This is a genomic window from Romboutsia hominis, assembly GCF_900002575.1.
Classification (GTDB): domain Bacteria; phylum Bacillota; class Clostridia; order Peptostreptococcales; family Peptostreptococcaceae; genus Romboutsia_C; species Romboutsia_C hominis.
On record NZ_LN650648.1, the window covers coordinates 2,595,216 to 2,710,558 of the forward strand.

The window sequence follows — 115,343 nt, forward strand, 5'->3', positions numbered from 1 at the left end:
TTCAGGGTTTTTTTCTACAACTTCTTCAAAGCTATCATAATACTTTATATTGGCTATATCCCAATAGTCAAGTCCGCTTCTTTTTAAATACTTATCTTCTAGAGAAAATCCTAAAGGTTTAACTAAGTGTAAGTTTGTGCCTGTTGCTGCACATGTTCTTATTATGTTTCCAGTATTTTGAGGTATCTCTGGCTCTACTAAAACTATATTTAATGACATATTTTCCCTCCTTACTTATTTAAATAACAACTATACTTACCTATATTAAAGTACGTTCAATTTTATTATGCCTTATCACTTAAAACTCTAATATTCTAAATTATATTATAACAGAAATTACGTTTATAACAATAATGCAGTCTTCTAATTTAATTCTTCATAAAAACATAAAAACCTCTTGTATTTAAAACAAGAGGTCCTATTTATTTTCTTTATAGTACTTACAATACTTTTGTATAGGACATATTTCACACTCTGGCTTTCTTGCCTTGCATATTCTTCTTCCATGAAAAATTAATAAATGATGAGAATGAGACCATCTTTTCTTAGGTATAACTTTCATTAATGGAAATTCTGTTTTTTCTGGAGTTGTCGTATTTACCATACCTATTCTATTAGCAACTCTAAATACATGAGTATCTATAGCTAAAGCATCTTGTCCAAAAGCATTACTAAGTACAACATTAGCTGTTTTTCTTCCCACTCCAGGCAACTTAATTAATTCATCTAGGCTATCTGGAACTTGTCCATTATAAAGTTCACAAATTTTAATTGATGTTTCTTTTATTTTTTGAGCTTTGCTTTTGTATAATCCACAACTTTTTATTTCTTCACTAATTTCTTCTATGCTTAATTTAGCAAAAGCTTCTGGAGTATTATATTTTTTAAACATCTCTTCTGTTACCTTATTTACTCTAACATCTGTACATTGAGCTGATAGTATTGTAGCAATCAAAAGTTCAAATGGCGTAGTATAATTTAATTCACATTTAGCATCAGGATAAGTTTCTTCTAATATATCTAATATCTTATTTATATTTTTCATCTTAGACTCCCTCATTATCTTGTATATTATTTATTATTTATATTATTTTTATATATATGTGTAAAATTTTAATTATTAATCTCTATATAAAATTTAAATCTATATGTTAATTTTATATACTGTAGTATTTTGATATTCTATAAAAGGAAGTAAAATTTTAAATAATTTTACTTCCTTTTATATCTTACCCATGAAATTTATAATAAAACTAGTCTTTTAACTTCTTATTTATATTGCTAAATTCTTTAAGCCTTTCTATTGTTTTTTTCTTAACATCTTCAAAACTCATATCCGTTAAAATCTCTATAGCTTCTTTTACATTTTCTACTTCATATATTTTAAATTTATTGTCTCTTATAGCATCACTAACTTCATCACATAAAACTAAATTTCTTCTATTATTCTTAGGTATTATAACTCCTTGTTCTCCACTTAATCCTTTTTTCTTACAAGTATAATAAAATCCCTCTACTTTTTCAGTTATTCCTCCTACAACTTGTATTTCCCCTTTTTGGTTCATAGAACCAGTAACTGCAATATTTTGCTTTAAAGGAATTTTACTTATAGAAGATATAAGTGCATATAATTCTGCTCCTGTAGCACTGTCACCATCTATTCCACCATAGTTTTGTTCAAAGCATATATATGCATTTAGAGATAATAAAAAGTCCGTTGCAAAGTTTTCAGATAGATATCCACCTAATATTAATACGCCTTTATTATGAATTGGACCACTCATGTTTACTTCTCTCTCTATATTTACTATGCCTTTATTTCCAGGGCTAGTAGTTACTGTTATTCTAGATGGTCTACCAAATGAATATTCACCCATATTTAGTACAGAGAGCCCATTTATAACTCCTACTCTACACCCCTCTGTTTCTATTAAAGTAAATCCATTTTCTAAGGATTCATCCATTTTACTTTCTATCCTGCTAAGTCTTTTCCTTCTTTCATTTATTGCTTTTTTTACATCATCTTTATCTACAAACTCTGCATTTCTAATTGTGGCATAAGCATCACCTTCAATTATAATCTCTAGTATTTTGTTAAACTGAGTAGATATTTTAAAACTATCACCTGATAGTCTTATAGAAAACTTTATAACTTCTTCTACTGCTTCATAGGTAAAATGTTTTAATTTATTTTTTTCACATTGTAATGCTATAAATCTAGCTATTCCATCTCTATTAATTTCACTTTCATCCATTTCATTATCAAAATCCACTAATATCTTAAAATACTTACTAAAATCTTTATCATAATGATATAAAAGATTATACATATAATTATCACCTATAAGAATTACCTTTACATCTATAGGTATGCTTTCTGGAGTTATAGATGTTTGCGTATCTATACTTATTTTTCTAGTTTGAATCGTTTTCTTTAGAATATCCCAAGATAACCCATATCTAAGCAGTTGATCTGTGTATAATACTAGATATCCTCCATTAGCTTTATGTATGGCCCCTGGTATAAGTTTTGTAAAATCAGTTTTTATACTTCCATTATTATAATCATATTCTGCTTTTCCAAATAAATTAGATACACTAGGATTTATTTCTGTGATTATTGGTGCTGATTCGTTTTCTTTATCTCCACCATTGTCTACAAATAAATTTACTTTATATTTTATAAAATGTTCTTTATCATATTTATCTTTTAATTCTTCTTCACTCATATAAAATAAATAAACATACTCTAATATATCTTTCCTCATATTATCTAGATATAAATTTACCTTTTCATACTCTTTATACTTTTCTTTAAGGTTATCTATATGTGGATCAATAATATACTTTGCAGTTTCCTCTTCTAGGTCAAGCAATGCATCTTTTGCTGCATCTTCTAAATCCCTTATTTTATATGCAACTTGTATTGCCATATTTTCTAACTCTCTTTTTAATTTATAGAATTCATCATCATCTACTTCTTCTCCATTTTCCTCTATTGGCATAAATACCATTCCAACTTTACTAGTTTTTAGCTTAAATCCTTTTTCTTCTCCATATTTCTTTATCTGCTTAAGCAAAGCATCTTTTTCTATTTCATACTCTTCTACAAGTTGATTTTTGCTTAATTCAAAATCTTCACTTTCAAAAGCTTCTATCAATTCATCTAATAAAGTCTCAATTAATTTCTCTATATCTTTTTTAAATATTTTCCCAGATCCCTTTCTTAATCCTATAGCTATTGGCTCTCTTGGATGCTCAAAATTATACACATAACACCAATCCTTATGTGTATCTTTTTCTAATGAATATTTTTTAAGAGCTTTCATTGCATAAGTAGTTTTTCCTGTTCCTGGTTCTCCAGCTAAATATATATTATACGCAGGGTTGTTTATTTTAAGACCTATCTCCATAGCTTCAATAGCTCTTTCTTGCCCCAATATACTTTCTAGAGGTTCTATTTCTGATGTGTTTTTATACACTAACATATGTATACCTCCTCAACTCTTTTATACATTTTATGTTGTATAGCTTGTAAAAGTTTCGTAGATATATCTATAAAAAAAGTCTTAATCTAAAAGACTAAGACTTTTCTAATATTATTTCTATATTTCTTTTTATTATTTTTTTGCCTCTCCAACTAAAAGCTCTATTTCCATATCTCCTTTTAAACTCTTTGTTTGATATTTCATCAATTTCTTCAAAATCTAAATTTAATATTAAATCTTTCATAAATTCTTCTATATGAGTTTCTTTTATATTTTTATTGTGAGGACATACTTCTTGGCATATATCACATCCAAAAATTTTCCCACTATTTTTAATTGCTTTAACTTCTTCTAAAGATAATTCTTCTTTCTTCTGAGTTATATATGATAAACACTTTCTAGGGTTCATATCATAATTTCCTAAAAGAGCATTTCCCGGACAATATTTTACACATTTTCCACATTTCATACATTCTTTATCCAATGGCTTATCTAAAGAAAATTCATAATTATTTATAATATAACCAATAAATACATAAGAACCATATTTATCTGTTATTATATTATTATTTATTCCAAAATACCCTATTCCAGACAAATAAGCTAATTCTCTATCTACTAATGGACCATTATCTACAAATATTTTATATTCAAATCCTTCGATATTCTCATCTAAATAATCGCATACTTTCTGTAATAATTCTTTCGCTACTATATGATAATCTAAACCTCTACAGTATCTAGATAAATTTGACTCTTTTTCATTATCTATATGGTATGGAAAGGCACATACTATTATAGATTTAGCATCTTTCATTATATTTTTAGGATTAATTCTGTTTTCTAAAATAGGTTCTTCCATTCCAGTAATATGTTCTTTTTCTATTCTTTCTTTTAATTTTTTTTCTAATTCATAGTTTACATTAACTCCTGTTATGCCTACTGTATCTAAGCCCAATGATTTAAAGTACTCTTTTAATTTTTCTTTATTCATAAAATTCCCTTCCATTAATTTTTTATTAGCTTTATAATATTTAAGATGTAAGGATGGTGATAAATTGATTAAATTAACAATCCCAGGTAGACCAATAAGTAAGTCTAATTTTAAACTTCACAACGTCCATGGTCAAGCATGGATGCCATCAAAAGGTAAACACTCTAAATATTTAGCCTATGAAAACATGATAGCAGGTTATATAAACCAACAATATGATGGAGAAACTATAGAAGAAGATTTAATAACTATTTTAAAATTATATTTCCCTAATAAACGTATGGGCGATTTACATAACTATCCTAAAAGTATATGTGATGGAATAGAAAAAAGTGGAATAATAAAAAATGATAAACAGTTAAAACCTGTATTATTATTTGATTTTATAGATAAAGAAAATCCTCGTGTTGAAATAGAACTTTATCCTGCTTCTGAATATGATGTTTCTTATAGCATTCTTAAAAAATAAATAGTAACATAAACTTTTTGATTTTTACTTTGATTATTTTTTCTAAAAACTATATAAGCTATAAGATTTTATATCTAAAAAGAGAACTTAATCTAAATTAAGTTCTCTTTTTATTAACCAAGTTTAGCGCATACTTCTTTTAACATTTCTCTTATTGGTAAATTATATGGACATTTAGTTTCACATAACCCACAATTTACACATTCATTAGCTTTACCAACTGTAGATGCATATCTTTCTTTTGCCCATTTTTTAAGGTTATATCTAGTATAATATCCTTCTAGTAAAAAATTGGCTGGGATATTTACTCCTACTGGACATGGTAAGCAATATTCACATCTTCTACAAAATCTTTTGCCTAATGTACTTTTTATTTCTTCTATTTTTTTATTGTCATCTTCATTTAATTCTAGATTATTAAGTACCGCACTATTTTGCTTTACCTGCTCTATACTTTCCATACCTGGTATAGCAACATCAATATAATCTTTTGATAATATATACTTAATAGCTAAAGTTGCATCATCTAGTGCTCCTCCTGCTAAAGGTTTCATTACTATTATTCCTATACCCTTCTCATTAGCTTTTTTAAATACTTCATCTGCTTGATTCTCAACTATATTATAAGGAAACTGTATAGTTTCAAATTTATCATTTTCAACTACCTTTTCTATAGTTTCTAAACTATGGCTAGTTATTCCTATATGTTTTATTTTTCCTTCTTTTTTAGCTTCTAACAAAGCTTTATATGCTTTATTATCTGCAAATATTTCATCATATTCTTCACTTTTTACATTGTGTAGTTGATATAAATCTATATAATCTGTTTTTAAGTTCTTAAGACTTATTTCTATATCATTTTTCATAGCCTCATAGTCTCTAGACATACTCTTTGTGGCTATAAAAAATTTTTCTCTTTTTTCTTCAATTGCATTTCCTATATACTCTTCACTAACTGTATATCCTCTAGCTGTATCTATAAAGTTTATTCCTTGTGCTTCAAGTTCATTTATTACTTTATTAGTCTCTTCTTGGGTAATTCTTTGTATAGGTATTCCCCCAAATCCTACTCTTTTAACCTTCATATTAGTTTTACCTAATTCTCTCAATCTACTTCCCTCCACTTAAACTTTACTATTTAGTTTCTATTATATCCCTTAGCATTTTTATTTCTTTTTTATGACCTTCATCTTCAAGAGGTGTTTCTAAGAAAAATGGTAAATCCTTTATCTTTGGATGTGTCATAAAATTAATAATAGCATCTAATCCTATTTTACCTTCTCCTATTACTGAATGTCTATCTTTCTTTTCACCAAATCCCATCATACTATCATTTAAATGTATTGTTTTCAATCTATCTAATCCTATGATTTCATCAAATTGATTTAAAACTTCATCTAAGTTATTTACTATATCATATCCTGCTGAGAATATATGGCAAGTGTCTAAACATACCCCTAGTTTTTCATTATGTTCTACACCATCTATAATTCTTTTTATTTGTTCAAACTCAAATCCTATTTCAGTACCTTTTCCAGACATAGTTTCTAAAAGAACTGTTATATTTTCATTTCCTGTTAAGGCTTCATTTAGTGCTGCTATTATCTTATTTATTCCAGCATCAATCCCTCCACCAACATGGCTGCCTGGATGGAAACATATATACTCTATTCCTAAAGAATCCATTCTTTCTATATCTTCTTTTATGACTTTTCTTCCAAATTCATATACATCATCTTTAGCAGCTGCCAAGTTCATAGTATATGGTGCATGTGCCAATAATGGGCCAAAGTTATTTTCTTTTCTTATTTCTTGAAAGTTTGCTATATCTTTTGTATCAAATTCTCTGGCATTTCCTCCTCTTGGATTTCTACTAAAGAATTGAAATGTGTTAGCTCCTATTTCGACTGCTGTTTTTGCAGCTTTTGCATATCCTTTTGCTATTGATATATGTGGTCCTATTATAATCATATTTACTCTCCTTATGTCTTTTATCATATTTTGATTTATTTTATATTTTAATTATACCCAAAAAAATAAGTATCAACAAAGGTCGATACTTATTATATGCTAATCGCTTCTTCTACTGGTATTGCCAATACTGATATGTTATATCCTATTTCATTTTCATCAGTATTTCTAGAATCTACGATTTCTTGTATTTTTATCTTAATTGCATTATTTAACTCTATAAGTTCACTTTCCGTAAGTGATATATTTTGATATTCAACTATACTTTCATCAAGCAACCTATTTCCCTCTGCTGCACTATAAAATAATTCGCTCATGTTTTCAAACTTAGATATACTAAGTTGTTCTTCATCTGTTAGTGAGAAGTTAAGAATCTTTTGCCCAATAACTATATTTTTTGCACTCGGGTAATAGTACTTCTCTACTATTCCAGATTTTATCTTTTCTTCTACTAACTCCAAAATTCCTACCTTATAAAGAGTTTTTATATGATAGTTAATTTTTGCATGAGGCTCATCTAATAATTGTGATAATTGCTTTGCTGATAGTGGTGATTTATCAAATGTTTTTAAAATGTCTATTCTTCTAGGATGTGCAATTGCTTTTATACATTCTAAGTCCCTAAGCACTAGTACTTCCTTCATTCCCCCACCCCTATAAAAAAATTGTTTTATTTATAAGATAATTATATATTAAGGACTTGTAGTTGTCAAAAAATTCTATAATTTAAAATATGTTAAGTTCTAACTTTTGAGATAATTCTTCTAGTATCTTTATACCAGCTATACTATTTCCCTTTTTATCTAGAGCTGGTCCGTATACTCCAATACCCATAGTATTTGGAACAGATGCTAGTATTCCTCCACCAACTCCTGATTTTGCAGGTATTCCAACTTTTATAGCAAACTCTCCTGATGCGTCATACATTCCACATGTAACCATAAATGTCTTAACTATCCTTGATACTTTTTCATCTATTATTCTTTCACCAGTTTCTATGTCTACACCATAAGATGCAAGATTAACTCCTATTCGTGCTAAATCTAATGTGTCAACTTCTATCGAACATTGTTTAAAGTATAAATCTAATAATTCTTCTACATCTCCTTGTATAAACCCGTCATTTCTTAAAAGATAAGCCATAGCTCTATTTCTATCTCCGGTCATTTTCTCTGACTTATACACATCATAATTTATTCCCAAGTTATCATTTTTAGCTAATTTTCTAAAGAACTTTAACATTCTTTCTTCTTTTTCTTCTAAACTAGCACCTTTTATTAAAGATGTAGTTACTATAGCACCTGCATTTATCATTGGATTACTTGGCTTTTTAGTATCATTTGTTTCTAATTTCATTATTGAGTTAAATGGATCACCACTAGGTTCTTTACCTACTTTAGAAAAAACATATTGCCAGTCATTATCCATCAACGCCATCGCAAGAACAACTATTTTAGATACACTTTGAATCGTAAATTTAGTATCCCAATTACCAGCTTTATATATGTTGTTATCTTTATCTATTACACATATACCCAGATCATCTCTTTTGGCTTTCTTTAATTCTGGTATGTATCCTGCTACCTGTCCATAATTTGTATATTTCCTATTTGAATTTAATACTTCTTCAAGAATCTTTTCCATACTTCTCCTCCTAATTTAATTACGTTTCCAAATGTCTAATAAATATATAATACAGAAACCCCTGATATTCTGTCAACATCAGGGGTTTTATAGTATTAATCAACTATTTTACTTCCACCTACAAACTCTCTCAATATTGATGTTGGTGGTATATCTGATATGTCTGATAACTCAACAAAATATTGAAGAAACTTTAAAAGTCTATTAGCTTCTATATATGAACTATTTTCCTTATCAATTTCCTCTAGTAATGGTTTTGCGTACTTTTTCAATACTGCTAATTCATAAATACATGCAGAGTTAAATATTATATCCGCTTCCTCTTGATATGGGAATATATTTTTCTTCTCTCCACGTCTTACTGATTCCCACTGCATTATTGTCTTTTCTGCGCTATAACCTCTAAAATTATAATCTCTAACCATTCTTCTTATTAACCTTAAATCCGTTGTAGGTATTCTATTATGGTCATCTAAATTAATTTGAGTTAGGGCACTTATATAAATTTTAAATTTATCTTCATCTGGTATTGATGATGTTAGCATAGGATTTAATCCATGTATTCCTTCTAATATTATTGGCTGATTTTCTTTTATTTTTAACTTCTTTCCTTTTTCTTCTCTTATTCCTAATTTAAAATTAAACTTAGGTAAACTTATTTCCTTACCTTCTAGTAAATCTTTTAAATCTTTATTAAATCTCTCTAAATCTATTGCATATATAGACTCAAAATCATAATTTCCAAATTCATCTAGTGGAGTATGCTCTCTATTAACAAAGTAATCATCTAAAGATATTGATACAGGATTTAGATTATTGACTCTAAGATGTATTGATAATCTATGAGCAAAACTTGTTTTACCTGATGATGAAGGAGCTGCTATTAATATAACTCTCTTATTTTTTTCTTTTATAATATCTGCTATTTGAGATAATTTTTTCTCATGTAGAGCTTCTACTGTTCTTATAATTTCTCCATACTCTTTTCTTTCTATTACCTCATTAAGTGTAGTTACTTTACTTACTCCCATAAGCTTTGACCAATTCTCCGCTTCATGATATACACTCGATAACTTAGGCTGTTCTTTAAATTTAGTTGGTATATTTTTATTTTCTTCACTTGGACCTAATACTATTATTCCATTTTTATATGGTTTTAAATCAAATGTCTTTATATATCCCGTAGATGGTAACATATATCCATAGAAATGATTTATATGATTGTTACACTTATATATCTTTACATCATCATGTTCCTTGTATTTAAGAAGCTCTGCTTTCTCATACATTTTATTATCTTTAAATATTTTTATTGCTTCTTCTTTATTAGTGTCTATTCTTTCTATTTTATAATTAGACTCTATTATATCTTTCATTTTTTTGTTTATAGCTTCTACATCTTTCTCTATCAATTCTCCATCTTTATGAACTTCACAATATAATCCCTTTGATAGAGAATGTTCTATTACTACTCGACAATCTTTAAATACTTCGTTACAAGCCATTATAAATATAAATGACACAGTTCTAAAGTATACTCTTAATCCATCTTCGCTAGTTGTATCTAAAAAACTTAATTTACAGTCTTTGTTTATACTATAATTTAATTCTCTTAGTTTGTTGTCTATAACTCCTAATGTTATGTATCCTTTATAGTCTTTATCTATTTCTTTTACTATACTTTCTAGTTTTACTCCTGGAGAATCTTTTTCTATTTTATAAACTTTTTCATTTCCTTCTACATTGATAGTTATATTTTTCATAGTAATCTCCTTTCTTTTATACTTAAAAAGAGGTATTTAAACCTCTTTTTTAATCTCTTTTATATATTCTATACTTTCCTTTATATCATGATATTTTATCTCTAATATTAAGAACTCTGGTTCTAAGTCAATGATAGTTTTAACTTCTTTTTTATCTAATATACCTTTATTTATCCCTATATGTATATCTTTCTTTCCATCATTGTCACTTAAATGAACTATTCTAATCTTGTTATGTAATTTGTCTATATAATTATCCCTATTGATTAGATTATGGCCTGTATCATAACAAAACCATAATTTTTCATTTTCTACTTTATTAAATATATATTCAAAATCATATAGTTTGTTACCTACATTTGATAAATCACCATTATTAGAATAAGTATTTTCTATTGATATATTAGCTTTCGTCTTATTTATAATATCATTTAACATACTACATGATATATCTAAATATTTTTCTCTATTTTTATCTAATCTATCAGATATAACATACCCTAGGTGAAGATTGTAGTAACAAATATTTAAATGTTTTAATTTATAGTTCATTTCTTCTACAAATCTTACCCAAGATTGTCTAATAAATTCTATATTCTCACACAAGTTTAACTCCATAGGTAAATGAATACTTAAAGATACATTTAATTCTTTAAGCTTGTCTATATATTTGTATATCTCATCACACTCATATAAGTTATCTATACCAAGTTCTATATGTTTTATTTCATCTATCTCTTTGCACAAATTTATTGCTTCATCAAGATTATATAATAATGCTGATATACCAATTTTCATGTAATTCACCTATTTTACAGTTCCTATTTTATTAAATGGATATAACCTTATCATTACCTTACCCATTATATTTTTTTCATTTACTAACCCGACATCTTCATATCTACTATCTAAACTCTTCTCTCTATTATCTCCCATTGCAAATACTTCACCCTTTGGAACTGTCATATCTATATATCCATCTGTATAATTATCATGTATATATGGTTCATCTAATAACTTTCCATTTACATATACTTTGGAATTTTCTATCTTAATATGATCTCCTCCGGTTGCTATAACTCTCTTTACTAAGTCTTTAGGTTTTCCATTGTCTTGAAGTAAATTCGTATGGAATACTATTATGTCTCCCTTTTTTGGCTCTCCTATTTTATAAGCCATTCTATTAATTATTAAATAATCATTTTCCTTTAAAGTAGGATACATAGATTCTCCCTTAACTAAAGTAGGTCTTATAAATTGAGTTATTATAAATGCAAAAATAAGAGCAGTAGCTATTACCTTAATCCACTCTATTGCTTCTTTTTTTAATTTTTCACTCATCCTAATAATCTCCTCCTAAATTTTAATTTAGTTAATAATTGGTGTAACTTCCTATCATTTGTATAGCCATCTCATTTATATTATCATATTTATCCATTTTTATACCTAAGTCTAGTAATTCACATGCTTTAACTAAGTCCTGAACTACTTCCATGGGATTGCCATATAACTCTTCAATATCTTCTTTGCTAACCCCTTTAAATCCATGTCCAACTGGGCTTTCATGTCTAATCTTAATTAAATTTTCTAGTCTTTCTCCATTTAATATATCAACAACCTTTTCCATTCTTTTTGTTTTTTTAATATACCTATTTATATAGTTAGTCACCCCAGTTATTAGATTTCCATTATATATATTATACTTCTTTTTTAATGTATATAGAATATTTTTCTTTGATACCATATAACCATGCATATTTACTTTATATTTTTTATTTTCCTTAGTACTTACAAATATATATTTAAATAATGCTTCCTTTAATCTATATAACCTTCCCAAAAAATCAATATACTCTTCATTAACAATTTGTATCTTCATATTTTCTATGAGCTCTGATAATATGTCTTCAGGTTCTCCATTTTCTAGATTTTCTAGGTTAGAAACCAATCTTTTTATCTCTCTTCTACTTAACATCTCACTGCTCATCTTTTTTAAACTTATCGATGCTTTTTTAAAGTCAAAGTTTATAGCATACTTAGATGATTCCATTAATAGGTATAGATCTCCTTCGACTATACCAACTTCTTCTAATACATCAATTACCGCATCATAATCATATCTTTGTAAAAATTTATATATAACATACTCTTTACTTTTATCTAATGGATTCATATTTCCCTCCTAGTTGTACCTCTTTTTAATACACATATATTTATTATTAAACTAGAAGGTTTATATTATGTAAAAAAGCTCATATTAAATATAATATATTAAGGCTTTTTTGAATAATATATATAATAATTATATTTATCTATAAATTTAAAATAAGTGTGTCTACATATATACTATAAAAAGGTACTAAGTTATAACTTAGTACCTTTTTATAGCTACTTTAGTATTTTATTCTAAGACCTTTCGGATAGTGGTTTTTTAATACTCCATTGGATTCTTTTCCCCACCCTAGTGGTATATTTTCTACTGTTACTAATACCCATCCTCTACTTTGTCCTGTATTTATGATATTTCCTCTTAAATAATTTAATACTTCTTCATCTTGTATTGATAAATTCTCTGTATACTTAACTTGATTTGGCTTTAAATAATGAGACAATGCATGTGATGGCTCAAACCTATTTTTCTTTAGTATTCCCAAATGAAGTCCATATCTTAAAACTTTTAATTTTTTAGTTTCTGGACTTTCTTCTGGCAATAGATATAAATTTTCTCCTCTTATATCAAATTTATTTCCTATTGACTCATTTAAAAATTTCTTTTCAAATTCTCTAAAATCCTTTAATTCTGTATCTAATCTTTTAACTTTTAATTCTTTAGTTTTTATATCCTCTTCTTCATTTTTTTGTATTTTAGCTACAAAGTGACCTTCTCCTTTTATCTTGTGAGGCCATAATCTTTCCATCTCTATAAGCTTAGCATTTTCATATTCTTCTATAAACTCATTTATAACTGTTTCATTTTCTTCTTTCGCAAATGTACATGTAGAATATACTAACGTACCTCCATTTTTAAGCATCTCATATCCATCTCTTATTATTTCTCTTTGAATAGATTGACATTCTAATACTTTTGCATAGCTCCAATCACTTATAGCAACTTCATCTTTCCTAAACATTCCTTGCCCTGAACAAGGAGCATCTATTACTATTTTATCAAAGTATCCTCTAAATACCTTCTTTAGATTATTTGAGTCTGTATTTGTTATTATACAATTTTTAGCTCCAAATCTCTCTAGATTTTCTCCTAGTGCTTTTATTCTCATTGGGTTTATTTCATTTGATACTAATAATCCTGTATTATTTAGTTTTGATAGTATGTATGTTGATTTTCCTCCTGGAGCAGCACACATATCTAGAATTTTTTCACCTTCTTTAATATCCAACTTTGGCACAACACTCATAGCTGATGGTTCTTGTAAATAATATGCTCCTGCCTCATGTAGTGGATTTTTGCCGGGTCTATCTATATCTTCATCATAATAAAAGCCTTCATTTACCCAAGGTATTTGTTCTAGTTTAAATAAATTTAATTTATCTAAGTCATTTTTACTTATTTTTAATGTATTAACTCTAAGGCCGGTAGTTTTTTTATCATCATATGTTTTTATAAATTCATCATACTCATCTTTTAGTATTTCTTTCATATCACTTAAAAATCTTTCAGGTAGCTTTGTCAATTCTTATCGTCCTTCCTCGTTCTCTTTTTTCTTCTCTTAAATCTATTTTTTGAACTAATTATGTATTTATCTAATTTGTCTAAGTTTAATTTACATAAAAAAATTATATAAACCACAAACAATATAATAGACCATCTATACTCTATCATCAATATAAAATCAAAAACTCCATGTATTAAAATTGGTATTAAAACAGATAGTATTAAATATTCTCTTTTTTTAAATTTCTCTGTACTAAATTTATATTTAGATATATAGTATCCCATGGTTATTGCAAATAACATGTGAGCTGGTGTAGATATTATAGCTCTAATCAATCCAACCTCCATCACTGTGCTTTTATCTTCTTTTAAGATATATAATACATTTTCTAGTGTTGCAAATCCTAATGACAAAAACATGGAGTAAATAATTCCATCTAGTTTTTCATTAAAATATTTTTCTTTTAAAAGATTTGGAATCAATACAATTGCCTTTAATCCTTCCTCTGTCATACCTGCTACTATAAAAGATATATATATTATACTTGTATATCCTGTTAATATATCTAATTTCAATAATAAAAGCTCTACAATAAGAGCAATTATCCCCATAAATACTCCTAATAAAAAAAACTTTGCTAACCTATTTATAGGTTCTTTATCATATTTATCTTTTAGGTATATCCAAAATATATAAGCTATAGTTGGTGCTATGGCCAATGTAAATATATTTATGTTCATATAATCACTTCTTTCTTTTTTGTATAATCTATATTATTTCCATTTTCCTTAACAAAATAAGATGTTTATTCATACTATAAAATAATAAGATACTATTTTTAAGGGGTGATTGCATGCAAGATGGTTTCTTAACGGTTAGTGTTATAGATAGCAATACTAATCAACCAATAGAAAATGCTACTGTTAATATCTACTCTATTCCAGAGTCAGAGCAACGTTTAACTAAAGTTTACGAAAACTTAAAAACAGACTCTTCTGGTCAAATCACAGGTTTAACACTAGATGCTCCAGATGTAAATTATTCACTAGATCCTTCTTCACCTATAAGACCATATAGCATTTATTCTGTTGAGGTGTCTAAAGATGGTTATGAAACAGTTTTAATAGACGGTACGCAGATCTTAGCTACTGTAGAAGCTCGACAAACAGTTCCTGTTAATTTAAAAACTAGATCTAGAAATTCTTATTCCAGACAAAATGAACAAGTATTTGATATTCCAGACCATACCCTATATGGAGATTATCCGCCTAAAATCCCTGAAAGTAGTTTAAAACCTCTACCACCTCCTACTGGGTTTGTTGTTCTTGATAATCCAGTAGTTCCAGAATTTATAGTCGTTCATGATGGAATGCCTGAAGATACTTCAGCTCCTAACTATTGGATACCTTTTAAAGACTATATAAAAAACGTAGCTTCTTCTGAAATATATTCTACGTGGCCTGAACAAACTATTTATGCTAATGTAATAGCTATAGTTTCATTCACTTTAAATAGAGTATTTACTGAATGGTACAGAAATAAAGGCTATAGCTATACTATTACTTCTACTACTGCTTTTGACCATAAATTTATTAATAATAGAAACTTCTTTGATACTATTAATGTTGTAGTTGATGATATATTTAATACTTTTATAAAAAGACCACCTACCTCTAGACAGCCCCTTTTAGCTCAATATTGTGATGGTGTAAAATCTCAATGCCCAAATCAAATGACTCAATGGGGAAGTAAATACCTTGGAGATGAAGGTAAAGACTATGAAAGTATATTAAGATCATTTTATGGTGAGCAAATAATCTTTGAAAAAGCACCTATCGTAAGTGGTGTTCCTATATCTTTCCCTGGCCAAATTTTACAAGTAGGTTCTAATAATAACTATGTTAAAACTATTCAAAACCAACTTAATGCAATCTCTAATTCATACCCTCTAATACCTAAAGTTAAAGAAGATGGCATTTTTGGAGAATCTACTGCTGAGGCTGTTAAAGTATTTCAAGGAATTTTTGGCCTACCTAAAAATGGTATTGTTGATTTTAAAACATGGTACGAAATATCTAGAATATATGTAGCTGTAACTAAAATAGCTTCTTTAAATCCTACAATATAGATATAAAATATATTTCTAAATAATAAAAGCTTTACTGATTATGATCTAATTTTTATTAGATATAAATAGTAAAGCTTTTTATTATTATCTATTTTAGTATTTCTAAGTATTCTTCTTTTAACATATGACTTATTATACTATTATTTATTTTAAATTCTGGTATCCCTGCTGCAAATGGTGCAATTTTATATAAATCAAAGTAAATAACTATATTATTGTCCTCTATATAAAACTTATTGTCTTTTTCTATTGATTCAAATTGATATATACCTTCATACTCCTTATTATTTTTAACTAATTCCTCTATTTGCCTTCTAATCTCATTATTTATTACTTTTATATAATCTGAGTTTGGCTTAAATAAATCGCTTAATTTTAATATTCTTCCACTTCTCATGTCTATATTATAACTTATATCTTCATAGTCTTCATGAGCTCCTCCACTATATTGATGGTAAGTTACTTTTATACTTAATATATCATCACTATTTTTTTTAACTTCATAATCCACATTTGCAACAAATTTATCTTTTGATACATCAACATTATCAAAATAGTTTTTAGCGCTCTCATAAACTTTATTATAAAAATCCATTATATCTTTTCTAATTTTATAATTTAATTCTTTATCTATATCCTTATTTGAAGATATTATTATAGGAATATTTAATATACTATTTATATATTTATTATTTTGAGTAATTGTTTGCGTATCTACATTTGCAATTATATTTTTTGTGTTTATTGATTTTACTTTGTTATTAAAAACATCATATGGAACTTTAAATTCATATTCTCTCATCTTACCATCTTTATTTTGGTCCAATATTATTGATAATCCCCCGTCTACAATTATAAAATTAGTTTCCTTATCTATAATTACTAGATTTTTGTCTATATCTATTTTATTTTCATCTATAGTCTTATTTATATAAGATTTTATTAATTCTTTATAGTTTTCATCTTCTCCTAAAAGATTATCTATATATATTCTTTGCCCTGTCTTTAAATCAAAAACATAACTTTCTTTGTTGGTTGAAAATTTATTTTTTCCACTTTTAGTTTCTTTTACTATAACTATATTGATTACATCTTTACTTTGAAACGCTAAATTATATTCTAATAATATATTAGTTTTTTGTTTATTATTTTGTAATTCTATATCTTGCCTCTTATGATTTATATAACTATTTATATTATTTCTGATAAAAGAATTAATGTACCTTTCAGCATTTTTATTATCACAATATAATTTAGGCATTCTAACTGTTATTGATAAATTTTTACATTCTATTTTACTTCTTTCTTCAGTAACCTTTACTATTTTTATACTATCTACTATGTTAGCTTTTACTTTACTTGATATATCTACTAACTCAGTATTATATAAAAGTATTAAAGATAGTAATGCTATACATATTAATGACATAAATACTCTTATATTTCTTTTTTTATTCATTTATAATTCCTCCAAAACATAATTGCATTACTATGTTTTGAATTTATTATATTTTTATTCTACTAAAAACTTTTTAATTTTGATTTATTTGCCATTGCTAGTATAAGCCCTAGTGCTATAGATGCAAATGCAGACACTATAACTTGATATTGTGGTTCAAATAAAAATACAATCGTATGGCAAGGTATCCAGAAAAATGGTATAGTTTTTAACACTGTGAAATCAATGTACGTATACCAGTCGATTTTATTTGTTATATCTCTAAGACTTACTCTTCCTCCATTTTTATAATGTCTTATATCTATGTACGTATCTGTACACTTATGAAATAAAAATACTGCTGGTGATTGTAATATATTCATAATCGCACTTGTCAAAAATGCATGTGCAAAAATAGACTCTTTAAAAGGAAGCTTTCCCATCTCTTGAGCAGCCTCTACACCTTTAGAGAATACTGGCAATCCTAATGTTATAACAATACCTATTACACCCCAAATAATCGCTCTAAACATAACTCCATTTGGTTGCTTCCAGTACCCATAACTTATTCTCATACCTAGTAACTCTCCCATTGTAGCTAAGACCGCAAATTTAATAAATCCACTTACATATGGATACTCTCCTGTTACAGTAATGAATAAATCCCTACTAACTGGTATAACTAATATAAGTATCCAGATAAGAAGAATTCCTCCCCATATAAAATCCCCTTTTTTCATTAATGTCCCCCCTTGATATACTTTACATTTACTTAGTATATTTTCTTCATTAAGTATTAATACTCCTCTAATTTACACAATTTGCTATATCATAATTTGACTATATTAATACAACTTAATATATATTTAAAAATATATGACAAACTATCTTAAAGAATATAATCAATATACTTTTTATAAAATACAAAAGAGTATTGAATTTAATTCAATACTCTTTTGTATAAAAAAATATTTTACTTACTTTCTAATTTTTCGTATAAATCTATAAACTCTTCTGCTAACTGCTGAAAATTCATGGCATTCATCAAATGATCTTGTGCATGAACTAATAAAACACTCACTTCTGTTTTGCTTCCATTAGCCTCACCTTGTATAAGCTCTGTTTGGAATCTATGAGCTTTAGTTATTACTTCCTTAGAATTTTTCATAGTTTCTCTTGCTGCTTCTATATTCCCCTTTTTAGCTTGGGCTATTGCTTCAAAAGCTAATCCTTTTGCGTCCCCTGCATATCCTATTATGCCAAATGATATTTCAAATATTTTTTCATCCATTTAAAAAAACCTCCTAAATGTCCCTGTAACTACTCAATTCAAAGTTATCATTTAAATACTTTTTAACTTCCTCTGATGTCAATATCTCATGCTCTTTTGTTCTTTGCATTGCATAAGATGTAGAGTTTAAAATATATGCATCTAAGTATGCTGGATGAGTCATTATATCTAAAGCGTCATATTCTTTTAAAGTATTTATATTCTTCTTAAAGTAATCAATTTCCACATTATCACTATAAAAAGTATCTAACATAGGTACTACTTTTGAATATTCTAGATTATATTCAAATCCACCTCTTATTGGTAACTTATACTTTTCTATTATCCTTTCAATAACTGGCTGTAGTTTCTTTAAAGTATGAACATGGTGATGACTATCAAGATGAGAAATTTCAGTGTATTTCTTTACTTTTTCTATTTGAGCACAAAGTTCTTCATAAATTTCATCTAAGTTCATCTTATCTATTACATCATTAGTGATTCGCCTAAAAAATCTTCCATTTTCGTCTACTAGGCTTTCCAAATTAGGAAGTACTGGTCTATTACAACTAATAGTCATATGGACTCCACATGCCAAACCTGGATTTTCCTTTAAAAGTTTCATAGCATGCTCAAATCCTGGCATATTAGCCATAACTGTTGTAGATTTTACTACTCCTTCTTTATACGCTGATATTATCCCGTAATTTACAGCTTTACAATATCCAAAATCATCTGCATTTACTATAAGTTTAGTCATAAATTTCACCTACTTATTAAATTGAGGTAAGTACTCTTTATGAGCCTCTAACATCTCATCTAATATAGTTTTTGCTAAATCATCTGAAGGTATTAATGGGTTGATACAAAGTGCTAATAATGCACTTTCGTAATCTCCATATACGGCTGCTTTGGCTGCCAATATTTCAAAAGATTTTATATCACTTACTAAACCATCAGTACACTGCGGAAGATATCCCATTGATAAAGGTTTTGGTCCTTCGCTAGTTATTACACTACTAACTTCAACAGCTTGATCATCTCTAAAGTTTCTTATGGCTCCATTATTTAATGTATTAACTACTTGTATATCCCTTTTATCATTGTATATAGAACTTATTAAGTTACAAGCTGCATCACTATAATATGCTCCTCCCCTTTTCTCAAGTTGAGGTGGTTTTATGTCTAAACTTTCATCTTTATAAAGTTCAAATAGTTGCCCTTCTAATTCTTTAACAACTTGACCTCTTGCTTTACCTTTTTTAAATTCTTCTAATTCTTCATCTAGCATTTCTTTAGTTTTATAATAATATCTATGGTATGGACAAGGTATAGCACCTAAAGCTTTAACAAACTCTGGATTAAAATCTATTGCCTTTATATTTTCCATACTTATTTTAGAACTTACAAACTTATCTATTGCTTCCTTTGTGACATCTTTGCCATCCAAAATAACATTAAGCCCATATACCATATGATTAAGTCCAGCAAAATCCATATATATTCTATCACTTTCTACTTCAAATAACTTTGCAACTCCATTTCTAACACCTATAGGAACATTACATAATCCTACATAGTTTTTGAAGTTTGTGTATTTAAATACTGCTTCAGTTATTACACCTGTTGGATTTGTAAAATTTATTAACCATGCATTTGGACACAACTCTTCTATATCTTTTATTATATCTAGTATAACTGGTACAGTGCGAAGGGCTTTAAACAGCCCTCCTGCACCATTAGTTTCTTGACCTATTACTCCATGTGATAAAGGAATACTTTCATCTTTTATTCTAGCATCTAATAATCCAACTCTTAATTGAGTTGTTACAAAATCTGCACCTTTTAAAGCTTCTCTTCTATCTAATGTAAGGTTAATTTTAATATCTAATCCAGATTTTTTAATCATTCTCTTGGCAAGATTACCTACTATTTCTAATTTTTCTTTCCCTGCTTCTATATCTACAAGCCATAGTTCTTTAACTGGTAGCTCACTATATCTTTTTATAAATCCTTCTATTAATTCGGGGGTATAACTTGATCCTCCCCCTATTGTAACTATCTTAAGACCTTTTTTCATAATCTTCTACCACCCAATCTCTATGATTATTAACTAACCTTGTTGTTTAGCTAATCTTTTTTTTGCCATTCTTTCATCTGCAACTACAAATGGTAAATATATAACAACAGATATTATTAAGTTAACTGCTGCTAATGCTCCACCAGTCCAATGCCCTGTAGCCATTATTCCACTAAATATTGGAGGAGTTATCCAAGGAATTTTTGCCATTAAAACTGGTGCTACTATCCCACTGGATATAGCTAAGTATGAAGTTATTGTACATAATACTGGCGCTAGTACAAATGGAATCATGTATATTGGATTTAATACTATTGGCATACCAAATATCATAGGCTCACTTATATTGAAACATGCTGGTGGTCCACCTAAAGCTATCATTTCTTTACGTCTTCTACCTGCTATTATTAATGCTATTATTAATCCAAGTATCATCCCTGAACCACCTAAGTATACAAATGCATCTAAAAATGCTCCTGCAAATACATGGTAACCTTCTGTTGCTCCTGCTGATGCTAACTCAGCATTTTTACCACCTAATTCCATTAATATTGGCTCTACTGCAGGAAGTGCTATGTTTGCACCATGTAATCCAAATATCCATAAAACATGGATAAACAATACTGTAAACATAGCCCCTCCTAAAGAGTCAGCCATACCAGTTAAAGGTTTCGATAAATATGTTGATAATAAATCATTTATAAATAATCCGTTTGATAAAAGTTTTACTATTATACCTATTATACCTACTATAAATAACGCTATTACTCCTGGTAATAATTTTGCAAATGATCTAGAAACTGCTGGTGGTACACCATCTGGCATTTTTATAGTTAACCAAGTTACTTTAGATAATCTTACATAAATTTCTGTTGTTACTAGTGCTACTACCATAGCAGTAAATAGTGCATTAGTTGACACATAACCCCAAGGTATAAACCCCCACCCTGAAACTGCCTCTCCTGCCTCAGTTACTATGTCTGCAGTTTGAGGAGATAACACTAAAAATCCACATAATGCTAGAAGTCCTGCTTGTAAACCATTTGCTTCATATGATTTTGCTAAAGAATAGGCTACTGACACAGCTAAAAATAATGACATCATTGCAAGTGATCCCCACCATAAATCGCCTCCAAGTGCAGATATTTGTTGACCAACTGTAGTGTTAGCTAACATATCTTGGTAAGGTTTTAATGGTAAGTTTTTTATAAGTGATCCAAATGCCCCAACCATAGTTACTGGTATCATAGCAATGAAACCATCTCTTATTGCTACTAAGTGTCTTTGTGAGCCAACCTTAGATGCTATTGGAACTAAATGTCTTTCCATAAAGTTCATTAATGCTTCCATTTTGATTATCCCCCTTTTTAATTTACTTTGAATTATATAACTCCATTGCTCTATCTAATACAGCTTTACCATTACATGTTCCATAGTGCATCATATTTATAACCTCTACTGGTACATTGTATGGCTTAGCCATCTCTGTCGCTTTACCTAATATATATCTAACTTGCGGTCCTAATAATAAAACGTCACAATTTCCTATTTCCCTATCTAAGTTAACTTCTGATATAGCCCATATTTCTACCTCTATATCTTTTTCCTTCGCTGCAGCCTCCATTTTTGTAACTAGTAAACTAGTTGACATCCCCGCTGAACAAGCTAACATTATTTTTACCATTTTTTGTACCTCCCCAAAATATATTTTATTAAAATTTAAATGTCTATACATTTATTATGTATTAAATGTATAGACATTTCAAGAAAACATTTTCACACTATATGTATTTTTATTTAGATATAGCGTTAACGGTTAAAGTATAACCATAATGGTATGTATGAGAGTATTCAAATGCTTCACCGTTATCAAGTCTGCAAACTTGCTTTATATATAATAACGGTTCTTTTCTATCCAATTTTAGATTTTCTTCTAACTCATCATTAGATATGACAGCCTCTACTTCTCTTTCTGATATAGCTATCTTACGTCCGCTAACTTCTTCAACATATTCATATAAAGAACCCTTGCAGTGAGTTTCATTTATATTTGGAAATAGTTTATCTGGCATATATGTAATCATATACGATAATCTCTTATCATTTGCTAGTCTAACTCTCTTTATCTCCCAAACATAATCACCTTCACTTATATTTAGCTTTTCAGAAATTTCATCATCTGATTCTATTTTTTCTAAACTAACTAATATACTTGATACTTTATATCCTTTGCTATTCATCTCTTTTGTAAAACCACTTATAGAAGATATATTGTCATATACCTTACTTCCTAAAACTATACTTCCTATACCCCTCCTCCTTGCTATATATCCTTCTTTAACTAGATTATTAAGTGCTGATCTAACAGTCATTCTTGTTACATTAAATTCTTCGCATAATTGATGTTCTGATGGTATTAAATCTCCTTGATTTAATTTTCCTGAATTAATTAATTCTTTTACATAGTTCTCTATTATTTTATATATAGGTTGACCCATAACTTTCCTCCCTCGGCTTTAGACATGAACTTATTGCCTATTTAATTGTATATACATTTAATAATATATTAATTTGTAACTTTTATAAACTCTTTTGATATAATTTTTATAATAACACTCCTTTATTATATCTTTTATATAGTCTTTGGTTAATATTTCAAATCAAATTATTCAAAGTATACAAAGTTTTTAATTGCTTTACACTTAAAATAAGACCACCTAAATTTATAGGTAGTCTTATTGATATAATCTATATTAAGCTTTTTTTAACTTAACAACAGTTTCAACATGAGGTGTATTTGGGAACATATCCATACATTTAACTAATTCTACTTCGTATCCATAGTTTTTAAATTCAACTAAATCTAATACTAATGTCTTTGGATTACAAGATATATATATTATTTCCTTAGAATCAAATCCACATATATCTCTTATAGCATCTTTGTGTACACCTGGTCTTGGTGGGTCAACTATTATTAAATCTGGCTTTTCTTTTAATTTGTTTACTGTTTTAGCAACATCTCCTGCTATAAATTCACAGTTTGTTAAACCGTTTAATTTTGCATTTTGATTAGCAGCTGCTACAGCTTCTTCTATTATTTCTATACCATAAACTTTCTTAGCAGATCCTGCCATAACTTGTCCTATAGTACCAGTTCCACTGTATAAGTCAAATACTACCTTGTCACTGTGGTCTCCAACAAACTCTCTAGCTATAGAGTAAAGCTCTTCTGCTCCTTTAGTATTTGTTTGGAAGAATGAGAATGGAGATATTTTAAATTTTAACCCTAATATTTCTTCTTGTATATAATCTCTTCCATAAAGAATTCTTAATTCATCACAATTTACTGCATCTGCTAATCCATCATTTATAGTGTGTAGTATACTTACTAATTCTGCATCTAAACCTAAATTTAAAAGCATGTTTTTATACTCAGTCATATCAAAATCTAGTTGAGAAGATGTAACTATGTTTACCATCATCTCTTTAGTATTTATACCTTTTCTAACTACAAGGTTTCTTAAGTATCCTTTGTGATTAAATGTTCTGTAATATGGTATTTGCTTTTCATTAAAGTACTCTACAGTAGCTTTTAATATATTTATGAAGTCTTGGTCTACTAAATAACATCCATCAACAGTTATTATATCTATATGTTTTCCTTTTTTGTGAAGACCTAAAGATAGTGGACCATCTTTAACCTCATCTCCAAAAGTATATTCCATTTTATTTCTGTACATTCTTTGCTCAGGACTTCCTTGTATTCCTAAGAATTTGAATCCAAATAACTCTTGTTGTAAGAATAAATCCATTACTTGTCTTTCTTTTATTTGAAGTTGTTTTTCATAAGGAACTGATAATATACTACATCCTCCACATTGATTGAAATGTTTGCATGGCTCTTCTGTTTCTAGCGGTGAGTTTTCTAGAAGTTCTAGCATTTTAACTTCAGCTTTTTTACTTCTAGCTTTTTGAACTACTGCTTTAACTTTTTGTCCAGTTATTCCGCCCTTCATATATATATCTTTTCCATCATATAAACTTACAGAAGTTCCACCGAACTCCATTTTATCTATTTCAAACTCTATTATGTCTCTTCTTTTCACTAAAACTACCTCCGCTCAATTGTTATCTTTCTTCTAATAATTTTATTTCATCTTCTGTTAATTCTCTATATTCTCCTAGCTCTAGATTTTTATCTAGCTCTAATTTTCCCATAGACAGTCTTTTTAAGTATACTACTTTTTTACCTACACTCTCAAACATTCTTTTAACTTGGTGGAATTTTCCTTCATGTATAGTAAGTTCTATTTCTGATATTTCATCACTCTTTAATATTTTAAGTTGTGACGGCATAGTTTCATATCCATCATCAAGCGTAACTCCTTTTGAGAAAGCAACTACATCCTCTTTTGTTACAATTCCTTCTATTTTAGCATAGTAAGTTTTTGGTACATGCTTTTTTGGTGATAATACCCTATGTGCAAGTTGTCCATCATTTGTTAATACCAATAGCCCTTCTGTATCTTTGTCTAACCTACCTACTGGAAATGGTTCAAAAACATAGTATGATGAATCTATTAAGTCTAATACTATTGGGTCATGCTTATCAAAAGTCGCCGATATATATCCATCTGGTTTATTTAACATTATGTACACAAATTCTCTATAGTTTACTTCTTCTCCATTAAAAAGTATTTTATCATTTTCTGGGTCAACTTGAATCCCTGGATTATTTATATTTTTTCCATTTACAGATATCATACCTTGCTTACAGTATTTTTTTATTTCCGCTCTACTACCATATCCTATATTAGAAAGTATTTTATCTATACGTAATTTTTTAGCCATTAAAAATGTTCTCCATTTTCATAGTATTTTTCCTTTTCAAAAACAGTAAATGCTAAATCCATACTTTCTACTTTTAATCCATCCCTTATACTATCTGTTATTATTTTAGCTACTGTGTCTTGGACTTCTTGTCCTCTATCAAACCAAGCTACTTCCACAAATGGATATACATCTGCTATTTTTCCGTCTCTTATTGCTACAGATTTTATACATTCTATTTCAAAATAATCTCTAGGACATTTTACTGCTTCCACTAATTTATCTATCATATTTTCACTTATTTTACATATATCATTTTCATTTATACCTCTTACTTTTATTTGTGGCATATATAATTCCTCTCTTTTCTTAAAATTTATTTAGTTATAGATATTATTATACTTTTAATTACTAGTTATTACAATTTACTATGTACTTTTTTTGTATTAGGGTTATAATATTAATTGATGGGTAAATTTTATATTTGATTATTTTTAATAATTAATTGTATGGAGGGTTTATATATGTTAGTTTCAGCTAAAGACATGTTACAAAAAGCTAGAGAAGGAAAATACGCAGTAGGTCAATTCAACATAAATAACTTAGAATGGACTAAGGCAATATTATTAACTGCTCAGGAAAACAATTCTCCAGTTATATTAGGAGTATCTGAAGGTGCTGCTAAATATATGTGTGGTTTTAAAACTATAGTCAATATGGTTGAAGGAATGATGGAAGAATTAAACATAACTGTTCCAGTTGCTGTTCATTTAGACCACGGAAGCTACGATGGAGCTAAAAAAGCTATGGAAGCTGGTTTCTCTTCAATAATGTTTGATGGTTCTCACTATCCAATCGAAGAAAATATAGCTAAAACTAAAGAAATGGTTGAATTAGCTCATGCTAAAGGTCTTTCTTTAGAAGCAGAAGTTGGTTCTATAGGTGGAGAAGAAGACGGTGTTGTTGGTGCTGGTGAAGTTGCAGATCCAGCTGAATGTAAATTAATAGCAGATTTAGGAATAGATATGCTAGCTGCTGGTATAGGTAATATACATGGTAAATATCCAGAAAATTGGGCTGGATTAAACTTTGATGCTTTAGCTGCTATAAATAATGCTACAGGAAACATGCCATTAGTATTACACGGAGGAACTGGTATACCTGCTGAAATGATACAAAAAGCTATATCATTAGGTGTTTCTAAAATAAACGTTAATACTGAGTGTCAATTAGCATTTGCTGATGCTACTCGTAAGTATATAGAAGCTGGTAAAGACTTAGAAGGTAAAGGATTTGACCCTCGTAAGCTTTTAGCTCCAGGGTTTGAATCTATAAAAACTACTGTTAAAGAAAAAATGGAATTATTCGGATCAATAAATAAAGCTTAATTCCTTTTAAAAATTAAATGAAAAGAGCATCTTTGTATACAGATGCTCTTTTTTATTTCTATATTAATCTTTTATATTATTTATAATCCTTAGCTATAGAATTTTGATGCTCCTACTAACTGTCTTTTTCCTACTATTTTAGATAGGTTAGCTAATGATGCTATTTTTATATCCTTGAAGCTAACTAAAAATACAAATTTAAAATCTGTAAAAGATTCATCTATATTATAAATATCAAAGAAACATCTTACATTATCAAATAAATATTTATCCTGAAGTTCTTCTTCAATTTCATCTGTAGCATCTTTTAAATATGCTCTTACATCTTCAAATAATACTTGGAAATAGCTTTCGTCTAAGTCTTCTCCTATTTCATCTAGTACATCTTCTATATCTTGCATATTAAATACATCTTGAGACAGTTTGCAGTCAAATGCCATTATACCATCTTGATTAATTGTATTTGATATATCTCTTGTATATTCTATATCTGGTCTTATTTTGATGATTTCTTTAACATCATTGCTATTTATGCTTATATTGCCTTTTCGATTTTCTACTTTTAATTCGACCATAAGACCACCTCCCCCTATAGTATTGCTATGTTTACTTGTACAATTCTATGAATTTATCTATGTCTTTCCAAGTGTCTACTCTTGTTATATTATCATGTTCTACACCTTGATTGTAGTTGGTATTTATTAGTAGTATTTTCATACCTTCACTTGCAAGTTGCATTGCATTTGATGGATTGTCTTCTATAAATATATTGCATTCTAATTCTTTAGCTTTAGCTATTTTATCGTGACTACCTAATAAGTGAACATCTATATCAGAAAATCCTTTATCGTTTAACCATCTTGTAGTTATCTCTGTAAGACTTTTATCTCTTGCCGTTACAAAATATAAGTTGTGGCTATTAGCTAACCACTTTTCTATAACGTCCTTAGCATATTCTACTATTTCTGCTTCTTCATAAGAATGCATACAGCTACTATGGAATTTATTTAATATTTCATCCATGGTATCACCATATAATTGTTCCCAGTTATAAGTTACACATTCTTCTTCTTTTATATTTTTATTATATATCTCATTTAAGTACGGAATAAAATGATATGGACTTGTTATAGTTCCATCTATATCTATACATATATTTAATCTTCCCATACATACCTCCCTGATTAACGTTATAATCGAAAATTATATCATATGTTATATTATAAATCAAAATTTATGCATTATAGTATATTTAAAGCTTATCATAAAAGATAAGCTTTTGTTATTTTATATTTAGACTTAGCTTATCTATTCTATCCTTAAAATTTGCTATGTGCTCATCAGATAAGCTTAAATACTCTGTTATTTTTCCAATATATTTTGGATTCTTACTTTCTACTAAGTTTATAGACTCGTTCATAGCCTTTTCTCTTAGCTCATAAGCCTTTTTAACATCATCTCTTGCATTGCTTAGTATTGTAGTATATTGTTCATCTGAAAGACTAGGTATATCCATACTTTCATAAAGTTCTATAACTTCTTTACATTTTTTGCTGGCATATTTTAAGTCATTTTCTATAGTCGGTAATTTTTTTATACTCTCAGATATATTTTTTGTATAAGGAATACAATCCCTCATAGGAATTAATGCTTTTCTTTCTATATTGTAAATTTCTTTTTTGAAATCACTAATTATTTCTTTATCAGTTTTTTTAATAACTTCTACTTCTTTATCCTGATTTAATTCTACTTCTTTTGATTCTAGTGCTACTTCATTTGATTTATCTCCTTTACTTTCATACACTTCACTGTCTTGCTTATCTACTTTATAAATTTCATCAATATTCTCTTCTTTGCCTACATTATCCTTATATTCGTATGGCTCATCATTAACATAACTGTAATAATATATAGCTTCTCTGATTTTATTTAATCCACTCATATAAAGATTTGTTGCTACTATCATTGTAACTAATACAACATAAATACTACTATATATGTACGATCTTCTCAAATTTTTATAATTTCTAAATAATATTATCAAGGGGATAAGATACAAAAATAAGAATACTAATATCCATCTCATCATTAACATCTCCTTCTTTTGTATATTTAAACAAAAATCCCCCAATTTTCATATTTTAACCATATATAATAGTATTTACAATTTTAAGATTATTAATCTAATATTTTTATTAATTTAAAATCAGTGTAATCACAAGATGCTAATATATATTCAATTCCATTTCTTACACCTCTTAATCCCATTTTAAATGATTCTTTTCCGTGCAAGTGTCCATATATAACTTTTTCAACTTTATATTCTTCATATAATTTAGTGAATAACGATTCTTCAAGTTTATCATTAGTAGGAGGATAGTGAGTGATAACTATAAATTTAGTATGTCCTTTCTTCTTAGCAGCTTCTAAAGATATTCTTATCCTATTTTCTTCTCTCTTATATATTTTAGCGTCATTTTCATCAAACTTAAAATCATTCGGACATATCCATCCTCTTCCTCCACAAATAGCATAATCTTTGTATTCATAGAAATTAGTTTGTAAAAAGTTCATATTATCATACTGCTTATTTAATGCTGTTACAGTAGTCCACCAATAATCATGATTGCCTTTTATAAATATCTTTTTCCCCGGCAAATTATCTATTATATCTAAATCACTTCTTGCTTCGTCTAGATTTATTCCCCAAGAAGTATCTCCTAATACTAATACTAAATCTTCATCACTTACTTTCTCTTTCCAGTCTTCTATTAACTTTTCCTCATGACCTATCCAATTCTTTCCAAAAACATCCATAGGCTTATTTACTGATGTTGAAAAGTGTAAATCTCCTATTGCATATAAGTTCATGTCTTTTTTCCTTTCTTATGTAGCTTTTCTTATATATTCTATATTAATACCTATAGTTTAAATTTAAATTCAATTACTATACTATTATATAAAGAAAGTTATCCATGAATATGGATAACCTCTATCTAACTTTATTATTGTTATTGTAAAATTCTAATAAATTATCTACCTCACTTTGAAGATGTAATATTTCTTCTATATCTTGTTCATTATCTATTTTATCTAGCCTTCTTTGATATATAAGCGCTTTATGTGTTTCTCCTAGATTATATAATTCTTGAATCTTACTAAGTACATCTCTTACTGTAACTGATTTTACCTGGCACATAACTTGAGCTTTCATTATATCTTCTCTTATCTCGCTCATTTCTTGATCTAATAGGAATGCTGCATCAGATGCTCTTCTTAATCTAACTGCTAATTCCTCTGGTATGTAATGTTCATATTTATATTTTAAAGAATGTTCTATAGTTGCCCAAAAGTTCATAGCTAAAGTTCTTATTTGGATTTCACACAATATTTCTTTTGAACCTGCTATCGTATTTATAGGATATTTTATTATAACATGATAACTTCTGTATCCACTATCCTTAAAGTTTTTTATATAATCTTTTGCATATACTATACTCATATCACATCTATTTTGTATAAGTTCAACTACTGTATATATATCTTCTACAAACTTACACATTATTCTTATACCTGCAATATCTTCCATCTCACCCTCTATATCTTCAATTCCTAGGCGCTTTGATTTAGATATTATAGAAGCTATTTTTTTAGTCCTTCCTGTTACAAACTCTATAGGACAGTATTCTCCTTTTGCTAAGAATTCTTTTCTTATATTCTTAAACTTAACTTTTAATTCTTCTACTGCATGGTCATAAGGTGTTAGTATTTCATCCCATTTTTCAAATTCCATCGTACTCACCCTTTATCTTATTTTGAGTCTTTTTTAACATATCTATTTTAGCATAATTTATTTTTTTTTGGTACAATAAAGCAATTCTCCATCATTTAATATATAGTCTATTTCATCTAAATCAGCTAAATAGCTTATCATCGAAACTAAAGATGACTTAAAAAAATGATATTCTTTATAATTGCACTTTAAATTATTATCTATTATAATTTTTTTTAATAATTCTTCTAACGTTATTGGTACATTTAAATCTTCTCTTACTTTATTTAAGTACTTATCAATAGCATTTAAATGCATTTCTGTTATAAACTTAGAATCTTTTTTACTTATTACTTCTTTACTATGCCCTAAGACTAAATAATCAAAATCTATTTCTTTTAATTTCATTATTGAGTCTATTTCTTTCTTTATATCATACAAAAATAAGAAATCATACTTTTTAAGCATATCTAAGCCTATTAGAAGGTCTCCAGTAAATAAAACTTTATCTTTAGTTAATATTCCTATGCTTCCTTCAGTATGTCCCTTTAAATCTATTATTTCAAATTCTTCATTATTTAATAACAGACTTCCTTCTTTTGCTATTTTATCTACTTTTATTTCATCTAATGATTTATTTTTTAATTTATCCACAAAAAATCTATTATATTTACCACCCATTATATATTTGCCAAATAGATAAGGCTTTTCTATATATAATTTAGCTTCATCTGATGATAATATACAAATATCATTATAATACTCTTTAAATTGGTTACACGCTCCATAATGATCATCATGTTCATGTGTATTTATTATAAAATTTACCTTGATATTTTTTTCTTCTAACATATTTATAATTCTCTTAGGTCTTGAACCAGCTAACCCAGGATCTATTATCAAAGCTTTATTATCATCAAAAATATAAACACCAGTGTTAGTTCCACCCTTTATATAAAATGTGTTTCCTTTTATTTTTTTAAGCTCCATTTAATCACCTAATTATAATAGTATCTTTTTTAATCTTTTTAATGCTATCTCTCTTACCTCTTCATCTTTTGATAATCTTATTTTTATATTGTAAGCAGTATCATCTTTTAATAAAGCTTCTATAAAATATTCAACTATACCTCTATCTTTAAAATCTATATCTATAATACCTTTAGAATATAACTTAGAATCTAGTATCATTAGCTCATCTGCAAAACTTAATCTAGTCGATTTATCTAAATATCCATTTTGGGGTTTAAAATCCTCACAGTATTTTATTTTGTAATTAACAACTTTTTCACTTATATCAAATCCATACTTTGATTTCATAAGATCACTATATTCTCTATTCCTTTTAGTTATATTTGATAAATTTTTATTATAATCCTCTTTTTTCCAATGACCAAAAATTCTACAATTTAGTGGCCTCACTTCATATATTAAACATCTGTTATTTTCATCTTTAAATGGACACGCACTCTTTTTAGTAAATTCTAAAAAATAGTAGTCTATAATTTTACTTAAACTTGTCTTTCTTAATTCATCTTTGTCTAATAAGTAGCTATATATATTAATAAATTCAATTAAATTTATACCTACTGATTCCATACAACAATTACCACAGCCAGTACAATCTCCACTTGGTAGTGATTTGTAAGTATCATTTAACTTATCAAACAGCTCATTTTCCTTACAATAATTTATACAATTTAAAATATCATTTCTATTTATACTAGCCATTATTATTACTCCTTGTTATAATTATTAGGTTAATACAAAAACTTATTATATCACACTTTTTATTAGTGTGATACGAATTAGTTAAGTGAAGAAAAATATTTACTTAAGAAATAAATATTCAATTTAACATACAGGAGGTAATCATGACTAGATATACAAAAATAATAAACATGATGGATAGTTATTATACAAAGGATTATGAAAAACAAAAGAAAAATATAACTAAAGTTAGGGAAGTTAGAGAAGAAACAGTTAGAAAGTTCTTCTTACAAGGTGACTGTGAAGTTCTAGTTGTGCTAGAAGAAAGTGGTAGAGAAATTCTTATAGATGATTTTTCATCTGATGACGATATAAGAAAATACCTTGGACCTAAGTTTATAAACAAGAAGAGATAGATTTAAAAATATTTTATAAATTTATGTATAGATTAAAGTTATCTGTCCATAATAGTAATATAAAATTAAATATTTAACTCAATCTCCCCCAAATTAAGTCTTCGTTCCCCCAACGAAGGCTTTTTATTTTTCAAAACATTTTACAAATGTATAGTTAGCTATCATTCTATAATGTATAATATATAAAAAAACTTTCGGTAGAAGAGGTTGTAAAATGGTAACTTTCGGTAAATTAAACTTAGATACAGACTTTGAATACAGAGTCATAAGGGAAGAAGAAAATGATTTAGACTTATTTATAGACTTAAACTATCGCAGCTTAGATATTAAACTAGAAGACTCAAATTTCTTTAATTCAAGAGTACAGTTTCCATTTGTTAGGTCTATTATATTAAGATTAAACAAAGAGAGCGATATTATTACTATGCATTTAATGAGAGACATTGATTTATTCTCTGCTTTTGCCAATTTTGAAATTAATATCTCTAATTCTATAATAAGCATAAAAAATGAATATGAAAAAGTTGTTATGTACAAGTCTATAAAATAAAGAGGGAGCCTTAATAAGGCCCCTCTTTATTTTATATTTTAATGTTCAATATACTTTCTTAATTTTTGAACTATTTACTTAGTTTTCTTATCTCCATATATTGTCTTATATATTTCTACTAACTCTGATACTAATGGTTGTCTTGGGTTAGCTGGAGTACATTGGTCATCAAAAGCATCTAATGCTAACTTTTCTATAGCTCCCATATATATTTTTTCTTCTATACCACATTCTCTTATAGTCATTGGCATATTTAATTCTCTCATTAAGTTTCTTATAGCTTCTACTAAGCTCTTAACTCCTTCTTCTGTAGTGTTAGCTTTTAATCCTAACATCTTAGCTATCTCAGCATATTTCTTATCTGCTACAAAAGATTTGTATCTTGGGAATGCAGCAAACTTAGTTGGCATAGATGCATTGTACTCTATTACGTATGGTAATAATATAGCATTTGCTCTACCATGAGGTATATGGAATTCTGATCCTAACTTATGAGCTAATGAATGGTTAATTCCTAAGAATGCATTGGCAAATGCCATCCCTGCCATACAAGATGCATTGTGCATTTTTTCTCTAGCTTCTTTACCTTCTTGAGTATTTGCTCCTTTATATGATTTTGGTAGATATTCAAATACCATTTGTATAGCTTTCATAGCTAAAGCATCTGTATAATCAGTTGCCATTACAGAAACATAAGCTTCTATAGCATGAGTTAATACGTCTAATCCTGTATCTGCAGTAACAGCTGCTGGCACAGACATTACAAATGTAGGATCTATTATAGCTACATCTGGAGTTAACTCATAGTCAGCTAAAGGATATTTAATATTATTAACTTTATCAGTTATAACTGCGAAAGAAGTAACTTCTGAACCAGTTCCTGAAGTAGTTGGTATAGCCACCATCTTAGCTTGTCTTCCTAATTTAGGGAATTTATATATTCTCTTTCTTATATCCATAAACTTAAGTCTTAAATCTTCAAAGTCTGCTTCTGGATTTTCGTAGAATAACCACATACCTTTAGCAGCATCCATTGCAGATCCTCCACCTAAAGCTATTATAGTATCTGGCTTGAACTTTCTCATAGCATCAGCACCATTTAACACTGTATCAACAGATGGATCTGGCTCTACATCAGCAAATACTTCTATCATAACTGGGTTTCTTCTTTTTCTTAAATGATATTGTAATTTTTCAACATATCCTAATTGAACCATCATTCTATCAGTAACTATCATTACTCTCTCAACTTGTGGTAGTTTTTCTAAGTATTGTATAGATCCAACTTCATGATATATTCTTTCAGGTACTTTAAACCATTGCATATTTACTCTTCTCTTAGTAACTTTCTTAAGGTTTATTAAATTTACCGCTGATACATTATCTGTAGTTGAGTTATTACCCATAGATCCACATCCTAGTGTTAATGATGGTGTATTCACGTTATATACATCTCCTATTGCTCCGAAAGTAGATGGCGCATTTACTAATAATCTTCCTGTTCTTACTTTCTCGCTAAATTTTAGTATTATGTCATCATTTTCTGAATGTATAACCGCTGAGTGACCTAATCCACCAAATTCAGTCATTTCTACACATCTTTGTATTCCTTCTTCAGCATTTTTAACTTTTAAGCAAGCAAGTACAGGACTTAACTTTTCTTTTGATAATGGGTAATCCATACCTACACCTTCTATTTCAGCTACTAACATTTTAGCATCTTTAGGTACTTCAAATCCTGCCATTTGAGCTATCTTATAAGGACTTTGCCCAACTATATTAGGATTTAATGTTTTAGTTTCTGGATTTATAACTGTTTTTTCTAATAATTCTCTTTCTTTTTTGTTTACAAAGTAGCAATTGTATCCCTTCATTATATCTACTACTTCATTGTATATTGGCTCTTCTATTATAACTGCTTGCTCTGAAGCACATATCATTCCATTGTCAAATGTTTTTGATAATATTAAATCGTTAACGGCTTGTTTTATATCTGCTGATTTTTCTATAAAACAAGGTACGTTTCCTGCCCCAACCCCTAAGGCTGGTTTACCTGAAGAGTAAGCTGCCTTAACCATTCCAGGTCCACCAGTAGCTAATATTAATGCTACTTTGTTATTTTTCATTAAAGCACTTGATGCTTCTAATGATGGTTCTTCTATCCATTGTATACAATTTTCTGGAGCTCCAGCTTCTATAGCTGCATCTCTTAAAATTCTAGCAGCTTCTGCTGAACATTTTTGAGCTGATGGATGGAAGCTAAATATTATTGGATTTCTTCCTTTTATAGCTATTAATGATTTGAACATTGTTGTTGAAGTTGGATTAGTAACAGGTGTAACACCTGCTATAACTCCTATTGGTTCCGCAACCATCATGTAGTTTTCTTCATCATTTTCTTCTACTACACCAACAGTTTTTGTATATTTTATACTATTATAAACATATTCTGTAGCGAATATATTTTTAGTTACTTTATCTTCAAATATTCCTCTTTCAGTTTCTTCTACTGCCATTTGTGCAAGTTCTATATGCTTATCAAGACCAGCCTTAGCCATAGCTTTTACTATCTTGTCTACCGCTTCTTGGTCTAATTTTAACATTTCCTCTTTAGCCTTATTTCCTTTTGTTACTAAATCGTTTATCATACTTTCTACAGTTATTTCTTGCTTTTCTTTTACATTTTTAACTTTTTTTAAATCTTTAGTCATTATGCTTTCCTCCCAGGCAATTTATATAAAACTGTGTTAGTTATTTAACAAACTATCTATGTTTAGATAATACATCACATAGATAAAACTGTCAATATTTTTTGTTAAATTTTTATCTTATTTGTTTTATGAAATCGTTTTTATAATTTATTTTAATTTTCTACATCTTTATTTATAAGTTTAAATTTATTTTAAAATCTTACTTTAAGTATTTAAAATTCATTTAATTACAATAGTTAATTTTTAATCAAACTATTTATTTTTGCATTTTTACATTAGATCAAATATTATTATAGTAATTTTTAATTTACTTATTTTAATAATATTTCAATATACTATATATTTTCATAGTAATACACTATTTGTTATTGCTATTACTAAAATTGGCAATAATATAATATACTTTTTTAAATTTTTTATTTTTTGAACAATTTTTTTAGTTATTTTGATATAATATCTTTGTTATTAACAAATATATTTATAATGTATATTAAATTTTAGTACTATTAATTATAGATATAGTGTTTTATTCTCTTATATAGAGGTTTATTTTTTAAATTAATACATAATTTTGCGAAAGGAGTTTTTTGTATGACATTATTAGTTTTCGGGCATAAAAATCCAGATACAGATTCTATATGCTCTTCAATTTCGTTAGCTTACCTAAAAAATCAATTAGGTGAAGAAGCTACTGCTTATGCTTTAGGGGAGGTAAGAAAAGAAGCTCAATACGCTTTAAATCACTTCAATGTTGAAGCTCCTCAAATATTAAATATAGATGATTTAACTAATAAAAATGTAGTTTTAGTTGATCACAATGAATACGCTCAAAGTGCAGATGGCATAGAAAATGCTAATATAGTAGAAATAATTGACCACCATAAAATAGGTGGTATAACTACAGATGTACCTATATCATTTAGAGTAATGCCTGTTGGATGTACTTGTACTATAATTTACAACATGTTTAAAGAAAATAATGTTGAGGTTCCAAAACATATAGCTGGACTTTTATTATCTGCTATATTATCAGATACATTATTATTTAAATCTCCAACTACTACAGAAAAAGATAAGTTAGCTTGTGAGGAATTAAGTAAAATAGCTGATGTTGATATGGAAAGCTATGCTATGGATATGTTTAAAGCTGGTACTTCACTAGATGAATACAGCATAGAAGAAATAGTTAATATGGACTTTAAAGAATTTGATATGAGTGGAAAAAGAGTTGGTATAGGTCAAGTATTCACTTTAGATATAGATTCTATATTTGATAAAAAAGATGAATTTTTATCTTATATAAACTCTACTGATTACGATATGTTAGTTCTTGCTATAACTGACATAATAAAAGAAGGTTCTTACCTAATATACAAAGCTGAAGATAAAGTAATATCTGAAGCATTTAATGTTGAAGCTCATCAAGGAGTATTTGCTGAGGGTGTAGTTTCTAGAAAGAAACAATTAGTTCCAAATTTAACTTCTGCTATTAAGAATAATTTATAATAATAAATAAAAAGTATTTATAATGATTTTATAATCTTTTATAAATACTTTTTTGTTTACTATAATATATTTAATATATAGAAAAAGGAGCTATCTTTAATATAGATTAGCTCCTTTTTCATATGTTATAAATTTAAATCGTCTACTTATAAATAATGTAGATTAATAAAATGGTTTAATTTCTGTATTTTGTGTGTTTTGTGTGTTTCGGTTAGGATTAAACCTTATAATATTTTAAAATAATTTAGTTAGATTGTAAATAGTTATTTTTTACCTTTTAGAAACTAACTAGCATTTTTCAACATCTGAATAATCTTTTCCAAATGTCTCCACTGTTACAGACTTCATAATTTGAGGAGTCTTAGGCTTGTCAGCTCTATCTGTCGCAGTTGTAGCTATTTCATTAACAACGTCCATTCCTTCTATTACTCTACCAAATGCAGCATATTGTCCATCTAAATGTGGAGAATTTTTATGCATTATGAAAAATTGTGATCCAGCTGAGTTTGGAGCCATAGTTCTAGCCATAGATAATACTCCAGCTTCATGCTTTAAGTTATTAGTGAATCCATTTCCTCTGAATTCTCCCTTTATAGAATATCCTGGTCCACCCATTCCATTTCCATTAGGGCATCCACCTTGTATCATAAATCCTTCTATTACTCTGTGGAACCCTACTCCGTTGTAGAATCCTTGGTTTACTAGTGTTACAAAGTTTTTAACTGTGTTAGGAGCTATATTGGGATATAATTCAGCTACTATTTTCTTTCCATTTTCCATTTCTATAGTTACTATTGGGTTTTTAGTTTCCATTTTTTTAATTCCTTTCTTCTTATCTTTATGTATTTTCTATTTATTATTATATACTAACTTTGAAATAATTCTCTACATATTTGAATTATAAAGTAATTATTTTTGTATAAGTAAAATAAGCTACTATATAATAGTAGCTTATTTTTCTTCTCCATCTAATTGTGGAGTATCTTGATATTTTATATCTAATAACTCTAATATTTGCTTAGCTCTTTCTTTTGTAGAGCCTTTAACTTCTACAAAGTTTACATTCTCAGCTTTTAAGAAACTTAATATAGCTTCATCTATTTTAAGAGCGATTTCTTCATCTTGCCATCTTACACCATCTTGCACATATCCAAACTCTCGTGGCACATATATTATAGTGTCATAGTTTTGTATATCTTCTATTGCTAGACAGTATAAATCTTTAAGTATTTGTATTTCTTTTTTACTTCTTTCCTTATTTCCTAACATAAATCTTCCATATATGTAAGGTACGAAAGTAGCATAGTCTGTTAGAGCATAATCAAATGTTGATAACTCATCTTCTATTCTCTTTTGCCCTAAGTATATTCCGTATTGTTCAGATATAGTCTCTATCATACCCTTATCTTTTAAATAATCAGTTGAGTATTCTAAAGCATATCCTACATTTAATCCTGCTATTTTCATTTCAACGTATAGGTGTTGTATTAGTGTAGTTTTACCACATCTAGGCCCACCTAAAACTGCTATTCTCTTAGTTGCCATTATTTATATCAACTCCATAATTTATATTCTTTTTAAGGAACTTTTATATTATACTAATATTTAGCAGTTTATTCAATGTTTTTGATACAATTCTATATATTTACATAGAAATGTTCATATTTTAATATTTACTCTAAAAAGAACTATTTTATATGTGCATAGAAAAATTCTTTCCTATTTCATATCCTTCATTGTATATTTTTTTACAAAATTCTTTTTCAAATCTTAATGTAGCATTTTTTTCAAAAGGTTTTTTAGGCTTTATTATAAAAATATTGTCTTTACCAAATTTATCGCTTATTTCTGCAGGTAGTTCATATTCTGTATGTGTATCTATTATTATTATTTTATCTAAGTCTTGTTCTACTAATGGCTGTATTAATGTATTATTAACTAATCCTCCATCAAGATTAAATCCATCATATAGCCCTTCACTTACATCTTTCATAAACTGCTGTCCTAGCGGTAAAGTTGCTTTTGGGTTACATGGTAATAAAGAACTATACTTAATACTTTCTAAAGCTTTAGACTTATCTACATCTTTTATATTCATTACCTTTTCATTTAGATTTTTATTTTTTATTTCTATATAATTAACATAAAAGTCTATTTCCGCTTCTTTACTTACTTCTAAAGTTTTTAATCCTTCTATCACATAAGAATTATCCACAGTATTATCTATTATTTTGATATCGTTTGCAGGATCTATTTCTATATTTGTCCACATATCCTCTAACTTTTCAACATTTCCTGTGAATATATAATATCCATTAATTGCTCCTATAGATGTTCCCGATATTGCACTAAAATCTAACCCTCTGTCATAAAGAGCCTTTATAACTCCTGCTTGATAAGCTCCTTTAGCTCCTCCTCCAGAAAGGCATAATCCTATTTTCATCTGTCTCATCTCCTATTTATATTTCATAAAATTTATTAAATGTCTTATATATACTATAATGATCTTTTACACTTCCTAATTCTCTTATAGAGTGCATTGCAAGTATTGGTGAACCTACATCAACAGATGGTATATCTATATGTGTTGATGAAATTGGCCCTATAGTACTTCCTCCTCTTTCATCTGATCTATTTACAAATTCTTGATACTTAACGTTAGCTTCTTTGCATATAGCTTTGTATATAGATATTGAGCTGGCATCACTTGTATATGCTTGATTTGCATTTATCTTTATAACTGGTCCTTTACCCATTACTGGTTTGTTTGTTGGGTCATGCTTTTCTCCTAAGTTTGGATGCACTGCATGTGCTAAATCAGCTGATATAATAAATGAAGAATATAATGCTGTAAAGAATTCTTCTCTTGATTTACCTAAAGATATACATATTCTTTCTAGTATGTTTAATAACATATTAGAATCTGCACCTTGTTTAGTAGAACTTCCTACTTCTTCATTATCAAATACAGCTACTAAATTTACACCATTTTTACCATTAGCATTTATAAGTGCATGTAAACTAGCATGTGCCATTGATAAATTATCTAATCTGCTTGTTGATATAAACTCCTCATTAGGACCCATTAAAGAACCTTTTTCATATTCATATAAGAATAAATCAAAGTCTAATATTTCTTCCTTATTTATACCTAGTGACTTACTTATTTCATTTATTAAGAAGTTATCTTTTTCTAAACTTTCGTTTATAAGACCTACTAAAGGTAACATATCCTTTTGTTTATTTAGTGCATATCCATCATTTACTCCTCTATTTAAATGAATAGCTATATTTGGTATGATACATATTGGTTTATTTATATTTACCATTTTTTCTACTGGATTTAATATACTTTCTCCCTTTAATACAACCCTTCCAGCTATGGCTAAAGGTCTATCTAACCAAGTATTTAATATTGGTCCACCATAGCATTCAGTATTTAATTTTAAGTATGTACCTTCAGAACACATTTCAGCATTTGGCTTTATTCTAAATGTAGGTGAGTCAGTATGAGAACCTACTATTCTAAATCCTTCTTTTTCTATGTTATTAGAGTTAACCTCAAAGGCTATTATAGCAGAAGAATTCTTTGTTACATAATACTTCCCATTTACTTCTATGTTCCATATATCATCTAATTTTAATTCTTTAAAGTTATTATCCTCTAAAAGCTTTATAGATGTTTCTACTGCTTGAAATGATGTTGGACTTTTATAAATAAAATCTATTAAATCTTTAGCAAATCTCTTTTGTTCCATTTTGTAGCCTCCCTAGTAAATGTAAATTAATGTATTTCTACATTATAAATATATTATAATACTAATTTTCCCAATCTTAAACAGAGTATTTTAATCTTTAAAATAAAGATTTACTATATTTATATTTGTCATTAACTTAGTGAGTTCTAATGTGTTATATAGTTAACCTAAGCTTTTTAAATATATTATTTAAATAAAAATAAAGGATATATAAATATATCCTTTATTTTTTATTTACTATAATACATCTAATGTTGTGTATTCTTTATTTATTTTTTTAATTCCTTGTTCTTTAAATGCTATTGTAACATCAGAGCCCATCATACCAACAACAGTACCTTCTCCAAATTTTGGATGATGTACCTTTGCTCCTAGCTTTATATCATCTATATCAGTTTCTTTTTTAGTATCTTTTATAGTCGCATTTACTTTTTTAGCAACTGTGGACTTATTCATAGTGTTCATATATTTTTGTTTGTACTTATCTAATACATTATAATTAGCCTTTGAGTAAGTTAATTCTTTTTCTACTTTGTTAAGCTTCTCTATACATTGTTCTGGTAATTCTTCCATAAATCTAGATGCTATTGATGGATTAGTTTTTCCATATAAAGTTCTTCTTTGAGTTAATGTCATATAAAGAACTTCTTTTGCTCTTGTTATACCAACATAGCAAAGTCTTCTTTCTTCTTCTATATCTGACTCACTCATTGACCTTACAGCTCTAGATATTGGGAATAATCCCTCTTCCATACCAATTAAGAATACAACAGGGAATTCTAGCCCTTTTGATGTGTGTATAGTCATTAATGATACTTTTTCTATCTCTTCATCTTCACTAGATTCAGATGAAAGTGCAACACCTGTTAAGAATGTTTGTAAATCTTTTTCTTCGCTACTTTGCTCAAATTCTAATGCTATAGATATAAACTCTTTTAGATTATCAATTCTATCTTGAGCTTCTTCACTTTTGTCCTTAGATAGCTCATCTATATATCCTGTAGTCTCTAATACTTTCTCTATAAGCTTACTTACAGGATATACTTCTTTTATAGTTCTAAGTGTTCCTACTGTATCAACAAATCCATTTATACTATTTTTAGCTTTTGTTGATATATCTGAATTTGTATCTATATCTATTAGTACAGAGTACATACTCTCTTGCTTTAAACTAGCTCTATCTTCTATTTTTTCTATAGTTCTAAGACCTATACCTCTTCTAGGTACGTTTATTATCCTCTTTAAAGATATATCATCTTGAGGATTTTGTATAACCCTTAAATATGCTAGTAAATCTTTTATTTCTTTTCTTTCATAGAATTTTGTTCCACCATATATATTATATGGTATTTGGCTTCTATTAAGTGCATCTTCTACTGGACGAGCCTGAGCATTAGCTCTATAAAGTACAGCAAAGTCCTTATAAGTTCTACCTTGCTCTCTTGCTATTTTAGCTATCATATCTGCAACAAAATCAGATTCATTTATTTCATTTTCAGATAGTTGTATCTTTATTAGCTCTCCTTCTTTTTTCTCACTCCAAAGTTTCTTTCTTTTTCTTTCTATATTATTAGATATAACAGTATTTGCTGCATCTAGTATAACTTGAGTAGATCTATAGTTTTGTTCTAGCTTAACAACATGAACATCATCATAGTCTCTTTCAAACTCAAGTATATTTCTTATATCCGCACCTCTCCATCCATATATACTTTGGTCATCATCTCCAACAACACATATATTTTGATGTTCCTTTGCTAATAATTTTATTAGTTCATATTGAGCTTTACTTGTATCTTGATACTCATCTACCATTATATATTTAAATCTACTTCTATAAAATTCTAAAACTTCTTCTTCAGATTTTAAAAGTTCTACTGTTTTATATATTAAATCATCAAAATCTAAAGCACTATTTCTTTTTAAACGATCTTGATATAGTGCATATACATCTGCAATCTTACTCATTCTATTATCATGTCTATGCATATCTTTAAATTGTGATGGGCTATACAGCTTATCTTTTGCCCCTGATATTGTACTTATTATTACCTTAGGTTCAAATACTTTATCACTTAAATTTAACTCTTTTAAACAGTCCTTTACTAAGGTAACTTGGTCAGCACTATCATATATAACAAAACTTCTATTGTATCCGATTCTATTTATATCTTTTCTTAGTATACGCACACAGCAAGAGTGGAAAGTACTTATCCACATTTCCTTTGTATCTGTTCCTAAAGTTTCCTCTACTCTCTCTCTCATTTCATTAGCAGCTTTATTTGTAAATGTTATTGCTAATATATTTGGGGCTTGTACACCTTTATCTTCTATAAGATGTGCTATTCTCGTTGTTAAAACTCTAGTTTTCCCTGACCCAGCTCCAGCTAGTATAAGTACCGGTCCTTCTGTTTTTTCTACAGCTTCTCTCTGGGCAGGATTTAATGTATCTAAATTCATAATTTTCCTCCTGTCGCTATTCCTATAACTATATTTTAATCTATAATAAATATTTATTCAAACTTTAAATCAGTCCTATATTTTGATAATCTCCATAATCTAATTATTCTAAAATGGATATTATAAAAATATAATTTATTTATTAAATGAAATTATACTATACCATACTTTATATTATTCTTGTATTTTATTTAAAATAAATAGGCTATCTAAAAATAATAATCCTTGCAATTTATACTTTCTTAAGTTACAAGTTATTATTTTAAATAGCCATTTTATATCTTATGTATTATTTTACTTCTAATTTTCCTTCTATTATATCCTCTGCTTTTTTGTTAACATAATCAATTATTTCTTTAGGTACATTTTTACCAGTACTTGGTGCTATCCCAACTGCCTCTTCTTTTAATCCATAAACTACAGCTTTTCCGCCTTCAAATTTTCCTTCTTTTATCTTTGATATTGTATCAAAAACACCAATATCAACTCTTTTCATAGCTGAAGTTATTACATTGTCAGGAGCTAAATTATTTTGGTCCATATCTACTCCTATAGCATACTTATCTTTTTCTTTAGCTGACTCTATCGCACCAGTTCCAACACCACCTGCAGCTGAGAATATTACATCTACTTTATTATTATACATTTGATTAGCTATAGACTTTCCTAAGCTAGCATCATCAAAGGAATTTGCATATTGAGATAAATACTCTACATCTTTATTTTCCGACTTTACCCCAGCTTTAAATCCCTCTTCAAATCTTGTTATATTTGGTATTTCCATACCACCTATAAATCCAACTTTATTAGTTTCACTCATCTTAGATGCTATTATACCTACTAAATATGCTGCCTCTCTTTCATCAAAAGTCATACATATCATATTGTCTGGTATTTCTTGTCCCTCTTCTTCATAATTATGATCAATTATGACAAACTGTCTATCTGGATAAAGTTTTGCTGCATTTAACATTGATTCTGCTGTTGTATATCCAACACCTATAATTACATCACGTTCTTGGTCTATAAAGGTTTCTATATTAGGTGCATAATCTGCATCTTGGTTTGACTCCAAGTATGAGCCATCTATACCTAGTTCTGATTTTGCCTTTTCTAATCCTTCTAATGATGATTGATTAAAGCTTTGGTCATTAGCCCCACCTTCTCCAAGCACTATTCCTACAGAAAATTTTTCTTCGTCACCTTTCATGTTTTTGCTACCTTCTTTTGAGTCATTACTACATCCAATCATGCTTAAAGACATAATCCCTACTATTGCTGTAAATATTAATCTCTTCTTTAACTTTAACATATACTAAATCTCCCCCTGATAAATTATGTTTACACATAAATTGTATTATATGTCTTTACACATGTAAACAATTTATGTTAAATAAAAAATTTACTTCGCTCATATCACTTATGGCTTCATGTATTTTTTAATATTTTTACATTTTCATACTAATTAATGTGTATTATCAATATGAATTATCTACATTTTTATTCTTAATATAAGATCATTACATAAAAAAATAAGCCCTTAAATGTAATAAGGGCTTTTTAAGCATAAAGCTTTAGATATAAAATTTATATTAAATTTAGGCTTAAGGCAAATTAATTTTAAGACTTATACATTACAAGTCTCTTTTTAATGCAAACTATCTTGCATAGCTTAATCTTATATACTTCATCTATTTAAAATATTTCTTAATATCATTTATATAAAATTTTAAACTTTTCACAATAAAAAAGCCTAATCCACAGGGATTAGACTTTATCTACATAAATAACTATATAAGTAGCTTAAAGACATTCTCCATCCCCGAAGAAATCATTTAATATTATTAGGCAGGTCTCCTGACTTAGCTTCATTTTACTCTTTCTCCTTCCCATAATCTAATATTACAGTGGTTTTAGAAATTTCATCAGCATCACAGTAGCGGGGGCTGTAGAGGATTTTAACCTCTTTCCCTATTAATCTTATATTAAGAACCTATAATATATACTTTTCTATATTAAATTATATTCGCTATATATTTTAATATTCCTTTTATTTTTCTAATTTCTTATTATCTTTTTTAAATACATGGAAACCACATCAGAAAACCTCTGGATGTCTTTAGTATATATGAAGTCTTTACCATATATAATTTTTTCTACTTCTAAATCTATTTCTTTTCCTGTAAATACTCCTAGTACCATTATTCCCTTTTGCCTAGCTTTTCTTACTTCTGATGCAGTATCTTTTGCTCCAATCATACCTTTATAAGACATTTCTCCTCTTATACTTCTTTCCCTGTCTTTACCTATCTTTATGTCATTCGGTCTTCCATCACTTAATACAATTAAGATTTTATTTTCTTCTTCTCTTTCTAATAATCCTTCACAAATAGATTTTATGGCTAGTCCATCTCTATTATTTCCAGCACAAAAATATTCAAATATGTTCTCATTATTGGTTATTTTATCTTCATAGTCTCTAAATCTTTTTAATATAGTGTAATCCATAAGGCTTGAGAATCCCATAACTCTATTTGGTATACCAGCCTTAGTTAAAGCTGTTGATATTATATATGCTTGTATCGCTACATTGGCTTGATTTCTAGTTTGAGACCCACTAGAATCTAAAAGTATATCTATTACATACCTACCTTTCTCATTTTCAATATCTTTGTAGAAAATTTTATTATTATTGCTTCTAGTTGCTCTCCATGCCCTATTTGCATATATAGTACCACTATCACAATAAACTCTACTTTTCTCATTTTCTTCTATTAATATTCTCAATAGAGTTTCCTTTAATTTTAATATATTCCTTTTATATATTTTTATGTTTTCTCTAAATTTACGAGTATTATTTTCTTTTTGTCTAGTTGCATATTTTATCTGAGCTATATTACTACATTCACTTCTTAATACTCCATCTGTAAAATGTACTCTACATCCCTCATGAACCCCTCTACAACATTTGCTTTCTATTTTTTTTAATTCTAAGTCACCTATATATGATTTCCCGTAGTAATGCTCTATTTTCTTATATATCTTATTTAAAGTTTCCTCATCAACATATAGTACATTGTTAGAACTATGTTTTGAGCCTTTAATATCAACTTCTCCTAAGCTTTCAATTAACATAGATGATGATATCTCGCTTATTTGATTTTCTATAGTTTTACTGTATTCATTATCATAAAGTTCTTCATACATAAAATCTGAAAATGTGTCAAAATCTATATTTGAATTTATTATTCTTTCATTTTCATAGTTTTCATTATCATATTTATTTGAAGTATCATTAAAATAATTTATATAAATTTCATCTATTCCCCTAAGTATTTCAACTATATTTTCATTAAGATTAATTTCATTTATTTTATTTACTATCCTTCTACTTAGTCCGTCTATAGTTGGATGTTTTCCCATCCTTTCTAAAACTAAAAAGTATTTTATTTTTTGTAGTATTTCTTCATTATGTATTTTACTAAAACCTGATAAAATATCTTTGTAAGCACTTAATCTTATATCTTCAATACCTGGTCTTTCCTTTATAATCTTTTCTTCAACTAACCTATCTAATGTTATATGCAATAAATCAGATATAACATCAATATCATATCCCATTTTAGCTCTACTTAATAAGTATCTTTTTACTAAGATCCAATCTATGTATTTATGCCTTCCTCCTGCCATCGTAGCAAAATACAAGGCGATATCTTTAGATGAATATTCATTTTTAGATATTTGAATATCATCATTATAATCTCCTGCTACAGTCCAAGATAGATTGCTAATTCTATTTTCAAATTCATAATTCCCATATACCCATTTCATAATTATTTCCTACTTTAATATGTATTTATTTTAGGAAATATATCTTTAGTTTCCCATTTATCTGGTATTCTAGTCTTTATAATATCTCCTACAATCTCTTTCTCATATACATCAAATGTTTTACTTGTTACTCCCATATTAACCGCTAAAGATGGTTTTAATCCTCTTCTGATAGCTTTTAGTGATCCTATTAATCCTCTCAAATCTACTGATTTACTAGATATTTCTCCATTTTGTGATTTTAATTGTAAGTCTAAGAATATACCTCCAAATTGGATTAATTTTTCTTCATCTGCATCCTCAAATTCTTTTTTTAATATTAGCATTAATTTTTCTTCTTCTACAGCAGGTATATCTATGACCATAAACCTAGAAACTAGTGCCTCATTTAATTCTTTTGTCCCTGCATATTCATAATTCATAGTTCCTATAAATCTCGTTGCATCATGAAGATTTATTCTTTCATATCCAGGTACATCTATTACTCTTCTATAATCTAACGCTGAATGTAGTACTGCAATTGCATCATTTTTAGCCATATTTATTTCATCAAATATACCAAATCCCCCATTTATAGCACATTCATATACTGAGCCTCTTCTTAACTTAACTTCATTATCTATAAATGTATCTGTACCTATTAAAGTTGTACTATCTGTATTTATATGGAACGATGTATTCCACTGAGGTCTTCCAAATAACTCTGATAAATTATCTGCTAGTAGATTTTTTCCTGTCGCCTTTGGGCCAGATAATAGTATGTTTTCTCCCTCTAATATAGCTGATATAGCCATATTCCATATATCTTTTCCATAAAAATACTTAGTCGAATCTGATATCCTATGTTTAAGATTCTCATCTATTTTATAGAATTCTTTAAACTTTATTGCATCATTTATTAATTTTTCGTCTACACCTTGGTTTAATAAACTTACTATTATACCCATAGTCAGTCCCCCTTGTCTTTGTTATATACTATAATATTAGCATATAATCTATAATCTGATATAATATTTTATCCTTACACTACCTTGTTAATTTATCTAAAATTTACTTAAATACCTTACGTTTAAATACTTTGACTGTTTTATGGATTTAAAATTACTTAATATCTAAATTATCTCAATTCTTTATTAGAACAAAATAAAATTTTATTAAAAAATAAGAGGCTTAGTATATAACCTAACCCCCTACTTATTTTTATTTATAATCCGTACTTACATAAAATATAGTCTACAAACTTTCCATTTTCATAGAATAATTCTCCATCAGCATATATATTACTACAACTTCTTATATCACATAACTTATCCCAATACAGTGATTATTTATTTTTGACTGCTGCCTCTAACATAAAATCCCCTATTACCATATAAATAATTCCTTCTATCTTTTCATAAAATAGCATATTTGAAGTGAATTTTTCATACCATAATTTGTGCTTATTGTCTTACCGTTTTTTACTTCTGCTAAATAATTTGCTAATAACTTATCTAATTTATTTAACCTTTTTAAATATCATAACAGTAAACTTATAAAATAAAAAAGAGATAGCCTTAAATAGCTATCTATACATATCTAATATTTTATAAAATAAAAAAAAGATTACGTGGCTACGTCTTACTCTCCCAGGAGGTCGCCCCCCAAGTACCATCAGCGCTAAAGAGCTTAACTTCTGTGTTCGGTATGGGAACAGGTGTATCCTCTTTGCTATAATAACCACATAATCTTTATCTTTTAGAGTTAATACTCTGAAAACTGTATATCATTTAGTTAATGATTTTTGGTCAAGTCCTCGACCTATTAGTATCGATAAGCTAAATACATTACTGCACTTACACCTTCGACCTATCAACCAGGTAGTCTTCCTGGGGTCTTACCCTTACGGTGGGAAATCTTATCTTGAAGTTGGCTTCGCGCTTAGATGCTTTCAGCGCTTATCCATTCCGTACATAGCTACCCAGCCATGCCCTTGGCAGAACAACTGGTACACCAGAGGTACGTCCATCCCGGTCCTCTCGTACTAAGGACAGGTCTCCTCAAATTTCCTACGCCTGCGACGGATAGGGACCGAACTGTCTCACGACGTTCTGAACCCAGCTCGCGTACCACTTTAATGGGCGAACAGCCCAACCCTTGGGACCTACTACAGCCCCAGGATGTGATGAGCCGACATCGAGGTGCCAAACCTCCCCGTCGATGTGGACTCTTGGGGGAGATAAGCCTGTTATCCCCAGGGTAGCTTTTATCCGTTGAGCGATGGCCCTTCCATGCGGAACCACCGGATCACTAAGTCCGACTTTCGTCCTTGCTCGACCTGTATGTCTTGCAATCAAGCTTCCTTTTGCCTTTACACTCTTCGCACGATTTCCGACCGTGCTGAGGAAACCTTTGAGCGCCTCCGTTACTTTTTGGGAGGCGACCGCCCCAGTCAAACTGCCCACCTGACGGTGTCCCAAGACCTGATTCAAGGCCTCTGGTTAGGATCCCAGTACTACAAGGGTGGTATCCCAAGGGTGACTCCACACAGACTGGCGTCCATGCTTCATAGTCTCCCACCTATCCTGTACATGTAGTACCAAGACCCAACGTCAAGCTACAGTAAAGCTCCATGGGGTCTTTCCGTCCTGTCGCAGGTACCCGGCATCTTCACCGGGATTACAATTTCACCGAGTCTATTGTTGAGACAGTGCCCAAATCGTTACGCCTTTCGTGCGGGTCGGAACTTACCCGACAAGGAATTTCGCTACCTTAGGACCGTTATAGTTACGGCCGCCGTTTACTGGGGCTTAAGTTCACTGCTTCGGATTACTCCTAACAGATCCCCTTAACCTTCCAGCACCGGGCAGGCGTCAGCTCCTATACATCGTCTTGCGACTTAGCAGAAACCTGTGTTTTTGGTAAACAGTCGCTTGGGCCTATTCTCTGCGGCCATCCAATGGATGGCACCCCTTATCCCTAAGTTACGGGGTCATTTTGCCGAGTTCCTTAACAATAGTTCTCTCGCTGGCCTTAGGATACTCTCCTCACCCACCTGTGTCGGTTTACGGTACGGGCACCTTTAACCTCGGTAGAGACTTTTCTCGACAGTGTGAAATCAGCTACTTCGCCCGAAAGGGCTCCCCATCGTACCCTAGCATTATCAAGACGGATTTGCCTATCTTGACTGCCTCAGTACTTAGCCACACATAACCAACAGTGTGGTTAGCTTATCCTACTGTGTCATCCCATTCCTCAAACGGTTATTGGTGGTACAGGAATATCAACCTGTTGTCCATCACCTACGCCTTTCGGCCTCGGCTTAGGTCCCGACTAACCCAGGGCGGACGAACCTTCCCCTGGAAACCTTGGGTTTACGGCCCGTGGGATTCTCACCCACGTCTCGCTACTCATGCCAACATTCTCACTCGTATACTGTCCACATGTCCTTACGGTCATGCTTCAGCCTGCATACGAAGCTCCCCTACCCATCATAAATGATGCCGTAGCTTCGGTAGTACGTTTTAGCCCCGGAAATTTTCGGCGCAGGATCACTCGACCAGTGAGCTATTACGCACTCTTTAAATGAGTGGCTGCTTCTAAGCCAACATCCTGGTTGTCTGTGCAATCCCACATCCTTTACCACTTAACGTACATTTAGGGACCTTAGCTGACGATCTGGGCTGTTGCCCTCTTGACTATGAATCTTATCACCCACAGTCTGACTCCTGAGCAAAAGAAGACGGCATTCGGAGTTTGATAGTCTTCGGTAAGTGCAATACCCCCTAGGACATTCAGTGCTCTACCTCCGTTTCTCTAAGCTCAAGGCTAGCCCTAAAGCTATTTCGGGGAGAACCAGCTATCTCCGGGCTCGATTGGAATTTCACCGCTATCCACAAGTCATCCCCGAGCTTTTCAACGCTCGTGGGTTCGGTCCTCCACGAAATTTTACTTTCGCTTCAACCTGCTCATGGATAGGTCGCCCGGTTTCGGGTCTACGTCAAGTAACTTAAATCGCCCATTTAAGACTCGCTTTCGCTACGGCTCCACACCTTAAGTGCTTAACCTTGCTACTTAACGTAACTCGTTGGCCCGTTCTACAAAAAGTACGCGGTCACACAAGTAATGTGCTCCCACAGCTTGTAAGTGCAGGGTTTCAGGTTCTATTTCACTCCCCTCCCGGGGTTCTTTTCACCTTTCCCTCACGGTACTATGCGCTATCGGTCACTAGGTAGTATTTAGGCTTGGAGGATGGTCCCTCCTGCTTCCCACAGGGTTTCACGTGTCCCGTGGTACTCTGGATCATATCTATCGAATTATCGTTTCAACTACGTGGCTGTTACACTTTATAGCGGAGCTTTCCAACTCTCTTCATCTACGATGACCTCGACCTTGATGATATGTCCGCAACCCCAACAAAGAAAACTTTGTTGGTTTGGCCTGTTCCGCGTTCGCTCGCCGCTACTTACGGAATCGATTTTTCTTTCTCTTCCTCCAGGTACTTAGATGTTTCAGTTCCCCGGGTTCCCCTCGCTAAGCTATGTATTCACTTAACGATACTTAGACATTACTCTAAGTGAGTTTCCTCATTCGGAAATCTTCGGATCAAAGTTTACGTGCAACTCCCCGAAGCTTATCGCAGCTTATCACGTCCTTCATCGGCTCCTAGTGCCAAGGCATCCGCCCTGCACCCTTAATAACTTGACCAGTTATTAAAGTTATTTTAAAGACTTTTCTTGTCTATTTATAAAAAATGATGTCATATCACTAAATGTTATACAGTTTTCAAAGTACTATCTTGAGGTTCTAATGAACTCTCAAAATTAAACAGTAGGCAATTCTCCTTAGAAAGGAGGTGATCCAGCCGCACCTTCCGATACGGCTACCTTGTTACGACTTCACCCCAGTTATTGATTTCACCTTCGACGGACGCTTCCAAAAGGTTAGCTATCCGGCTTCGGGCGCCCCCAACTTCCGTGGTGTGACGGGCGGTGTGTACAAGACCCGGGAACGCATTCACCGCAGCATTCTGATCTGCGATTACTAGTAACTCCAGCTTCATGTAGGCGAGTTTCAGCCTACAATCCGAACTGAGAATGGCTTTAAGGGATTAGCTCCACCTCACGGTTTGGCTGCCCTCTGTACCACCCATTGTAGCACGTGTGTAGCCCTAAGCATAAGGGGCATGATGATTTGACGTCATCCCCACCTTCCTCCAGGTTATCCCTGGCAGTCCCTCTAGAGTGCCCAACTTAATGATGGCAACTAAAGGCAAGGGTTGCGCTCGTTGCGGGACTTAACCCAACATCTCACGACACGAGCTGACGACAACCATGCACCACCTGTCACTTCTGTCCCCGAAGGGAAAGATGCGATTAGGCATCGGTCAAAAGGATGTCAAGCTTAGGTAAGGTTCTTCGCGTTGCTTCGAATTAAACCACATGCTCCGCTACTTGTGCGGGTCCCCGTCAATTCCTTTGAGTTTCACTCTTGCGAGCGTACTTCCCAGGCGGAGTACTTAATGCGTTAGCTGCGCCACCGAAGGGGGTAACCTCCGACAGCTAGTACTCATCGTTTACGGCGTGGACTACCAGGGTATCTAATCCTGTTTGCTCCCCACGCTTTCGTGCCTCAGCGTCAGTTACAGTCCAGAGAGCCGCCTTCGCAACTGGTATTCCTCCTAATATCTACGCATTTCACCGCTACACTAGGAATTCTACTCTCCTCTCCTGCACTCAAGTCTTACAGTTTCAAGAGCTTACTACGGTTGAGCCGTAGCCTTTCACTCCTGACTTGAAAGACCGCCTACGCACCCTTTACGCCCAGTAATTCCGGATAACGCTAGCCCCCTACGTATTACCGCGGCTGCTGGCACGTAGTTAGCCGGGGCTTCCTCCTCAAGTACCGTCATTATCTTCCTTGAGGACAGAGCTTTACGACCCGAAGGCCTTCATCGCTCACGCGGCGTTGCTGCATCAGGCTTTCGCCCATTGTGCAATATTCCCCACTGCTGCCTCCCGTAGGAGTTTGGACCGTGTCTCAGTTCCAATGTGGCCGATCACCCTCTCAGGTCGGCTACTGATCGTCGCCTTGGTAAGCCGTTACCTTACCAACTAGCTAATCAGACGCGGGTCCATCCTGTACCGCAAAAACTTTGATAAGAAAGCCATGCGACTCTCCCATATTATCTCGTATTAGCATACCTTTCGGTATGTTATCCGTGTGTACAGGGCAGGTTACCCACGCGTTACTCACCCGTCCGCCGCTCTTTACCGAAGTAAATCGCTCGACTTGCATGTGTTAGGCACGCCGCCAGCGTTCATCCTGAGCCAGGATCAAACTCTCAAATAAAAGTTGTTACCTGCTCAGACTATCATTATCTGAATATCTGGCTTGGTTTGTTTTCGATTCTTTTAAGAATCAGTTATATAAATTAACCTACTGTTTAATTTTCAAAGTTCATTTTCTCGACTTACTTATCTTACCAGGTTATTAACCTTTAGTCAAGAATTTCTTTCGTTTTATTTTTCGTCCGTATCTCTTGGACAAGTAATACTTTATCATCTTTCTAACTATTAGTCAATATATTTTTTAAATTTATTTGTATAGGATTTTACTAACATTATTAACAGTGTTAGATTAAGTAAAACTCTTTCAATCCATTTTTTATCCACATTATCAACTAATTTATTAACTTTTTTAAAATTTTATCTAAGTCAAAATAAACAATAAAAAGTTTACTTTAATTAAGCAATGCATCAGCAAAGCGCTATGTCATAACGCCTTATCCCATTACATAAAAAAGCATAGATTAATCTATGCTATTATATTACTTATTATTAAATAAATGTATTTATACTTTCTTAATTTATATATTTGTAAAATATTTTATTTAAAAATATAGAGTTAATATATGAAGTAATCCCAAACCCAATTACCATATAAAAAAATAATATATATCCAAAATAATCAACTAATAAAAACGTCAATACTATACATAATAAATTCATCGTCAACATTATTATTGTATAAGGTAGATTATGTATTGATATAAGAATAGAATTTACTATGGTATTTTTTATAGTGTTATTAAATTTAGATATAATAGGAAATACATATGTAAAGTTAAATAAATATATTATTCCTACTATCGTAGATATAAGCTTTAACATTATCCCCAAAGTTTTATCAGATATTAAATTAGATATGTGAAAATCTAGTAATAATACACTTCCAACTACTATCATTAATATCCATACTACAGTGCTAATTTTAAAATTCTCTTTAAATCTTTTTATAAACTCTTTAGTAACATTTACATCTTCATTTTTAACCTTTTTTAAAGTTACAGAATATGTCGCTGTTAAAGATGCTCCTATTGTTATAACTGGTATACTAAAAACTATGAATAAAAAATTTAACACTACTATATCTGTTATATTATCTAACGTTTCCCAAAACTTGCCATCATATCTAAATAAATTATCCATAAAAAATCCTTTCTATTAGTTGTAATCATTACTTAAAATTATTCTTATTTTCCAAATTTATTTATCTAATTTAGAAGTTGATTGTCTTACAAGCAATTTTCCTTCAAAGATTTTATGTTGATTTTTACTTTTCTTATTAATTAAGTCAAATAATATCTTAGTGGTCTCCTTTGCCATTTCCTCAATAGGTTGGCGTATTGTTGTTATAGATGGATTATAATAATATGTAATATCTAATCCATCAAATCCTACAACAGAGTAATCTTCTGGTATCCTTTTTCCAGACTCTAGTATAGCTTTACATGCTCCAATAGCCATACTATCAGAAATTGCATAAATAGCAGTAAATTCTTCTTTAGAGTTTATAAGCTCTTTAGTTAGATTATATCCATTCTCCATACTATATGAATTAGGGCTATCCCAGGTATATCTAATTAAATTTTCATTTATTGGAATATTTCTACTTCTTAAAGACTTTCTGTATCCTTCTAAACGTAAATTACTTATACTCATATCTGTACTATATGATGCTAGAATTGCAATTTTTTTATGTCCATTATCACATAAAAAGTCTACTATCTTTTTACTTTCATATACGTCATCAACCGATACTGATGAATATAAATTCTTATCTACATTATCTGTTATAGCTATTGTACTTAGTACAAATGGTATTTTTATTTCTTGTAACTTATCCTCTTGGTGTGAAAAAGATCCACCTAAAAATACTATTCCTTTTAATCTTTTTTCTTTTATAAGCTCTAAAGCTACCTCGACCTCATCTTGACTAGAGTCTACTCTATGTAATATAAATGTATATTTTCTATTTTGTATTTCTTCTTCAAATACTTTTATCATATTTTGAAAAAATGGGTTATCTATACCTTTTATTAATACTCCTATAGTTTTCGTATCTGAAAGTTTTAAATTTCTGGCACTATTATTAGGAATAAAGTTACTTTCTTTTATTACTTCCATAATCATTCGTCTAGTTTCTTCATTTATATCTGGATGATTATTGATAGCCCTTGATACCGTACTTACTCCTACGCCACATTTTTTTGCTATATCTTTAATTGTGATTGCCTTCATATCAACGGCTTCCTTTCAATTTAATATTTTAATGCATTAACACATCACATAATATATTTCAAAATTATTTTCTTCCATATAGCTTTGTTAACATCCTTATTTTTTTTATTAAATTTTTAGAGAAACAATTTGGATTCATTCTCCATTTCCAGTTATCCCCTAATGTAGATGGTATATTTATTCTAGCTTCATTACCTAATCCTAAATAGTCCTGAACGGGTATTATACAAGTATTAGCTACACTTCTCATAGCTAAGCATATAAAATCCCAATGTATCTCATTTCCCCTAGTATATTTATTATTCATATAATTAACACACATTCTTTTATCTTGCGGATTAATTTTCTCATACCACCCTTTAATTGTACTATTATCATGAGTTCCTGTATATACTATACAATTTTTGTCATAATTATGAGGTAAATAATCACTTTCTTCCCTTGAATCAAAAGCAAACTGTAGTATTTTCATACCTGGGTATCCTGTATCTTTTAAAAGCTGTTTAACACTTTCTGTTAAAAAACCTAGATCTTCTGCTATTATTTCTACATCTCCTAGCTTTTCTTTTATATATTTAAATAAATCTAAACCTGGACCTTTTTTCCACGATCCATTTATGGCCGTTTTTTCTCCATATGGTATAGAATAATACTCATCAAAACCTCTAAAATGATCTATCCTTACAACATCATATAATTTATGAGAATACTCTATTCTTTTAATCCACCACTCATACTCTGTATATTTATGATATTCCCAATAATACAGTGGATTTCCCCATAATTGGCCTGTTTCAGAAAAACCATCTGGAGGACAACCCGCTACAGCTGTAGGAATACAATCCTTATCTAATTGAAACAACTCTGGATTAGCCCATGTATCAGAGCTATCTAAAGCTACATATATAGGTATATCTCCTATTATTGATATTCCTTTTTCATTTGCATAAGCTTTAAGTTTACTCCATTGTTTAGTGAATAGATATTGTTGATACTTATAAAATGTAATATCATCTTTTAGATTTTCTTCATATTTCAATATAGCTTCTTCTTTTCTTGATCTAATATCATCATCCCACTCTATCCATGACTTTGAGCTAAAAGAATCTTTTATAGACATATATAGCGCATAATCGTGTAACCACCACTTATTTATTTCACAGTATTCTTTAAATATTTTATTTTTACTTATGTTACTTCTTTCATAAGCCTTTTTTAAAATTTTAAATCTTGATAAATATATTTTTTCATAATCTATATATTCATTGTTACTTCCCCAGTCATAACTATTACATTCTTCTTCAGATAAAAGCCCTTCTTTAACCAATTCATCTAAATCTATAAAGTATGGGTTTCCTGCAAAAGTTGAGAATGATTGGTAAGGAGAATCACCATACCCTGTAGGTCCTAGAGGCAGTATTTGCCATAGACTCTGACCTGCTTTTTCTAATATATCTACAAAATCATAAGCTTCTTTTGAAAAACTACCTATTCCATATTTTGAGGGTAAACTTGAAATAGGTAGCAACATTCCACTTCTTCTCATAATCTCTCTCCTCTACCCCTTATATTATCCTTTAACAGCACCAGCAACTACTCCTTCTATTATGTGCTTTTGACATATTAAATAGAAAATTATAATAGGAATGATTGCTAATACTAACATAGCCATCATCGCACCCATATCTCTATTTCCATTAGAACCTACTAACATTTGAATTACTACTGGTATAGTTTTGTATTTTGTAGATAAACCTATAACTAAATAAGGTAGTAAGTAGTCATTCCATATCCACATAGCATTTAGTATGGCAACAGTGATTGCAGTTGGTTTTAAAATAGGAAGCACTATGTAAAAATAAGTTTGTAAAGGATTACATCCATCTATCATAGCAGCTTCTTCTATTTCTAGTGGAATTGATTTTATAAAACCACTAAACATAAATATCGATAATCCTGATCCAAATCCTAAATATAACGCTACCATACCTAACGGATTTGCTAGGTGTAAAGTATCAGCTAACTTTACCATCGGGAACATTACCATCTGAAAAGGTACTATCATAGAAAATACAAATAAGTAATACAACACACTTGTAAATTTACTCTTTACTCTTGTAATGTAATATGCTGTCATAGAAGTAAAAAGTAAAATTACTACTACTGACATTATTGTAATAAAAAATGACCATCCAATAGCACTTAAAAACCCTGTTTTCTGTAAACCATTAATATAATTTGTGATACCTACAAATGTTTCTGCCGTAGGTAAGGAAAAAGGATTGTCACTTATAAAGAATTTTCCCTTAAATGAATTTACAACTATAAATATAATCGGTGCTAAAAATACTACTACTAATGCACAAAGTATGATAAATACTATATTGTCTCCTACATTCTTTTTTCTAGCCATTGTGTTTTGCATTACTGTTCAACCTCCTTCTTTCTAGTGAAGTATAATTGAGAAAGAGCTATTACCGCTACTATAACAAAGAATATAACTGCCTTAGCTTGACCAACACCCTCATAATTATTTCTTCCATAGAATGTATTAACTATATTAAGAGCTAGCATTTCTGTTTTATGCATTGGGGCTCCATTAGTTAATGCTAAGTTTTGGTCAAATAACTTAAAGCTATTTGATAAAGTTAAAAAAGTACAAATTGTAATAGATGGCATTACCATTGGTATAGTTACATTTTTTAGTGTCTGCCATTTTGTTGCTCCATCAATTTTTGCTGACTCTATTAATTCATTAGGCACACTTTGAAGCCCAGCTATATAAATAATCATCATATACCCTATCATTTGCCAATTCATAAGTATAATTAATCCTATAAAGCCATACTTTTGATTAGCAACAAGAGTCGTTCCATAATTAGCTAAAAATGAATTTATCATAGACTGCCAAGTATACCCAAGAACTATCCCACCTATTAAGTTTGGCATGAAAAATACAGTTCTGAAAAAGTTTGTCCCTCTTATCTTTTTTGTTAAAAAATAAGCAAGGGTAAATGCAAGTATGTTAACTGTTATAATAGATATAATTGTAAATATCGTAGTAAATCCAAAAGCCTCAACAAACCCTTGACCTGCTGAAAAAGCCTTTTTATAGTTTTCTATTCCCACAAATGTTGCATCACTTATTGTAATAAACTCACAAAAAGATAAATATAAACCTGTTATAAAAGGAATTATAAATGCAATAGAAAATGCAATCAGAGTTGGAATTAGGAATATCGGAAAGTATTTTTTTAGTGCTTTTTGCATAATGTTCCCCCTAATATTAATAATTTTAAACTTCTTATAACAAATTAGTTTAAAGAAAAAGCTTAAACCATAAACAAGCATTTCTCTCATCAAATAAATAGGATTTATCCTAAATTATATTAACGATATTATACTGTTATCTATGGCTAAGCCCTTTCACTTACAAATCAAATTAATTCAAAATTTATTTAGATGCTTCTTTTTCACTTGCCCATTCTTCAACTACTAATTTCTTAACATCTTCCCACTTCATATTTCCATTACAATACTCAAGTAATGCTGCACCAAAATCATCTTTAAATGTTTGGCTAGGGAAAGAAGTAAAGTTCCAGTCTACATTGTATAAATCTTTATTTCCTAAATATCTTAAAACTTCTTTAGCTAATGGATCTTGAGGTGTTTCTGAATCTTTGAAAGTATTAAATGGAGCTATGAAACCTAATTCATTTGTTACATGATTTTTACCTGTATCAGAAGTGAATAACCATTCAACAAACTCAATTGATGCTTTTTGATCTGCTTCTGAAGCTTTACTATTTATAGAGAAGAAATTTTCTGTTCCTATACAAAGTCCTTGTTTTTCTTCGCCTTCAATACCTGTATATATCGGCATAAATTTAACATTTTCTGCTTTAACAGTATTTCCTTCAACTTCTGCTATTTGACTCCATCCCCAGTTACCATTTTGAACCATTGCAGCTTTTCCAAGTGCAAATTCAGCCATTGAGTCTGAAACTGTCTTGCTACCTAATAATGTAGGTTCACAAGTTGAGTTATTTATGTATAGGTCAAATATATTTTTAAAGTTATCTGAATAAGTAAAATCTATTTTGTCTAAGTTAGATACTCCCTTATCTTTATATTCATAATAAACAGGAAGATTTGCTAAATGAGTCTGCCATCTCCAATCTTCACCAGGAGTTAGTGATGTAGAAGCAAATACTCCATCTATTCCTAATTGATCTTTTTTAGATTGCATATCTTCTGAAACTTCTTTTAATTTTGTAAAATTATTTATTTCATCTATTGATTTAGCTTTTGCACCATCTAATGCAAAGTATTTATCCATTATTTCTTGGTTGTATATTATACCATACCCTTCCTCAACATAAGGTATACCGTACACTCCATCCCCATCTTTTATAGCCATATCTTGATTTAATAATTTACTATAAAGATTTGTATCTTTTAAATCAGCACAATACTCTTTCCATGATTCATATCCTACTGGACCATTTATTTGGAATAATGTAGGAGCATCTTTTTTAGCTATTTCTGACTTTAATGTTTGTTCATAAGTTCCACTTGCAGCTGTAACTACTTTTACTTTTACACCAGTTTCTTTTTCATAATCCTCAGCAATTTTCTTCCATTGTGATTCTGATTCTGGCTTGAAGTTTAGGTAATATACTGACCCCTTACCATCTTCCTTAGCTGTACTATCATCAGAGGATGAAGAACATCCTGTTAGTGCTGCTGTTGTTAAAACTGCAGATAAAGCAATTGTTACAAACTTTTTCAATTTAATCATAGTAAATCCCCCTTTTTTAATTTTCATCCCTTTGAAGCCTTACTGGTAACGTTACCGAAAACGTTACTGATATCGGTTTCCTGACCCTTTACTTAAATATTATCATCTACAATTCTCAAAATCAAGAAATTATTCTTTTATACTTTGTCCTTTATTGTGATCATATGCTGTTTTATAATTGACTTTTCTACTGTAACTTCCAAATATCTTTATTATACTGATTTATAGTTCTATCTGAAGAAAAATAACCTGCTTTACTTATATTAACTAGCATTCTTTTTGCCCACTTATTTCTATTTTCATATTCTTTAAAGACTTCCTCTTTCTTTTTGCAATACTCATTAAAATCTAATAAAGCCATAAACCAATCTTTCCTTATTATTTCTTTATATAGCCTAATAAGATTTTCTTCACATCCAATGTGCATTAACTCTTCACTAACAATAAAATCTACTATTTCTTTTATATTTTTATCCTTTATATAAATATCAAGAGGGTCATAATCTCCATTTTCATAGTGTTTAATTACATTATCACTCTTCTCCCCAAATATAAATATATTATCATCTCCAACAAGTTCATGTATTTCTACATTAGCTCCATCTTCTGTACCTAGCGTTAATGCTCCATTTAGCATAAATTTCATATTACCAGTTCCACTTGCTTCCTTTGAAGCTAATGAAATCTGTTCTGATATATCGCATGCCGGTATTAGTTTTTCTGCAATAGTAACATTATAATTTTCAACCATTACAACTTTTAAATATTTACTAACTTCTTCATTATTATTTACAAGTTCTTGTAAACATAATATTAAATGTATTATATCTTTTGCAATAGTATATGCTGGGGCAGCTTTTGCTCCAAATATAACTGTAATAGGAGTTTTTGGTGTATTCCCTTGTTTAATTTGCAAATACTTATAAATTACATATAATGCATTCATTTGTTGCCTTTTATATTCATGTAACCTTTTTATTTGTATATCAAAAATAGAATTTTCATCTATATCTATATTTTGAGTCTTTTTAAGATAATTTTTTAATTCAACTTTATTAGAATGTTTTATATCTAATAACTTTTGAAGTACTTTTTCATCATTTATATATTTTATCAAGTCTTGCAATTTTTCTGCCTCAGCTTTAAATTCATCCCCTATCAATTCTTCTATAAACTCTGTTAATAGTGGATTACAATGAATAAGCCATCTTCTAAATGTTATTCCATTCGTTTTATTATTAAACTTTTCAGGATAAATTTTATAAAAATTATTTAATTCATTATTTTTTAATATATTAGTATGAAGTGACGCTACTCCATTTACGCTAAAACTATAGTGTATATCTATATGAGCCATATTTACATTATCATTTTTATCTATAATGTACACAGACTCATCTTCATAAATTTCTCTAACTCTATCATCTAACTCATTTATTATAGGTATAAGTTGTGGAACAACCTTTTCTAAATATTTAATAGGCCATTTTTCTAAAGCTTCAGCTAAAATTGTGTGGTTAGTATATGCACATGTTTTAGTTACAATTTTTATAGACTCATCTAATTCTATTCCTCTTTCAACTAATAAACGTATAAGTTCTGGTATAATCAAAGTCGGATGAGTATCGTTTATCTGTATTACTGCATATTCATCTAAGTCATGTAAGTTGCTTCCTTTTGCCATACACTCATCTAATATATATCTAGCACCATTACTTACCATGAAGTATTGTTGATAAATTCGAAGAAGACGACCTTCTTCATCACTATCATCAGGATATAAGAATAAAGTAAGATTCTTTTCGATATTATCTTTATCAAAATCTATACCACCTTTTACTATGCTTTCATCAATCGTTTCTATATCAAATAAATGAAGTTTATTAGTTTGATTATTATATCCTGTAACATTAATATCATAAAGTATAGATTTTAAAGTAAATTCCCCAAAATTAATATCATAAGTCGTACTGGTTTTATTCAACCACCCGACCTTATCAATCCATTCATTTTTTTCTTCTGTTTGTAAGTTATTATTGAATACTTGTTTAAATAAACCAAAATGATAATTTAAACCAATACCATCTCCTGGAATCCCCAAAGTTGCTATAGAATCTAGAAAACATGCTGATAATCTACCAAGACCACCATTTCCTAAAGATGGCTCAGGCTCTATCTCTTCTATCTCAGATATATTTTTTCCATGCTTTAATAAGATTTCTTTTACTTGATCATATATACCTAAATTTATCAAATTACTAGATAATAATTTTCCTATCAAGAATTCTGCTGATATATAATATAATTTCTTTTTGCCTTGATTTTTGATTACTTTTTTCTCGCTAAGCTCTTGAACTAATTCTAGTAATGCAAAATAAATTTCCTCATTTGAACAATCAGATATGTCTTTATTAGTTTTTAATTTTAGGCCTTCTGATAAATTCACCTACAATCCCCCTTTTTATTGACTAAATATTTTATTTAGCAATTTTGGAAACGTTATCGGAATCGTTTCCAAAATTGCTAAAATTTTTACTCTTAAGGTAATTGTAGTTTATTAAACTTTTTTTCACAACATATTTTTTTAATTTGCATTTTTTTTATAAATTTATTCCAATATTAAATACTTAAAATTTTTATATTTTTGAACGCAAAAAAAGATTACGTGGCTACGTCTTACTCTCCCAGGAGGTCGCCCTCCAAGTACCATCAGCGCTAAAGAGCTTAACTTCTGTGTTCGGTATGGGAACAGGTGTATCCTCTTTGCTATAATAACCACATAATCTTTATCTTTTAGAGTTAATACTCTGAAAACTGTATATCATCTAGAGTTAATCATTTTATTCTTAGCAACCGAAATCTTCCTTATTAAAATTTTAATAATGATTTGGTTGGCGATATAAACCTTTAGGTTTATTTTGGTCAAGTCCTCGACCTATTAGTATCGATACGCTAAATACATTACTGCACTTACACCTTCGACCTATCAACCAGGTAGTCTTCCTGGGGTCTTACCCTTACGGTGGGAAATCTTATCTTGAAGTTGGCTTCGCGCTTAGATGCTTTCAGCGCTTATCCATTCCGTACATAGCTACCCAGCCATGCCCTTGGCAGAACAACTGGTACACCAGAGGTACGTCCATCCCGGTCCTCTCGTACTAAGGACAGGTCTCCTCAAATTTCCTACGCCTGCGACGGATAGGGACCGAACTGTCTCACGACGTTCTGAACCCAGCTCGCGTACCACTTTAATGGGCGAACAGCCCAACCCTTGGGACCTACTACAGCCCCAGGATGTGATGAGCCGACATCGAGGTGCCAAACCTCCCCGTCGATGTGGACTCTTGGGGGAGATAAGCCTGTTATCCCCAGGGTAGCTTTTATCCGTTGAGCGATGGCCCTTCCATGCGGAACCACCGGATCACTAAGTCCGACTTTCGTCCTTGCTCGACCTGTATGTCTTGCAATCAAGCTTCCTTTTGCCTTTACACTCTTCGCACGATTTCCGACCGTGCTGAGGAAACCTTTGAGCGCCTCCGTTACTTTTTGGGAGGCGACCGCCCCAGTCAAACTGCCCACCTGACGGTGTCCCAAGACCTGATTCAAGGCCTCTGGTTAGGATCCCAGTACTACAAGGGTGGTATCCCAAGGGTGACTCCACACAGACTGGCGTCCATGCTTCATAGTCTCCCACCTATCCTGTACATGTAGTACCAAGACCCAACGTCAAGCTACAGTAAAGCTCCATGGGGTCTTTCCGTCCTGTCGCAGGTACCCGGCATCTTCACCGGGATTACAATTTCACCGAGTCTATTGTTGAGACAGTGCCCAAATCGTTACGCCTTTCGTGCGGGTCGGAACTTACCCGACAAGGAATTTCGCTACCTTAGGACCGTTATAGTTACGGCCGCCGTTTACTGGGGCTTAAGTTCACTGCTTCGGATTACTCCTAACAGATCCCCTTAACCTTCCAGCACCGGGCAGGCGTCAGCTCCTATACATCGTCTTGCGACTTAGCAGAAACCTGTGTTTTTGGTAAACAGTCGCTTGGGCCTATTCTCTGCGGCCATCCAAAGGATGGCACCCCTTATCCCTAAGTTACGGGGTCATTTTGCCGAGTTCCTTAACAATAGTTCTCTCGCTGGCCTTAGGATACTCTCCTCACCCACCTGTGTCGGTTTACGGTACGGGCACCTTTAACCTCGGTAGAGACTTTTCTCGACAGTGTGAAATCAGCTACTTCGCCCAAAAGGGCTCCCCATCGTACCCTAGCATTATCAAGACGGATTTGCCTATCTTGACTGCCTCAGTACTTAGCCACACATAACCAACAGTGTGGTTAGCTTATCCTACTGTGTCATCCCATTCCTCAAACGGTTATTGGTGGTACAGGAATATCAACCTGTTGTCCATCACCTACGCCTTTCGGCCTCGGCTTAGGTCCCGACTAACCCAGGGCGGACGAACCTTCCCCTGGAAACCTTGGGTTTACGGCCCGTGGGATTCTCACCCACGTCTCGCTACTCATGCCAACATTCTCACTCGTATACTGTCCACATGTCCTTACGGTCATGCTTCAGCCTGCATACGAAGCTCCCCTACCCATCATAAATGATGCCGTAGCTTCGGTAGTACGTTTTAGCCCCGGAAATTTTCGGCGCAGGATCACTCGACCAGTGAGCTATTACGCACTCTTTAAATGAGTGGCTGCTTCTAAGCCAACATCCTGGTTGTCTGTGCAATCCCACATCCTTTACCACTTAACGTACATTTAGGGACCTTAGCTGACGATCTGGGCTGTTGCCCTCTTGACTATGAATCTTATCACCCACAGTCTGACTCCTGAGCAAAAGAAGACGGCATTCGGAGTTTGATAGTCTTCGGTAAGTGCAATACCCCCTAGGACATTCAGTGCTCTACCTCCGTTTCTCTAAGCTCAAGGCTAGCCCTAAAGCTATTTCGGGGAGAACCAGCTATCTCCGGGCTCGATTGGAATTTCACCGCTATCCACAAGTCATCCCCGAGCTTTTCAACGCTCGTGGGTTCGGTCCTCCACGAAATTTTACTTTCGCTTCAACCTGCTCATGGATAGGTCGCCCGGTTTCGGGTCTACGTCAAGTAACTTAAATCGCCCATTTAAGACTCGCTTTCGCTACGGCTCCACACCTTAAGTGCTTAACCTTGCTACTTAACGTAACTCGTTGGCCCGTTCTACAAAAAGTACGCGGTCACACAAGAAATGTGCTCCCACAGCTTGTAAGTGCAGGGTTTCAGGTTCTATTTCACTCCCCTCCCGGGGTTCTTTTCACCTTTCCCTCACGGTACTATGCGCTATCGGTCACTAGGTAGTATTTAGGCTTGGAGGATGGTCCCTCCTGCTTCCCACAGGGTTTCACGTGTCCCGTGGTACTCTGGATCATATCTATCGAATTATCGTTTCAACTACGTGGCTGTTACACTTTATAGCGGAGCTTTCCAACTCTCTTCATCTACGATGACCTCGACTTTTAGGATATGTCCGCAACCCCAACAAAGAAAACTTTGTTGGTTTGGCCTGTTCCGCGTTCGCTCGCCGCTACTTACGGAATCGATTTTTCTTTCTCTTCCTCCAGGTACTTAGATGTTTCAGTTCCCCGGGTTCCCCTCGCTAAGCTATGAATTCACTTAACGATACTTAGACATTACTCTAAGTGAGTTTCCTCATTCGGAAATCTTCGGATCAAAGTTTACGTGCAACTCCCCGAAGCTTATCGCAGCTTATCACGTCCTTCATCGGCTCCTAGTGCCAAGGCATCCGCCCTGCACCCTTAATAACTTGACCAGTTATTAAAAGTTATTTTAAAGACTTTTCTTGTCTATTTATAAAAAAATGATGTCATATCACTAAATGTTATACAGTTTTCAAAGTACTAAAATGCTTCGCATATCGCCAACGGTCACTCCCATTCGGTCGTGCTACGTTGCTCAAATTAATGAGTCTGCGCCACGCGCATTTTTTTGAGATTTTCATTTATTCAATGAACTCTCAAAATTAAACAGTAGGCAATTCTCCTTAGAAAGGAGGTGATCCAGCCGCACCTTCCGATACGGCTACCTTGTTACGACTTCACCCCAGTTATTGATTTCACCTTCGACGGACGCTTCCAAAAGGTTAGCTATCCGGCTTCGGGCGCCCCCAACTTCCGTGGTGTGACGGGCGGTGTGTACAAGACCCGGGAACGCATTCACCGCAGCATTCTGATCTGCGATTACTAGTAACTCCAGCTTCATGTAGGCGAGTTTCAGCCTACAATCCGAACTGAGAATGGCTTTAAGGGATTAGCTCCACCTCACGGTTTGGCTGCCCTCTGTACCACCCATTGTAGCACGTGTGTAGCCCTAAGCATAAGGGGCATGATGATTTGACGTCATCCCCACCTTCCTCCAGGTTATCCCTGGCAGTCCCTCTAGAGTGCCCAACTTAATGCTGGCAACTAAAGGCAAGGGTTGCGCTCGTTGCGGGACTTAACCCAACATCTCACGACACGAGCTGACGACAACCATGCACCACCTGTCACTTCTGTCCCCGAAGGGAAAGATGCGATTAGGCATCGGTCAAAAGGATGTCAAGCTTAGGTAAGGTTCTTCGCGTTGCTTCGAATTAAACCACATGCTCCGCTACTTGTGCGGGTCCCCGTCAATTCCTTTGAGTTTCACTCTTGCGAGCGTACTTCCCAGGCGGAGTACTTAATGCGTTAGCTGCGCCACCGAAGGGGGTAACCTCCGACAGCTAGTACTCATCGTTTACGGCGTGGACTACCAGGGTATCTAATCCTGTTTGCTCCCCACGCTTTCGTGCCTCAGCGTCAGTTACAGTCCAGAGAGCCGCCTTCGCAACTGGTATTCCTCCTAATATCTACGCATTTCACCGCTACACTAGGAATTCTACTCTCCTCTCCTGCACTCAAGTCTTACAGTTTCAAGAGCTTACTACGGTTGAGCCGTAGCCTTTCACTCCTGACTTGAAAGACCGCCTACGCACCCTTTACGCCCAGTAATTCCGGATAACGCTAGCCCCCTACGTATTACCGCGGCTGCTGGCACGTAGTTAGCCGGGGCTTCCTCCTCAAGTACCGTCATTATCTTCCTTGAGGACAGAGCTTTACGACCCGAAGGCCTTCATCGCTCACGCGGCGTTGCTGCATCAGGCTTTCGCCCATTGTGCAATATTCCCCACTGCTGCCTCCCGTAGGAGTTTGGACCGTGTCTCAGTTCCAATGTGGCCGATCACCCTCTCAGGTCGGCTACTGATCGTCGCCTTGGTAAGCCGTTACCTTACCAACTAGCTAATCAGACGCGGGTCCATCCTGTACCGCAAAAGCTTTGATGTTTTTACCATGCGCTAAAAACATGTTATCTCGTATTAGCATACCTTTCGGTATGTTATCCGTGTGTACAGGGCAGGTTACCCACGCGTTACTCACCCGTCCGCCGCTCTTTACCGAAGTAAATCGCTCGACTTGCATGTGTTAGGCACGCCGCCAGCGTTCATCCTGAGCCAGGATCAAACTCTCAAATATAAGTTTTCCTGCTCAGACTATCATTATCTGAATATCTGGCTTGGTTTGTTTTCGATTCTTTTAAGAATCATTAGTTATATAAATTAACCTACTGTTTAATTTTCAAAGTTCATTTTTTTGTTTTGCCCTTTTCTTAAAGACAAGTAATACTATATCACCATAATTTTGTATCGTCAACACTTTTTTAAAAGTTTTTTATTATTTTTATTTTTGATATTCTATTTTTAGTTCTCTAAGTTCTGCTAAATCTAGATTTATCAATGCTTTAAGTTTTTTTCTTCTTAATGAAACGTCTTCATATTTTTTTATTATTTCTTTTCTTAATTCGCCTAATGTATCTATATATTCTTCATAACTATCATCATATTTTTCTTCTAATTCTTTTTTTATTTTAGAAGATAGTGAGGGACTTTTACCTCCTGTCGATATACTTATAAGCAAATCTCCTCTTTTTACATATGAAGGAACAGTAAAATTAGATAATTCTATATCATCTACTACATTAACTAGTTTACCATTCTCTCTACAATATATACCTATTTTTCTATTAACTTCTTTATTATTTGTAGCTGCAACTACTATAAAACTATCTTTTAAGTATTCTTCTTTATATTCATCATTAACAATTTCTAGTTTATCTTTTAATTCTCCAAATTTATTTATGTAATCTTTAGATATAACTTTCACTGTTTTGCCAAAGGCTAAAAAGTTTTTGCACTTTCTATATGCAACTTCTCCACCTCCTATAACAGTTATCTTTATATCACTTATATCTATATTTATTGGATAAAGCATACTGGTTTCTCCTTATTTTACTCTTATTTTATCATGTATAATAATCTAGATAATTTATTGACTATGTATATTAAAAAGGAGCAACAAAAGTTACTCCTTTTTGTGTATATATTTATCTATTTTCTTTAATCATCTTAGCTAAATCTTTTGCAAAGTAAGTTATTATTATATCTGCACCGGCTCTTTTTATAGACATAACAGATTCATAAATAGCTCCTTCACTTAATATTCCATTTTTAACAGCTGATTTAAGCATTGCATACTCTCCACTAACATTATATGCCGCAAGTGGTAGGTTGTAATTATCTTTGACTCTTCTTATTACATCTAAATAAGATAATGCAGGCTTAACCATTAATATATCTGCACCTTCTAGCACATCAAGTTCAGCTTCTATTAATGCTTCATTACTATTTGCTGGATCCATTTGGTATGTTTTTCTATCACCAAATGATGGTGCAGAGTTAGCAGCTTCTCTAAATGGTCCATAGAATGTAGATGCATACTTAACACTATAAGACATTATTGGTATATGTACAAATCCTTCTTTATCTAAAGCCTCTCTTAAGGCTTTTATTCTACCATCCATCATATCAGATGGCGAGATTATATCAGCACCTGCTTTTGCATGACTTACTGCTATTTTAGATAAGTATTCTAATGTTATATCATTATCTACGTATCCAGTTTCTGTTAATATTCCGCAGTGACCATGGCTAGTGTATTCACACATACATACATCAGTAACTACATTCATATTACTGTCTATTTCTTTTATTTTTCTAATAGCCCTTTGAATTATACCATTGTCATTATATGCTTCTTTTCCATGAGGATCTTTTTCATGGTCATGAGGTATACCAAATAATATTACATGTTCTATTCCTAATTCTTTTAATTCCTTTATCTCCTCTTCTAGCATATCTAGTGAAAAATGATATACATCTGGTAAAGATGATATTTCTCTTTTTATATTTTCACCTTCTACTACAAATAGAGGATATATAAAATCTTCAACATTTAACTTAGTCTCTCTAACTAAATTTCTTGTAGCTTTATTTACTCTTAGTCTTCTAGGTCTTCTTAACATTTTGTCGCCTCCATAAATATATAAATAACTACACATCAATTATAATACTTATTTATCTTCTATAATAGTGCTAATCATTCCATCTATAGTTGAAACTTCTGCTTCTTTATACAGGTTTAAACCTAATTCTTTAATCGTCTGTGTTGTTATAGGTCCTATAGATATAACTTTTATATTATTTAATTTATCTATATTCTCTTCACCTATTATTTCTACAAAATTCTTTACTGTAGATGAGCTAGCAAAAGTTATATAATCAGCATTATCTTGATCTAATAGTTCTAAAACTTCATCTTTTCTTGTAGAATCTACTACTGTTTCATATGTATGTATTTCTTTGACTTCACAAATTTCACCTATTTTATCAACTAGATAATCTCTAGCATTTTTCGCTCTAGGCATTAATACTTTATCTGTTGATTTTAACATTGGTTTTAATTCTTCAAATAAGTACTCTGCTACAAACTTTTCTGGAACTATATCTGCTTTTATTCCTCTATTTTTTATCTCTTTAGCTGTAGCACTTCCTATAGCACATACTTTTAAATTTGCTAGAGCTCTACTATCAAGCCCCATTTCATCTAATTTATCAAAGAATATGTCTACTCCATTTTTACTTGTTAAAACTAAGTATGTATAATCTTTAATGTTATTTATTTCATTTTCTAGTTCTATATTATTTTCTATTTTATCTATTTTTATAGTTGGTATCTCTATAGGATTACCACCTAAGTCACTTATTTTTTCTACTAGTGAACTACTTTGTGTTCTTGACCTAGTCACTATTACACGTTTACTGAATAGTGGCTTATTTTCAAAGAAGTTTAACTTATCTCTAAGTCCTACTACCTCTCCAACAACTATAAGCGTCGGTGGTTTCACACCTTCCTTTATTGCTGTTTCATATACATTTTCTAAGGTAGATATTACTACTCTTTGATTATATCTAGTTGCCCAACTTATAAGAGCAACAGGAGTATCTTTAGACTTTCCTTCTTTTATTAAGTTAGAACTTATTTTTTGTAAGTTCGCAACTCCCATTAAAAATACTAGTGTTCCATTGGTATTTGCTAAAGCATTCCAGTTTATTTCTGGATTTTCTTTATCATCTTCTCTTAAATGACCTGTTATTACATGGAAAGAAGATGCATAATCTCTATGAGTTATAGGTATACCTGCATAGCATAATCCACCTATAGCAGAAGTTATTCCTGGAACAACTTCAAACTCTATTCCTTCTTCTCTTAGAAGTTCTCCTTCTTCTCCACCTCTACCAAATACATATGGGTCTCCACCCTTGAGTCTAGTTACTATTTTCCCTTCTTTTGCTTTATCTGCTATAACTCTATTTATATCCTCTTGTGGAAGAGTATGATTGCTTGATGCTTTTCCTACATATATAAATTCGCAGTTAGGCTTAGCTTCTTTTAAATAGTTCTCATTTGCTAATCTATCATATACTATAACGTCTGCTTTTTGTACGCATTCCAGACCTTTTAATGTTAGTAATTTATAATCTCCAGGTCCTGCACCTACAAGATAAACTTTACCCTTCATATTTTTCATACTCCTTTAAAACTAATTTAGCTAATTCTTTACCTAACTCTCTTGGAGAATCTTTATCTCCTTCTATTGATTTGATAATTAATCTTTTGCCTTCTTCATCGCCAAATAATCCAGTAAGCTTTATTCCATCTTCTTTCACTTCACAATAGGCTCCCATAGGAATATGACAACTTCCGTTAACACCATCTAAGAATCCTCTTTCTGCACTAACTTGAAGTTCGGTTAATTCGTCTCGTAACGAGTTTACCACTACTTCTACTTGATAATTATCTTCTCTTATCTCTATTGCTAATGCCCCTTGTGCTGGTGCTGGCACTACTATGTCTGTTGGCAAATAGCAGCTAATTTTATCTTCTAAACCAACTCTTAATATTCCAGATGCGGCTAAAACAATACCATCTAAATTCTCATCTTTTATTTTTCTTATTCTAGTATCTACATTTCCTCTTATTGGAACTATATTTAGATCAGGTCTATGTTTCAATAATTGATGTTTTCTTCTTTTACTCCCAGTTCCTATAGTTGCTCCTTGAGGTAAGTCTTCGATGCTAGAATATCCTTCTTTTAATATAAGTACATCTCTTGGATCTTCCCTTTTAGGTATCCCCGCAAACTTTAATCCATGAGGTAAAGATGATGGCATATCTTTCATACTATGAACAGCCATATCTATATCTCCATCTATTAGTTGTTGCTCTATTTCTTTAACAAATAAGCCTTTATCACCTATTTTATCTAGACTAACGTTTTGTATTATATCACCTTTAGTTTTTATTATTTTAACTTCGAATTCAACACTAGGATTCTTTTCTTTTAGCTTATCTATTACCCAGTTAGTTTGAGTAACTGCTAACTTACTTCCTCTAGTTCCAACAATTATCTTCATAACTCAAATCTCCTTTAGATGTTATAATGTTATCCTACTTGAGCTTCCTTTTTAACTTCCTTATTAACTAATATAGTTGAGAAGTAAGATATCTTTTCTTCAAGATTAACTTCTCTTAAGTCATAGTATACCACTTCTTTATCTTGAGATGAATTACTAACTAATATAGCATGTTCTATAAGTCCATTTTTTTCTAACTTAGCTACTATCTCTTTAAAGTTTTTATATACCTTCATTAATACTATAGAGCTATAATTTTCTAATGCATAATCTATTTTTTCTTCTTCTATTGTGCACGGTATTATTATTAGAGGCTCTCTGTCCATTACTAATGGGAAGTTTTGGTTTGATGCTATATTAGAGAATGAAGATATCCCTGGTATAGTTTCAACATCTATATCTCCTATAAGTCTTTCCATTATATATACATACGTACTATATATCATTGGATCTCCTAATGTTACAAAACCAACATTTTTACCTTCTTTAACATCTTCAACGATTTCATCAGCTATTTTATTCCAAGCTACTATTTTTTCTCCATCATTGAAGTTCATTGGAAAGTGTCTTGATTTTATTTCTAATTTTTCTGGTAAATATTTACTTACTATTGATAAAGCTAAACTTTCCCCACCTTTTTTAGCTTCTGGTGTGTATAATATATCTAACTTTTCTAAAGTTTCTACTGCTTTTATCGTTAATAATGAGCTATCTCCAGGTCCTGTACCTATTCCATAAAATTTTGCCATCTTCAATCTCCTCCTAGTTAATTAACAAATTTGTCCTAATTCATTTATTTTTTCTACACAATCATTTGCATGATTCATAAATTTATCTTGTATGTATGGATTTTCCCCTAATCCTTGTAAATGAATTTTTACTTTAAATCCAAAATCTTCTAATATATTTTTCCAAGAGTCTTCATCTTCTCCTGCCATATCATTTATAGCATGGTCTCCTGCTACTAACATAAAAGGCATTAGATTGACAATTTTTATATTATCTTCTTTTAATCTTTTTACAACATTGTCTATTTCTGGGTATCCTTCAACAGTTCCAACGTAAGCATTTATCCCTGCATCCCTCATCATGTACTCTAATGCTGGATATGAGGCATGTGACTCATGGAATGTTCCATGTCCCATAAATACAACAGCTTCATCTTTTTGCATTTGAGGTATTTGATGCTTTATAGCTTCTACTGTTTCCTTGTAATCTTCTATATATGTAAGCAATGGTCTACCTAATATGATTTTCTTAAATTTATCTTGATAACTATCTACTTGTTCTTTTAATTTAGTAAATTCTTCACCACATATTATATGAAGTGTTTGAACTATAACTTCTTCATATCCTTCTTCATACAATCTATCTAAAGCTTGAATTGGATTTTCAATTTCTATTCCATCTCTATTTTTTAATTTTCTTATTATCATGTTAGAAGTAAATGCTCTAAAGAAGTCGTATCCTTCTAACCCATTTTTTATTTTATTTTCGCAAGCTTCTATTGTCTTTTCTCTCGTTTCTTTGTAAGAAGTACCAAAACTCACTACTAAAACTGCTTTTTTCATACTAATCCCACCTTGAATTTATTTTATATAATCTTCTACTTCGTCTATGCTATTTACAACATACGGATAATTTATTTTTTCTCTAGATACAATTACTACAGGTATATTAAGCGATTCACAAGCATTTACTTTTTCTAAGAAACCACCTGCTATACCACTTTCTTTAGTTATCACAATATCTATATCATAATGTTTATAAAATTCTTCATTTATACTTTGGCTAAAAGGGCCTCTCATAGCTATTATATTATCTGCATTTAGCCCTAATTTTTCACAACTTAATATCACTTCACTTGTAGGAAGTACTCTAACTATTAAATTTCTATCTGGTATAAGCTCAACTATTTCTGGTAAATGCTTACTACCTGTTCCTATAAATATGTTATTTCCTTTTTTTCTTGCTACTTCACAAGCATCTTTTATACTACTTACTATGTATTTATTTTCATAAGTAATATCATCTATTAAAGACTTTCTTTCATATCTTATATAGCCTATCTTTGTTTCTTCAACACACTCAATAGCATTTTTAGATACTTCTATAGCATATGGGTGTGTAGCATCTATAATTTTGGTTATGTTATTTCTTTGTATGAAATCTATCATATCTTCTTTTGATAGCCTTCCATTTATAACATTTTTTGCTTTCTTTCTTGCAAGATCCTCTCCGTAATTAGTTGTTACAGAAAGTATATATTCTAGGCTTTTATATTTATTAAGTCTGTCACATATTTCTATACTGTCTGATGTTCCACCTAAAACTAATATCATATATTGTAACCTCTTGGAGTTATCATTAAATCTTCATGTATAAATGTTGATTTGTTCCCTATTATAACCATAGTAGTCATATCAACTCTTTCAAAATCCATAGTATCAAAAGTACATATGAACTTTTCTTCCTTTTCTCTTCCTACATCCTTAACTATTCCAACAGGAGTTTTTCCATCTTTAAATTCTCCCATTATTTCAAATGCCCTAGCTAAATGTTCACTTCTACCTTTACTTCTTGGGTTATATAGACATATCGCAAAATCAGCTTCAGCTGCTAATCTTAGTCTCTTTTCAATAACTTCCCATGGAGTTAATAAATCACTTAAACTTATATGACAAAAATCGTGCATTATAGGAGCTCCAAGTATTGCTGCTGCACCTATACTTGCAGTTACACCAGGTATAACCTTAACTTCTATATTTTGTTCTTCTTTAGATACAAGTTCTAATATTAATCCTGCCATTCCATATATACCTGCATCTCCACTACTTATAACTGCAACCTTTTTACCAGTCTTAGCTATTTCTACAGCTTCCCTACATCTATCTATTTCTTGTCTCATTCCATTTTGTACTACTTCTTTTCCTTCAATAAGGTCTGTTATTAAATTTATATAAGTTTTATATCCTACTATAACTTCAGAATCCTTTATTGCATTTATGCATTGCATAGTCATTAATTCTTTACTTCCAGGTCCTATACCTATAACGTATATCATTTTGACACTCTCCCTACAGAAATTGTTATTCCTTTATATTTATGTTTTTCTATTATTAAATTTCCTTCACTTAGCAGATATGCTACTGGTTCAGAAACACAGTACACCCCTACATTCTTTTTTACAAAGTCAGATTTTTCAAATAGATGGTCTACCTTAGATATTTCATCAACTGAAAAAGTTTTAAATGGTACAGATAAACTTGATGCTAAATCTATTATAGCTTTTTCATCACTTTTTACATCTATACTTCCAATCTCTTTGATTGAGTTAATATCAATATTGTATTGATGTAACAAATTGTTTAAAGACTCCTGTAACAAACTGCTTTCTGTATTTCTTCTACACCCAATACCTATTACTATTTCCTTTGGCACTACCTTTATAATGTTACCTTCACTACATTTTTTTCTTAGCATTTGTTCATCTAATTCATTCTCTTTTTTATTTTCTATATAGTAATCTATAAAGTTGTTTTTACTACTTATAATAACTATTTTTTCTGTACTATCTACATCTTCAAAATTAGTTAATATCTTAAATCCTCTAGTGTCTATTTCATAATTCCCATCAATATATAATCCAACTTCTTGATTATTAACTAACATAGCATTTACATCTTTAACATTTTCTCTAAAATTCACTATATGAGCATCTAATTTTTTAGCAATCATATCTAAGGACGATTTTTTATTTACATCTGTTGCTGTAGTTATAACAGGATTAGCTCCTATTAGTTCGCTTATATAAGTAGTCATTTCATTAGCTCCTCCCATATGACCACTTAGTAAACTTATAAGGTTTTGTCCTTTTTCATCGCCTACTAATATAGCAGGATCACTAAATTTATTATTTATATAAGGAGCTATAACTCTCACTACTATACCTGTAGCCATTATAAATACAATATATTGATATTCTTCAAACAAACTAGGAACTAAATTACTAAGCTTATCCTCTACTAAGAATACATTATTTTTTTCTTCATCTATCTTAAAATTATTCTTCTTATTTCTTATTAGATATACATCTCCATTATTAAGTTTGGATTGTATTTCAAATGCCAGATTCTTTCCATTTTCAGTTATACAAACTATGGCTATTTTATTGTCTATACTCATGTTTGAAGTCCTTATCATATAACTTCGAATTGTTATATTCTTTACCTAAGAATTGTCCTACTAATATTAAAGCAGTCTTTCTTATATCATTTTCTTTTACTTTTTTAGCTATGTCTTGTAATGTTCCTTTTACTATCTTTTCATCTGACCAAGTAGCTTTATAAACAACAGCTATAGGAGTATCCATTGGATATCCACCTTCATGAAGTCTTTCTACTACTTTTTCTATATCTTGTACTGATAGGAATATAGCCATAGAAGTTTGATGTTTGGCAAAAGACTCTATTGATTCTTTTTCAGGTACTGGGGTTCTTCCTTCCATTCTTGTTATCACTACACTTTGAGATATTTCTGGAACTGTATATTCAACTCCTAAAGCTGATGCTGCTCCTAAGAATGAACTCACTCCTGGTGTACAATCATAATCTATATCTAATTTAAATAATTCTTCAACTTGTTCTCTTATTGATCCATATATAGAGAAGTCTCCTGTTTGTAGTCTTACTACAGATTTTCCTTCTCTAACGCCCTTTTCCATTACTTCTATAATTTGGTGTAAATCCATATGAGCACTATTATGTATCTCACAACCTTCTTTACAGTATTCTAAAAGTTCTGGATTAACTAATGAACCTGCATATATTACTACATCTGCATTACTTAAAAGTTTGTATCCTTTTAAAGTTATTAATTCCTTATCTCCTGGTCCTGCTCCTACGAAATGTATTTTGTTTAACATATTAGTCTCTCCCTTTCTTACAAGATATTATATAGATTGGATTTAGAGGTTTAAAATATTCTCCTCTTCCTAATTTCTCTAGCTTAGCTACATTTAAAACTGAAACATCTATATTTTCAAATCCATACTCTCTTAATAATCTTAAAGTTTCATTAAATGTATCTACTATTATAAAATTCGCTACCAGTCTTCCACCTTCTACTAACATATCCTTAGACCAAATTAGTATTTCTTCTAGTTTATTACCTGTTCCACCTAAGAATATAGCATCCACTTTTCCTTCTATATCTATAGGGGCATATGCTTTAATTACTTCTACATTATCTAACTCAAACTTTTCTACATTTTTATTTATTAAATCTATAGCATCATCATTTCTTTCTATAGAAATAACTTCTAGATTTGGATAATGGTGTGCGGCTTCTATACTTACACTGCCTGTTCCTGCTCCTACATCTATAAATCTTTTAGCATTTGCTAAGTCTAGTTTAATTATAGATACTGCTCTAACTTCTTCTTTTGTTATAGGAACTTTTCCTGTTATAAACTCACTGTTTTTCATATGCAATCTCCACCTTCTAGTATTACAACTACGCACATATCAAAGTTTTCTACTTTTAAAATTTCTTCTGGTTTTCCTATTGTAATTCTTTCATTTTCATAGGATAGATTTTCTCCTACTACAACTGTTTTATCTAGATTTCTTTTTATTATTTCTTTACATATTTCTTTAGGACCAATTATTTTATCAGTAACCATACATACCTTCTTGTGAGAAAGTACATAATCAAAGTCTGGTACTTTTCCATGGCTACTAGTTATATATAGGTCGTTCATATCAACATATATTTTTGAAAATATATATTGAAGCGAACTAATTCCTGATACTATATTTAATTTATTAGTGTCTATATTTTTAGAAAGATATCTTCCTATTCCATACATCAATGGATCACCTGATGCTATAACAGATATTTGTTTATCTTTATTATTATTTATATAATCCACTATCTCTTTTAAATTTGATGCTAACTCTATCTTTTCTCCTTCAAAATCTTTTATCGATTCTAAATTCCTTCTTCCTCCAATTACAACATCAGAGTTTTTAATTAATTTCTCACCTAATCTAGTTATATAATCAGTATTCCCTGGCCCTAACCCTATGACATTTATCATCTAAATACCTCCACTAGATTATCTGTATTATCTGATTTACCTAGTAATGTCTTGTCCATAGAAAACATAATAACCTCTACGTCCATATCATCATCACATAGATATTGTTTAATTTTATGCTTACATTTGTTACTTACCAAATTGTAAAAGCTTTTGTACTCACTATTATTTATAAGTTCAACGGCTTCTTCAGCAGTAAGACACTCACTTATCTTTTCTAAAAATTCATATGGAGCTTTCATTAATGCTAGATTAGATACTAATATTTCACTTCTCGCATCAGCTACTTTACTATGTGTGTTAAATATACCAGCTGATATTTTTATAAATTTTCCTATATGACCTGCCATAAGTATTTTCTTATAACCCATTCTCTGGGCTTCTTTTAGCATATATCCTATAAAGTTACTAGTTCTTATTACATATTTCATATCTAATCCCAAATTTTCTCTTATGAACTGTTCTCCATGATTTCCTGGTACTAGAATTATCTTATCTAATCCTTGTTCTCTTTTCATTTGTAGTTCTATAGACAAAGATTTTTTCCATCCTTCATCACTCATAGGTTCTACTATGCCTGTAGTTCCTATGATAGATATACCTCCAACTATTCCAAGCCTTGGATTAAATGTCTTTTTTGCTACATCTTCTCCTTTTGGTGCAAATATGGTAATCTTTAAAGATTTATTTTTACCTATAACTTTACTTATATCTTCACCAACTACTTTTCTTAACTCACTATGTATCATTTTCATAGGAGTTGGATTAATTGCTGGCTTTCCAACCTCAACACTCAATCCTTTTTTAGTTACTACTCCAATACCTACTCCTCCACACACAACTATATCTTCATTATCTTCTCTATTGATGATTTCAGCTCTAGCGTGAATATGCATAGTATGTGTAGCATCAATATCATCTCCACCATCTTTTTCTGTAGAACATTCGACGTAATCATCATTAATATCTATATTAAATACATTCAATGTCAATGGTATGCCTTTTGGAGTATCTATATTTACAGTATCTATACTCTTTTTAGTTAATAGCATGTATGTTGCAGCTTTTGATGCTCCTGTAGCACAAGAACCTGTTGTGTATCCTCTTCTATACTTTTTACCTTCTATATATACATACTCTTCCATAATATTACCTACATAGTGTATAAAATAGCATTAACTATAGCTGCTGCTAAGTTACTTCCACCTTTTCTTCCTTTTGATATGATGTATGGTATATCTGTTTTTTCTAATTCATCTTTTGACTCTGCTGCTCCAACAAATCCAACTGGAACACCTATTACAGCATCTACTTCAAGTTCTTTTGCATCTCTCATTTCCATTACTTTATATAAAGCTGTTGGCGCATTTCCAAGCACAAATATTTTTCTTCCTGAATCCTTTGCTGCTATCTCAACAGCTGCCATCGAACGAGTTATTCCTTTTTCCTTAGCTAGTTTTGCAGTTTCTTCTTCTGCCACTAAGCATCTATATTTACAACCTAATGCCTCTAATCTTCTTTTATTTATTCCACTTAAAGCCATATTAGTATCCGTATATATAGTTGCATTGTTTTTTAAAGCATCTACTATATTTTCTACTGCTGTATCCGATATTTTTAATATATCTAAATATTCAAAGTCTGCTGTTGTATGTATACAACGCTTTATTATTTTTTCTTCTACTTCATTTTTGTACTCATACCCTGGTCTTATTTCATCTATTATTTCTTGTATCATTATGAAGCTTTTTTCTTCTATCATCATAGGATTTTTGATATATTCCATGGTAGTTCCCTCCTAATTCCTCCATCTACAATATCTAGAGTATAAATTTTATTATATGTTTTATGTATTTTATGTTCTTTTAAAATGTCTATGAGTTTATTATCATTCATATAATTGTCTATAATAATCCCTATTACAGTTCCACTATGGGCAATATTTACACCATAGGCACCATAATTTTGAGAAATATTTATTATATCTTTTAACCCTTCTTTGGGGTCTATATTTTCATTAGCTAAAGCACTTAAAGTGCATGCTTTTCCAATACTACTTAAATCATTATTTTTTATACCTTCTTCTAAAAGATAAAATGATTCTTTTATAATCTCTTGATTTTTTAGTTTTATATTTCTATAGTTTGGGTTACTTCTTATTTTCATAGTATCTAGTATCTTGTTAGGCTCTAAGATTACTACTCTACAATCCCTTATGCTTCCTAGATTTTTCACTATTTCTCCACTAAGTGGATTAAATATACAATTAGTTTCTATGTATGTAGAATCTGTTGGTTCTATAGTAGATGCAAGCTTAGATATTTCTTCACTAGTTAAATTTTTTCCTATCAAATCTAGAGTAGCTACTATAGTAGCTCCTATATCTGCTGTTGAACTAGCCATACCTTTACCTATTGGTATATCACTTTTTATACTTAAAGAAATATTTTTACTATCTTTGATAGGCAAGTTAAATTTTTCAAAAACAGCTTCTATAGCTTTTCTAGATTTACTAGGCCCTACACTTACTTCTCCTAGCTTTTCTTCAACCATTGCTACTGAATACATATCTATAGCATATGAACTAAGATATTCTTCTCCATCTACCATACCTTGTACAAATTCTCCACATGATGCTGGACAAAATCCATAATATTTCATGCTAATCACCTAATAAGTTTTTCATGTTCTCTATAAGCGTTTTATTATCATCATGAGATTTAATTGCAACTCTTATATATCTATCATCTAATCCGATAAAATTCGATGCATCTCTGATAAGAATTTTGCTTCTTCTTAATAATTCGACTTTTATTTCATTTGCCCTTCTATTGTTCAGTTTAATTAATAGAAAATTTGTATCAGTATCATAAACTGATATATTTTCTATACTTCTTAACTCTTTTAACATATACTCTCGCTCTTGGATATAATAACTTTTACTATTTTCTATGTACTCTTTATCCTTAAATATATACTTAGATAAAGTATCTGCAAATGCATTTATAGTCCAAGGTTCTTTATAATGATAAATTTTATTTATTATATCTTTATTACTCGTAATCCCATATCCCAATCTTAGTCCAGGCATTCCAAAGAATTTAGTTGCCGCTTTGATTATAAATAAATTATCATAGTTTTTTATGTTTTTTACTAAACTATAATTTTCTTCATTTCCCGCAAATTCCATAAAGGTTTCATCAACTATTAAAAGTTTATTATTTTGTTTCAATATGTTTAGTAACTCATTTAACTCCTGAGCCTTACCATTTGGGTTATTAGGATTACATATAAATAAGCTATCAAACTTATCTAAATTATTTTTAATTACATCTATATCTATTAAAAATTGATTTTCTTCATTTAGATTTAAATCTATAACTTCTAATCCATTTAATTTTGCACTTCTTCTATATTCTGAGAATGTAGGATTTAATATCGCCAGCCTTTTACCTATAACTTTCATTAATAAATAGATTAATTCTGTAGCACCATTTCCAGGTATTATATATTCACTTTTAATATTTAGATAATCACCTATATTTTTTCTTAAATTGGTGTAATTTATATCTGGATAACTTCTACTTTCTTTTAATCCTTCTAGTATATACTTGTCTAAATCCTTTATGACCTCTGGATTTACATTAGAACTAAAATCTATTATTTCTTTTGGGTCTATATTATAAGTTTTTGCTATTTGCTCTACATTAGCTCCATGTCCTAAATCTTTCATAAATCCCCCTATAGTAATATAAATATTATTGTAAATACAATCATTGAAGTTATAGATGAAGCATACATTATTTTATTTGTTCTAACTATATCTTCTACTTCTATTTCTCTATGTTTATCTCCTATTGTAGGCTTATAGACAGCTTTTCCAAAATAAACATTCGTACCACCTAACTGTACTCCTAAAGCCCCTGCAACAGCACCCTCAGCATAAGCACAGTTTGGACTTTTGTGATTTTTTCTATCTCTTATACCTATTTTTAAAGCTTCTTTACAGTTATGACCTACTAATAAGCTCCCTATAGACATAAGTAATACAGATATCCTAGCTGGTATAAAGTTAGCTATATCGTCAATCTTAGCTGATGCAAATCCTAAGTCTTTATACTTATCATTTTTATATCCTACTGTTGAGTCTAAAGTATTGACTGCTTTATATGCCATAGCAAGAGGAGCTCCTCCTATAAATGCATAAAACATAGGCGCAATTATTCCATCTACAGTATTTTCAGCAACAGTTTCCACAGTGGCCCTAATTATCTCACCTTCATTTAGTTGAGTAGTGTCTCTTCCTACTATATAAGATACTTGTATTCTTGCCCTTTCTATGTCTCCTGTTTTTAATACATTGTATATTTTGACTGCCTCATCTTTTAAACATTTAGTAGCTAACGTTGTATATATTAATATTGAATTTGCTACTAAAAAACCTCCTGGTATAAAGCTACTTATTTTTATTATTAAATACGTAACTAAATACGTTATACCTACTACTATAAACCATAAGAAAAATCCGCCTATTTTTAAATCTTTATCACTCTTAGCTTTTTTTCTTATTATACTTTCAGTTTTCTTTATTAATTTACCAATATATCTAACCGGGTGAGGAAATGAATATGGATCTCCTACTATTAAATCTATTATGTATCCTATATAAATAGATAATATATTCATATTAATTGTTTCCTCTTTCTAAATAGTCTTTACATCCACTATTTAAGAAATTTTTTATACAATCTAAGTTATTGTAAAAATGAGTATGTAAATATGTTGCTAAAGTTTTATCTTTGCTATATCCACCTTCCCATTCATCCACTACTTTCTTGTCTCTTTCTTTTCTCATTATATAAGCACATTCCTCATTAGTTTCAAATATAGAATGGTGGAATTCATGTCCTTTTATAACCTCACCTTTTTTAGATAAAATTGTATCTATTTTAGACTCTCCATAACAATATCCAAATCTCTTTAATGATTTTGTCATCTTGCTAACTCCACTAAATATTCCTACCATATCGTATTCACTATTATTTTGGTCTATTAGTTTTTCCCCTAGATACATAAGCCCACCACATTCAGCATATATAGGAACTTTATTTATATGAGCTTCTTTTATAGAATTTCTCATACTTTTATTTAATTCTATTTCTTTTGCAAATATTTCTGGAAATCCTCCACCTATATATATGTAATCTGATTGTGGTACTTTTTTATCTTCTAATGGACTAAAATATTTTATATTTAATCCTAATGCTTTTAATAATTCTATATTTTCTTTGTAGTAAAAATTAAATGCTTTATCATAAGCTATAGCTATTGTTTTATCTTCAATCTTATTTTCCTTTATAAAATCTTCTAAATTAAAACTGCTACTAACTTCTTCTGTTTCGGCAATTTCTATTATTCTATCTATATTTATATATTTTTCTATTTCATCTGCTAAATTGCTAAATTTATTTTTTAATGAATCTATTTCTACACTAGGAACTAAACCTAAGTGTCTTGACTCCAATGAGAATTCATCATTAGGTGGAAAATAACCTAAGACTTCTATTTTGCAATAGGTTTCAATTGCTTTTTTAATTATTTCGTAGTGAGTCTTAGTCCTTACATTGTTTACTATTACACCTTTTATATTTACATCTTTATCAAGTTCCTTGTATCCAAGTACCATAGCTGCACTAGATGCTGCCATAGCTTTTCCATTTATAACTAGTATAACCGGTGCTTTTAGTATCTTTGATGTATGAGAACTTGTACAATTATCTAAGTCTATTCCTATTCCATCATAAAGACCCATAACACCTTCAATCACTGATATATCTGCATCTTTAGATGCAGAATTAAATACATACTTAATTTTTTCATCATCTAACATATATGAATCTAGATTTCTTGAATCTCTACTTGTTATAAATGTATGGTATGATGGATCTATATAATCAGGTCCAACTTTATATGGTTGAACTTTCATACTTCTTTTTGTAAGTGCTTGCATTATACCTAAAGATATTGTTGTTTTTCCTACTCCACTATTAGTTCCTGCGATTAAGATTTTTTTCATATATTTCACCTAACCATCATTTTATTTTTGTATTGTTTATATTTCTTCTTCATGTTCTTCCATTATTTTATATATCTTCTCTATATCTAAATGTTCTCTTAGTAAATCAGCTAGTTTATCATATTCATTTTGCTTAAAGGCTTCGAAAGAAGTTACTTTAGTGTCTATTCTTTCAAGGCCTTTTTCTTCTCTGATATTATTTAATAGAGCTCTAGTAAAATCTATTTCATCAAATATTCCATGTAAATAAGTTCCTACTACATTACCTTCTTTATTTACACTTCCTTCTAGGTAGCTTACGTCTTCTCCTAATTTATTGTTTATTTCATTTAGGTTATATACTTCTTTACCTATATCACTTATTCCCATATGAATTTCATAACCTTTTACTTTCATTCCTGATAAATTTGCTAAATATCCATTTAAATTTTTACATATAGTGGCATTCACTTGTGTAGTTGTTTTTTCTTTTTCAAATGTAGTTTCTATATCTAAAAGTCCTATACCATCTATTTCTTCAATTTCGCCTTCTACATGGTAAGGGTCTTTTAATTTCTTGCCTAACATTTGATATCCACCACATATCCCAAATACTAACTTTCCTTTTTTCTGTAAATCTTTTATTTGTTCCTCTAGACCACTTTCCCTTATATACTTAAGGTCATCTATAGTACTTTTACTTCCAGGAAGTATTATCATATCTGGATTTGAAAGAGTCTCTACATAATCAACATACCTAATACTCACATCTTCTTGAGTCTCAAATATATTAAAATCTGTGAAATTAGACATATGAGGTGTTCTAATTATCTCAATATGTATATCACTCTTTTTCATTTTAGTTTTAAATCTAGTTGTTACACTGTCTTCATCTTCTATTTTTATATCACTATATGGCACTACTCCAAGGACAGGAACCTTTATTATTTCTTCAAGCATTTTTATGCCATCATATAAAAGTTCTTTTCTTCCTCTAAATTTATTTATTATTACACCTTTGACTCTTTTTCTTTCCTCTTCACTTAGTAAAAGCATCGTACCTGCTAGTGATGCGAAAACTCCACCTCTATCGATATCCCCCACTATTATTACAGGAGCATCTGCGATTTCTGCCATACCCATGTTAGCAATGTCATGTTCTCTTAAGTTTATTTCTGCTGTACTACCTGCCCCCTCCATAACAACAACATCATAGTTCTCACTAAACTGATTAAATATAGTTTTAAGTTCTTTAGCAAGTATTGGTTTATAATCATGGTATTCTGATGATGATATATCATCTCTAACTTTACCCCTTACTATAACTTGGCATCTATGATTACCTGATGGTTTTAGAAGTACTGGATTCATATCTGCAATTGGCTCTATTCCACAAGCTTCCGCCTGAAATACTTGTGCTCTTCCCATTTCTAAACCTTCTTTTGTTATAAAAGAATTTAACGCCATATTTTGAGATTTAAATGGTGCTACACTATATCCATCTTGTTTGAAAATCCTACATAAACCAGCTGTTAATATACTTTTTCCAACATTTGATGCTGTACCTTGTAACATTATCTTTTTTCCCATAAGATTCTCCTTATATTACTTAATTTGATTTCCTTATAATCAAAAAAGCCCTAACTCTTAAGAGTTAAGGCTTTTATTCTAATGCTAATATATTATATACCTGTTTCATATGTTTTGTAACATATCAAACTATATAGCATGTAACAAAATATAACTATTTAATCTTTACTATATACTTAAACTATATAATACTAAATCTTATTGTATTAATCTAAAATACACTTTATGTATTTATGATTAATATGTAGATTTCATAATAGATTTATTTATTATAATTTAAGTTTTAACAAAGTATAATTTATCTGCTAATATGCATATACTCTGATGTTTTATTATAGGTACATACTTTATAAGCGATAGTTATATTTTATCTGAATAAAAATCCCTCACCCCGGAGATTTTACATTTAATTAAATTAGGCAGGTATCCTGGCTCAATTTCATCCTACTCCTACTCCTTCCCATCCAAAGGACAGTGGCAAATTGTAGTTTCGTCAATATTACAGTAGCGGGGGCTGCAAAGGCTTTTAACCTTTTTCCCTATTAATCTTGTAGAACCTAAGTTAATATACTATTTGATTTTAATTATTTATAAAACTTGTGTTATTCATACTATCTATGACTGCAAATCCATCTTCTACTTCTAAAATACTTACTGATGCATTATCTATTTTAAAATTCCAATGGTATTTGTAGCTTCCTGATACTAAATAACTTATTATGTTCCTTATAGTTCCTCCATGAGAACATATAAGTATTGTTTTGCCTTTATCCATACTTATAATTTCTTTAACCTCATTTGATACTCTTGTAAATGAATCAATAAGACTTTCACCATTTGGATATCTGTACTCATATCCTTTTTCTATCATCGAGTTAAATTCTTCTGGATAATTCTTTTTTATGTCATCAAAAGTAATCCCCTCAAAATCCCCAAAACTAATTTCTTTCAATGTTTCTTTTTCTATTATTTCTATCCCTTTTTTCTTTGCAACATCTTTTACAGTATCTTTTGTTCTTGAAGATGTTGTTGTGTATATCTTATCTATATGTATACCATCTAAGTATTTGGTTAATTTCTCTATTTGCTTAATTCCAACTTCACTAACTACACTGTCTATATGTCCTGATAATCTTTTACTTTGATTATCTGTAGTCAATGCATGTCTTACTAAAACTAATTTAGTCATTATAGTATCACCTCTTTTAAGGTTACCCTATTATAAGATATATGTAAAGTAAATATATAACTTCTCCAAGTTCTATACTACACCCTAATATATCTCCTGTAACTCCATCAATTTTTTTGTATATATGATTTTTAAATAATTGATTAAATAAAATAATAACTATTATAGATGCTAATATAGGCAACGTCATCGAAGAATTAAATACAAATTTGGCTACTAATATAATCAATGCCATCGTATATAGTATTGCAGTTAAAAACATTGATGTAGTTGCCTTACCTATAAATAAGTTTCCCATTCCTTTCTCTCTTGGTGTAACAGTTTTATAAGTTAATCTTATTACTCCAAGTCTACCTATAACAGGCATAAATATTATAGTCCACATTAAATTATTGTTTATTAAGCTATATATAAAACCTATCTTAAGCAAAATTAAAAATACTATAGCCAATAATGAATTTGTCCCAAGTCTTGAATCTTTCATTATTTCTAGCATTTTTTCCTTATCCCTATAACTATATATAGCATCAAATGTATCTCCCAATCCATCAATATGTAATCCCCCTGTCAATATAACAGAACCTAAGGTTACCAATATTGATGTTATAAATGGATCAAATAATATGTTTGATACAGTACCAATTATAAATAATAAAATACCTAATACAAACCCTACCAGTGGAAAATATGTTATAGTTTTATGAAATTCATCATCAAATCCTACATCTATATTTATTGGAATTCTAGTCATAAACTGAAGTATTGATATAAATCTTTTCATAATTATCCCTTAATTTTCATAGGTATTGAACTAACTACAAAATAGACTTCGTCACTTTGGGCTGCTATTTGTTGATTTATTCTACCTACTATATCCGTATATACTCTACTAAGTTTATTAGCAGGAACTACTGCCATTCCTAATTCATTAGTAACAGCAACAAAATAAAGTTCTGTTTTTCTTATCTCTTCTATCAGTTTATTAACTTGATCTTTTATGTACTTTTCTAATTCATTTATCTCATCTTGTGTTGCATTTTCAATATCTATATCATGCGTAAACATTAAATTATTCACTAATAAAGTTACACAATCTAATATAACTGTTTTGTGAGATTTAGATATATCCTCAATTATAGAATATATATCCTTATATATTTCATATGTTTTCCAGTTTTGTGGTCTACTTTCCTTATGTTTTTTTACCCTATCTTTCATCTCATCATCAAAGGGTATCGATGTTGCAATATATGCAGTATTGTTATTTCTATCTTTACATAATTGTTCTGCAAAACTACTTTTTCCTGATCTTGCTCCACCAGTTACTAGTATAACTTTGCTCATACTTATCTCCTTATTGCTTTTTCTATCTTCCCATATCTATCTCATCAAATGTCGCCATATTTGTATATGTATAATTTGATGCTTCAATTATATTAAATGCAAGTGCTGCACCACTACCTTCTCCTAATCTCATATCCATATTTAATACAGTACTTAAATTTAGCATATCTAGTGCTTTTTGTGTACCTGGCTCTGCTGATGTATGAGATGCTATCATATATTCCCTAGTTATTGGATTTAGAGTGTAGGCTAAAAGAGCAGCTGCATAAGATATAAATCCATCTAATACAACAGGAACATTTCTAGCACTACATGCTAATATAACTCCTGCCATAGAACCTATCTCAAATCCGCCAACCTTCGATAATATATCTATAGCATCTTCTCTATTTGGCTTGTTTAGTTCTATAGCTTTTCTTATAGTATCAGCTTTATGCTTTATTCTATCTTTTTTAAGTCCAGCTCCCATTCCTGTAACTTCTGCTGGATCACATCCATCTATTACAGATATTATAGCACTACTTGGTGTAGTGTTACATATACCCATTTCACCTATTCCTATAAGCTTATAACCATTATCTATACACTCATTTGCTGCTTCTATCCCTATTTCTATGGATTTTATAGCTTCATCTCTACTCATTGCAGGTCCCTTAGCCATATTAGATGTAGATTTTCTTATCTTTTTATCAATCACACCATCTAGTTTATGGTCACAATTTATACCAACATCTATAGCTATTACATCTGCTCCTACAAATTTACTTATAACTCCTACTCCATTTAATCCTTTTGTAAAGTTCGGGAATTGAAGATAAGTTATACTTTGAGGATCCGGAGCTACACCTTCTTCATAAACACCATGATCTCCAGCAAATGCTATAATAGCTTTTTTAGATGTATCAAGCTCTTTTTTTCTATATATCCCAGCTAATTGCATACAAATTTCTTCCATCTTACCTAAACTTCCAACTGGCTTTATAAGTCTATCTAATCTTTTTTTAGCTTCATCCATAGATTCTCTATCTAGTGAATCTATATTATTTAATACATAATCTAGTGAATTCATATATATCATCTCGTTTCTTCGAAAATAATTTACCTAGCCAGTAAGGCTAGGTTTAGTGAAAAACCTCTCCAAAATTCATATATATTTTACATATAAATAAACTATTCTACATGGCATTTATATATCCTTCATATCATATGGTAAATTTTATCGAGATTTATATTTAGTTTTAAAGATTATGAGCTATTTTTAATGCCTCATAACTAGCATTTATAGTATAATCTATGTCCTCATTAGTATGAGCATTTGATAAGAACATTGCTTCAAACTGTGTAGGAGCTAAAAGAATTCCTCTTTTTAATAACTCTTCAAAATACTTATTAAACTTAGAAACATCACATCTTGTAACATCATCATAGTTTTCTATTGGTCCATGTGTAAAGAATAAACAAACTAATGAACCAGCTCTATTAACTGTGTAGTTAAGACCTAATTTTTCTATATTAGATTTTAATCCTTCTTCTAATCTTATAGCTTTTTCTTCTAACTCTTTATAGATTTGAGGATTATCTCTTAATATTTCTAAGTTCTTTTTACCCATATACATAGCTAGTGGGTTTCCTGATAATGTACCAGCTTGATATACTGGTCCAACTGGAGAAACCATACTCATTATTTCTTTAGTTCCACCATAAGCACCAACAGGAAGTCCTGCTCCTATTATTTTACCGAAACATACCATATCTGGCTTTATTCCAAAATATCCAACAGAGCTACTATAATTTAATCTAAATCCTGTTATAACTTCATCAAATATTAAAACACTTCCATATTCTTTAGTTATATCTCTTAATAATTGTAAGAACTCTTGCTTACCTGGAACTACACCCATGTTTCCTGCTACTGTTTCAACTATTACAGCGGCTATTTCATGTCCTTGAGTTTTAAATATTTCTCTTACTGCATCTAAATCATTGTATCTACAAACTAATGTATCTTTAACTACATCAGATGGAACTCCAGGGCTAGTTGGTACTCCATATGTTATTGTTCCTGAACCAGACTTAACTAATAAAGCATCTGAATGACCATGGTAGCAACCTTCAAACTTTAATATTTTATTTCTTTTTGTAAATCCTCTAGCTACTCTTAATGCACTCATAGTTGCCTCAGTCCCTGAATTTACCATACGTACTTGATCTATAGCTGGATATGCTTCTACTATTATCTTAGCCATTTCAACTTCTATAGCTGTTGGAACTCCATAGCTAGTTCCTCTAGATACAACTTCTTCAATTCCCTCTACTATTTCTTTTGGGCTATGACCTAGCATAAGTGGTCCCCAAGAGCATATATAATCTATATATTCATTTCCGTCAACATCATATATTCTACTTCCGTGTGCTCTATCTATAAATATTGGATCTAATCCTACTGATTTAAACGCTCTAACTGGGCTATTAACCCCTCCAGGTATATATTCTATTGCTTCTTCATATATCTTTGATGACTTTTCGTTTTTCATAGTCATGTCCTCCTTAGTTTATATTTCGAATAGTTCTTCTACCATTTTCATATATTCTTCTCTTTTGCCTTTATCCTTAGTTTGCTTTAAATTTATTATCGGTTCTCTTATAAGTCTCTTTAGGGCAGAAGTCATCATCTTTTCAATAATTTTTTTCTCCCTATTATCAAGATTGATCTTTCTAAAAATATAATCTAATGTATCTTCTCTTATTTCATCGCATCTTTCATTCAAAGATTCTATCGTAGGATCTATATTAGTTGAGTCTAGCCACTCTACAAATTCATCTATACTTTCATTTATCATTCCTAAGCCAATATTAGCTAACTCTTTTCTCTTTTGATCATTCTTATCATGTATTTGTTTTAAATCATCTATATCATAGAGTTCTACATTCTCTAACTTATTTATATCTGGATCTATATCTCTAGGAAGAGCTATATCCATCATATATATTTTTCTTTCAATCTTTGGCATTTCATCTGCCTTTATTATAATATGTGGAGATGCCGTTGCGCTTATTACCATATCAACATCATTTAACACTTTATATCTATCGTTATATTGTATAGGTACAATATTTTTATAATCATTTTCTATCTCTTTTATTTTCCCATGACTACGATTTGAAACATATATGGTATTAACTTTTCCTTCTTCTAAATGTTTCATTGTCAACTTACTCATCTTACCAATTCCTATAACTAGTGCATTTTTCCCCTCTAAATTGCCTAGTTTTTCTTCTAAGAATCTAACCCCTATGTAACTTATTGATAATGGCTGTTGTGATATTTTAGTTTTGGTTTTTATATCTTTAGAAACTGTGATAGCTTCCCTGAATAGCTTGTTGAATTTTTTCTTACTAGCTCCTAATTGCATAGAAAATTCATGTGCATCTCTGACTTGACCTAATATTTGATCTTCACCTAACACTATAGAATCTAAACCTGCAGAAACTTTGTATATATGCTCTATAGCATCTCTATCTTTTTTAGTGAATAAATACTGTTTAACTCCAGGTAAATTGAAAAATGATTCATAAAACTCTTCTACAATTTTTATTTTGTTTTCAATATTTTTTGATTGAATATATATTTCACTTCTATTACATGTAGATAGTATTATAATTTCTTCTATTTCTTTGTCTAATAAATAATTTATAGCTTCTATTTTTTGTATATCTGTAAAAGAAACTTTTTCTCTTATCTCTATGGGAGCTACATTATGATTAACTCCTATCACCCCTATATTCATAGACAACCTCCAAATCGTATGTAATATTTCTGTTCACTCTTTATAGTATACAACTACATGCATAATTTGTAAATTTTCATATAAATATATTTTTGAACGCAAAAAAAAGATTACGTGGCTACGTCTTACTCTCCCAGGAGGTCGCCCTCCAAGTACCATCAGCGCTAAAGAGCTTAACTTCTGTGTTCGGTATGGGAACAGGTGTATCCTCTTTGCTATAATAACCACATAATCTTTATCTTTTAGAGTTAATACTCTGAAAACTGTATATCATTTAGTTAATGATTTTTGGTCAAGTCCTCGACCTATTAGTATCGATAAGCTAAATACATTACTGCACTTACACCTTCGACCTATCAACCAGGTAGTCTTCCTGGGGTCTTACCCTTACGGTGGGAAATCTTATCTTGAAGTTGGCTTCGCGCTTAGATGCTTTCAGCGCTTATCCATTCCGTACATAGCTACCCAGCCATGCCCTTGGCAGAACAACTGGTACACCAGAGGTACGTCCATCCCGGTCCTCTCGTACTAAGGACAGGTCTCCTCAAATTTCCTACGCCTGCGACGGATAGGGACCGAACTGTCTCACGACGTTCTGAACCCAGCTCGCGTACCACTTTAATGGGCGAACAGCCCAACCCTTGGGACCTACTACAGCCCCAGGATGTGATGAGCCGACATCGAGGTGCCAAACCTCCCCGTCGATGTGGACTCTTGGGGGAGATAAGCCTGTTATCCCCAGGGTAGCTTTTATCCGTTGAGCGATGGCCCTTCCATGCGGAACCACCGGATCACTAAGTCCGACTTTCGTCCTTGCTCGACCTGTATGTCTTGCAATCAAGCTTCCTTTTGCCTTTACACTCTTCGCACGATTTCCGACCGTGCTGAGGAAACCTTTGAGCGCCTCCGTTACTTTTTGGGAGGCGACCGCCCCAGTCAAACTGCCCACCTGACGGTGTCCCAAGACCTGATTCAAGGCCTCTGGTTAGGATCCCAGTACTACAAGGGTGGTATCCCAAGGGTGACTCCACACAGACTGGCGTCCATGCTTCATAGTCTCCCACCTATCCTGTACATGTAGTACCAAGACCCAACGTCAAGCTACAGTAAAGCTCCATGGGGTCTTTCCGTCCTGTCGCAGGTACCCGGCATCTTCACCGGGATTACAATTTCACCGAGTCTATTGTTGAGACAGTGCCCAAATCGTTACGCCTTTCGTGCGGGTCGGAACTTACCCGACAAGGAATTTCGCTACCTTAGGACCGTTATAGTTACGGCCGCCGTTTACTGGGGCTTAAGTTCACTGCTTCGGATTGCTCCTAACAGATCCCCTTAACCTTCCAGCACCGGGCAGGCGTCAGCTCCTATACATCGTCTTGCGACTTAGCAGAAACCTGTGTTTTTGGTAAACAGTCGCTTGGGCCTATTCTCTGCGGCCATCCAATGGATGGCACCCCTTATCCCTAAGTTACGGGGTCATTTTGCCGAGTTCCTTAACAATAGTTCTCTCGCTGGCCTTAGGATACTCTCCTCACCCACCTGTGTCGGTTTACGGTACGGGCACCTTTAACCTCGGTAGAGACTTTTCTCGACAGTGTGAAATCAGCTACTTCGCCCAAAAGGGCTCCCCATCGTACCCTAGCATTATCAAGACGGATTTGCCTATCTTGACTGCCTCAGTACTTAGCCACACATAACCAACAGTGTGGTTAGCTTATCCTACTGTGTCATCCCATTCCTCAAACGGTTATTGGTGGTACAGGAATATCAACCTGTTGTCCATCACCTACGCCTTTCGGCCTCGGCTTAGGTCCCGACTAACCCAGGGCGGACGAACCTTCCCCTGGAAACCTTGGGTTTACGGCCCGTGGGATTCTCACCCACGTCTCGCTACTCATGCCAACATTCTCACTCGTATACTGTCCACATGTCCTTACGGTCATGCTTCAGCCTGCATACGAAGCTCCCCTACCCATCATAAATGATGCCGTAGCTTCGGTAGTACGTTTTAGCCCCGGAAATTTTCGGCGCAGGATCACTCGACCAGTGAGCTATTACGCACTCTTTAAATGAGTGGCTGCTTCTAAGCCAACATCCTGGTTGTCTGTGCAATCCCACATCCTTTACCACTTAACGTACATTTAGGGACCTTAGCTGACGATCTGGGCTGTTGCCCTCTTGACTATGAATCTTATCACCCACAGTCTGACTCCTGAGCAAAAGAAGACGGCATTCGGAGTTTGATAGTCTTCGGTAAGTGCAATACCCCCTAGGACATTCAGTGCTCTACCTCCGTTTCTCTAAGCTCAAGGCTAGCCCTAAAGCTATTTCGGGGAGAACCAGCTATCTCCGGGCTCGATTGGAATTTCACCGCTATCCACAAGTCATCCCCGAGCTTTTCAACGCTCGTGGGTTCGGTCCTCCACGAAATTTTACTTTCGCTTCAACCTGCTCATGGATAGGTCGCCCGGTTTCGGGTCTACGTCAAGTAACTTAAATCGCCCATTTAAGACTCGCTTTCGCTACGGCTCCACACCTTAAGTGCTTAACCTTGCTACTTAACGTAACTCGTTGGCCCGTTCTACAAAAAGTACGCGGTCACACAAGAAATGTGCTCCCACAGCTTGTAAGTACAGGGTTTCAGGTTCTATTTCACTCCCCTCCCGGGGTTCTTTTCACCTTTCCCTCACGGTACTATGCGCTATCGGTCACTAGGTAGTATTTAGGCTTGGAGGATGGTCCCTCCTGCTTCCCACAGGGTTTCACGTGTCCCGTGGTACTCTGGATCATATCTGAAGTCTTCTCGTTTTGACTACGTGGCTGTTACACTTTATAGCGGAGCTTTCCAACTCTCTTCGTCTACAATAGCCTCTTCGTTGATGATATGTCCGCAACCCCAACAAAGAAAACTTTGTTGGTTTGGCCTGTTCCGCGTTCGCTCGCCGCTACTTACGGAATCGATTTTTCTTTCTCTTCCTCCAGGTACTTAGATGTTTCAGTTCCCCGGGTTCCCCTCGCTAAGCTATGTATTCACTTAACGATACTTAGACATTACTCTAAGTGAGTTTCCTCATTCGGAAATCTTCGGATCAAAGTTTACGTGCAACTCCCCGAAGCTTATCGCAGCTTATCACGTCCTTCATCGGCTCCTAGTGCCAAGGCATCCGCCCTGCACCCTTAATAACTTGACCAGTTATTAAAGTTATTTTAAAGACTTTTCTTGTCTATTTATAAAAAATGATGTCATATCACTAAATGTTATACAGTTTTCAAAGTACTAAAATGCTTCGCATATCGCCAACGGTCACTCCCATTCGGTCATGCTACGTTGCTCAAATTAATGAGTTTGCGCTACGCGCATTTTTTGAGATTTTCATTTATTCAATGAACTCTCAAAATTAAACAGTAGGTAATTCTCCTTAGAAAGGAGGTGATCCAGCCGCACCTTCCGATACGGCTACCTTGTTACGACTTCACCCCAGTTATTGATTTCACCTTCGACGGACGCTTCCAAAAGGTTAGCTATCCGGCTTCGGGCGCCCCCAACTTCCGTGGTGTGACGGGCGGTGTGTACAAGACCCGGGAACGCATTCACCGCAGCATTCTGATCTGCGATTACTAGTAACTCCAGCTTCATGTAGGCGAGTTTCAGCCTACAATCCGAACTGAGAATGGCTTTAAGGGATTAGCTCCACCTCACGGTTTGGCTGCCCTCTGTACCACCCATTGTAGCACGTGTGTAGCCCTAAGCATAAGGGGCATGATGATTTGACGTCATCCCCACCTTCCTCCAGGTTATCCCTGGCAGTCCCTCTAGAGTGCCCAACTTAATGCTGGCAACTAAAGGCAAGGGTTGCGCTCGTTGCGGGACTTAACCCAACATCTCACGACACGAGCTGACGACAACCATGCACCACCTGTCACTTCTGTCCCCGAAGGGAAAGATGCGATTAGGCATCGGTCAAAAGGATGTCAAGCTTAGGTAAGGTTCTTCGCGTTGCTTCGAATTAAACCACATGCTCCGCTACTTGTGCGGGTCCCCGTCAATTCCTTTGAGTTTCACTCTTGCGAGCGTACTTCCCAGGCGGAGTACTTAATGCGTTAGCTGCGCCACCGAAGGGGGTAACCTCCGACAGCTAGTACTCATCGTTTACGGCGTGGACTACCAGGGTATCTAATCCTGTTTGCTCCCCACGCTTTCGTGCCTCAGCGTCAGTTACAGTCCAGAGAGCCGCCTTCGCAACTGGTATTCCTCCTAATATCTACGCATTTCACCGCTACACTAGGAATTCTACTCTCCTCTCCTGCACTCAAGTCTTACAGTTTCAAGAGCTTACTACGGTTGAGCCGTAGCCTTTCACTCCTGACTTGAAAGACCGCCTACGCACCCTTTACGCCCAGTAATTCCGGATAACGCTAGCCCCCTACGTATTACCGCGGCTGCTGGCACGTAGTTAGCCGGGGCTTCCTCCTCAAGTACCGTCATTATCTTCCTTGAGGACAGAGCTTTACGACCCGAAGGCCTTCATCGCTCACGCGGCGTTGCTGCATCAGGCTTTCGCCCATTGTGCAATATTCCCCACTGCTGCCTCCCGTAGGAGTTTGGACCGTGTCTCAGTTCCAATGTGGCCGATCACCCTCTCAGGTCGGCTACTGATCGTCGCCTTGGTAAGCCATTACCTTACCAACTAGCTAATCAGACGCGGGTCCATCCTGTACCGCAAAAGCTTTGATATTTTTACCATGCGATAAAAACATGTTATCTCGTATTAGCATACCTTTCGGTATGTTATCCGTGTGTACAGGGCAGGTTACCCACGCGTTACTCACCCGTCCGCCGCTCTTTACCGAAGTAAATCGCTCGACTTGCATGTGTTAGGCACGCCGCCAGCGTTCATCCTGAGCCAGGATCAAACTCTCAAATAAAAGTTGTTACCTGCTCAGACTATCATTATCTGAATATCTGGCTTGGTTTGTTTTCGATTCTTTTAAGAATCAGTTATATAAATTAACCTACTGTTTAATTTTCAAAGTTCATTTTCGTTTTTGCCCTTTTCTTAAGGACAAGTAATACTATATCACCTTACATTTATATCGTCAACACTTTTTTAAAACTTTTTTAAAAAAATTATTATTATTTATATTTTAAACATAAATTAATATATCCAAAACTCTTGTATTTAAGAGAATTTCCAGTTAATTTGGTTTTATTTTTTATTGAAAAATTTTTTTAAAGTATATATACATTTACAAATTAGAGTATAATAGTAATATAGTATTAAAACCAGATACTAATTTTGTTATAATTTGTTGGTTTATTTACTTATTTATGTAAAAACGTTTAAAATGAATTATATATTCAACTTTAATTTATGGAGGTAAATTATGAATAATTATCTTAGAGAGCCAATTAATGGTTTCACACACCTTGCTGGTGCAATCTTATCCTTTATTGGTCTACTAGCATTGGTAATAAAAACAACATTAAATACCCCATCTACTTTAGAGCTAACAGCTGTAATAATATTTGGATTAAGTATGATTCTTCTATATGCAGCTTCTGCAACTTATCATTTAGTTATTTCTAGTGATAAGGTAATAGGATTTTTAAGAAGATTAGACCACGCTATGATATTTGTTTTAATAGCAGGTTCATATACACCATTTTGCTTGATAGCTTTAGATGGTCCTACTGGATGGATTTTATTTGGAGTTATAATGGCTACTGCTATTGCTGGCATATCTTTTAAATTAATTTGGTTTAACTGCCCTAGATGGATTTCAACAGCTATATATGTTGCTATGGGATGGATTTCTATATTTCTTATTAGTCCATTATATAAAGCTTTATCATTCCATGGACTTTCTTTACTTGTATTAGGTGGAGTTTTTTATACTATAGGAGCTTTAATATATGCAACTAAACCAAAATTTTTAGAATTTAAATACTTAGGTTTTCACGAAATCTTCCACATATTTATAATGCTTGGAAGTTTAACTCATTTTTTCTGTGTATTTAATTTTGTCATATAATAAAAAAGGAGAACTATCAGTTTTGATTAGTCTCCTTTTTTATTTATCTAAAGTATTATTTCTATTTTTGTACCACTACCTATATTGCTTTCTACTTTTATATCTCCATTATGAGCCTTTACAATATCTCTACTTATGGCCATACCTAAGCCTGATCCTTTATGAGCATAACCTGTATTAGTTCCTCTATAATATCTCTCAAATATATACTTAAGATCTTCTTCAGATATTCCCCTTCCATTATCTTCAATAATTATATGTGTCTTTTCATCCAAAATTATATTTACTTTTATACTTACATCTTCATTATTGTGAATAATAGAGTTGTATAAGAGGTTATTTATTGCTCTCTTCATTAGTAATTCATCTATTTTCAATACTATATTATCTTCTTTCGAATTAAAATCTATATATACATTATTATATTTAGGGTTGTTAAGTATATCTATAATACATCCTCTAACCAGTGATACTATATTCTTTTCTTCCCTGGATATATTTGAATATCCATCTTTTAGCTTCATAGTTAAATTTAAATCATCAACTAATTCTTTTATATAGTTTGCCTTACTATCTATAATCTCTGCATATTGAGATACTTCATCTACTTCTATATCATATCCGCTAGACATTAATTCTGCATATCCTTTTATAGATGCTAAAGGTGTTTTTATATCATGAGAGATATTTGCTATCCACTCATTTCTCATGGATTCGATTTTTTTTCTTTCTCTTTCATTTGATTTTAATGTGTCTGCTAAATTATTCAATTTATTAAATACTGGCTTGTATATTCCTTTTTCTTTATAATATGATTCATAGTTTCCACCAGCTAGATCTTCAACTCCACCAATTATACTTTTTACAGGTTTAGTTAAAGATTTACTAAATATATACCCTATCACTGTAGCTACTATACAGTCTACTATTATAATCGCCAATATAACTTTTGATATTATATTTCTTAATGACTCAGATTCAGTAACTATACTAGTTCTACTCACCTTGTTCATTGGAAATCCAATTAGGTATGTATATGAGTAATTATTTATATTTTTTTCAGCAACTAAAACTGTAGATTTATTATCTTCTACTCCAGCATATTTATATGTATTTATTAACTGAACAGGTGTGTATTTATTTCGGATATTATTAGGTGCATTATACTTGTAAATTACACTTCCATCACTGTCTAATATTTGTATCCACATTTTATCTTTTTTTAATATTTCTTTACCTTTATCATTCACATAAACGTTATTTATATCATCTGTATCATTAAAAATATTTTTATTAAAATCTCTTACAAATGCCTCTACATTATTAAATATTCCATGTCCATTTTGTGAAGAATCCGCATTTATCATAACAGATATAAAAATAGCTATAGCTATATTTAATTGAACAACTATCATAGCTACTATTACAGTTGATAAAAGGTACTTTAAAGTCAATTTCCATTTCATACTAAATCATCCTTAGCTATCTATTCTTTTACTAAAAACTTATATCCAAGCCCTTTTACATTTATTATATATTCTGGCTTTGAAGGATTATCTTCAATCTTTTCTCTCAGTCTTCTTATATGAACCATTATGGTATTATCATATCCTATAAAATCATCTCCCCATACTTCATCACAAAACTTTTCTTTACTTATTATCTGATTTTTATGTTTTACCATATACATAAACATCTTTAATTCTTTAGGCTTTAATTCTAATAATTCTCCATTTTTCTTTACCTCTAAAGTCTGCTCATTCACTTCAAATGGCCCTACTTTTATAATATTATTATTTATTTTTTCTTCTATATTAAATTGCTTCTTACTTCTTCTAAGTTGAATTTTTACCCTAAGTGCTAGTTCTTTTATGCTAAATGGCTTTGTTATATAATCATCAGCACCTATAGATAATCCTACTAATTTATCTAATTCTTCTCCTTTCGCTGATAAAAATAATACTGGTATGTCTGATGTTTGTCTTATTTTTTTACATACATCATATCCTTCGATATCCGGAAGCATAATATCTAGTATGGCTAAATCTGGATTTTCATTTTTGAATATTTCTAATCCATTAGTTCCATTATCAGCTATATAAATATTTTCAAATCCTTCTTTTTTAAGTGCCTTTTTTATTAGCTTTAATATCTCTACTTCGTCATCTACTACTAATATCTTACTTTTTCTTATTAAAGACTCCACTTAAAACCCTCCTATCACTTCATATAATTTTTCTTACTACATATTATTTTTTAATTTTACGTTTTTTTATATTTAATTTATACCATATTTTATAACTTTTATTTCTAATGAAAAAAGAAAAGCATAACTAATGTTTTGCTTTTCTTTTTATTATTTCTAAATTATTTATATTTATATATTATCTTTCACTTAAAAAACTTCTCTTAGCTAAATTGTAAAATAATACTACTCCCACTACACTTGTCCCTATAAATACAGCCCATATACTTAATGGTAGTTTATATCTTATAATTGGAGTTGCATACATTCCTAATATAGGCCATTCTAAAACATTACTAACCATACCTCTAGCCTCCATAAAGTAAGGTATTGCCATACATGCTCCACCTATTAAAAATGGTACTATTGCATTTTTACTTATAGATGATAAAAATAATCCTAAAGCTGCTAGTAAGAATGATCCTATTATTATGTTGATAGTCATCATTAATATCATTTGAATTACTGTTATATTAGATCCGCTATTTCCAAAGTACCATAAATTCTTTAATGGAGTATCTAATCCTTTAAAGTTTAAGGATACTAATGCTCTTAATACCATTGTATATAATATTGAAAGATTTACTATGCTAGCACTTACTCCAGCTGCTATAAATTTACTTATAACTAACTGTTTCTTACCATTTTTTGTAGCTTTTATCAATCCATCCATGTTTGAATTATACTCTATAATAAAACTTCCTGAAAACATCATAAACATAGTTAATCCCATAAATGGAGCAAGGCCAAACCATTTAGAAAATAAATTTGCATATGTCTCATTAATATCAAAATTATAAGTAGAGCTATATGCTAAAAACATTGTTAACATCCAAACAATAATTACTCCAAGCTTAAAATTCTTTTTTATCTCTGCCTTGACAACTGAGAACATGATTATACCTCCCTTGCATCTTCTAACTCAAAATAGAACATGTAAACATCTTCAAATCTTGGTTCTGTTAGTTTTGTATTTTCATATGATGGCGCTTTATCACTTATTATTCTTAGTTGAGTATCTTCAACACCACGATTTATACTTACTACTTTGTAGTTTCTTTGAATCTCATTTACTTCACTTTCATTTTTTGTAGTTATTGTATATACTTTACCTTTCATGTCTTCTAAAATTTCTCTATGAGTTCCTTTTAGAAGTAATTTACCATCTTTTATCATAATAGTTTCTTTAGCTACTGACTCTATATCAGAAATTATATGAGTTGAAAGTATTACTATTGTTTCCGTTCCTATATTTGATAATAAATTTCTAAATCTAGTTCTCTCCTGAGGGTCAAGACCTGCTGTTGGTTCATCTAATATTAATATCTTAGGGTTATTCAGTAATGCCTGTGCTATACCAACTCTTCTTTTCATTCCTCCAGAAAACTTAGACACATTCTTATTTCTTACTTCATAAAGACCTACTAATTTTAATAACTCATCTACTTTTTTCTTAGCTTCACTATTATTCATTCCTTTAAGCGCCGCCATGTACATTAAAAACTCTCTCGCTTTAAAGTTTTTATATGCATCAAAATCTTGTGGTAAATATCCAACTAAAGCTCTATATTCATCATCTAAAGATACTATATCTTTTTCGTTATATAATATTTTCCCGCTACTTGGTGTTGTTATAGTTGCTAATTGTTTCATTAAAGTTGATTTACCAGCTCCATTAGGACCTAATAAACCATATACTCCACTATTTAAAGTTAAACTTATATTTTCATTTGCATTTTTATGTTTATATGTTTTAGTTAAATTTACAATTTCTAATTTATTCATTTTTACTTCCTCCATATTTTTATTTATCTATTTAGTACTTTCTTAAATACGTAAACATTTAGTAGTATCCCAGATACAATTATTAATCCTAATGTACTTAAACAAGTTATAACTAAGTCAAAATTCATTGAAAATAATTTAATTTGACCCATATATGCAGTAGGTATAAAACTATTTTTTGAAAGTATATCTATAAAACTACATTGGTGTATTATCAGCATTAATTCATAAGGTAAAAATTTAAAAAATACCAGTATTTTTCCCATAGCTATAAATAAAATCGAACAAGATATAGATTGTATCGAGTTTTTCGTTATAAATGAAAATAAAGCTGAGAATATTGATATAGCTATAAATACTAAAGATATTACCCCTATTTCAGAGGCTATATATTGAACAATACTCATTTCTCTAACTAAACTTGCTATATTAGATATCCTATATGCTTGTAAGCCTCCATTTACAGGAGCCCCATATTGAATATATGTTGCTATAAAAGTTGCAATTAAATAAATTGCATAAACAATAATTGGTAAAATTATTGATATTAAAAGCTTTGAATTTAAAGCTTTATATTTGTTTTTAGATGATAAGATTATAGTATCTACATTTGATAATCTTTCATCTGTATATAAATTTGAAGAAAGTGTAACTATTATAGCTACGATAAGTAGTGTAGCTAAAGGAAAAGTTGCTCTATTTTCAAATACTTGATAGAATGTTACATCTTTATATTTTTCACCATTATCTTTACTTAGCTTTTCTTTTGACATTTTGCTAATTTGCTTTTCATTTTCATCTTTTAAACCATGAGTATTTTTATTAGCAATCGATTTTATCTCATTTACTTTATTGTCCAATTTTTCCTGTGCTATTACATCTCCTGGCCTTTTGTCTACTATATATTCATTTTTACTTTCATCGAAATATTCATTTTCAGTTTCTAACATAGGCTTTACAAATCCAATTTGTATAAATAAAAGTCCCATAAGTATAAGTGCTATTATTGAGGTTTTATTTTTAACTATTTTTTTTAATTCCCATCTTAACATGTTTGTTCTCCTCTCTTGTGATTACAAATTTATTATATATATCTAGATTTACACCATCATAAACTTAATCTTAAATAAACCTTACAATTCAAATTTTTCTTATTTAATATAAATTATCTGGCAAAATAAATAAGAGCAAAGCTATTTTTTGCATAACTTTGCTCTTATTTATATATTTTTTTAATTATTGTTATTTACTAAATCAACTATTTTTTGTCCTTGTTTTAGTAATTCATTATAATCATTTTCTTCTTTTATCTGATTTATTTTATCTTCTGTAATATCTTTATCTGAGATGTTAAAGTATTTCTTTAGTATTTTATATTGAGTTTCTCCATTTTTATCTTTACGATCTTCTATGCCTTTTTTCCAATTTATATCTATTTTATCCATTACCAACCCTAAAGCAGATCCCGTTTCATACTTCATTGATCTTTCTAAATAAGATGGCGATTCTGCTTGACCATTTGCAATATAATCATATGCCTGCATAAATGTAACATAGTATGGACTTTCTTTTTTTGCAAGTACAGTTAACTTTCCTCCTGTTAAATCACTATATTTATATTCAATGTATCTTGCAGTTCCTTCTATTGCTTCTGTGTTTGTTTCTACTACTAACTGTGGCCATTTTTTATATCTATAAGCACGTACAGTTGTCCATTGTTTTAGGTACTTCTTAACTTCTTCTTTGTTATTAGTTTCCATGCATTTATCTAAAAGCTTAAATTCTAATCCCATTAAAGCATAGTTTTCTTTATTTACTGGATAATTTTCTATATACTCTCCATCACCTTTATCATATGTCCAATCTTTTTGCTTATATGTATGGAATGATTCATGTAATAAAAATGAAGTAAAATCAAAATATAATTCTGGATTTTCTATCATTTTAGGGTGATATTTAAAATAAAAAATACTTTTACCATTAATATCTACAGTACCAAAATTTGAAGGCGCCCAGGTTGAAATCAGACTTATATCAAACTTACTTATTCTATAAACTTCTGGTAGATTTAAAGATTTAGGCATATTAATTTTCCTTGCAAGAAAGCTTTTTTCAATTCCTTTTACGTTAACCGCATAGGCATACTTTCTTATAATCCCTTTATCTTTATTAGTTCTTATTAGAATTATAGGCTCCTTATTTAATTTATATTTATTGTTCCATAATTTTTCACCATTTTCATTAAATTGTTTATATATACTTGATAACTGTACAAACATTTCTTTATCTACAGAATCAAATTCTTCATATTTAGTCTTATATACTTTATTTAATACAATGTTACTTAATATAGTTAATACTAACAAAACTATAATAGTTGAGATTATTATAAGTGCTTTACTAGGTTTTTTCTTCATTAATGGTTTATTTCTCCTTTTGTAATTTCTTCTAAAAATCATTTTTTCATAATAAATTTTTAATATGTATACTTTATTTTTCACATATGTTTATTCATTATATATAAATAAATTTAAATTTCTGTAAAATTAATCTTAAATAAACCTTACAATTCTTATTTTTCTTAATTAATATATAAAATATACTTTAAATAAAAAAAACGAACTCAATTGAGTTCGTTTTTTACTTCTATCTCATAGCTCTCATTGCATTTAATACTGCTATTAATGCAACACCAACATCTGCAAATATAGCTTCCCACATAGTAGCAACTCCACCTGCTCCTAATATTAAAACTATAGCTTTTACAGCTAATGCAAATATTATATTTTGCCATACTATCTTATTAGTTTTGTTTGCTATTTCTATTGCTTTAGAAATTTTGCTTGGTTCATCTGTCATTAAAACTACATCGGCAGCTTCTATAGCAGCATCTGAACCTAATCCTCCCATAGCTATACCTATATCAGCTCTAGCTAAAACTGGAGCGTCGTTTATTCCATCTCCAACAAATATAACTTTTTCTTTTTCTGATTTTCCTTCATATATTTTTTCTAGCTTATCTACTTTTTCATTAGGAAGTAGATTTGAGTATACTTTATCTACTCCAAGCTCTTTTGCTATAGCTGTAGCTACTTTTTCATTATCACCAGTTAACATTACAACATCTTTTATTCCTAATAATTTTAGATTTTTTATAGCTTTTTTACTATCTTCTTTTACTTCATCTGATATTACTATATATCCTCTATATATTTGATTGACAGCTATATAAACTACTGTTCCAACTTCTTTAGCTTTAGAATAGAATATATTCTCTTTTTTCATTAATTTTTCGTTACCTGCTAAAATAAGTTCATTATTGTAATTTATTTTTATTCCATAAGCTGCTATTTCTTCATAACTAGTTATTTTGTCTAAATCTACTTTTTTATCATAGTAACTTAATATTGATTTTGCTATTGGATGATTAGAGTTTGCCTCTGCAAAAGCAGCGTACTCTAATAATTTTTCTTCAGATATTCCAACTGCATTAACCTTAGTTACATTAAATACACCTTTTGTAAGTGTTCCTGTCTTATCAAACACAACTGTGTCAACATTTCTAAGTGCTTCTAAATAGTTACTTCCTTTTATTAATATACCATTTTTAGATGCAAATCCTATTCCACTAAAGAAACTAAGTGGTATAGATAAAACTAATGCACATGGACAAGATACTACTAAAAATACTAAACCTCTATATAGCCACTCACTAAATGTAGCTCCTGGTATTATAATTGGAGGTACAACTGCTACTAAAACAGCTCCTATAACTACTGCTGGTGTATAATATTTTGAGAACTTAGTTATAAAGTTTTCAGTTTTAGATTTTTTGCTACTTGCATTTTCAACTAAATCTAATATTTTAGAAACTGTTGATTCTTCAAATCCTTTTGTAACTTCTATAGTTAATAAGGCATTTTTATTTATAAATCCTGATAATACAGATTCTCCTTTTGATACTTCTCTTAATACAGATTCTCCTGTAAGTGCAGATGTATCTACCATTGAGTATCCATCTATAACTACACCATCTAGTGGAACTTTTTCTCCTGGTTTTACAACTATTACATCGCCTATTTTAACTTCTTCAGGAGAAACTACTTTAAGTTCTGATCCTTCTTTTAAGTTTGCATAATCTGGTCTTATCTTCATAAGTGATGTTATAGATCTTCTTGATTTTCCTACTGCTATACCTTGTAAGAATTCTCCTAATTGATAGAAAAGCATAACTCCTACTGCTTCTGGTAATTCACCAATTGCTAATGCTCCAATTGTTGCAATAGACATTAAGAAGTTTTCATCAAACACTTGACCTCTTATAGCATTTTTTAGTGCTTTTAATAAAACTTCTCCACCTACTATTACATATGCTATTATAAACATCGCATCTGCAAGTTTACTTTCAAATCCAGTTGCAATTTGATATATTCCAAATATATATACTAATGACCCTATTACTAACTTTATTATATCTTTTTTATTTATATCATTCTTTTCTTCTTTAACTTCTGATTTTTTAACATTACCATTTTCATTTTTTATTTGTATGTCTAAACCTGGTTCTGTTGCATTTACTATTCCTACTATTTTATTTATAGTCTCTTTTTCATCAAAAGATTTTCTTATATTTACTGTAAGTTTTTTGTTTATAAAATTTAAATTTGAAGAATCTATTTCTTCTAACTTAGATACTTTTTCATTTATTACTTCTGCACAATGAGCACAATTTAATCCACCTAATATTAATTCCCTTTTAATGACTTTAGAATTTGAAACTATTTCTATATCTAATCCTGGTTCTGTGTCATTTATTATCTTTATAGCCTTTTCTATAATTTCTTCCTCATTTACACCTTCTTGTATGTTTAATACAAGCTTTTTATTTATAAAGTTTAGATTTGATGATTCTACACCCTCTAGTTTAGATACTTTTTCATTTATTACTTCTGCACAATGAGCGCAGTTTAATCCACCTAGAATCAGCTCTTTTCTAATTATGCTACTAGCATCCATAACCCAATCCTCCTATCGTTTATATGTTTCTTGTATATGACATAAACCACAATCAAATATCTTACTTATGTGACAATCATCTAAAGAATAATAAACTACTTTTCCTTCTTTTCTAAATTTAACTAGCCTAGCTTGCTTTAGTACCCTTAGCTGATGAGATATTGCAGAATGAGTCATTCCTAATAAACTTGCAATATCACATACACACATTTCATTTGAAAATAATGCATATAAAATTTTTACTCTTGTTGTATCTCCAAATACCTTAAATAACTCTGCTAAGTCATAAAGCATCTCTTCTTCTGGCATTGATGTCTGAGCTCTTTTTACTATATCTTCATGAACCTCCTCGCAATTGCACGAGTTTAATTTTTCATTTATATTTTTACTCATATCTTAATTCCTCCAAATTAATAACAATATATGAATAATTGTTCATATATATAATTATATGCCCATGTCCAAATTTTTGCAACTAATATTAACTATTTTTTTATAAAATGCACATAATAGCATTTTTAGTAATATATATATTATTAAAGTGAATTGTTATTTAGTAAGTAATACTTTAGGAGGGATGATTTACTATGAGTTTTGATAATTTCTCACACAAACAAAATGGCGATATGGATCCTAATTATATATACCCTACACCTTATATAGATCCTATGATGTATGTTAATCCTTATTATAATCAACGCCCAATGGACTACGGTAATTCTGGGTACTATATGACTTATATGAATCCTTATATCAATTATCCTGTGATGGATAATCAATATGCAATGTTAGATAATGATTTCTATTTTGATGATATGGATATGGAAACTATGTATATGGATCAAGATATGAATATGATGCCTCAGATGCCGGGTAACATGCCTATGATGCCTAATATGATGGGTAGTATGCCTATGATGCCCCAGATGATGGGTTGTATGCCTATGATGCCTAATATGATGATGCCTATGATACCAGGCATGATGTATAATCCTTATATGATGATGGGTATGATGCCTCAAATAAACATGGAAGAATTTGATGAGGAAGAAATGTAAATTTTTTTAATTTAATTGTTATAAAATTTTAAAACTTGTCCAAAATAATAATGTATTCCTCATAATATTCCCCCAATATTATAAATACAGAATAAAGCCACTGACAGTTAAGTCGTGGCTTTATTTTTTATCAATAATTTACTATTCTAAGAAATAATCAAAGTCATCTGCACCAGATTCTACGAAATCATAAAGTACATTTTCCTCAAAATACATTTCTTCTTTAATCTCTATATAGTCAGAATAATTACATTGAAGTAATTTGTTTATATATTTTTTATCTCTATTATTGTAAGTTCCTACAAAAAACTCATTACCTATTTGATAATAAATAGCTTTTATGTCATTACTTATAAGGTACACTTCTTTTGCTACATGATGGTTATCAAAATTAAATCTAGTGAAGAATGTCCCCTCTTCCATATCACTTCTTAATAAAAATGGATTATCTATATAAAACTTTTCTATAAACTCTTCCTTATTTTTCAAGCTATAAATGCTTACAAACTCTTCTTTTGATATTTCATCAAAAACTTCAAAGTCAAAAATTCCTTCTTTATCTCCTACTAAAATAGAGTTTATCTTAAATCCATTTTCTTCTTTTGATATACTAAAAGCTATTCTACATATATAATATCCATCACTATCTTCGTAAAGTGCTTCGCTTATATACCTTTCATTACCTTTTGGTATTACTTTATTTTTTAGAAGTGTTCCATTTATATTTGTAATATGCATATTACTTATTTCTTCACTTCCTGAGAAATATCTTAAGCTTTCTCTATCCCATGCTATAAATCTCATAGTCATATAATTTATAAATTCTACTTCATCAGTAATTTTCTTGCAAATTTTAGGATATATGTCTTCAAGTTTTAATTTTGGTTCATAATTTTCTATAATATCTATATACTCTTTTACCTCTCCTGGTAATGGTTTTTCATAGTAAGAATTTTTATTTCCATAGTAATTAACTAGAAATAAAGCTTCTTCTTCTGATATATCTATTCTATCAGCTCCCAATCCACCCATTAACCTTTCTTCTTCTCTATGAGATTCTTCTATAGTAGGATTTTTTAAGCTTACATAGTCTGCTAACCCAAGTCCTTCTGAATCTAACAAAAAGTATTGATATATCTTATCATTTTTTTCTTGCCATATTATTAAAAGTCCCATACTTCCCATTAATCTAGAATTGGTTACCTTTGCATATTTGAATTTCACAAAATCACTTCCTTATTGGAGATATTTATTTAATAAATTTTTTTAATATCAATATAATTTCTTATTAATACATATGTTATAAATAACATATAATCTCATAAGATATTTTACAATTAGATTTTAACTATTAACTATAAATTATAATATAAAATAATAAAATCTACCAAAAAAAATTTAAATTTATTTTGTATAAGTTCACAACTTAAATAAATTTTGTAATATAATAAAATAAATGTTTAATAGAGGTGATATTAATGAGAAATATAGCAGCTTTTTTTGATATAGATGGTACTCTATATAGAGACTCTCTTATGGTTGAACATTTTAAAAAGCTCATTAAGTATGACATAATAGATCAAAAAGCATGGTACGATAATGCAAGAGATGCTTTTATGAATTGGGATAAAAGACAAGGTAATTATGATGATTATCTAGATGATGTTTGTAATTTATATGTAGAATCTCTAATTGGACTTGATAAAAATTATATTGATTTTACTAGTGACCAAGTTATAAAGCTTAAATCAGATAGAGTGTATAAATACACTCGTTCAAGAATAAAATGGCACTTAGAAAATAATCACATAGTAATATTTATATCTGGTAGTCCTGATTTCTTAGTTGGAAAAATGGCTGAAAAATATAATGTTACTGATTTTATAGGAAGTAATTATGTTTTTGAAAATGGAACGTTCAATGGCACAGTAATTCCTATGTGGGACTCTAAAAGTAAGAACACTGCTATTGATGACTTCGTAAAAAAATATAATATAGACTTATCTATTTCTTATGCTTACGGAGATACAAATGGTGATATTAATATGTTAAGAAGAGTTGGCAACCCTATAGCTATAAATCCAACTAAAGAACTTCTAAATCATATAGCAAAAGATCCTGTTATATCTAATGCTGCTAAAATAGTAGTCGAAAGAAAAGATATAATATATTCACTTTCTCCGAATGTAGATATCCTTAGTATATAACATAAATTTAATTATCGAATTTAGATAATTTTCAATAATAAATATTTGAAAAGTCCTTGATATAATAATTCTTGGACTTTTTAACTTATTAAAGGAGGTTAATATGAATTCTAAAGAAAATAATTCAAGTAAAAACTTAGAAGATTCTATAGAAAAGCTTAGTAAAAACTTATATCTTGAATCACCTGACTTGTGGATTGAGTTTTCAGGAAAAGTAAATGATAATATTTTCGATGAAATGGTGCTGTTCTTTGCTATTAAATATAATTATAAATCAATAGTAGAACATGCTATAAGCAATAACCTTATAGACCTAAATGCACCTTCTAGAAATAATGATTATCCTAATATAAAAGAACATCTTATTTTCATAGCAAAACAAAATAAGTCTTTAGATATACTTAACTATCTTGAAGCTTCTTCATCTTGTAATAATATTGATAAAGATACAATAGTGAAAAAAATAGACGATTCTACATCTAATTCAAATGCCAATAAAGGAAATAAATATTTTCCTAGATATCTTTGTGATCATTGTAATCACAATATTTTTGAATCTGGGTATAGAGTTTCTGAGTCTATAGAGTATAAATATTCATTAGAAAATGATAAACCCATAGAAGTTTCTAGAAAACTATCTAACTTAGTAGTGTGCTGCAATTGTAATAAAGATCTTAAGGATATATCTATTGAGAGCTTAAATGAATTATGTTCTATACAAAATTGTACGAATTGTGGTTCAAATTTAACTGTAGTTGGAATCACAGATAAGTCTAAAATGTCATTTGATAATAATCTAGGTAAATTTTCTAATATATCTAAGTCTTATCACTGTTCTAAGTGTGACTCAAAAATTAGTGAAAAGCAAAGAGAATTTTTTAATATAGTTAGATAGAAACTAATTGTATTCTATGAAGTATTCTCGCTAAATTTATATAATAAAATTTATAAAATAAGGAGCATCTTTAGATTGATATAATCATTCTAAGATGCTCCTTTTTATAAATTTATATATTTTTTAATATTTTTTTAAGCTTATTATTGTAATACTCTATAAACAAACTATAAATATGGTCATATACTAAAAATGTGACTTCAAAAAACACTATTGTAAAAATATTTATAGGTATATATACAAATTCTTTTATTATAAAAAACACAATGCCTATTGAAATATTGGCAAATACTAATTTTAATATATATTCAATGTATATTGATCTATCTTGTTCTATTATATATTTGAATAGTCCATACAATCCAAAAGTAAATATATATAAAATCCATTGAAACTTATTAGCCATAACAAAAAAGCTTAGTGTAAACACTCCTAAATAAAATACAACTCCCCTTTTAGGACCAAACTCCATTATAATTATAGAAATTACTAGTGAGGCAATTCCCATTAAAAATAATGTATTTATAGGTATTATATTTATAAGCATTAATAAAATTATGTTTATTGCTAATAAAACTCCTCCTAAAGCTATTTTTTTACTCATATTAATACCCTTAGAAGCAATCTACCAAGTCACCACCACAGCACTCACAACAAGAATCTAAACACCATAGCTTCATACAATCTTCACAACAATCATCTCCACAACAGCAACAACAATCATCACAGCAACAACAACAGCAACCGTCTAGGTCTGAACGTCTTCTTCTGTTGTATCTATATGATCTATCTCTATAATCATCTCTGTAGAAGTTGTATTGTTTTAAAGCTTTTTCATATTCAGGATTACCAGGTTCTATGGCATTAGCTTTTTTTATACATTCTTCACCTTCTTCATAGTATCCTATATTCATAGCAGATACTCCATTTAGGTAATACCAATTTGCACATCTATCTTTCATTTTATTTAATAGCTCATGTGCCTTTTCAAAATCTTTGTTATTCATTAACTTAATTATGGGGCTAAACATTTCATTATTATAAGTATTACTGTACATTTACTTCACACCCTTTTTCTAATATATTTTGGTATCTAAGATATACTCCTGAATACACTATATTTTCTATTATTCCTCTATTTATCTTTATATCCAAATTATCTATACTATTAGACAACATTCCTAAAGACATGCTTATAAGTTTATCTACTCTTGTTTTTAGTTCATCTTTTTTATTTATATATTCTATAAATGGATTGTACCTACCTTTTTTGTAGTCTTTTTCTAAATCTTCATAAGCATCAAGTATATATATATACTTACCTACATTAAATCCAATTCTTCTTAAATCATCCTCGAACTCATCTTCTTTATACGCAAAAATCTCTGCCATAAGATTTCCAAAAGTATTCGATACCATATCTATATTAGTATTATTTTCTTTTTCTAATTTATATAAATGATCTAGCTGAGATTTTATTATATCAGCTTTCTTGGGATATTTTTCATAAGCTAATTTAAGCTTTTTCTTATATATACTATATGCTAATTTATCTTTTATACCATTATCATCTCTTAAATTATCTTCTAATTTATAATATGTCAGAAGCACATTCATACTTGCTGCATACTCTGTAATTTCATTTGTTATTTTCTTTTTCTTTTTGAATGGATTTACTATACATCCTTCTTCTATAACCAAAGACTTAGGTCTATATACTGAAGTTAAAACCAATATTAAAAATGTTATATCATAATTTAGAGATAGTCTTGATATCTCTCCATGATTATCTTTTAGATATTTGCATAACCCACAGTAATATCCTCTATAATGCTCATATTCTCTAAATGTTAGGTCCATTTTATTAACTTTTACATAACCAAACATATTTTTATCCTCTCTAATAGTTTATTTAATTTACTTTTAGATATTTATAATTTCTACATATATATCTTCAAATTTTATTAATTCATTATCTATTATATTTAAAACTTCCTCGTTAGAATCTATATATAATTTTACCATAGTAGTAGGTAGCTTAAACCTTTTTGGCCCTACTGATCCCGGATTTATATATATTGTATTTCTTTCTTTAGTTATAGATAATTTATGGGAATGACCATATATAACGATATCAAAATCCTGATTCTTTAAGTCTATATCTTTATCTTTTATATTATGTATTAAATATATTTTTTTACCTAATACATTTAATATTTCTTTTTCCTTGATATCTAAACTTTCTATATCTTTATCGCAATTACCTCTTACTGCCTTTACTTTAGCTATATTTTCTAAATCTCTGAGTAATTTTATATTTCCTATATCACCTGCATGAATTATAAGATTACAATTTTTTAAGTTAGCTAACACTTCTTTTCTCAAAAGTCCATGTGTATCTGATATAACTCCAACAATCATTATATTATCTCCTATGTATTTATATCTTATATAATAAACCTTTTTTGTATATTTTAAAATAAGCTAGCAGAAATTATCTACTAGCTTACTCTAGATTATTATTTGATAATATTTGTATCTAAATACTCATAATATAAATTTATTTGTATCACCAAAAGTATCTTCAATTGTAACTACATCTAGCCCTTTATATTCCTTAAATAACCACTTTATGTCCTTCATAGCTTGATTTACTTGATTGCTGCTTAAGTTATTTATAAAATACTCTTTTCTCATATCCTTATAACTATTATCTGTTAAAAAGTTCCTTATTACTGTAAATGCGAGTACATTTGGTACACTACTTTCTGAACCTTTTTTGTGGCCTTTTTTTCTTGTATACATTCTCATTTTATACTCCTCCAAGATATATTAATCTTAGTTAAAGTATATATATCTTTGACTTTATGTATTACTATACTTTTATTTTTCTTTGCTTATTATATCTATAAATATATCTGTAATC

At 30.6% G+C, this 115,343-nt stretch carries 98 protein-coding genes, 9 rRNA genes and 2 riboswitches (2 of these 109 cut by a window edge); of the genes, 10 read left to right on the forward strand and 97 right to left on the reverse strand.

Annotated elements, in window-relative coordinates; all coding sequences use genetic code 11:
* From trmL to queG, 4 genes are all read right to left on the reverse strand, one after another.
* On the reverse strand, positions 1 to 219 hold the 5' end (the start) of the coding sequence (gene trmL, locus FRIFI_RS12590; protein ID WP_092923453.1) for a tRNA (uridine(34)/cytosine(34)/5-carboxymethylaminomethyluridine(34)-2'-O)-methyltransferase TrmL. Its footprint begins 252 nt before the window's first position; 219 of the gene's 471 nt are visible here — the first part of the coding sequence; its start codon is at positions 217 to 219; its stop codon lies beyond the left edge, outside the window.
* Between the two features lie 199 nt (positions 220 to 418).
* Entirely contained in the window at positions 419 to 1,045 is a 627-nt protein-coding gene (gene nth, locus FRIFI_RS12595; protein WP_092923450.1) for an endonuclease III, read from the reverse strand.
* A 208-nt stretch (positions 1,046 to 1,253) separates the two neighbouring features.
* A complete protein-coding gene (locus FRIFI_RS12600) occupies positions 1,254 to 3,488 on the reverse strand; it encodes a Lon protease family protein (protein WP_166506027.1) in 2,235 nt (744 codons plus the stop codon).
* 94 nt (positions 3,489 to 3,582) lie between these two features.
* Positions 3,583 to 4,482, reverse strand: coding sequence for a tRNA epoxyqueuosine(34) reductase QueG (queG, locus tag FRIFI_RS12605; protein WP_166506028.1), 900 nt, complete (start codon positions 4,480 to 4,482; stop codon positions 3,583 to 3,585).
* A 64-nt stretch (positions 4,483 to 4,546) separates the two neighbouring features.
* On the opposite strand from queG, the gene FRIFI_RS12610 reads away from it, so the two are divergent.
* A complete protein-coding gene (locus FRIFI_RS12610) occupies positions 4,547 to 4,951 on the forward strand; it encodes a RusA family crossover junction endodeoxyribonuclease (RefSeq protein WP_092923441.1) in 405 nt (134 codons plus the stop codon).
* A 113-nt stretch (positions 4,952 to 5,064) separates the two neighbouring features.
* Here FRIFI_RS12610 and FRIFI_RS12615 read toward each other — a convergent pair whose 3' ends face one another.
* From FRIFI_RS12615 to FRIFI_RS12660, 10 genes are all read right to left on the reverse strand, one after another.
* Positions 5,065 to 6,060, reverse strand: a complete 996-nt coding sequence (locus FRIFI_RS12615; RefSeq protein ID WP_176579621.1) for an aldo/keto reductase — start codon at positions 6,058 to 6,060, stop codon at positions 5,065 to 5,067.
* A gap of 25 nt (positions 6,061 to 6,085) precedes the next feature.
* Positions 6,086 to 6,922: a deoxyribonuclease IV gene (locus FRIFI_RS12620; protein WP_166506029.1), complete on the reverse strand. Its 837-nt coding sequence runs from the start codon at positions 6,920 to 6,922 to the stop codon at positions 6,086 to 6,088.
* A gap of 92 nt (positions 6,923 to 7,014) precedes the next feature.
* Positions 7,015 to 7,566, reverse strand: a complete 552-nt coding sequence (locus FRIFI_RS12625) for an ArsR/SmtB family transcription factor (RefSeq protein ID WP_092923432.1) — start codon at positions 7,564 to 7,566, stop codon at positions 7,015 to 7,017.
* An 82-nt stretch (positions 7,567 to 7,648) separates the two neighbouring features.
* On the reverse strand, positions 7,649 to 8,566 hold the full coding sequence (gene glsA, locus FRIFI_RS12630) for a glutaminase A (RefSeq protein WP_166506030.1): 918 nt from the start codon (positions 8,564 to 8,566) through the stop codon (positions 7,649 to 7,651).
* A 95-nt stretch (positions 8,567 to 8,661) separates the two neighbouring features.
* The gene (locus tag FRIFI_RS12635; RefSeq protein ID WP_092923426.1) at positions 8,662 to 10,329 is read right to left on the reverse strand and encodes a nucleoside kinase; all 1,668 of its coding nucleotides are present in this window, start codon (positions 10,327 to 10,329) and stop codon (positions 8,662 to 8,664) included.
* Between the two features lie 36 nt (positions 10,330 to 10,365).
* Positions 10,366 to 11,127, reverse strand: coding sequence for a sugar phosphate isomerase/epimerase family protein (locus FRIFI_RS12640; RefSeq protein WP_092923424.1), 762 nt, complete (start codon positions 11,125 to 11,127; stop codon positions 10,366 to 10,368).
* A 9-nt stretch (positions 11,128 to 11,136) separates the two neighbouring features.
* Entirely contained in the window at positions 11,137 to 11,670 is a 534-nt protein-coding gene (lepB, locus tag FRIFI_RS12645; protein ID WP_092923421.1) for a signal peptidase I, read from the reverse strand.
* 31 nt (positions 11,671 to 11,701) lie between these two features.
* Positions 11,702 to 12,502, reverse strand: coding sequence for a hypothetical protein (locus FRIFI_RS12650; RefSeq protein WP_092923418.1), 801 nt, complete (start codon positions 12,500 to 12,502; stop codon positions 11,702 to 11,704).
* 220 nt (positions 12,503 to 12,722) lie between these two features.
* Positions 12,723 to 14,021 carry an RsmF rRNA methyltransferase first C-terminal domain-containing protein gene (locus FRIFI_RS12655; RefSeq protein WP_166506031.1) on the reverse strand — a complete coding sequence of 433 codons (1,299 nt, stop codon included), beginning with the start codon at positions 14,019 to 14,021 and terminating at the stop codon, positions 12,723 to 12,725.
* The gene (locus FRIFI_RS12660) at positions 14,018 to 14,743 is read right to left on the reverse strand and encodes a PrsW family intramembrane metalloprotease (protein WP_166506032.1); all 726 of its coding nucleotides are present in this window, start codon (positions 14,741 to 14,743) and stop codon (positions 14,018 to 14,020) included. Before FRIFI_RS12660 ends, FRIFI_RS12655 begins: the two co-directional genes overlap by 4 nt.
* 113 nt (positions 14,744 to 14,856) lie before the next feature.
* On the opposite strand from FRIFI_RS12660, the gene sleC reads away from it, so the two are divergent.
* Positions 14,857 to 16,131, forward strand: coding sequence for a spore cortex-lytic germination protein SleC (sleC, locus tag FRIFI_RS12665; RefSeq protein WP_092923409.1), 1,275 nt, complete (start codon positions 14,857 to 14,859; stop codon positions 16,129 to 16,131).
* A gap of 88 nt (positions 16,132 to 16,219) precedes the next feature.
* Here the strand turns inward: sleC and FRIFI_RS12670 are convergent, their stop codons facing one another.
* The 11 genes from FRIFI_RS12670 to FRIFI_RS12720 form a co-directional block, all read right to left on the reverse strand.
* Positions 16,220 to 17,590: a DUF3298 and DUF4163 domain-containing protein gene (locus FRIFI_RS12670; RefSeq protein ID WP_166506033.1), complete on the reverse strand. Its 1,371-nt coding sequence runs from the start codon at positions 17,588 to 17,590 to the stop codon at positions 16,220 to 16,222.
* A gap of 62 nt (positions 17,591 to 17,652) precedes the next feature.
* Entirely contained in the window at positions 17,653 to 18,309 is a 657-nt protein-coding gene (locus FRIFI_RS12675; RefSeq protein WP_092923403.1) for a hypothetical protein, read from the reverse strand.
* Between the two features lie 233 nt (positions 18,310 to 18,542).
* Positions 18,543 to 18,860, reverse strand: coding sequence for a PTS lactose/cellobiose transporter subunit IIA (locus FRIFI_RS12680; protein WP_092923400.1), 318 nt, complete (start codon positions 18,858 to 18,860; stop codon positions 18,543 to 18,545).
* Between the two features lie 13 nt (positions 18,861 to 18,873).
* On the reverse strand, positions 18,874 to 19,599 hold the full coding sequence (gene chbG / locus FRIFI_RS12685; protein WP_166506034.1) for a chitin disaccharide deacetylase: 726 nt from the start codon (positions 19,597 to 19,599) through the stop codon (positions 18,874 to 18,876).
* A gap of 9 nt (positions 19,600 to 19,608) precedes the next feature.
* Entirely contained in the window at positions 19,609 to 20,919 is a 1,311-nt protein-coding gene (locus FRIFI_RS12690; protein WP_166506035.1) for a 6-phospho-beta-glucosidase, read from the reverse strand.
* A gap of 33 nt (positions 20,920 to 20,952) precedes the next feature.
* On the reverse strand, positions 20,953 to 22,269 hold the full coding sequence (locus tag FRIFI_RS12695; RefSeq protein ID WP_166506036.1) for a PTS sugar transporter subunit IIC: 1,317 nt from the start codon (positions 22,267 to 22,269) through the stop codon (positions 20,953 to 20,955).
* A 22-nt stretch (positions 22,270 to 22,291) separates the two neighbouring features.
* Entirely contained in the window at positions 22,292 to 22,603 is a 312-nt protein-coding gene (locus FRIFI_RS12700) for a PTS sugar transporter subunit IIB (RefSeq protein WP_166506037.1), read from the reverse strand.
* A gap of 109 nt (positions 22,604 to 22,712) precedes the next feature.
* Positions 22,713 to 23,417: a GntR family transcriptional regulator gene (locus tag FRIFI_RS12705; protein ID WP_092923388.1), complete on the reverse strand. Its 705-nt coding sequence runs from the start codon at positions 23,415 to 23,417 to the stop codon at positions 22,713 to 22,715.
* Positions 23,418 to 23,672: 255 nt separating this feature from the next.
* Positions 23,673 to 25,028: a 23S rRNA (uracil(1939)-C(5))-methyltransferase RlmD gene (rlmD, locus tag FRIFI_RS12710; RefSeq protein WP_166506038.1), complete on the reverse strand. Its 1,356-nt coding sequence runs from the start codon at positions 25,026 to 25,028 to the stop codon at positions 23,673 to 23,675.
* Positions 25,029 to 25,050: 22 nt separating this feature from the next.
* Positions 25,051 to 25,773: a pseudouridine synthase gene (locus FRIFI_RS12715; protein ID WP_092923382.1), complete on the reverse strand. Its 723-nt coding sequence runs from the start codon at positions 25,771 to 25,773 to the stop codon at positions 25,051 to 25,053.
* Positions 25,773 to 26,102 carry a DUF1904 domain-containing protein gene (locus tag FRIFI_RS12720; RefSeq protein WP_092923379.1) on the reverse strand — a complete coding sequence of 110 codons (330 nt, stop codon included), beginning with the start codon at positions 26,100 to 26,102 and terminating at the stop codon, positions 25,773 to 25,775. The genes FRIFI_RS12715 and FRIFI_RS12720 overlap by 1 nt, the downstream gene beginning before the upstream one ends.
* Before the next feature lie 174 nt (positions 26,103 to 26,276).
* Between FRIFI_RS12720 and fba the strand changes: the two genes are divergently transcribed.
* Positions 26,277 to 27,140 (forward strand): class II fructose-1,6-bisphosphate aldolase, encoded by an 864-nt coding sequence (gene fba, locus FRIFI_RS12725; protein ID WP_092923376.1) that lies wholly within the window; start codon positions 26,277 to 26,279, stop codon positions 27,138 to 27,140.
* 89 nt (positions 27,141 to 27,229) lie between these two features.
* Here fba and FRIFI_RS12730 read toward each other — a convergent pair whose 3' ends face one another.
* The 7 genes from FRIFI_RS12730 to FRIFI_RS12760 form a co-directional block, all read right to left on the reverse strand.
* Complete coding sequence (locus FRIFI_RS12730) at positions 27,230 to 27,715, reverse strand: hypothetical protein (RefSeq protein ID WP_092923374.1); 486 nt, start codon at positions 27,713 to 27,715, stop codon at positions 27,230 to 27,232.
* 31 nt (positions 27,716 to 27,746) lie between these two features.
* Positions 27,747 to 28,310 (reverse strand): 5' nucleotidase, NT5C type, encoded by a 564-nt coding sequence (locus tag FRIFI_RS12735; protein WP_092923372.1) that lies wholly within the window; start codon positions 28,308 to 28,310, stop codon positions 27,747 to 27,749.
* Positions 28,311 to 28,422: 112 nt separating this feature from the next.
* On the reverse strand, positions 28,423 to 29,229 hold the full coding sequence (locus tag FRIFI_RS12740; protein ID WP_240275518.1) for a hypothetical protein: 807 nt from the start codon (positions 29,227 to 29,229) through the stop codon (positions 28,423 to 28,425).
* 89 nt (positions 29,230 to 29,318) lie between these two features.
* Positions 29,319 to 30,011, reverse strand: a complete 693-nt coding sequence (locus FRIFI_RS12745; RefSeq protein ID WP_092923369.1) for a metallophosphoesterase — start codon at positions 30,009 to 30,011, stop codon at positions 29,319 to 29,321.
* Between the two features lie 121 nt (positions 30,012 to 30,132).
* Positions 30,133 to 30,933 (reverse strand): GTP pyrophosphokinase, encoded by an 801-nt coding sequence (locus tag FRIFI_RS12750; protein ID WP_092923368.1) that lies wholly within the window; start codon positions 30,931 to 30,933, stop codon positions 30,133 to 30,135.
* A gap of 57 nt (positions 30,934 to 30,990) precedes the next feature.
* The gene (locus FRIFI_RS12755; protein WP_092923365.1) at positions 30,991 to 31,902 is read right to left on the reverse strand and encodes an MBL fold metallo-hydrolase; all 912 of its coding nucleotides are present in this window, start codon (positions 31,900 to 31,902) and stop codon (positions 30,991 to 30,993) included.
* Positions 31,903 to 31,914: 12 nt separating this feature from the next.
* Positions 31,915 to 32,643 carry a YkgJ family cysteine cluster protein gene (locus FRIFI_RS12760; RefSeq protein ID WP_092923362.1) on the reverse strand — a complete coding sequence of 243 codons (729 nt, stop codon included), beginning with the start codon at positions 32,641 to 32,643 and terminating at the stop codon, positions 31,915 to 31,917.
* A 143-nt stretch (positions 32,644 to 32,786) separates the two neighbouring features.
* Between FRIFI_RS12760 and FRIFI_RS12765 the strand changes: the two genes are divergently transcribed.
* Both FRIFI_RS12765 and FRIFI_RS12770 read left to right on the forward strand, forming a co-directional pair.
* A complete protein-coding gene (locus FRIFI_RS12765; protein ID WP_092923359.1) occupies positions 32,787 to 33,038 on the forward strand; it encodes a hypothetical protein in 252 nt (83 codons plus the stop codon).
* Between the two features lie 214 nt (positions 33,039 to 33,252).
* Positions 33,253 to 33,588 (forward strand): hypothetical protein, encoded by a 336-nt coding sequence (locus tag FRIFI_RS12770; RefSeq protein WP_092923356.1) that lies wholly within the window; start codon positions 33,253 to 33,255, stop codon positions 33,586 to 33,588.
* Between the two features lie 74 nt (positions 33,589 to 33,662).
* On the opposite strand, the gene adhE is transcribed toward FRIFI_RS12770, so the two are convergent.
* Complete coding sequence (adhE, locus tag FRIFI_RS12775) at positions 33,663 to 36,299, reverse strand: bifunctional acetaldehyde-CoA/alcohol dehydrogenase (protein ID WP_166506039.1); 2,637 nt, start codon at positions 36,297 to 36,299, stop codon at positions 33,663 to 33,665.
* Positions 36,300 to 36,890: 591 nt separating this feature from the next.
* Here adhE and FRIFI_RS12780 point away from each other — a divergent pair.
* On the forward strand, positions 36,891 to 37,805 hold the full coding sequence (locus tag FRIFI_RS12780; RefSeq protein WP_166506040.1) for a manganese-dependent inorganic pyrophosphatase: 915 nt from the start codon (positions 36,891 to 36,893) through the stop codon (positions 37,803 to 37,805).
* Between the two features lie 288 nt (positions 37,806 to 38,093).
* Here FRIFI_RS12780 and FRIFI_RS12785 read toward each other — a convergent pair whose 3' ends face one another.
* From FRIFI_RS12785 to FRIFI_RS13020, 49 genes are all read right to left on the reverse strand, one after another.
* Positions 38,094 to 38,618, reverse strand: a complete 525-nt coding sequence (locus FRIFI_RS12785) for a peptidylprolyl isomerase (RefSeq protein WP_092923347.1) — start codon at positions 38,616 to 38,618, stop codon at positions 38,094 to 38,096.
* Positions 38,619 to 38,756: 138 nt separating this feature from the next.
* Positions 38,757 to 39,350, reverse strand: a complete 594-nt coding sequence (locus tag FRIFI_RS12790; protein WP_092923344.1) for an AAA family ATPase — start codon at positions 39,348 to 39,350, stop codon at positions 38,757 to 38,759.
* Between the two features lie 148 nt (positions 39,351 to 39,498).
* The gene (locus FRIFI_RS12795) at positions 39,499 to 40,248 is read right to left on the reverse strand and encodes a patatin-like phospholipase family protein (RefSeq protein ID WP_166506041.1); all 750 of its coding nucleotides are present in this window, start codon (positions 40,246 to 40,248) and stop codon (positions 39,499 to 39,501) included.
* Positions 40,249 to 40,264: 16 nt separating this feature from the next.
* Positions 40,265 to 41,563: a M18 family aminopeptidase gene (locus FRIFI_RS12800; protein WP_166506042.1), complete on the reverse strand. Its 1,299-nt coding sequence runs from the start codon at positions 41,561 to 41,563 to the stop codon at positions 40,265 to 40,267.
* A 237-nt stretch (positions 41,564 to 41,800) separates the two neighbouring features.
* Positions 41,801 to 44,023 carry an ATP-dependent helicase gene (locus FRIFI_RS12805; protein ID WP_092923335.1) on the reverse strand — a complete coding sequence of 741 codons (2,223 nt, stop codon included), beginning with the start codon at positions 44,021 to 44,023 and terminating at the stop codon, positions 41,801 to 41,803.
* Between the two features lie 289 nt (positions 44,024 to 44,312).
* Positions 44,313 to 45,335 (reverse strand): BMP family lipoprotein, encoded by a 1,023-nt coding sequence (locus FRIFI_RS12810; protein ID WP_092923332.1) that lies wholly within the window; start codon positions 45,333 to 45,335, stop codon positions 44,313 to 44,315.
* Positions 45,336 to 45,853: 518 nt separating this feature from the next.
* Positions 45,854 to 46,034, reverse strand: a riboswitch (cobalamin riboswitch).
* Positions 46,035 to 46,081: 47 nt separating this feature from the next.
* A complete protein-coding gene (locus FRIFI_RS12815) occupies positions 46,082 to 47,854 on the reverse strand; it encodes a vWA domain-containing protein (protein WP_092923330.1) in 1,773 nt (590 codons plus the stop codon).
* 14 nt (positions 47,855 to 47,868) lie between these two features.
* Entirely contained in the window at positions 47,869 to 48,801 is a 933-nt protein-coding gene (locus FRIFI_RS12820) for an AAA family ATPase (RefSeq protein ID WP_092923327.1), read from the reverse strand.
* Positions 48,802 to 49,461: 660 nt separating this feature from the next.
* Positions 49,462 to 49,578, reverse strand: a 5S ribosomal RNA gene (gene rrf, locus FRIFI_RS12825).
* 59 nt (positions 49,579 to 49,637) lie between these two features.
* Positions 49,638 to 52,540: ribosomal RNA gene (locus FRIFI_RS12830) — 23S ribosomal RNA — on the reverse strand.
* Positions 52,541 to 52,681: 141 nt separating this feature from the next.
* Positions 52,682 to 54,184 (reverse strand): 16S ribosomal RNA (locus tag FRIFI_RS12835).
* Together the 16S, 23S and 5S rRNA genes form the textbook arrangement of a ribosomal RNA operon.
* A 512-nt stretch (positions 54,185 to 54,696) precedes the next feature.
* Entirely contained in the window at positions 54,697 to 55,323 is a 627-nt protein-coding gene (locus tag FRIFI_RS12840) for a YesL family protein (RefSeq protein WP_166506043.1), read from the reverse strand.
* 57 nt (positions 55,324 to 55,380) lie between these two features.
* Entirely contained in the window at positions 55,381 to 56,415 is a 1,035-nt protein-coding gene (locus FRIFI_RS12845; protein WP_166506044.1) for a LacI family DNA-binding transcriptional regulator, read from the reverse strand.
* 64 nt (positions 56,416 to 56,479) lie between these two features.
* A complete protein-coding gene (gene malQ, locus FRIFI_RS12850) occupies positions 56,480 to 57,961 on the reverse strand; it encodes a 4-alpha-glucanotransferase (RefSeq protein WP_166506045.1) in 1,482 nt (493 codons plus the stop codon).
* Between the two features lie 24 nt (positions 57,962 to 57,985).
* On the reverse strand, positions 57,986 to 58,840 hold the full coding sequence (locus FRIFI_RS12855; RefSeq protein ID WP_092923317.1) for a carbohydrate ABC transporter permease: 855 nt from the start codon (positions 58,838 to 58,840) through the stop codon (positions 57,986 to 57,988).
* Complete coding sequence (locus tag FRIFI_RS12860) at positions 58,840 to 59,685, reverse strand: carbohydrate ABC transporter permease (protein WP_092923315.1); 846 nt, start codon at positions 59,683 to 59,685, stop codon at positions 58,840 to 58,842. The genes FRIFI_RS12855 and FRIFI_RS12860 overlap by 1 nt, the downstream gene beginning before the upstream one ends.
* Positions 59,686 to 59,869: 184 nt before the next feature.
* Complete coding sequence (locus tag FRIFI_RS12865) at positions 59,870 to 61,216, reverse strand: ABC transporter substrate-binding protein (protein ID WP_166506046.1); 1,347 nt, start codon at positions 61,214 to 61,216, stop codon at positions 59,870 to 59,872.
* 187 nt (positions 61,217 to 61,403) lie between these two features.
* Positions 61,404 to 63,662: a glycogen/starch/alpha-glucan phosphorylase gene (locus FRIFI_RS12870; RefSeq protein ID WP_166506047.1), complete on the reverse strand. Its 2,259-nt coding sequence runs from the start codon at positions 63,660 to 63,662 to the stop codon at positions 61,404 to 61,406.
* Positions 63,663 to 63,879: 217 nt separating this feature from the next.
* A 5S ribosomal RNA gene (rrf, locus tag FRIFI_RS12875) occupies positions 63,880 to 63,996 on the reverse strand.
* Between the two features lie 138 nt (positions 63,997 to 64,134).
* Positions 64,135 to 67,037, reverse strand: a 23S ribosomal RNA gene (locus tag FRIFI_RS12880).
* 235 nt (positions 67,038 to 67,272) lie between these two features.
* Positions 67,273 to 68,775, reverse strand: a 16S ribosomal RNA gene (locus FRIFI_RS12885).
* A gap of 204 nt (positions 68,776 to 68,979) precedes the next feature.
* Complete coding sequence (locus tag FRIFI_RS12890; protein ID WP_092922246.1) at positions 68,980 to 69,570, reverse strand: precorrin-2 dehydrogenase/sirohydrochlorin ferrochelatase family protein; 591 nt, start codon at positions 69,568 to 69,570, stop codon at positions 68,980 to 68,982.
* Positions 69,571 to 69,682: 112 nt separating this feature from the next.
* Positions 69,683 to 70,660, reverse strand: a complete 978-nt coding sequence (gene hemB / locus FRIFI_RS12895) for a porphobilinogen synthase (RefSeq protein WP_092922243.1) — start codon at positions 70,658 to 70,660, stop codon at positions 69,683 to 69,685.
* 48 nt (positions 70,661 to 70,708) lie between these two features.
* Entirely contained in the window at positions 70,709 to 72,217 is a 1,509-nt protein-coding gene (gene cobA, locus FRIFI_RS12900; RefSeq protein ID WP_166506048.1) for a uroporphyrinogen-III C-methyltransferase, read from the reverse strand.
* Positions 72,207 to 73,112 carry a hydroxymethylbilane synthase gene (gene hemC / locus FRIFI_RS12905; RefSeq protein ID WP_166506049.1) on the reverse strand — a complete coding sequence of 302 codons (906 nt, stop codon included), beginning with the start codon at positions 73,110 to 73,112 and terminating at the stop codon, positions 72,207 to 72,209. Before hemC ends, cobA begins: the two co-directional genes overlap by 11 nt.
* Positions 73,113 to 73,141: 29 nt before the next feature.
* The gene (locus FRIFI_RS15190; RefSeq protein WP_195941057.1) at positions 73,142 to 73,861 is read right to left on the reverse strand and encodes a cobalt-factor II C(20)-methyltransferase; all 720 of its coding nucleotides are present in this window, start codon (positions 73,859 to 73,861) and stop codon (positions 73,142 to 73,144) included.
* 21 nt (positions 73,862 to 73,882) lie between these two features.
* Positions 73,883 to 74,683: a sirohydrochlorin cobaltochelatase gene (locus FRIFI_RS15195; RefSeq protein ID WP_195929228.1), complete on the reverse strand. Its 801-nt coding sequence runs from the start codon at positions 74,681 to 74,683 to the stop codon at positions 73,883 to 73,885.
* Between the two features lie 18 nt (positions 74,684 to 74,701).
* Complete coding sequence (gene cobK / locus FRIFI_RS12915) at positions 74,702 to 75,454, reverse strand: precorrin-6A reductase (protein ID WP_166506050.1); 753 nt, start codon at positions 75,452 to 75,454, stop codon at positions 74,702 to 74,704.
* Positions 75,451 to 76,176: a precorrin-3B C(17)-methyltransferase gene (cobJ, locus tag FRIFI_RS12920; RefSeq protein ID WP_166506051.1), complete on the reverse strand. Its 726-nt coding sequence runs from the start codon at positions 76,174 to 76,176 to the stop codon at positions 75,451 to 75,453. The genes cobK and cobJ overlap by 4 nt, the downstream gene beginning before the upstream one ends.
* Positions 76,173 to 77,297, reverse strand: coding sequence for a cobalt-precorrin 5A hydrolase (gene cbiG / locus FRIFI_RS12925; protein ID WP_166506052.1), 1,125 nt, complete (start codon positions 77,295 to 77,297; stop codon positions 76,173 to 76,175). Before cbiG ends, cobJ begins: the two co-directional genes overlap by 4 nt.
* On the reverse strand, positions 77,281 to 78,036 hold the full coding sequence (locus FRIFI_RS12930) for a cobalt-precorrin-4 methyltransferase (protein ID WP_166506053.1): 756 nt from the start codon (positions 78,034 to 78,036) through the stop codon (positions 77,281 to 77,283). The genes cbiG and FRIFI_RS12930 overlap by 17 nt, the downstream gene beginning before the upstream one ends.
* 1 nt (position 78,037) lies before the next feature.
* On the reverse strand, positions 78,038 to 78,598 hold the full coding sequence (locus tag FRIFI_RS12935) for a decarboxylating cobalt-precorrin-6B (C(15))-methyltransferase (RefSeq protein WP_166506054.1): 561 nt from the start codon (positions 78,596 to 78,598) through the stop codon (positions 78,038 to 78,040).
* Positions 78,595 to 79,212 carry a cobalt-precorrin-7 (C(5))-methyltransferase gene (locus FRIFI_RS12940; protein ID WP_166506055.1) on the reverse strand — a complete coding sequence of 206 codons (618 nt, stop codon included), beginning with the start codon at positions 79,210 to 79,212 and terminating at the stop codon, positions 78,595 to 78,597. The genes FRIFI_RS12935 and FRIFI_RS12940 overlap by 4 nt, the downstream gene beginning before the upstream one ends.
* A complete protein-coding gene (gene cbiD / locus FRIFI_RS12945) occupies positions 79,209 to 80,357 on the reverse strand; it encodes a cobalt-precorrin-5B (C(1))-methyltransferase CbiD (RefSeq protein WP_166506056.1) in 1,149 nt (382 codons plus the stop codon). Before cbiD ends, FRIFI_RS12940 begins: the two co-directional genes overlap by 4 nt.
* Positions 80,358 to 80,365: 8 nt before the next feature.
* A complete protein-coding gene (locus tag FRIFI_RS12950) occupies positions 80,366 to 80,998 on the reverse strand; it encodes a cobalt-precorrin-8 methylmutase (protein WP_166506057.1) in 633 nt (210 codons plus the stop codon).
* Complete coding sequence (locus FRIFI_RS12955; RefSeq protein WP_166506058.1) at positions 80,974 to 81,873, reverse strand: GHMP family kinase ATP-binding protein; 900 nt, start codon at positions 81,871 to 81,873, stop codon at positions 80,974 to 80,976. The genes FRIFI_RS12950 and FRIFI_RS12955 overlap by 25 nt, the downstream gene beginning before the upstream one ends.
* A gap of 1 nt (position 81,874) precedes the next feature.
* The gene (locus tag FRIFI_RS12960; RefSeq protein WP_166506059.1) at positions 81,875 to 82,945 is read right to left on the reverse strand and encodes a pyridoxal phosphate-dependent aminotransferase; all 1,071 of its coding nucleotides are present in this window, start codon (positions 82,943 to 82,945) and stop codon (positions 81,875 to 81,877) included.
* An 8-nt stretch (positions 82,946 to 82,953) separates the two neighbouring features.
* The gene (gene cbiB, locus FRIFI_RS12965) at positions 82,954 to 83,898 is read right to left on the reverse strand and encodes an adenosylcobinamide-phosphate synthase CbiB (RefSeq protein WP_166506060.1); all 945 of its coding nucleotides are present in this window, start codon (positions 83,896 to 83,898) and stop codon (positions 82,954 to 82,956) included.
* A 1-nt stretch (position 83,899) separates the two neighbouring features.
* On the reverse strand, positions 83,900 to 85,288 hold the full coding sequence (locus tag FRIFI_RS12970) for a cobyrinate a,c-diamide synthase (protein ID WP_166506061.1): 1,389 nt from the start codon (positions 85,286 to 85,288) through the stop codon (positions 83,900 to 83,902).
* A gap of 36 nt (positions 85,289 to 85,324) precedes the next feature.
* Positions 85,325 to 86,857, reverse strand: coding sequence for a cobyric acid synthase (locus FRIFI_RS12975; RefSeq protein WP_092922147.1), 1,533 nt, complete (start codon positions 86,855 to 86,857; stop codon positions 85,325 to 85,327).
* A 401-nt stretch (positions 86,858 to 87,258) separates the two neighbouring features.
* A riboswitch (cobalamin riboswitch) is annotated at positions 87,259 to 87,433 on the reverse strand.
* 4 nt (positions 87,434 to 87,437) lie between these two features.
* Entirely contained in the window at positions 87,438 to 88,046 is a 609-nt protein-coding gene (locus tag FRIFI_RS12980) for a histidine phosphatase family protein (protein ID WP_092922144.1), read from the reverse strand.
* 22 nt (positions 88,047 to 88,068) lie between these two features.
* On the reverse strand, positions 88,069 to 88,827 hold the full coding sequence (gene cobS, locus FRIFI_RS12985) for an adenosylcobinamide-GDP ribazoletransferase (RefSeq protein ID WP_166506062.1): 759 nt from the start codon (positions 88,825 to 88,827) through the stop codon (positions 88,069 to 88,071).
* Between the two features lie 2 nt (positions 88,828 to 88,829).
* Positions 88,830 to 89,390 (reverse strand): bifunctional adenosylcobinamide kinase/adenosylcobinamide-phosphate guanylyltransferase, encoded by a 561-nt coding sequence (gene cobU / locus FRIFI_RS12990; RefSeq protein WP_092922138.1) that lies wholly within the window; start codon positions 89,388 to 89,390, stop codon positions 88,830 to 88,832.
* A gap of 22 nt (positions 89,391 to 89,412) precedes the next feature.
* Complete coding sequence (cobT, locus tag FRIFI_RS12995; RefSeq protein ID WP_092922135.1) at positions 89,413 to 90,459, reverse strand: nicotinate-nucleotide--dimethylbenzimidazole phosphoribosyltransferase; 1,047 nt, start codon at positions 90,457 to 90,459, stop codon at positions 89,413 to 89,415.
* A gap of 169 nt (positions 90,460 to 90,628) precedes the next feature.
* On the reverse strand, positions 90,629 to 91,924 hold the full coding sequence (hemL, locus tag FRIFI_RS13000) for a glutamate-1-semialdehyde 2,1-aminomutase (protein ID WP_166506063.1): 1,296 nt from the start codon (positions 91,922 to 91,924) through the stop codon (positions 90,629 to 90,631).
* Between the two features lie 18 nt (positions 91,925 to 91,942).
* Positions 91,943 to 93,178 (reverse strand): glutamyl-tRNA reductase, encoded by a 1,236-nt coding sequence (gene hemA / locus FRIFI_RS13005; RefSeq protein ID WP_166506064.1) that lies wholly within the window; start codon positions 93,176 to 93,178, stop codon positions 91,943 to 91,945.
* A 112-nt stretch (positions 93,179 to 93,290) separates the two neighbouring features.
* Positions 93,291 to 93,407: ribosomal RNA gene (gene rrf, locus FRIFI_RS13010) — 5S ribosomal RNA — on the reverse strand.
* A gap of 59 nt (positions 93,408 to 93,466) precedes the next feature.
* A 23S ribosomal RNA gene (locus tag FRIFI_RS13015) occupies positions 93,467 to 96,369 on the reverse strand.
* 232 nt (positions 96,370 to 96,601) lie between these two features.
* Positions 96,602 to 98,104 (reverse strand): 16S ribosomal RNA (locus FRIFI_RS13020).
* Between the two features lie 459 nt (positions 98,105 to 98,563).
* On the opposite strand from FRIFI_RS13020, the gene trhA reads away from it, so the two are divergent.
* A complete protein-coding gene (gene trhA, locus FRIFI_RS13025; RefSeq protein WP_092922126.1) occupies positions 98,564 to 99,211 on the forward strand; it encodes a PAQR family membrane homeostasis protein TrhA in 648 nt (215 codons plus the stop codon).
* Positions 99,212 to 99,258: 47 nt separating this feature from the next.
* Here trhA and FRIFI_RS13030 read toward each other — a convergent pair whose 3' ends face one another.
* From FRIFI_RS13030 to FRIFI_RS13065, 8 genes are all read right to left on the reverse strand, one after another.
* Entirely contained in the window at positions 99,259 to 100,677 is a 1,419-nt protein-coding gene (locus FRIFI_RS13030) for a HAMP domain-containing sensor histidine kinase (RefSeq protein ID WP_166506065.1), read from the reverse strand.
* A gap of 20 nt (positions 100,678 to 100,697) precedes the next feature.
* Positions 100,698 to 101,417, reverse strand: a complete 720-nt coding sequence (locus FRIFI_RS13035) for a response regulator transcription factor (RefSeq protein WP_166506066.1) — start codon at positions 101,415 to 101,417, stop codon at positions 100,698 to 100,700.
* Positions 101,418 to 101,595: 178 nt separating this feature from the next.
* On the reverse strand, positions 101,596 to 102,351 hold the full coding sequence (locus FRIFI_RS13040) for a hypothetical protein (protein WP_166506067.1): 756 nt from the start codon (positions 102,349 to 102,351) through the stop codon (positions 101,596 to 101,598).
* A 2-nt stretch (positions 102,352 to 102,353) separates the two neighbouring features.
* Positions 102,354 to 103,241, reverse strand: a complete 888-nt coding sequence (locus FRIFI_RS13045) for an ABC transporter ATP-binding protein (protein WP_092922114.1) — start codon at positions 103,239 to 103,241, stop codon at positions 102,354 to 102,356.
* Positions 103,242 to 103,264: 23 nt separating this feature from the next.
* On the reverse strand, positions 103,265 to 104,293 hold the full coding sequence (locus FRIFI_RS13050) for a hypothetical protein (protein WP_166506068.1): 1,029 nt from the start codon (positions 104,291 to 104,293) through the stop codon (positions 103,265 to 103,267).
* A gap of 180 nt (positions 104,294 to 104,473) precedes the next feature.
* Positions 104,474 to 105,658: a hypothetical protein gene (locus FRIFI_RS13055; RefSeq protein WP_166506069.1), complete on the reverse strand. Its 1,185-nt coding sequence runs from the start codon at positions 105,656 to 105,658 to the stop codon at positions 104,474 to 104,476.
* 229 nt (positions 105,659 to 105,887) lie between these two features.
* The gene (locus FRIFI_RS13060; RefSeq protein WP_176579622.1) at positions 105,888 to 108,257 is read right to left on the reverse strand and encodes a heavy metal translocating P-type ATPase; all 2,370 of its coding nucleotides are present in this window, start codon (positions 108,255 to 108,257) and stop codon (positions 105,888 to 105,890) included.
* Between the two features lie 12 nt (positions 108,258 to 108,269).
* Positions 108,270 to 108,650: an ArsR/SmtB family transcription factor gene (locus FRIFI_RS13065; protein ID WP_207733588.1), complete on the reverse strand. Its 381-nt coding sequence runs from the start codon at positions 108,648 to 108,650 to the stop codon at positions 108,270 to 108,272.
* Between the two features lie 194 nt (positions 108,651 to 108,844).
* Here FRIFI_RS13065 and FRIFI_RS15045 point away from each other — a divergent pair, with 194 nt between their 5' ends.
* On the forward strand, positions 108,845 to 109,315 hold the full coding sequence (locus tag FRIFI_RS15045; protein ID WP_176579623.1) for a hypothetical protein: 471 nt from the start codon (positions 108,845 to 108,847) through the stop codon (positions 109,313 to 109,315).
* 141 nt (positions 109,316 to 109,456) lie between these two features.
* On the opposite strand, the gene FRIFI_RS13075 is transcribed toward FRIFI_RS15045, so the two are convergent.
* The gene (locus FRIFI_RS13075; RefSeq protein WP_166506070.1) at positions 109,457 to 110,539 is read right to left on the reverse strand and encodes a hypothetical protein; all 1,083 of its coding nucleotides are present in this window, start codon (positions 110,537 to 110,539) and stop codon (positions 109,457 to 109,459) included.
* 254 nt (positions 110,540 to 110,793) lie between these two features.
* Here FRIFI_RS13075 and FRIFI_RS13080 point away from each other — a divergent pair, with 254 nt between their 5' ends.
* Together FRIFI_RS13080 and FRIFI_RS13085 are read left to right on the forward strand one after the other, a co-directional pair.
* Complete coding sequence (locus FRIFI_RS13080) at positions 110,794 to 111,522, forward strand: HAD family hydrolase (protein ID WP_092922100.1); 729 nt, start codon at positions 110,794 to 110,796, stop codon at positions 111,520 to 111,522.
* A gap of 103 nt (positions 111,523 to 111,625) precedes the next feature.
* Positions 111,626 to 112,417, forward strand: coding sequence for a hypothetical protein (locus tag FRIFI_RS13085; protein WP_092922097.1), 792 nt, complete (start codon positions 111,626 to 111,628; stop codon positions 112,415 to 112,417).
* A gap of 112 nt (positions 112,418 to 112,529) precedes the next feature.
* Here FRIFI_RS13085 and FRIFI_RS13090 read toward each other — a convergent pair whose 3' ends face one another.
* From FRIFI_RS13090 to FRIFI_RS13115, 6 genes are all read right to left on the reverse strand, one after another.
* Positions 112,530 to 113,021, reverse strand: a complete 492-nt coding sequence (locus FRIFI_RS13090; protein WP_166506071.1) for a hypothetical protein — start codon at positions 113,019 to 113,021, stop codon at positions 112,530 to 112,532.
* 10 nt (positions 113,022 to 113,031) lie between these two features.
* Positions 113,032 to 113,475: a tetratricopeptide repeat protein gene (locus FRIFI_RS13095; protein ID WP_166506072.1), complete on the reverse strand. Its 444-nt coding sequence runs from the start codon at positions 113,473 to 113,475 to the stop codon at positions 113,032 to 113,034.
* On the reverse strand, positions 113,465 to 114,304 hold the full coding sequence (locus tag FRIFI_RS13100; protein WP_092922088.1) for a DUF5685 family protein: 840 nt from the start codon (positions 114,302 to 114,304) through the stop codon (positions 113,465 to 113,467). Before FRIFI_RS13100 ends, FRIFI_RS13095 begins: the two co-directional genes overlap by 11 nt.
* A gap of 36 nt (positions 114,305 to 114,340) precedes the next feature.
* A complete protein-coding gene (locus FRIFI_RS13105) occupies positions 114,341 to 114,838 on the reverse strand; it encodes a metallophosphoesterase family protein (protein WP_166506073.1) in 498 nt (165 codons plus the stop codon).
* Between the two features lie 126 nt (positions 114,839 to 114,964).
* Positions 114,965 to 115,228 carry a hypothetical protein gene (locus FRIFI_RS13110; RefSeq protein WP_092922082.1) on the reverse strand — a complete coding sequence of 88 codons (264 nt, stop codon included), beginning with the start codon at positions 115,226 to 115,228 and terminating at the stop codon, positions 114,965 to 114,967.
* A 72-nt stretch (positions 115,229 to 115,300) separates the two neighbouring features.
* A protein-coding gene (locus tag FRIFI_RS13115) for an HD domain-containing phosphohydrolase (protein WP_240275503.1) crosses the window boundary here: on the reverse strand, positions 115,301 to 115,343 show its end. Its footprint extends 1,748 nt past the window's final position; 43 of the gene's 1,791 nt are visible here — the last part of the coding sequence; the start codon falls outside the window, past its right edge; it ends in the stop codon at positions 115,301 to 115,303.

Excerpts from the sequence above, each read along its gene's own strand:
- FRIFI_RS12785 (WP_092923347.1), bottom strand. The coding sequence starts at position 38,618 with ATGGAAACTAAAAACCCAATAGTAACTATAGAAATGGAAAATGGAAAG.
- FRIFI_RS12800 (WP_166506042.1), bottom strand. The coding sequence starts at position 41,563 with ATGGAACAAAAGAGATTTGCTAAAGATTTAATAGATTTTATTTATAAA.
- FRIFI_RS13090 (WP_166506071.1), bottom strand. The coding sequence starts at position 113,021 with ATGAGTAAAAAAATAGCTTTAGGAGGAGTTTTATTAGCAATAAACATA.
- FRIFI_RS13100 (WP_092922088.1), bottom strand. The coding sequence starts at position 114,304 with ATGTTTGGTTATGTAAAAGTTAATAAAATGGACCTAACATTTAGAGAA.
- FRIFI_RS12795 (WP_166506041.1), bottom strand. The coding sequence starts at position 40,248 with ATGAAAATAGGATTATGCCTTTCTGGAGGAGGAGCTAAAGGAGCTTAT.
- FRIFI_RS13110 (WP_092922082.1), bottom strand. The coding sequence starts at position 115,228 with ATGAGAATGTATACAAGAAAAAAAGGCCACAAAAAAGGTTCAGAAAGT.
- FRIFI_RS12865 (WP_166506046.1), bottom strand. The coding sequence starts at position 61,216 with ATGATTAAATTGAAAAAGTTTGTAACAATTGCTTTATCTGCAGTTTTA.
- FRIFI_RS12735 (WP_092923372.1), bottom strand. The coding sequence starts at position 28,310 with ATGGGAAGATTAAATATATGTATAGATATAGATGGAACTATAACAAGT.
- FRIFI_RS12755 (WP_092923365.1), bottom strand. The coding sequence starts at position 31,902 with ATGGAGCTTAAAAAAATAAAAGGAAACACATTTTATATAAAGGGTGGA.
- cobA (WP_166506048.1), bottom strand. The coding sequence starts at position 72,217 with ATGAAGGGTAAAGTTTATCTTGTAGGTGCAGGACCTGGAGATTATAAA.
- FRIFI_RS12675 (WP_092923403.1), bottom strand. The coding sequence starts at position 18,309 with ATGAAAAAAGGGGATTTTATATGGGGAGGAATTCTTCTTATCTGGATA.
- FRIFI_RS13095 (WP_166506072.1), bottom strand. The coding sequence starts at position 113,475 with ATGTACAGTAATACTTATAATAATGAAATGTTTAGCCCCATAATTAAG.
- FRIFI_RS12935 (WP_166506054.1), bottom strand. The coding sequence starts at position 78,598 with ATGAAAAACAGTGAGTTTATAACAGGAAAAGTTCCTATAACAAAAGAA.
- FRIFI_RS13055 (WP_166506069.1), bottom strand. The coding sequence starts at position 105,658 with ATGAAGAAAAAACCTAGTAAAGCACTTATAATAATCTCAACTATTATA.
- FRIFI_RS12690 (WP_166506035.1), bottom strand. The coding sequence starts at position 20,919 with ATGAAAAAAGGTCTTAAGATAGTTACAATAGGGGGAGGATCAAGTTAT.
- FRIFI_RS13050 (WP_166506068.1), bottom strand. The coding sequence starts at position 104,293 with ATGTTAAGATGGGAATTAAAAAAAATAGTTAAAAATAAAACCTCAATA.
- FRIFI_RS12790 (WP_092923344.1), bottom strand. The coding sequence starts at position 39,350 with ATGGCAACTAAGAGAATAGCAGTTTTAGGTGGGCCTAGATGTGGTAAA.
- FRIFI_RS12720 (WP_092923379.1), bottom strand. The coding sequence starts at position 26,102 with ATGCCACAAATAAAAGTAAGAGGTATAAATGAAAATGATATATGTAAA.
- cobK (WP_166506050.1), bottom strand. The coding sequence starts at position 75,454 with ATGATATTAGTTTTAGGTGGAACATCAGACAGTATAGAAATATGTGAC.
- FRIFI_RS12975 (WP_092922147.1), bottom strand. The coding sequence starts at position 86,857 with ATGGGAAAAAAGATAATGTTACAAGGTACAGCATCAAATGTTGGAAAA.
- FRIFI_RS12810 (WP_092923332.1), bottom strand. The coding sequence starts at position 45,335 with ATGTTAAAGTTAAAGAAGAGATTAATATTTACAGCAATAGTAGGGATT.
- trhA (WP_092922126.1), top strand. The coding sequence starts at position 98,564 with ATGAATAATTATCTTAGAGAGCCAATTAATGGTTTCACACACCTTGCT.
- FRIFI_RS12600 (WP_166506027.1), bottom strand. The coding sequence starts at position 3,488 with ATGTTAGTGTATAAAAACACATCAGAAATAGAACCTCTAGAAAGTATA.
- FRIFI_RS12770 (WP_092923356.1), top strand. The coding sequence starts at position 33,253 with ATGGTAACTTTCGGTAAATTAAACTTAGATACAGACTTTGAATACAGA.
- hemL (WP_166506063.1), bottom strand. The coding sequence starts at position 91,924 with ATGAAAAACGAAAAGTCATCAAAGATATATGAAGAAGCAATAGAATAT.
- FRIFI_RS13105 (WP_166506073.1), bottom strand. The coding sequence starts at position 114,838 with ATGATTGTTGGAGTTATATCAGATACACATGGACTTTTGAGAAAAGAA.
- FRIFI_RS12805 (WP_092923335.1), bottom strand. The coding sequence starts at position 44,023 with ATGAATTTAGATACATTAAATCCTGCCCAGAGAGAAGCTGTAGAAAAA.
- FRIFI_RS13040 (WP_166506067.1), bottom strand. The coding sequence starts at position 102,351 with ATGTTCTCAGTTGTCAAGGCAGAGATAAAAAAGAATTTTAAGCTTGGA.
- hemC (WP_166506049.1), bottom strand. The coding sequence starts at position 73,112 with ATGAAGATAATTGTTGGAACTAGAGGAAGTAAGTTAGCAGTTACTCAA.
- hemA (WP_166506064.1), bottom strand. The coding sequence starts at position 93,178 with ATGAATATAGGGGTGATAGGAGTTAATCATAATGTAGCTCCCATAGAG.
- cbiD (WP_166506056.1), bottom strand. The coding sequence starts at position 80,357 with ATGGAAGAGTATGTATATATAGAAGGTAAAAAGTATAGAAGAGGATAC.
- FRIFI_RS12970 (WP_166506061.1), bottom strand. The coding sequence starts at position 85,288 with ATGAAAAAAATCTTAATCGCAGGAACTAATAGTGGAGTAGGAAAAACA.
- lepB (WP_092923421.1), bottom strand. The coding sequence starts at position 11,670 with ATGAGTGAAAAATTAAAAAAAGAAGCAATAGAGTGGATTAAGGTAATA.
- FRIFI_RS12750 (WP_092923368.1), bottom strand. The coding sequence starts at position 30,933 with ATGGAATTTGAAAAATGGGATGAAATACTAACACCTTATGACCATGCA.
- FRIFI_RS13065 (WP_207733588.1), bottom strand. The coding sequence starts at position 108,650 with ATGAGTAAAAATATAAATGAAAAATTAAACTCGTGCAATTGCGAGGAG.
- queG (WP_166506028.1), bottom strand. The coding sequence starts at position 4,482 with ATGAATAAAGAAAAATTAAAAGAGTACTTTAAATCATTGGGCTTAGAT.
- cobT (WP_092922135.1), bottom strand. The coding sequence starts at position 90,459 with ATGAATTCACTAGATTATGTATTAAATAATATAGATTCACTAGATAGA.
- FRIFI_RS12640 (WP_092923424.1), bottom strand. The coding sequence starts at position 11,127 with ATGAAAATTGGTATATCAGCATTATTATATAATCTTGATGAAGCAATA.
- FRIFI_RS12780 (WP_166506040.1), top strand. The coding sequence starts at position 36,891 with ATGACATTATTAGTTTTCGGGCATAAAAATCCAGATACAGATTCTATA.
- FRIFI_RS13045 (WP_092922114.1), bottom strand. The coding sequence starts at position 103,241 with ATGAATAAATTAGAAATTGTAAATTTAACTAAAACATATAAACATAAA.
- FRIFI_RS12745 (WP_092923369.1), bottom strand. The coding sequence starts at position 30,011 with ATGAACTTATATGCAATAGGAGATTTACACTTTTCAACATCAGTAAAT.
- FRIFI_RS12635 (WP_092923426.1), bottom strand. The coding sequence starts at position 10,329 with ATGAAAAATATAACTATCAATGTAGAAGGAAATGAAAAAGTTTATAAA.
- FRIFI_RS12625 (WP_092923432.1), bottom strand. The coding sequence starts at position 7,566 with ATGAAGGAAGTACTAGTGCTTAGGGACTTAGAATGTATAAAAGCAATT.
- cobU (WP_092922138.1), bottom strand. The coding sequence starts at position 89,390 with ATGAGCAAAGTTATACTAGTAACTGGTGGAGCAAGATCAGGAAAAAGT.
- FRIFI_RS12980 (WP_092922144.1), bottom strand. The coding sequence starts at position 88,046 with ATGACTAAATTAGTTTTAGTAAGACATGCATTGACTACAGATAATCAA.
- FRIFI_RS12670 (WP_166506033.1), bottom strand. The coding sequence starts at position 17,590 with ATGAATAAAAAAAGAAATATAAGAGTATTTATGTCATTAATATGTATA.
- FRIFI_RS12930 (WP_166506053.1), bottom strand. The coding sequence starts at position 78,036 with ATGTTAAACAAAATACATTTCGTAGGAGCAGGACCAGGAGATAAGGAA.
- FRIFI_RS12760 (WP_092923362.1), bottom strand. The coding sequence starts at position 32,643 with ATGGCTAGTATAAATAGAAATGATATTTTAAATTGTATAAATTATTGT.
- FRIFI_RS12815 (WP_092923330.1), bottom strand. The coding sequence starts at position 47,854 with ATGAAATGGGTATATGGGAATTATGAATTTGAAAATAGAATTAGCAAT.
- FRIFI_RS12960 (WP_166506059.1), bottom strand. The coding sequence starts at position 82,945 with ATGAAAGATTTAGGACATGGAGCTAATGTAGAGCAAATAGCAAAAACT.
- fba (WP_092923376.1), top strand. The coding sequence starts at position 26,277 with ATGTTAGTTTCAGCTAAAGACATGTTACAAAAAGCTAGAGAAGGAAAA.
- FRIFI_RS15045 (WP_176579623.1), top strand. The coding sequence starts at position 108,845 with ATGAGTTTTGATAATTTCTCACACAAACAAAATGGCGATATGGATCCT.
- FRIFI_RS12700 (WP_166506037.1), bottom strand. The coding sequence starts at position 22,603 with ATGGTAAAAATAATGTTAGCTTGTTCAGCGGGGATGTCAACTAGTTTA.
- FRIFI_RS12820 (WP_092923327.1), bottom strand. The coding sequence starts at position 48,801 with ATGGGTATAATAGTAAGTTTATTAAACCAAGGTGTAGACGAAAAATTA.
- FRIFI_RS12660 (WP_166506032.1), bottom strand. The coding sequence starts at position 14,743 with ATGAACATAAATATATTTACATTGGCCATAGCACCAACTATAGCTTAT.
- FRIFI_RS12730 (WP_092923374.1), bottom strand. The coding sequence starts at position 27,715 with ATGGTCGAATTAAAAGTAGAAAATCGAAAAGGCAATATAAGCATAAAT.
- FRIFI_RS12715 (WP_092923382.1), bottom strand. The coding sequence starts at position 25,773 with ATGGCTAAAAAATTACGTATAGATAAAATACTTTCTAATATAGGATAT.
- FRIFI_RS12695 (WP_166506036.1), bottom strand. The coding sequence starts at position 22,269 with ATGGAAGCATTAATGAACTTTATGGAAAGACATTTAGTTCCAATAGCA.
- FRIFI_RS12765 (WP_092923359.1), top strand. The coding sequence starts at position 32,787 with ATGACTAGATATACAAAAATAATAAACATGATGGATAGTTATTATACA.
- cobS (WP_166506062.1), bottom strand. The coding sequence starts at position 88,827 with ATGAAAAGATTTATATCAATACTTCAGTTTATGACTAGAATTCCAATA.
- FRIFI_RS12860 (WP_092923315.1), bottom strand. The coding sequence starts at position 59,685 with ATGCAAAAAGCACTAAAAAAATACTTTCCGATATTCCTAATTCCAACT.
- cobJ (WP_166506051.1), bottom strand. The coding sequence starts at position 76,176 with ATGATATACGTTATAGGTATAGGACCTGGAAGTAAAGAATTAATGACT.
- FRIFI_RS12620 (WP_166506029.1), bottom strand. The coding sequence starts at position 6,922 with ATGATTATAATAGGACCACATATATCAATAGCAAAAGGATATGCAAAA.
- FRIFI_RS12740 (WP_240275518.1), bottom strand. The coding sequence starts at position 29,229 with ATGATGAGATGGATATTAGTATTCTTATTTTTGTATCTTATCCCCTTG.
- FRIFI_RS12845 (WP_166506044.1), bottom strand. The coding sequence starts at position 56,415 with ATGAAGGCAATCACAATTAAAGATATAGCAAAAAAATGTGGCGTAGGA.
- FRIFI_RS12950 (WP_166506057.1), bottom strand. The coding sequence starts at position 80,998 with ATGGAATATATCAAAAATCCTATGATGATAGAAGAAAAAAGCTTCATA.
- chbG (WP_166506034.1), bottom strand. The coding sequence starts at position 19,599 with ATGACTAAACTTATAGTAAATGCAGATGATTTTGGATATTGTAAAGCT.
- cbiB (WP_166506060.1), bottom strand. The coding sequence starts at position 83,898 with ATGAATATATTATCTATTTATATAGGATACATAATAGATTTAATAGTA.
- FRIFI_RS13030 (WP_166506065.1), bottom strand. The coding sequence starts at position 100,677 with ATGAAATGGAAATTGACTTTAAAGTACCTTTTATCAACTGTAATAGTA.
- FRIFI_RS13060 (WP_176579622.1), bottom strand. The coding sequence starts at position 108,257 with ATGGATGCTAGTAGCATAATTAGAAAAGAGCTGATTCTAGGTGGATTA.
- FRIFI_RS13085 (WP_092922097.1), top strand. The coding sequence starts at position 111,626 with ATGAATTCTAAAGAAAATAATTCAAGTAAAAACTTAGAAGATTCTATA.
- FRIFI_RS15190 (WP_195941057.1), bottom strand. The coding sequence starts at position 73,861 with ATGGCAAAATTTTATGGAATAGGTACAGGACCTGGAGATAGCTCATTA.
- malQ (WP_166506045.1), bottom strand. The coding sequence starts at position 57,961 with ATGAGAAGAAGTGGAATGTTGCTACCTATTTCAAGTTTACCCTCAAAA.
- FRIFI_RS12650 (WP_092923418.1), bottom strand. The coding sequence starts at position 12,502 with ATGAATCCATTAGATAAAAGTAAAGAGTATGTTATATATAAATTTTTA.
- FRIFI_RS12955 (WP_166506058.1), bottom strand. The coding sequence starts at position 81,873 with ATGAAATATTATGGATTTTGTCCAGCATCATGTGGAGAATTTGTACAA.
- FRIFI_RS12940 (WP_166506055.1), bottom strand. The coding sequence starts at position 79,212 with ATGATAAATGTCATAGGGTTAGGGCCAGGGAATACTGATTATATAACT.
- nth (WP_092923450.1), bottom strand. The coding sequence starts at position 1,045 with ATGAAAAATATAAATAAGATATTAGATATATTAGAAGAAACTTATCCT.
- FRIFI_RS15195 (WP_195929228.1), bottom strand. The coding sequence starts at position 74,683 with ATGAAAAAAGCAGTTTTAGTAGTGAGTTTTGGTACTTCTTACAAAGAA.
- FRIFI_RS12855 (WP_092923317.1), bottom strand. The coding sequence starts at position 58,840 with ATGCAAAACACAATGGCTAGAAAAAAGAATGTAGGAGACAATATAGTA.
- FRIFI_RS12840 (WP_166506043.1), bottom strand. The coding sequence starts at position 55,323 with ATGGATAATTTATTTAGATATGATGGCAAGTTTTGGGAAACGTTAGAT.
- FRIFI_RS12890 (WP_092922246.1), bottom strand. The coding sequence starts at position 69,570 with ATGCTTTATCCAATAAATATAGATATAAGTGATATAAAGATAACTGTT.
- FRIFI_RS12705 (WP_092923388.1), bottom strand. The coding sequence starts at position 23,417 with ATGGGTCAACCTATATATAAAATAATAGAGAACTATGTAAAAGAATTA.
- cbiG (WP_166506052.1), bottom strand. The coding sequence starts at position 77,297 with ATGAGTATAGACAATAAAATAGCCATAGTTTGTATAACTGAAAATGGA.
- FRIFI_RS13080 (WP_092922100.1), top strand. The coding sequence starts at position 110,794 with ATGAGAAATATAGCAGCTTTTTTTGATATAGATGGTACTCTATATAGA.
- FRIFI_RS12680 (WP_092923400.1), bottom strand. The coding sequence starts at position 18,860 with ATGGATGAAAAAATATTTGAAATATCATTTGGCATAATAGGATATGCA.
- glsA (WP_166506030.1), bottom strand. The coding sequence starts at position 8,566 with ATGGAAAAGATTCTTGAAGAAGTATTAAATTCAAATAGGAAATATACA.
- hemB (WP_092922243.1), bottom strand. The coding sequence starts at position 70,660 with ATGTTAAGAAGACCTAGAAGACTAAGAGTAAATAAAGCTACAAGAAAT.
- adhE (WP_166506039.1), bottom strand. The coding sequence starts at position 36,299 with ATGACTAAAGATTTAAAAAAAGTTAAAAATGTAAAAGAAAAGCAAGAA.
- sleC (WP_092923409.1), top strand. The coding sequence starts at position 14,857 with ATGCAAGATGGTTTCTTAACGGTTAGTGTTATAGATAGCAATACTAAT.